General features: G+C 45.6%; 113 protein-coding genes and 2 pseudogenes (2 of these 115 running past the window's edge). 114 read left to right on the top strand and 1 reads right to left on the bottom strand.

Features of this window, described 5'->3' with window-relative positions; all coding sequences use genetic code 11:
• The 19 genes and pseudogenes from ftsY to MKX36_RS09300 all read left to right on the top strand — a co-directional run.
• A protein-coding gene (gene ftsY, locus MKX36_RS09210) for a signal recognition particle-docking protein FtsY (protein ID WP_107734255.1) crosses the window boundary here: on the top strand, positions 1-778 show its 3' portion. 239 nt of this gene lie to the left of the window's left edge; only the last 778 of its 1,017 coding nucleotides appear in the window; its start codon lies beyond the left edge, outside the window; the stop codon is at positions 776-778.
• Positions 779-931: 153 nt separating this feature from the next.
• The gene (trhA, locus tag MKX36_RS09215; protein ID WP_013370644.1) at positions 932-1,582 is read left to right on the top strand and encodes a PAQR family membrane homeostasis protein TrhA; all 651 of its coding nucleotides are present in this window, start codon (positions 932-934) and stop codon (positions 1,580-1,582) included.
• Between the two features lie 166 nt (positions 1,583-1,748).
• Positions 1,749-2,117, top strand: coding sequence for a YlxM family DNA-binding protein (ylxM, locus tag MKX36_RS09220; RefSeq protein ID WP_025364639.1), 369 nt, complete (start codon positions 1,749-1,751; stop codon positions 2,115-2,117).
• Between the two features lie 51 nt (positions 2,118-2,168).
• Positions 2,169-3,545 (top strand): signal recognition particle protein, encoded by a 1,377-nt coding sequence (ffh, locus tag MKX36_RS09225; protein ID WP_017427912.1) that lies wholly within the window; start codon positions 2,169-2,171, stop codon positions 3,543-3,545.
• Between the two features lie 69 nt (positions 3,546-3,614).
• A complete protein-coding gene (gene rpsP, locus MKX36_RS09230) occupies positions 3,615-3,887 on the top strand; it encodes a 30S ribosomal protein S16 (protein WP_013370647.1) in 273 nt (90 codons plus the stop codon).
• Positions 3,888-3,910: 23 nt separating this feature from the next.
• Positions 3,911-4,141 carry a KH domain-containing protein gene (locus MKX36_RS09235; protein ID WP_013370648.1) on the top strand — a complete coding sequence of 77 codons (231 nt, stop codon included), beginning with the start codon at positions 3,911-3,913 and terminating at the stop codon, positions 4,139-4,141.
• Positions 4,142-4,238: 97 nt separating this feature from the next.
• Positions 4,239-4,754 carry a ribosome maturation factor RimM gene (gene rimM / locus MKX36_RS09240; RefSeq protein ID WP_045243861.1) on the top strand — a complete coding sequence of 172 codons (516 nt, stop codon included), beginning with the start codon at positions 4,239-4,241 and terminating at the stop codon, positions 4,752-4,754.
• On the top strand, positions 4,754-5,569 hold the full coding sequence (trmD, locus tag MKX36_RS09245; protein WP_340864568.1) for a tRNA (guanosine(37)-N1)-methyltransferase TrmD: 816 nt from the start codon (positions 4,754-4,756) through the stop codon (positions 5,567-5,569). Before rimM ends, trmD begins: the two co-directional genes overlap by 1 nt.
• 227 nt (positions 5,570-5,796) lie before the next feature.
• On the top strand, positions 5,797-6,141 hold the full coding sequence (rplS, locus tag MKX36_RS09250) for a 50S ribosomal protein L19 (protein WP_007429998.1): 345 nt from the start codon (positions 5,797-5,799) through the stop codon (positions 6,139-6,141).
• 101 nt (positions 6,142-6,242) lie between these two features.
• Complete coding sequence (gene lepB, locus MKX36_RS09255) at positions 6,243-6,869, top strand: signal peptidase I (protein ID WP_016819281.1); 627 nt, start codon at positions 6,243-6,245, stop codon at positions 6,867-6,869.
• An 87-nt stretch (positions 6,870-6,956) separates the two neighbouring features.
• Entirely contained in the window at positions 6,957-7,817 is an 861-nt protein-coding gene (gene ylqF, locus MKX36_RS09260) for a ribosome biogenesis GTPase YlqF (RefSeq protein ID WP_026065473.1), read from the top strand.
• Positions 7,818-8,025: 208 nt separating this feature from the next.
• The gene (locus MKX36_RS09265) at positions 8,026-8,673 is read left to right on the top strand and encodes a ribonuclease HII (protein ID WP_080561206.1); all 648 of its coding nucleotides are present in this window, start codon (positions 8,026-8,028) and stop codon (positions 8,671-8,673) included.
• Between the two features lie 90 nt (positions 8,674-8,763).
• Entirely contained in the window at positions 8,764-10,884 is a 2,121-nt protein-coding gene (locus MKX36_RS09270) for a DNA ligase (protein ID WP_340864569.1), read from the top strand.
• Positions 10,881-11,180, top strand: a complete 300-nt coding sequence (locus tag MKX36_RS09275; protein ID WP_016819285.1) for an EscU/YscU/HrcU family type III secretion system export apparatus switch protein — start codon at positions 10,881-10,883, stop codon at positions 11,178-11,180. The genes MKX36_RS09270 and MKX36_RS09275 overlap by 4 nt, the downstream gene beginning before the upstream one ends.
• Positions 11,180-11,563, top strand: a complete 384-nt coding sequence (locus MKX36_RS09280) for a YraN family protein (protein WP_340866091.1) — start codon at positions 11,180-11,182, stop codon at positions 11,561-11,563. The genes MKX36_RS09275 and MKX36_RS09280 overlap by 1 nt, the downstream gene beginning before the upstream one ends.
• A 153-nt stretch (positions 11,564-11,716) precedes the next feature.
• Positions 11,717-12,268 carry a nitroreductase family protein gene (locus MKX36_RS09285; protein WP_031463315.1) on the top strand — a complete coding sequence of 184 codons (552 nt, stop codon included), beginning with the start codon at positions 11,717-11,719 and terminating at the stop codon, positions 12,266-12,268.
• Between the two features lie 164 nt (positions 12,269-12,432).
• A pseudogene (locus MKX36_RS09290) lies at positions 12,433-12,971 on the top strand (magnesium chelatase domain-containing protein); the annotation flags it as partial.
• A gap of 1,144 nt (positions 12,972-14,115) precedes the next feature.
• A pseudogene (locus MKX36_RS09295) lies at positions 14,116-14,278 on the top strand (EscU/YscU/HrcU family type III secretion system export apparatus switch protein); the annotation flags it as partial.
• A gap of 220 nt (positions 14,279-14,498) precedes the next feature.
• Positions 14,499-16,118 (top strand): YifB family Mg chelatase-like AAA ATPase, encoded by a 1,620-nt coding sequence (locus MKX36_RS09300; protein ID WP_019686984.1) that lies wholly within the window; start codon positions 14,499-14,501, stop codon positions 16,116-16,118.
• 278 nt (positions 16,119-16,396) lie between these two features.
• Here MKX36_RS09300 and MKX36_RS09305 read toward each other — a convergent pair whose 3' ends face one another.
• Positions 16,397-16,825, bottom strand: coding sequence for an organic hydroperoxide resistance protein (locus MKX36_RS09305; protein WP_013309874.1), 429 nt, complete (start codon positions 16,823-16,825; stop codon positions 16,397-16,399).
• A 147-nt stretch (positions 16,826-16,972) separates the two neighbouring features.
• Here MKX36_RS09305 and MKX36_RS09310 point away from each other — a divergent pair, with 147 nt between their 5' ends.
• The 95 genes from MKX36_RS09310 to MKX36_RS09780 form a co-directional block, all read left to right on the top strand.
• Complete coding sequence (locus tag MKX36_RS09310) at positions 16,973-17,443, top strand: MarR family winged helix-turn-helix transcriptional regulator (protein WP_016820941.1); 471 nt, start codon at positions 16,973-16,975, stop codon at positions 17,441-17,443.
• Positions 17,444-17,783: 340 nt separating this feature from the next.
• On the top strand, positions 17,784-18,944 hold the full coding sequence (gene sucC, locus MKX36_RS09315) for an ADP-forming succinate--CoA ligase subunit beta (RefSeq protein WP_016820942.1): 1,161 nt from the start codon (positions 17,784-17,786) through the stop codon (positions 18,942-18,944).
• Between the two features lie 49 nt (positions 18,945-18,993).
• Positions 18,994-19,923 (top strand): succinate--CoA ligase subunit alpha, encoded by a 930-nt coding sequence (sucD, locus tag MKX36_RS09320; RefSeq protein WP_044785596.1) that lies wholly within the window; start codon positions 18,994-18,996, stop codon positions 19,921-19,923.
• Between the two features lie 227 nt (positions 19,924-20,150).
• Complete coding sequence (gene dprA, locus MKX36_RS09325) at positions 20,151-21,269, top strand: DNA-processing protein DprA (RefSeq protein WP_025364647.1); 1,119 nt, start codon at positions 20,151-20,153, stop codon at positions 21,267-21,269.
• Positions 21,270-21,484: 215 nt separating this feature from the next.
• Positions 21,485-23,587 (top strand): type I DNA topoisomerase, encoded by a 2,103-nt coding sequence (topA, locus tag MKX36_RS09330; protein ID WP_016820944.1) that lies wholly within the window; start codon positions 21,485-21,487, stop codon positions 23,585-23,587.
• A 27-nt stretch (positions 23,588-23,614) separates the two neighbouring features.
• Positions 23,615-24,955 (top strand): FADH(2)-oxidizing methylenetetrahydrofolate--tRNA-(uracil(54)-C(5))-methyltransferase TrmFO, encoded by a 1,341-nt coding sequence (trmFO, locus tag MKX36_RS09335; RefSeq protein ID WP_117289526.1) that lies wholly within the window; start codon positions 23,615-23,617, stop codon positions 24,953-24,955.
• A gap of 26 nt (positions 24,956-24,981) precedes the next feature.
• Complete coding sequence (hslV, locus tag MKX36_RS09340; protein ID WP_013370669.1) at positions 24,982-25,524, top strand: ATP-dependent protease subunit HslV; 543 nt, start codon at positions 24,982-24,984, stop codon at positions 25,522-25,524.
• A 36-nt stretch (positions 25,525-25,560) separates the two neighbouring features.
• Positions 25,561-26,961: an ATP-dependent protease ATPase subunit HslU gene (gene hslU, locus MKX36_RS09345; RefSeq protein WP_340864570.1), complete on the top strand. Its 1,401-nt coding sequence runs from the start codon at positions 25,561-25,563 to the stop codon at positions 26,959-26,961.
• Between the two features lie 407 nt (positions 26,962-27,368).
• Positions 27,369-27,776, top strand: a complete 408-nt coding sequence (flgB, locus tag MKX36_RS09350) for a flagellar basal body rod protein FlgB (RefSeq protein WP_019686986.1) — start codon at positions 27,369-27,371, stop codon at positions 27,774-27,776.
• Between the two features lie 6 nt (positions 27,777-27,782).
• On the top strand, positions 27,783-28,235 hold the full coding sequence (gene flgC / locus MKX36_RS09355) for a flagellar basal body rod protein FlgC (RefSeq protein ID WP_013370672.1): 453 nt from the start codon (positions 27,783-27,785) through the stop codon (positions 28,233-28,235).
• 39 nt (positions 28,236-28,274) lie between these two features.
• Complete coding sequence (fliE, locus tag MKX36_RS09360; RefSeq protein ID WP_007430020.1) at positions 28,275-28,589, top strand: flagellar hook-basal body complex protein FliE; 315 nt, start codon at positions 28,275-28,277, stop codon at positions 28,587-28,589.
• A gap of 37 nt (positions 28,590-28,626) precedes the next feature.
• Complete coding sequence (gene fliF / locus MKX36_RS09365; protein WP_016820948.1) at positions 28,627-30,210, top strand: flagellar basal-body MS-ring/collar protein FliF; 1,584 nt, start codon at positions 28,627-28,629, stop codon at positions 30,208-30,210.
• An 11-nt stretch (positions 30,211-30,221) separates the two neighbouring features.
• Positions 30,222-31,238 carry a flagellar motor switch protein FliG gene (gene fliG, locus MKX36_RS09370; RefSeq protein WP_013370674.1) on the top strand — a complete coding sequence of 339 codons (1,017 nt, stop codon included), beginning with the start codon at positions 30,222-30,224 and terminating at the stop codon, positions 31,236-31,238.
• On the top strand, positions 31,231-32,067 hold the full coding sequence (locus tag MKX36_RS09375; RefSeq protein ID WP_019686987.1) for a FliH/SctL family protein: 837 nt from the start codon (positions 31,231-31,233) through the stop codon (positions 32,065-32,067). The genes fliG and MKX36_RS09375 overlap by 8 nt, the downstream gene beginning before the upstream one ends.
• Positions 32,054-33,373, top strand: a complete 1,320-nt coding sequence (fliI, locus tag MKX36_RS09380; RefSeq protein WP_016820950.1) for a flagellar protein export ATPase FliI — start codon at positions 32,054-32,056, stop codon at positions 33,371-33,373. Before MKX36_RS09375 ends, fliI begins: the two co-directional genes overlap by 14 nt.
• Positions 33,374-33,383: 10 nt before the next feature.
• The gene (gene fliJ / locus MKX36_RS09385; RefSeq protein ID WP_013370677.1) at positions 33,384-33,827 is read left to right on the top strand and encodes a flagellar export protein FliJ; all 444 of its coding nucleotides are present in this window, start codon (positions 33,384-33,386) and stop codon (positions 33,825-33,827) included.
• Positions 33,828-33,874: 47 nt separating this feature from the next.
• Entirely contained in the window at positions 33,875-34,876 is a 1,002-nt protein-coding gene (locus tag MKX36_RS09390) for a magnesium transporter MgtE N-terminal domain-containing protein (protein ID WP_017427925.1), read from the top strand.
• A 27-nt stretch (positions 34,877-34,903) separates the two neighbouring features.
• Positions 34,904-36,358: a flagellar hook-length control protein FliK gene (locus MKX36_RS09395; protein WP_340864571.1), complete on the top strand. Its 1,455-nt coding sequence runs from the start codon at positions 34,904-34,906 to the stop codon at positions 36,356-36,358.
• 19 nt (positions 36,359-36,377) lie between these two features.
• Positions 36,378-36,911, top strand: coding sequence for a flagellar hook capping FlgD N-terminal domain-containing protein (locus MKX36_RS09400; protein ID WP_017427927.1), 534 nt, complete (start codon positions 36,378-36,380; stop codon positions 36,909-36,911).
• Positions 36,908-37,288, top strand: a complete 381-nt coding sequence (locus MKX36_RS09405) for a TIGR02530 family flagellar biosynthesis protein (RefSeq protein WP_019686990.1) — start codon at positions 36,908-36,910, stop codon at positions 37,286-37,288. Before MKX36_RS09400 ends, MKX36_RS09405 begins: the two co-directional genes overlap by 4 nt.
• Before the next feature lie 93 nt (positions 37,289-37,381).
• Positions 37,382-38,191, top strand: a complete 810-nt coding sequence (gene flgF / locus MKX36_RS09410) for a flagellar basal-body rod protein FlgF (protein WP_016820955.1) — start codon at positions 37,382-37,384, stop codon at positions 38,189-38,191.
• A gap of 60 nt (positions 38,192-38,251) precedes the next feature.
• Complete coding sequence (locus MKX36_RS09415; RefSeq protein WP_013370683.1) at positions 38,252-38,476, top strand: flagellar FlbD family protein; 225 nt, start codon at positions 38,252-38,254, stop codon at positions 38,474-38,476.
• Positions 38,473-38,946: a flagellar basal body-associated FliL family protein gene (locus MKX36_RS09420; protein ID WP_013370684.1), complete on the top strand. Its 474-nt coding sequence runs from the start codon at positions 38,473-38,475 to the stop codon at positions 38,944-38,946. Before MKX36_RS09415 ends, MKX36_RS09420 begins: the two co-directional genes overlap by 4 nt.
• A 43-nt stretch (positions 38,947-38,989) precedes the next feature.
• Positions 38,990-39,988, top strand: coding sequence for a flagellar motor switch protein FliM (fliM, locus tag MKX36_RS09425; RefSeq protein ID WP_016820956.1), 999 nt, complete (start codon positions 38,990-38,992; stop codon positions 39,986-39,988).
• Positions 39,978-41,288: a flagellar motor switch phosphatase FliY gene (fliY, locus tag MKX36_RS09430; RefSeq protein WP_016820957.1), complete on the top strand. Its 1,311-nt coding sequence runs from the start codon at positions 39,978-39,980 to the stop codon at positions 41,286-41,288. Before fliM ends, fliY begins: the two co-directional genes overlap by 11 nt.
• A gap of 29 nt (positions 41,289-41,317) precedes the next feature.
• Positions 41,318-41,683 carry a response regulator gene (locus tag MKX36_RS09435; protein ID WP_013370687.1) on the top strand — a complete coding sequence of 122 codons (366 nt, stop codon included), beginning with the start codon at positions 41,318-41,320 and terminating at the stop codon, positions 41,681-41,683.
• 12 nt (positions 41,684-41,695) lie between these two features.
• Entirely contained in the window at positions 41,696-42,232 is a 537-nt protein-coding gene (locus MKX36_RS09440) for a flagellar biosynthetic protein FliO (protein WP_017427929.1), read from the top strand.
• Entirely contained in the window at positions 42,229-42,984 is a 756-nt protein-coding gene (fliP, locus tag MKX36_RS09445) for a flagellar type III secretion system pore protein FliP (protein WP_013309901.1), read from the top strand. The genes MKX36_RS09440 and fliP overlap by 4 nt, the downstream gene beginning before the upstream one ends.
• 37 nt (positions 42,985-43,021) lie before the next feature.
• Complete coding sequence (gene fliQ, locus MKX36_RS09450; protein WP_007430038.1) at positions 43,022-43,291, top strand: flagellar biosynthesis protein FliQ; 270 nt, start codon at positions 43,022-43,024, stop codon at positions 43,289-43,291.
• Between the two features lie 10 nt (positions 43,292-43,301).
• Positions 43,302-44,087 carry a flagellar biosynthetic protein FliR gene (gene fliR, locus MKX36_RS09455; protein ID WP_029514992.1) on the top strand — a complete coding sequence of 262 codons (786 nt, stop codon included), beginning with the start codon at positions 43,302-43,304 and terminating at the stop codon, positions 44,085-44,087.
• Entirely contained in the window at positions 44,087-45,199 is a 1,113-nt protein-coding gene (gene flhB, locus MKX36_RS09460) for a flagellar biosynthesis protein FlhB (protein WP_019686992.1), read from the top strand. Before fliR ends, flhB begins: the two co-directional genes overlap by 1 nt.
• Before the next feature lie 23 nt (positions 45,200-45,222).
• Entirely contained in the window at positions 45,223-47,256 is a 2,034-nt protein-coding gene (flhA, locus tag MKX36_RS09465) for a flagellar biosynthesis protein FlhA (protein ID WP_016820963.1), read from the top strand.
• A complete protein-coding gene (gene flhF / locus MKX36_RS09470; RefSeq protein WP_340864572.1) occupies positions 47,253-48,698 on the top strand; it encodes a flagellar biosynthesis protein FlhF in 1,446 nt (481 codons plus the stop codon). The genes flhA and flhF overlap by 4 nt, the downstream gene beginning before the upstream one ends.
• Positions 48,695-49,582 carry a MinD/ParA family protein gene (locus MKX36_RS09475; protein ID WP_044785607.1) on the top strand — a complete coding sequence of 296 codons (888 nt, stop codon included), beginning with the start codon at positions 48,695-48,697 and terminating at the stop codon, positions 49,580-49,582. The genes flhF and MKX36_RS09475 overlap by 4 nt, the downstream gene beginning before the upstream one ends.
• A gap of 31 nt (positions 49,583-49,613) precedes the next feature.
• Positions 49,614-51,158 carry a chemotaxis protein CheB gene (locus MKX36_RS09480; protein ID WP_340864573.1) on the top strand — a complete coding sequence of 515 codons (1,545 nt, stop codon included), beginning with the start codon at positions 49,614-49,616 and terminating at the stop codon, positions 51,156-51,158.
• Positions 51,159-51,191: 33 nt separating this feature from the next.
• Complete coding sequence (locus MKX36_RS09485) at positions 51,192-53,288, top strand: chemotaxis protein CheA (RefSeq protein WP_016820967.1); 2,097 nt, start codon at positions 51,192-51,194, stop codon at positions 53,286-53,288.
• A gap of 62 nt (positions 53,289-53,350) precedes the next feature.
• Positions 53,351-53,812, top strand: coding sequence for a chemotaxis protein CheW (locus MKX36_RS09490; RefSeq protein ID WP_013370696.1), 462 nt, complete (start codon positions 53,351-53,353; stop codon positions 53,810-53,812).
• A 3-nt stretch (positions 53,813-53,815) separates the two neighbouring features.
• Positions 53,816-54,442: a chemotaxis protein CheC gene (locus MKX36_RS09495; protein ID WP_013309909.1), complete on the top strand. Its 627-nt coding sequence runs from the start codon at positions 53,816-53,818 to the stop codon at positions 54,440-54,442.
• Positions 54,435-54,932, top strand: coding sequence for a chemotaxis protein CheD (locus MKX36_RS09500; RefSeq protein ID WP_010346358.1), 498 nt, complete (start codon positions 54,435-54,437; stop codon positions 54,930-54,932). Before MKX36_RS09495 ends, MKX36_RS09500 begins: the two co-directional genes overlap by 8 nt.
• Before the next feature lie 2 nt (positions 54,933-54,934).
• Positions 54,935-55,348, top strand: a complete 414-nt coding sequence (locus tag MKX36_RS09505) for a hypothetical protein (RefSeq protein WP_013370699.1) — start codon at positions 54,935-54,937, stop codon at positions 55,346-55,348.
• A gap of 14 nt (positions 55,349-55,362) precedes the next feature.
• Positions 55,363-56,151: a FliA/WhiG family RNA polymerase sigma factor gene (locus MKX36_RS09510; protein WP_016820968.1), complete on the top strand. Its 789-nt coding sequence runs from the start codon at positions 55,363-55,365 to the stop codon at positions 56,149-56,151.
• A 44-nt stretch (positions 56,152-56,195) separates the two neighbouring features.
• Complete coding sequence (locus MKX36_RS09515) at positions 56,196-57,605, top strand: DUF342 domain-containing protein (protein ID WP_016820969.1); 1,410 nt, start codon at positions 56,196-56,198, stop codon at positions 57,603-57,605.
• 81 nt (positions 57,606-57,686) lie between these two features.
• Positions 57,687-58,007, top strand: a complete 321-nt coding sequence (locus tag MKX36_RS09520) for a hypothetical protein (protein ID WP_031463324.1) — start codon at positions 57,687-57,689, stop codon at positions 58,005-58,007.
• A gap of 41 nt (positions 58,008-58,048) precedes the next feature.
• Positions 58,049-58,573 (top strand): DUF6115 domain-containing protein, encoded by a 525-nt coding sequence (locus tag MKX36_RS09525; RefSeq protein ID WP_107734235.1) that lies wholly within the window; start codon positions 58,049-58,051, stop codon positions 58,571-58,573.
• The gene (locus MKX36_RS09530) at positions 58,570-59,217 is read left to right on the top strand and encodes an endolytic transglycosylase MltG (RefSeq protein WP_107734234.1); all 648 of its coding nucleotides are present in this window, start codon (positions 58,570-58,572) and stop codon (positions 59,215-59,217) included. The genes MKX36_RS09525 and MKX36_RS09530 overlap by 4 nt, the downstream gene beginning before the upstream one ends.
• Positions 59,218-60,402: 1,185 nt before the next feature.
• Positions 60,403-61,101: a 30S ribosomal protein S2 gene (rpsB, locus tag MKX36_RS09535; protein ID WP_013309916.1), complete on the top strand. Its 699-nt coding sequence runs from the start codon at positions 60,403-60,405 to the stop codon at positions 61,099-61,101.
• A gap of 132 nt (positions 61,102-61,233) precedes the next feature.
• Positions 61,234-61,884 carry a translation elongation factor Ts gene (tsf, locus tag MKX36_RS09540; RefSeq protein WP_013370709.1) on the top strand — a complete coding sequence of 217 codons (651 nt, stop codon included), beginning with the start codon at positions 61,234-61,236 and terminating at the stop codon, positions 61,882-61,884.
• Between the two features lie 120 nt (positions 61,885-62,004).
• Positions 62,005-62,733, top strand: coding sequence for a UMP kinase (gene pyrH, locus MKX36_RS09545; RefSeq protein ID WP_013309918.1), 729 nt, complete (start codon positions 62,005-62,007; stop codon positions 62,731-62,733).
• Positions 62,733-63,287, top strand: coding sequence for a ribosome recycling factor (frr, locus tag MKX36_RS09550; protein WP_014599669.1), 555 nt, complete (start codon positions 62,733-62,735; stop codon positions 63,285-63,287). The genes pyrH and frr overlap by 1 nt, the downstream gene beginning before the upstream one ends.
• A gap of 85 nt (positions 63,288-63,372) precedes the next feature.
• Positions 63,373-64,140, top strand: coding sequence for an isoprenyl transferase (locus MKX36_RS09555; protein WP_016820974.1), 768 nt, complete (start codon positions 63,373-63,375; stop codon positions 64,138-64,140).
• A gap of 17 nt (positions 64,141-64,157) precedes the next feature.
• Entirely contained in the window at positions 64,158-64,949 is a 792-nt protein-coding gene (locus tag MKX36_RS09560; protein WP_016820975.1) for a phosphatidate cytidylyltransferase, read from the top strand.
• 145 nt (positions 64,950-65,094) lie between these two features.
• Positions 65,095-66,234 (top strand): 1-deoxy-D-xylulose-5-phosphate reductoisomerase, encoded by a 1,140-nt coding sequence (locus MKX36_RS09565; RefSeq protein WP_038978128.1) that lies wholly within the window; start codon positions 65,095-65,097, stop codon positions 66,232-66,234.
• Between the two features lie 108 nt (positions 66,235-66,342).
• Positions 66,343-67,614: an RIP metalloprotease RseP gene (rseP, locus tag MKX36_RS09570; protein WP_017427940.1), complete on the top strand. Its 1,272-nt coding sequence runs from the start codon at positions 66,343-66,345 to the stop codon at positions 67,612-67,614.
• Between the two features lie 51 nt (positions 67,615-67,665).
• Positions 67,666-69,114, top strand: a complete 1,449-nt coding sequence (gene proS / locus MKX36_RS09575; protein ID WP_016820978.1) for a proline--tRNA ligase — start codon at positions 67,666-67,668, stop codon at positions 69,112-69,114.
• A gap of 202 nt (positions 69,115-69,316) precedes the next feature.
• Complete coding sequence (locus tag MKX36_RS09580; RefSeq protein ID WP_340864574.1) at positions 69,317-73,633, top strand: PolC-type DNA polymerase III; 4,317 nt, start codon at positions 69,317-69,319, stop codon at positions 73,631-73,633.
• Positions 73,634-73,947: 314 nt separating this feature from the next.
• Positions 73,948-74,409, top strand: coding sequence for a ribosome maturation factor RimP (gene rimP / locus MKX36_RS09585; RefSeq protein WP_013370719.1), 462 nt, complete (start codon positions 73,948-73,950; stop codon positions 74,407-74,409).
• Positions 74,410-74,510: 101 nt separating this feature from the next.
• A complete protein-coding gene (gene nusA, locus MKX36_RS09590) occupies positions 74,511-75,608 on the top strand; it encodes a transcription termination factor NusA (protein WP_016820980.1) in 1,098 nt (365 codons plus the stop codon).
• A 23-nt stretch (positions 75,609-75,631) separates the two neighbouring features.
• On the top strand, positions 75,632-75,940 hold the full coding sequence (gene rnpM, locus MKX36_RS09595; protein WP_007430067.1) for an RNase P modulator RnpM: 309 nt from the start codon (positions 75,632-75,634) through the stop codon (positions 75,938-75,940).
• Positions 75,933-76,256, top strand: a complete 324-nt coding sequence (locus tag MKX36_RS09600) for a L7Ae/L30e/S12e/Gadd45 family ribosomal protein (RefSeq protein ID WP_007430068.1) — start codon at positions 75,933-75,935, stop codon at positions 76,254-76,256. The genes rnpM and MKX36_RS09600 overlap by 8 nt, the downstream gene beginning before the upstream one ends.
• The gene (infB, locus tag MKX36_RS09605) at positions 76,249-78,777 is read left to right on the top strand and encodes a translation initiation factor IF-2 (RefSeq protein ID WP_016820981.1); all 2,529 of its coding nucleotides are present in this window, start codon (positions 76,249-76,251) and stop codon (positions 78,775-78,777) included. The genes MKX36_RS09600 and infB overlap by 8 nt, the downstream gene beginning before the upstream one ends.
• 20 nt (positions 78,778-78,797) lie before the next feature.
• Entirely contained in the window at positions 78,798-79,148 is a 351-nt protein-coding gene (rbfA, locus tag MKX36_RS09610; protein WP_013370723.1) for a 30S ribosome-binding factor RbfA, read from the top strand.
• Positions 79,149-79,197: 49 nt separating this feature from the next.
• On the top strand, positions 79,198-80,175 hold the full coding sequence (locus tag MKX36_RS09615) for a DHH family phosphoesterase (protein WP_016820982.1): 978 nt from the start codon (positions 79,198-79,200) through the stop codon (positions 80,173-80,175).
• Positions 80,172-81,110 (top strand): tRNA pseudouridine(55) synthase TruB, encoded by a 939-nt coding sequence (gene truB, locus MKX36_RS09620; protein WP_340864575.1) that lies wholly within the window; start codon positions 80,172-80,174, stop codon positions 81,108-81,110. The genes MKX36_RS09615 and truB overlap by 4 nt, the downstream gene beginning before the upstream one ends.
• Positions 81,111-81,277: 167 nt before the next feature.
• Positions 81,278-82,216: a bifunctional riboflavin kinase/FAD synthetase gene (locus MKX36_RS09625; protein ID WP_016820984.1), complete on the top strand. Its 939-nt coding sequence runs from the start codon at positions 81,278-81,280 to the stop codon at positions 82,214-82,216.
• Between the two features lie 132 nt (positions 82,217-82,348).
• Entirely contained in the window at positions 82,349-82,618 is a 270-nt protein-coding gene (gene rpsO, locus MKX36_RS09630) for a 30S ribosomal protein S15 (protein ID WP_007430074.1), read from the top strand.
• Between the two features lie 214 nt (positions 82,619-82,832).
• Positions 82,833-84,935, top strand: a complete 2,103-nt coding sequence (gene pnp / locus MKX36_RS09635) for a polyribonucleotide nucleotidyltransferase (RefSeq protein WP_016820985.1) — start codon at positions 82,833-82,835, stop codon at positions 84,933-84,935.
• Between the two features lie 224 nt (positions 84,936-85,159).
• Positions 85,160-86,167 (top strand): polysaccharide deacetylase family protein, encoded by a 1,008-nt coding sequence (locus tag MKX36_RS09640; protein WP_016820986.1) that lies wholly within the window; start codon positions 85,160-85,162, stop codon positions 86,165-86,167.
• Between the two features lie 66 nt (positions 86,168-86,233).
• Positions 86,234-87,493, top strand: a complete 1,260-nt coding sequence (locus MKX36_RS09645; protein ID WP_257126947.1) for a M16 family metallopeptidase — start codon at positions 86,234-86,236, stop codon at positions 87,491-87,493.
• On the top strand, positions 87,477-87,923 hold the full coding sequence (gene dut / locus MKX36_RS09650; protein WP_016820988.1) for a dUTP diphosphatase: 447 nt from the start codon (positions 87,477-87,479) through the stop codon (positions 87,921-87,923). Before MKX36_RS09645 ends, dut begins: the two co-directional genes overlap by 17 nt.
• 191 nt (positions 87,924-88,114) lie before the next feature.
• Entirely contained in the window at positions 88,115-89,014 is a 900-nt protein-coding gene (gene dpsA / locus MKX36_RS09655; protein WP_016820989.1) for a dipicolinate synthase subunit DpsA, read from the top strand.
• Positions 89,011-89,604, top strand: a complete 594-nt coding sequence (locus tag MKX36_RS09660) for a dipicolinate synthase subunit B (protein WP_257126948.1) — start codon at positions 89,011-89,013, stop codon at positions 89,602-89,604. Before dpsA ends, MKX36_RS09660 begins: the two co-directional genes overlap by 4 nt.
• Positions 89,605-89,738: 134 nt before the next feature.
• Positions 89,739-90,776, top strand: coding sequence for an aspartate-semialdehyde dehydrogenase (locus MKX36_RS09665; RefSeq protein ID WP_016820991.1), 1,038 nt, complete (start codon positions 89,739-89,741; stop codon positions 90,774-90,776).
• 36 nt (positions 90,777-90,812) lie between these two features.
• The gene (dapG, locus tag MKX36_RS09670) at positions 90,813-92,030 is read left to right on the top strand and encodes an aspartate kinase (protein WP_016820992.1); all 1,218 of its coding nucleotides are present in this window, start codon (positions 90,813-90,815) and stop codon (positions 92,028-92,030) included.
• Positions 92,031-92,071: 41 nt separating this feature from the next.
• Positions 92,072-92,953 carry a 4-hydroxy-tetrahydrodipicolinate synthase gene (gene dapA / locus MKX36_RS09675; protein ID WP_031463334.1) on the top strand — a complete coding sequence of 294 codons (882 nt, stop codon included), beginning with the start codon at positions 92,072-92,074 and terminating at the stop codon, positions 92,951-92,953.
• Positions 92,954-93,298: 345 nt separating this feature from the next.
• Positions 93,299-94,978 (top strand): ribonuclease J, encoded by a 1,680-nt coding sequence (locus MKX36_RS09680; protein ID WP_013370737.1) that lies wholly within the window; start codon positions 93,299-93,301, stop codon positions 94,976-94,978.
• A 229-nt stretch (positions 94,979-95,207) separates the two neighbouring features.
• Positions 95,208-96,056: a ClpP family protease gene (locus MKX36_RS09685; protein WP_017427948.1), complete on the top strand. Its 849-nt coding sequence runs from the start codon at positions 95,208-95,210 to the stop codon at positions 96,054-96,056.
• Positions 96,053-96,265 carry a YlzJ-like family protein gene (locus MKX36_RS09690; RefSeq protein WP_019687008.1) on the top strand — a complete coding sequence of 71 codons (213 nt, stop codon included), beginning with the start codon at positions 96,053-96,055 and terminating at the stop codon, positions 96,263-96,265. The genes MKX36_RS09685 and MKX36_RS09690 overlap by 4 nt, the downstream gene beginning before the upstream one ends.
• A 103-nt stretch (positions 96,266-96,368) precedes the next feature.
• Positions 96,369-99,050, top strand: coding sequence for an FtsK/SpoIIIE family DNA translocase (locus MKX36_RS09695; RefSeq protein ID WP_117289511.1), 2,682 nt, complete (start codon positions 96,369-96,371; stop codon positions 99,048-99,050).
• A gap of 225 nt (positions 99,051-99,275) precedes the next feature.
• The gene (sleB, locus tag MKX36_RS09700) at positions 99,276-100,127 is read left to right on the top strand and encodes a spore cortex-lytic enzyme (protein WP_257126949.1); all 852 of its coding nucleotides are present in this window, start codon (positions 99,276-99,278) and stop codon (positions 100,125-100,127) included.
• Positions 100,128-100,289: 162 nt separating this feature from the next.
• The gene (gene yfmF, locus MKX36_RS09705) at positions 100,290-101,570 is read left to right on the top strand and encodes an EF-P 5-aminopentanol modification-associated protein YfmF (protein WP_016820998.1); all 1,281 of its coding nucleotides are present in this window, start codon (positions 100,290-100,292) and stop codon (positions 101,568-101,570) included.
• Positions 101,571-101,572: 2 nt separating this feature from the next.
• Complete coding sequence (yfmH, locus tag MKX36_RS09710) at positions 101,573-102,853, top strand: EF-P 5-aminopentanol modification-associated protein YfmH (protein ID WP_016820999.1); 1,281 nt, start codon at positions 101,573-101,575, stop codon at positions 102,851-102,853.
• A 20-nt stretch (positions 102,854-102,873) separates the two neighbouring features.
• Positions 102,874-103,641 (top strand): elongation factor P 5-aminopentanone reductase, encoded by a 768-nt coding sequence (gene ymfI / locus MKX36_RS09715; protein WP_016821000.1) that lies wholly within the window; start codon positions 102,874-102,876, stop codon positions 103,639-103,641.
• A 102-nt stretch (positions 103,642-103,743) separates the two neighbouring features.
• The gene (locus MKX36_RS09720) at positions 103,744-103,998 is read left to right on the top strand and encodes a DUF3243 domain-containing protein (protein ID WP_016821001.1); all 255 of its coding nucleotides are present in this window, start codon (positions 103,744-103,746) and stop codon (positions 103,996-103,998) included.
• Positions 103,999-104,227: 229 nt separating this feature from the next.
• Positions 104,228-105,001 carry a DUF3388 domain-containing protein gene (locus tag MKX36_RS09725; RefSeq protein WP_013370747.1) on the top strand — a complete coding sequence of 258 codons (774 nt, stop codon included), beginning with the start codon at positions 104,228-104,230 and terminating at the stop codon, positions 104,999-105,001.
• Between the two features lie 30 nt (positions 105,002-105,031).
• The gene (locus MKX36_RS09730) at positions 105,032-106,126 is read left to right on the top strand and encodes a helix-turn-helix domain-containing protein (protein WP_090887162.1); all 1,095 of its coding nucleotides are present in this window, start codon (positions 105,032-105,034) and stop codon (positions 106,124-106,126) included.
• Positions 106,127-106,210: 84 nt separating this feature from the next.
• Positions 106,211-106,375, top strand: a complete 165-nt coding sequence (locus MKX36_RS09735) for a hypothetical protein (protein ID WP_013370749.1) — start codon at positions 106,211-106,213, stop codon at positions 106,373-106,375.
• A 145-nt stretch (positions 106,376-106,520) separates the two neighbouring features.
• Complete coding sequence (locus tag MKX36_RS09740) at positions 106,521-107,012, top strand: YajQ family cyclic di-GMP-binding protein (RefSeq protein ID WP_013370750.1); 492 nt, start codon at positions 106,521-106,523, stop codon at positions 107,010-107,012.
• A 208-nt stretch (positions 107,013-107,220) separates the two neighbouring features.
• Positions 107,221-107,808, top strand: a complete 588-nt coding sequence (gene pgsA / locus MKX36_RS09745; protein WP_016821003.1) for a CDP-diacylglycerol--glycerol-3-phosphate 3-phosphatidyltransferase — start codon at positions 107,221-107,223, stop codon at positions 107,806-107,808.
• Between the two features lie 95 nt (positions 107,809-107,903).
• Positions 107,904-109,172, top strand: a complete 1,269-nt coding sequence (locus MKX36_RS09750) for a competence/damage-inducible protein A (protein WP_016821004.1) — start codon at positions 107,904-107,906, stop codon at positions 109,170-109,172.
• 225 nt (positions 109,173-109,397) lie between these two features.
• Positions 109,398-110,459, top strand: a complete 1,062-nt coding sequence (gene recA, locus MKX36_RS09755; protein ID WP_025364668.1) for a recombinase RecA — start codon at positions 109,398-109,400, stop codon at positions 110,457-110,459.
• 210 nt (positions 110,460-110,669) lie between these two features.
• The gene (locus MKX36_RS09760; RefSeq protein ID WP_031463337.1) at positions 110,670-111,419 is read left to right on the top strand and encodes a regulatory protein RecX; all 750 of its coding nucleotides are present in this window, start codon (positions 110,670-110,672) and stop codon (positions 111,417-111,419) included.
• Between the two features lie 361 nt (positions 111,420-111,780).
• On the top strand, positions 111,781-113,325 hold the full coding sequence (gene rny, locus MKX36_RS09765) for a ribonuclease Y (RefSeq protein WP_013309958.1): 1,545 nt from the start codon (positions 111,781-111,783) through the stop codon (positions 113,323-113,325).
• 76 nt (positions 113,326-113,401) lie between these two features.
• Entirely contained in the window at positions 113,402-114,196 is a 795-nt protein-coding gene (locus tag MKX36_RS09770; protein WP_025364670.1) for a TIGR00282 family metallophosphoesterase, read from the top strand.
• Positions 114,197-114,325: 129 nt separating this feature from the next.
• The gene (locus tag MKX36_RS09775; RefSeq protein WP_007430104.1) at positions 114,326-114,586 is read left to right on the top strand and encodes a stage V sporulation protein S; all 261 of its coding nucleotides are present in this window, start codon (positions 114,326-114,328) and stop codon (positions 114,584-114,586) included.
• A 118-nt stretch (positions 114,587-114,704) separates the two neighbouring features.
• A protein-coding gene (locus MKX36_RS09780) for a dipeptidase (RefSeq protein ID WP_117289508.1) crosses the window boundary here: on the top strand, positions 114,705-115,343 show its 5' portion. Its footprint extends 429 nt past the window's final position; the window shows 639 of its 1,068 coding nt (coding positions 1-639); its start codon is at positions 114,705-114,707; its stop codon lies beyond the right edge, outside the window.

Below are 115,343 nucleotides of genomic sequence, written 5' to 3' on the forward strand. Positions count from 1 at the left end.
GAAAAAACGCAAAATCGAGGATGCATCCGAGTTACAGCCTGTACTGTCGGAAAAGCTGTCTGAGTTGCTACGGGGCAATGACAATAGTCAGCTCAAAATGAATCCAGACGGGATTACAGTCATTCTATTCGTAGGCGTCAATGGAGTCGGCAAAACAACGACCATTGGCAAGTTGGCTCATCGTTTTAAACAAGAGGGCAAAAAAGTATTGTTAGCCGCTGGCGATACGTTCCGGGCGGGCGCGATTGAACAGTTGGAGGTTTGGGGCCAACGGGCAGGTGTAGAGGTCATTAAACAGCAATCTGGCTCTGATCCAGCTGCGGTTATGTTTGATGCTGTACAGGCTGCCAAGCAGCGTCAAGTAGATGTTTTGTTATGCGATACAGCAGGACGTCTTCAGAATAAGAGCAATCTAATGGAAGAATTAAACAAAATTTTTCGCGTTATCCAGCGTGAAATTCCAGACGCTCCTCATGAAGTATTGTTGGTACTTGATGCGACGACTGGACAAAATGCACTTAACCAAGCCAAGCTATTTGGTGAGAAGAGCGGCGTAACCGGTCTGGTACTGACAAAATTGGATGGTACAGCAAAGGGTGGGATTGTCGTGGCCATCCGTCAGGAATTGAATTTGCCTGTTAAGCTGGTGGGCTTAGGTGAAAAAGTGAATGATCTTCAACCGTTTGATTCAGAACAATTCGTTCATGCCTTGTTCGCCGGTTTGATCCAAGAAGAGGCTGTCGAAGCAACTGTTACTGGCGAGGAAGAGCAGAACTAATCCGTTTGAGTAGGTTTGCTTATATGTCTGCGACTAAGCAGTGCTCCTGTTGCTGCTTAAGCCCGCCCAACTGTATAATGAAAGCAAAAGGTTTGATGATGCCGGATAAATTTCTTGTAAAAAAATATTACTCAGGAAGCCGGGTGAAAAACGATGGCAAACACCTATACTTATTCCCGACGGGAAGAAGTAGCTAACGCGATTACACATGGTATTGGAGCCGTTTTAAGTGTGGCGGCGCTTGTGCTGCTCATTGTTTTTGCTAGCATGAAAGGAACTGCTTGGCATGTCGTAAGCTTTACAATTTACGGGATTACAATGTTGTTGCTGTATACCAATTCCACGTTGCTTCATAGCCTGCGTGAAGGAAAATTGAAGGATTTGTTCGAAATATTCGATCATTCTTGTATTTACCTGTTCATTGCAGGTAGCTACACCCCTTTTATGCTCGTTGCATTGCGAGGCACTCTGGGATGGACGCTGTTTGGAGTGATTTGGGGGATCGCTTTGTTTGGTGTACTGTTCAAGGCGTTCTTCACCAAACGCTTTCTGTTTATGTCTACTGTGTTTTACATTATAATGGGCTGGCTCATTACCATTGCCTGGAATCCCCTGATGGCCATTGTTCCCGCCGGAGGGATGACGCTATTGTTCGTAGGTGGTCTTATGTATACGCTGGGCACGATTTTTTATGTGTGGCGAGCATTTCCATATCACCATGCAATCTGGCATCTGTTTGTTTTAGCAGGCAGCATACTTCATTTTTTGGCTGTTCTGCTGTATCTTACTCCGGTAAGGGTGTGAATGAGAGGGACAAAAAAGTCGATCTGTTTTCCCGTTTAAGGGTAGCGGATCGGCTTTTTTTTATATGACAAGGGATAACGCTTGACATCTTCTTTTCTTTTATGTATGATAAGGAACGTTGAAAAGAACTGTAAAGTGTTTTTCCTTGACGATGGAGGTATACACGATGAGTCAGGAGAATCGGCTGGAAAAGACAAACCGGATTAACCGACTGTTTGACTTCTATGAACCTCTACTTACAGAGAAGCAACAGATGTTTTTAAAATATTACTTCCATGATGATTTTTCTTTAGGGGAAATTGCATCGGAATTCCAAATTAGCCGTCAGGCAGTCTATGAACATATTAAACGTGCTGAACAGGTATTAGAAATGTATGAGGAAAAGCTTGGATTGCTAAGTAAGCATGAACGTAGACTCCAAGATTTAGAGGAGCTGAATGTGATGCTATATGATGCATTCGGTAAAGTTGGTAAGCCTGATGAGGAGACATTGCAACATGTCCAGCAAATTGTAAATCGCCTGCAGGAATTGTAGGATATATAAATGAAGAACTAACAACCCTGGTAGACAAGGAGGTGCGAAAGTATGGCATTTGAAGGATTATCGACTCGCTTGCAAAATGTATTCAGTAAATTGCGCGGCAAAGGAAAGGTGTCTGAGGATGATGTGGCTCAGGCAATGCGTGAAGTGCGATTGGCTTTGCTTGAAGCGGACGTTAACTTCAAGGTTGTAAAGGACTTTATTGCCAAGGTAAAGGAGAAATCCGTTGGTAAGGAAGTGATGGACAGCTTTACGCCAGGTATGGTCATTATCGACATCGTAAACAAGGAATTGACCGAGTTGATGGGTGGAAGTCAGGCCAAGCTTGCCAAAGCAAACAAACCGCCTACAGTCATCATGATGGTGGGTCTCCAGGGCGCAGGTAAGACGACGACGTCAGGTAAGCTGGCGAAGTTGCTGCAAAAGCAAAACCATCGTCCATTGCTTGTAGCTGGTGATATTTATAGACCTGCCGCGATCAAGCAGCTTCAGATTCTCGGTGAGCAGATTAATGCACCTGTATTTACATTGGGAGACCAGACAAGCCCGGTGGAAATCGCAAAACAGGGTATGCAGCATGCTAAGGATAATGGTAATGACTACGTTATTATAGATACTGCCGGTCGTCTTCATGTTGATGAAGAACTCATGGAAGAGTTGCGCCAGATCCATACTAATGTCAAACCGGATGAAGTTCTGCTGGTTGTAGATAGCATGACAGGACAGGACGCAGTTAACGTTGCGGAGCACTTTAACAATAGCCTTGAGTTAACGGGAGTTGTACTGACAAAGCTGGATGGCGACACTCGTGGTGGCGCGGCCTTGTCGGTTAAAGCTGTGACGGGATGCCCGATCAAGTTTGCTACATTGGGTGAAAAGCTGGATGCGATGGAGCCGTTTCACCCTGAGCGAATGGCTTCACGGATTTTAGGCATGGGTGACATGTTGTCCCTGATTGAAAAAGCGCAGTCCAACATCGACGCTGATAAGGCGAAGGAAATGGAACGGAAAATGCGCAATGCCGAGTTTACTTTCGAGGATTTTCTGGAGCAAATGGATCAGGTTAAGAAGCTTGGCCCGATCGACCAGATTCTCGATATGATTCCTGGTATGGGCAACATGAAGCAAATGAAAGACATCAAAGTGGATGACAAACAGATGGGCCGGATTGAGGCTATCGTTCATTCGATGACTACACAGGAAAAGCAAAACCCGGACATGATTAATCATAGCCGTCGCAAGCGGATTGCTGTAGGCAGTGGAACATCGCTGGCTGAGGTAAATCGTCTCATTAAGCAATTTGACGAAATGCGCCGTATGATGAAGCAGTTCTCAGATATGATGGGACCTAAGGGTGGCAAAAACAAGGCTCTGAAGCAGCTGAAGAGTATGGGCAAAGGTATGAAGTTTCCTTTCCGTTAAAAGGTCGATAGGCCTTTGGAGTTATGGGATAGCAATATACAGTCTACTTTTTGAAGGAGGTGAATTTTCGTGGCAGTTCGTATTCGTCTGAAACGTATGGGTGCACATAAAGCTCCTTTCTATCGCGTCGTGGTATCTGATTCTCGTTCCCCGCGTGACGGTCGTTTTATCGAAGAAATCGGTTACTACAACCCTATTACAGTACCAGCGGTTGTAAAAATTGATGAAGATAAAGCGCTGAAATGGTTGCAAGATGGTGCACAAGCATCCGACACTGTTCGCAACTTGCTTAGCAAAGCGGGCGTGTTGAAAAAGTTTCATGAGCTTAAAACACAGAAATAAGGTGCTGATACGGAGGGTCAACCATGGAAGAATTAGTGATAATCATTGCTAAGGCTTTAGTCGATCATCCGGATGATGTGACCGTGAAGACCTTGGAGAAGGATCGACTTGTAGTGTATGAGCTTAGTGTACATCCTGAGGATGTGGGCAAGATCATTGGCAAGCAGGGACGTATCGCCAAGGCGCTTCGCACTGTGGTTGCATCAGCAGCCGTTAAGATGGATAAACGGGTTACCGTAGACATCATATCTTAAAGATATACGAAAGTGGGTTAGGATGTATGTCCTAACCCTTTTTCGTACATGATGAAGATGATATGGAGCGGAACCGATCACATGCAGGAGGAACACGATGCAGCAAATGTTTAATGTCGGGAAAATTGTGAATACACATGGAATTCGCGGCGAGCTAAAAATACTAACGACAAGTGATTTTCTTGAGGATCGTTTTGCCAAGGGCAGCGAGCTATTGATTGTTCCTGCTGATGGTAAAGCACCGATTCCTGTAACTGTCGAAACAGCGCGTTTTCAAAAAAATATGGTTATCGTGAAATTTAAGGAATATCACAACATCAATGATGTTGAAAAATATAAAGGTACTTTGTTAAAGGTCTCTGCTGAGCGGCTAGGGGAATTGGAAGAAAACGAGTTCTATTTTCATGAAGTAGTTGGTATGGAAGTAGTAACGGAAGACGGAGCTGAGCTCGGTGTGGTAAAAGAAATTTTGACACCGGGAGCCAATGATGTATGGGTAGTCCAAATGCCTAAAGGTAAGGAACTGCTATTGCCGTATATAGAGGATGTTATTTTGGATGTAAACGTGCGTGAAAAACGGGTTACAGTACGGTTAATGGAAGGTCTGCTGTAATGCGGGTGGATGTACTGACCCTGTTTCCAGAGATGTTTGATGGAGTTTTTAATGCAAGCATTCTGGGAAAAGCAAGGGATAAGGGGATTGTATCACTGCAAGCGGTTAATTTTCGCCAGTATGCCGGTAACAAGCATGGGCAAGTGGATGATACGCCCTATGGTGGTGGGGGCGGCATGGTTTTGAAGCCTGACCCTATTTTTGCTGCCGTGGAAGAGCTGTTGGATAAATCAGAGCAACCAGCATTTGAAACTGCCGTTGAAGGTATTCGACATGAAGATGCTGAACATAACGCAGACATAAAAACTCCGCGTATTATTTTGATGTGTCCACAGGGAGAGACTTTTACGCAAAAAAAAGCGGAAGAGCTGGCCAAAGAGGACCATCTTATTTTTATATGTGGACATTATGAGGGTTATGATGAGCGTATTCGAGAGCATCTGGTGACGGATGAGCTTTCGATCGGAGATTATGTATTGACTGGTGGCGAGTTGCCAGCCATGGTCGTCATCGATAGTGTGACACGATTGTTACCAGGAGTGCTAGGTAATGAAACGAGTGCGGTAACAGATTCGTTTAGTACAGGGCTGTTGGAATACCCCCATTATACTCGGCCTGCTGAGTTTCGGGGCTGGAAAGTGCCAGATGTACTCTTATCAGGGCATCATGTCAATATTGACTCTTGGAGACGACAAGAGGCGTTACGTCGCACGATGGAACGTCGACCGGACTTGCTGGAACAGGCTGAACTGACAAGCAAGGAGCGCGCGTGGATTGAGGAGCAGCACCAATCGGACCGTTCGGGGGACAAGTGATAAAGCACTATTAACATGAGTGGATTTGAAAGCAGGCGGTGACCTGTTTTATAATGAAGTCAATTAAATAATGTTTGGTCAAATCCCTTTTTGTTGTTGCAATGCGGTAACCTCCATGATACAATACATCTGTTGTGTGTAATACGGTGGTCCTCTGTGGATGATGAAGGAAACGGAAGAGTTTCCAGAAGAAACATGAACACCTGTACGGAAGGAGGGAGTCATAGATGAATATCGTCCAAGCGATTACTGAAGAACAACTGCGTAAAGATTTGCCTAACTTTCGTCCTGGTGACACTTTGAAAGTGCACGTGAAAGTTATCGAGGGAACTCGTGAGCGTATCCAGTTGTTTGAAGGTGTAGTAATTAAACGCCGTGGTGGTGGAATCAGTGAGACTTTTACAGTTCGTAAAATTTCTTACGGTGTAGGTGTGGAAAGAACTTTCCCGCTTCATTCCCCAAAAATCGATAAAATCGAAGTGGCTCGCCGTGGTAAAGTGCGTCGTGCGAAGCTTTATTATCTTCGTGAACTGCGCGGTAAAGCAGCGAGAATTAAAGAAATTCGTCGTTAATACAACGAATAACGAAAGGGGCTTGGTTACAAGCTCCTTTCGTTTTTTCTACGTACATAGGGAACTGTGGATTATTGACCGTAAAGAGAGGACAGTGAGCTATGGAACAAGAAGTAGGACAAGGAGCTGTACAGCAGCCAACTGATCAGGATGGTACGCCCAAGCGTAAACCAAAAAATGAGATTTTTGAGTGGCTCAAGGCCATCATTATTGCGTTAGTGCTTGTCTTTTTAATCCGCTGGCTTCTCTTTAAGCCTTTTATTGTGGATGGCCCGTCGATGCAGCCTAACTTTCATACCGGAGAACGCGTCATTGTAAATGAGATTTTGTATGATTTTCGTGCTCCTAAACCGGGTGAAGTAATTGTGTTCCATGTCCCGGAAGAAAAGAGAGACTTCATCAAGCGCGTCATCGCCGTTGCGGGTGATACGGTCAAAGTAGAAGGTGACACGATTACAGTAAATGGTAAGCCGATTCAAGAACCTTATCTCAAGACTTCTTTGGAAGAAGCACATCAAAATGGCGAGCTTTACAACAAGTTTACCAATTTTCCAAATGAGAAATTTAAGGATGGAAAAGTGCCAGAAGGGCATATTTTTGTTATGGGCGATAACCGTTCCAATAGTACAGATAGCCGGATGATTGGATACATTGATTTGAAGGAAGTCGTTGGCCGGGCTGATGTCATTTTTTGGCCGGTGAAAGATATGCAGTGGATTAACCACTAGAAATAACTAATAAGCAGCATAGCTGCCGTAACCCTAACTAGGAGCCTAAGGGTAAATGTAGGGGTTACGCTCAATGGGGTGATGACGGTGACGATTCAATGGTTTCCTGGTCACATGACCAGAGCGCGCCGCCAAATTGAAGCAAAATTAAAGCTGATTGATTTGGTTATTGAGCTGATTGATGCTCGGTTGCCGCTTTCCAGCCGAAATCCGATGATTGATGATATTTTGCAAGGCAAGCCGCGAATGATTATTTTGAACAAGGCAGATTTGGCGGACCCTGTAGTATCACAGCAATGGATTGCCTACTTTAAGGAGCAGGGGCATGTAGCCTTTCCGGTGGATGCCTCGACAGGGACGGGGCTCAAAGAAATTCCGGTTCAGGCCAAGCTGTTACTTAAGGAAAAAATAGACCGGCAGATTTCGAAGGGAATGAATCCGCGTCCTATACGTGCTTTGATTGTCGGAATTCCAAATGTCGGCAAATCGACATTGATCAACCGAATGGCAGGACGTAATATTGCAGCTACAGGCGATCGTCCAGGAGTAACGAAGGCGCAACAGTGGATCAAGACCGGTGAAATTGAGTTGTTGGATACACCAGGTATTTTGTGGCCTAAATTTGAGGATCAGAACGTCGGCTATCGTCTGGCAGTTACAGGCGCGATCAAGGAAGAAATTCTAAATGTAGAGGACATTGCCTTTTTCGCGACAAAATATTTTGTCCAATATTATTGGGATACCATGGCAGAGCGTTTTGAGCTTACCGAACGTCCTGAGGATACAGAAAATCCAGATGATGTTGTGAGCGTTATGGAGGCTATCGGACGTAAACGTGGCTGTATTGTGAGTGGCGGGCGTGTAGATCTCGAAAAGGCGTCAAAAATTATTTTGCGTGAGCTGCGTGCAGGCAAGCTGGGACGATTCAGTTTAGAAGCACCATACTGATAATCCTAGTACACCCGATACAGAAGATTGCATTTTGTGGCAAGGAAGAACCTTCCTCCTCTCTCCGGAGAGGAGGAAGGTTTTTTGGTATGTAAAGGTATATAGAAAAGGGTTTTGAACGGTAGAGGTATGTGGTAAGCTGAATTCAATCGCTAGAGCTACGGCATGAGTGAAGCTTAAACTACGTAAAGATGGGCAGGTATTGAATATGGAAGCTAAAGAGAATGCAGTAAAGGACATGCTACACTATGAAAAAAAATGCTGGGAGCAATCTTGTGAGCGGATTGCAGGTATTGACGAGGTGGGGCGTGGATGTCTGTTTGGAGATGTTGTGGCGGCAGCAGTCATTCTGCCAGTAGGTGAGCTATTGGAGGGTGTAGACGATTCCAAAAAATTGACGGACAAGAAAAGAGAAGCCTACTACGAACTGATTATGGAGAAGGCAATCGCTGTAGGAATTGGTCATGTAGACGCGCGGATGATTGATGATATCAATATTAAACAAGCGGCTCGTTTAGCTATGAAAAAGGCTATTGAGGCTTTGCATGTGTCTCCCGATTATTTACTTGTGGATGCAGAAAAGGTAGATGTGCCTATTCCCCAGCTATCCATCATTAAGGGGGATGCGAACAGTCAGTCTATTGCAGCAGCTTCTATCATTGCCAAGGTGACCCGTGATCGGCTATGCAAAGGTGAATGGGATGCGAAATATCCGGAATATGGGATTGGTATACATAAAGGTTATGCTACCAAGTTGCATAGAGAACAAATTTTGGCGCTAGGGCCTACAGAAATGCATAGACGCAGCTTTCTGGGCAATTTGTTAACCGAGCAACCGACGTTGTTTGATCTGTAGGTACTTATTATGAATCAGGACAATACCGATATAAAATATATCTAATATTACAGGCCCTTTTGATAGGGGAAGAGCGAGGGGAGGGGCGATATGAACATCGGATCTGTATTCCGTGGATTACTTGGAGATGTGAAGGCGGGAGAGGCGAAAAAACTTGATATGCAGCCAGGCCAGGTCGTAAGAGGAGTCGTATTAAAGGTGTCTGAGGACGGCGACGAGGCAGTGTTGCAAATACAGGGTTCTCAGGTTAGGGCAAAGCTGGAGACCCCTCTTCAACCTGGACAGACTGCAACGTTTCAGGTACAGCCGGCTTCTTCCAGTGGAATGACTGTGCTTAAGCCTCTGAATGATGCTGCCAATATGCCACAGCAAACCGTAGCGCTGACAGATGTATTGGAATCGGTGGGACTGCCGGATACAGCTCAGAACAGAGAGCTTATACAAGCAATGCAAAAGAATGGTGTGCCGTTGACATCTGAAAATGCGGCTTCTTTACAAGAAGCCTTGTCGAAGCAAAGCGGAAATGTGCAATTGGGCACATTTGTACAGGCAGCGGCAGTTGCCTTTCAGCGGGGACTCCCATTAACAGCCGAAAGCATAAATGGATTGCGTCAAACGATGTTTGGGCCTCCTTTAAATGATCTATTGTCTTCCTTGGAGCAAGAACTTGAAGCGGTGTTAAAGCAGCAAGGACAGGGAACGCCCACTGACCGTTCAGTAGGAGAAGCAACAATAAAAAGCACTGACCGAACGTCAGCTAGTCCAACAGGTACTTCTTCTGTGGTGATTGCAGATGGAGAGGAAGGCCAAGCACTTACACTGTCGAAGGATGCTTTTGCCTCTGCCACTGCAAAGCAGGCAGAAACGGGACAACAAGCCACAGGCGGCAAGGAATTGTTAAAAGGGACTCAGGCAGCCAATCTTGCTGCTACAGTGAGCGAAGCGAGTGTTTGGGCTACAGATTCGGATACTCCGGCGGGATCTACTGCATTTGCAGCCAATGGGACTGCTTCAGAAGAACCGAAAGCAGTTAGCGGACGAGGAGCGACAGTGGTATTGGACGCTGGTGCAAATGCGCCTAAATCAGGCGCTGCTGACGCATTAAACGGCTCCCGCGTCAAAGCCGAGCAACAACAGCAAGCTACTGCGGCAGGTACGCAGCTTAAGGATGCCGATGGTGCTCCAGCTCCGGCCACGGCAGAGCCTGCGGGGGCGAAGTCTGCCTTAAACGTAGTCATGGCAGACCGTCCTTCTGCACAGTCAGCAGCTGGCTCTGCGCCGCCCTCCACGGCGGGCAACGCTGCTACGGAGGCTCCGATCCAGCGGCTGCGTCTACTGCTGCAAGAGCTGCGTGCAGCAGTGCCACCCGAACTGAGCACGGCTGCGCCAGATCAGTCCAAGGGAGAGGTAGCGCAGCCAGCGGCTGGCGCTTCGCGTACGGTAGATGCTACCGCTTCACAGCCTACGGCGACGAGCACGAAGATCAGCCCTATGGAGGATCCGTGGGTAGGCCGCGTGCTGAAGCTACTCGGTGCAGAGCACGAGCAGCAGGTACACCGCTCGACTGCACAGCTCGCGCAAGGGACGGCGGCACGTACGGAGCCGCCCGAGGGAGTGCGGCAGACGCTGCCGGGATTAGCGGCTACGGCAGACGACTCCGTGTCAGCGGCCGCAGACACCGTAAAAGGGGCACTACTCCAGCTAATGAGCAGTGACGACCTGCCGCCTGCTTTGAAAGAGGCGGCACAGCAGGTTGTACAGCACCTGACAGGCCAGCAGCTGCTGCTCAATACAGACCGAACGGCGCCTTTTGCACAAGTGCATATGTTTATACCGTTTATTGGACCGGACGGTCGTGAAACAGCTACAATCCAGATTCAGTCCCGCCGCGGCAAACGCGGAGAACTGGATGCCTCCAACTGTCGACTTTGGTTTGATTTGGACATGAAAGGGCTTGGTCCGACGCTGGTGGATGTGCAGGTTGTAGATCGGATTGTAAGTCTCAAGCTTCATAATGATCAGGATTGGGCGGCTTCGCTGCTAACCAGTGGACGTGAGTCCATTCGCACCGCGCTGGAGTCGCTAGGCTACCAACTTCTAACGTTGCGAACCGAGCCTATGCCCGTAAGGACTGAACAGAGCAGCCCTGCCTCTTCCGAGGTACAAAGCTATGTGCCTCAGCCGTACAAAGGAGTCGATCTTAAAATATGAAAGAGCCCTTGGAACCTCCTTCACCTTCCATGAAGAAGGCGGTCGCCCTTAAATATACGCCCGGTGAGAGCGAAGCGCCGATTGTCGTTGCCAAGGGGAGCGGCCGCATTGCGGACAGTATTTTAGAAAAAGCCAAAGAGCATGGCGTTCCTGTTCAGGAGGATGCTGCGCTGGTTGAAGTACTGTCCAAACTTGATTTGGACGAGCAAATCCCAGCTGAACTCTATCAGTTGGTAGCAGAGGTGCTAACCTATATTTATCAAATGGATCGGCTTGCTCCAAGAGATGACTGGTGATGGAGTATGACATGAAGACGAGAGGCAAGGATCAACGGAAAGCCAAAGGAGCAATGGGAGAAGAGGCTGCAGCTTTGTTTTTAGAAACCCTGGGTTATCGTATCCTAGACCGCAATTGGCGATGCCGCAGTGGGGAAATAGATCTGATTGCCAGGCAGGAGCACATACTCGTGTTTATTGAAGTACGTAGCCGAAGTAGCTCCAAATATGGAACACCAGCAGAATCAGTTACTCCGCGTAAAATCACCCAGGTTCGTCAAACAGCCGCAGTATACTTGCATATGAACGGAATTGGAGATGCTCCAATTCGTTTTGATATGATTTCTGTACGATTATCTGATGAAACGGCTGTGGTTACGGACCATTTTATAGATGCATTTTAAAAGAGTAAGAACTTACGAAGGTTGGAGCGCAGGACTGAATTCATATGTACAGGTTGACAGAAAGGAAAGCTGCAGGTATATTTTATTGAGAATAGTTATCATTTTCATTCTATAATGAATATCTAGTCGTTGTACCTGTGAAGGAGGATTTACGTGACAAAGCATACCTTTAGTGAACATGTCATAGATGTAATTCAGGAACGCCGGACGATTAAACGATTCAAATCTGACTCTATCCCGGTAGATACGATTAAAGAACTACTGGACGTCGCGGTATGGGCTCCTAATCATAAAATGCGTGAACCGTGGCGCTTTCTGTTGTTTGCTGGTGAGGGACGGAGAAAGCTTGCAGAGGCAATTGCCGCCGATATCGGTAAGGATAACAAGTTTGAAAGTGGGATTTTACACAACCCGATACAGCTTTTAGTGGTGATGGAAGAAGACCCGCGTCAAGCGGTTTGGGATGAAGATTTTGCAGCGGTCAGCGCGCTTGTACAGAACTTTATGCTTGCTGCATGGAGCAAAGGAATCGGAACGTTTTGGGTGACAAAACCATTTCTGTATTCGCCTAAGTTCCGTGATTGCTTGGGAATTCAACCAGGTGAGAAGGTAATTGGAATGATATATGCAGGCTATCCTGATGTTATCCCGGAATCAAGATCCCGTACTCCAGTAGCCGATAAGCTAACCTTGATTGACAAATAATCTGTCGTCAGATAAGCTTAGTTGAGGGTTTGAAATTAGGGTTGAGAGCTAAATTTAGAACATTATATTTTTTTGCAATGAATGAAAATTTGGAAGCACTTTTTTTCATATAGGCAATGATTCCCCAGAGGAACATTTCAATATGAGAAGAGGTGCTTTTTGATATGTATAAAAAATTACATGGAACGTGTCTATATGGGATAGATGGCGTTCTGATCGAAGTTGAGACTGATTTGTCCAATGGCTTGCCTCAAACCGCGATAATCGAATTGCCGGATTCAGCGATTCGAGAGGCAGTAGAGCGTGTGAGAGCAGCAATCAAAAACTGCGGATTCAAATATCCATCCCAGCGTGTCACGATTAACTTAGCTCCTGCTGATTTGCGTAAGGAAGGCTCATCTTTTGATCTTGCCATCGCTTTAGGCTTGCTGACAACCAGTGAGCAGGTGTTTTACCGGTGGGGGAACGAACGCTGTTTATTGGCGAGCTGGCGCTGGATGGCAGCATTCGTCCTGTGATGGGGTGTTGTCCATGGTTGATCTGGCCAAGCGAGAGGGATTCGATTCCGTGCTGCTTCCTCAAGAAAACGCAAGCGAGGCACGTCTAATTACGGATATACGTATTTACGCTATACGTCATACGCCATCTAGTGCATCTTATTCCGGTTAATGATCATGCACAAGGCACTCCGGACGGCCAAGTGATGGAGTTCCTTAATCTTCATTTGTAGCGTGGCAATCCGCTTGAGCAGCTCTCCGTCGTTTTTCGTTCGCTCACTTCAATCAAGTTTACGAGCATAGCCCTGACTTCGCGGGGCTTTTTTTATTGCTACTGATAAAGATGGTCATTTTTTCCAATCTGTTTGTCTGTTTCGGTTCTATAAAAACTAGCATATTCTATATTATTACAAAAGAAGGGAAGTTGATTCGAATGGGAAAAGTAAATTCTTCTAGAAAAATTCTGAAACCTACGCGTCGCCTAAGAACTAAAGCAGGTACCGCATTCATTTTTAGTCTCAACAATGTAGGTCCGAATTTGTTCCAAAGTCGCTTGAACCTGGCTGGGTTTGTTAATTCCTCAAGTAGGGTACTTGTCTCGATCACGGAAATTGGTATTTTTGGCGGTCAAGTTAAGCCGTTTCAAGGAGCTGCTACCATGACGATCCATAACGTCGTTCCGCATGACGACGGTATAGTAATTGTACGTGGGAATACTGGCTGGGGTAGTCCCCTCAATATACGACTTTCAGTCGTGGTTTTCTAATCGTTCAGACCTGCTGAACGCACTTCTCACGGGTGAAAACTGAAAACTCCCGCCACTACGTGGAAATAAAATGTCGAATTCGCGGCAGCGCACAGAGCAAAAAGTCCTGACCTCTAAGGTTTTTTTGTTCCTTCAATTTCTCATCAGACTTATCTATCGGAGAACGCAGTTATCCATGATGATCCATCCTTTAGTTAGGGTAAAGAAAATCAATAAAGAATGGAAATCGCACTCCCGCGTACGGCAATAGGACACGCTCGTCAAGCCTTCGGCTTCTCCTCTTCGCGCCGACCCAAAGGTAGACGGCTTACTTGTCTTCTTTTTAGAGTTACATCATCGTGGAAAGTAAACTCGACAATACATCGTTCCTGATAAATTTTAAATTGATAGTATTTATGAAATTATAAGAAAATCACAAATGTGTTTAATAGAGCCTAAAAGAAAAAAGCGATCTCCCACCGAAAGGAAAACCGCTTAGTATCGTCAAACCCTTGATATTACTTGGTTTTTCAATGCGTGAAAATGTATCATAATATCCTTCTTATGGGACGGCCGGGTGCTAGAAAAACGATGCTCATCCGCAGGTCGCCCTTAAATATACGCCCGGTGAGAGCGAAACGCCGATTGTCGTTGCCAAGGGGAGCGGTCGCATTACGGATAGCATTTTAGAAAAAGCCAAAGAACATGGTTCCTGTTCAGGAGGATGCTGCGCTGGTTGAAGTGCTGTCCAAACTTGATTTGGACGAACCCCGGAATCAAGACCACGTACTCCAGCAGCCGATAAGCTAACCTTGATTGACAAATAATCTGTCGTCAGATAAGCTTAGTTGAGGGTTTGAAATTAGGATTGAGAGCTAAATTTAAAACATTATATTTGCAATGAATGAAAATTTGGAAGCACCTTTTTTCATATAGGCAATGATTCCCGAGAGGGACATTTCAATATGAGGAGAGGTGCTTTTTTGATATGTATGGAAAATTACATGGAGCGTGTCTATATGGGATAGATGGCGTTCTGATCGAAGTTGAGACTGATTTGTCCAATGGCTTGCCTCAAACCGCGATAATCGGATTGCCGGATTCAGCCATTCGAGAGGCAGTAGAGCGTGTGAGAGCAGCAATCAAAAACTGCGGATTCAAATATCCATCCCAGCGTATCACGATTAACTTAGCTCCTGCTGATTTGCGTAAGGAAGGCTCATCTTTTGATCTTGCCATCGCTTTAGGCTTGCTGACAACCAGTGAACAGATTGTTTTGCCAGTGGGGGAACGAACGCTGTTTATTGGCGAACTGGCGCTGGATGGCAGCATTCGTTCTGTAAATGGGGTGTTGTCCATGGTTGATCTGGCCAAGCGAGAGGGATTCGATTCCGTGCTGCTTCCTCAGGAAAACGCAAGCGAGGCACGTCTAATTACGGATATACGTATTTACGCTATACACCATCTGGCGGATCTTATCCCAGTTAATGATCATGCACAAGGCATCCCAGACGGCCAAGTGACCGATCAAAATTGTACTGCCAGTAAGCAAGTTATAATCCATTCCTATGACCATTTACCTCAAGCAGAGCATATACCGTTGTGCGAGCAAGAAGAACTAGCCAGTAATATGGAGGATTACAGCGATGTGCTGGGTCAGCTACACGCCAAACGTGCATTAGTTATCGCTGCAGCAGGAATGCACAATATTCTTCTTATGGGACCACCGGGTGCTGGAAAAACGATGCTCATCCGCAGGTTGCCCTCTATCCTACCGCCTTTGACTGAAAAGGAGTCGCTAGAAGTGACCAAGGTATACAGCGCAGCAGGAAAATGGAAGGAGTCCTCGCCTCATCTCATGCATGTTCGTCCCTTCCGTGCGCCTCATCATACAATCTCTGCTGCTGGATTGGTGGGCGGAGGAGGCATACCCAAACCAGGAGAAATCAGTCTTGCACACCGAGGGATTTTATTTCTAGATGAGTTGCCAGAGTTTAGCCGCCATGTGCTAGAAGTGCTGCGGCAGCCCCTGGAAGACCACCATGTGACAATCAGTCGTTCACGTGCTGTATTTAAGTATCCGGCGCATTTTTTACTTGCAGCTTCTTTGAATCCGTGTCACTGTGGCTTTTTCGGCAATAACACGGAACATCAGCGCTGTACCTGTTCACCTACAGCAGTAGCTCGATACCGTTCACGTATTTCCGGTCCATTGCTGGATCGAATTGATCTTCAGCTTGAGGTATCACAACCAAAGGACTGGCGGGAGGAAAAAGAATCCCTGTCGTCTGCTGACATGAGAAAGCAGGTGTTGGTTGCTCGAGCAATACAAATCCGCAGATACAGTAAGCTTCCTTTTTCATGGAATAGTGAGCTGTCCGGTCAGATGCTGCGTAAATATGCAGTATTAGATCAAAATGCAGCGGAGCTGCTTAATCAGACGATGGATGCACTTGGTTTAAGCATGCGTGCGTATGATCGAATTCTCAAGCTGTCCCGCACCATTGCAGACTTACATGAGTCAGAGAAAATTACGACTTCACATGTGGCTGAAGCTATTCAATACCGCCATATGGATAAAGCAAGCGCCAATTTATCCGAAATGTAAAAAGGCGATAAAATTAGCAGATACAGTACGATCATTTTTAAGGAAAAGTTTTCCAAAGGATATGTGTACGAGAGAAAACGGAAAAAAGGACAAAAAAAGCTCCAGGCAAAAAGACCTGGAGAAGAAAAAAAGATTATGACAATAGTGATTATACTATGAGTATATCAATTTCGTATATACGATTATGCATCATCTCCCATGTTACTTGATGGAAAAACAACAAGCCCCTTGACCAATACGGTTGAGGGGCTTGTTGTGAATTTCATTCTAACTCTGAGTTACAAAACGTTCAGTTTCACTTCAATATTACCGCGGGTAGCGCGGGAGTATGGGCATTGTTCATGTGCGCCTTCCACCAGTTTTACCGCAGTTTCATGATCTACGCCTTTGACCAGAACGTCGAGGTTTACTCCGATTCCGAAGCCACCGTCTTCGACTTTGCCAAAATGGACCGTAGCTGTGACTTCGGTACCTTCATGTTTTACACGCTGCATGCGAGCCACCATATTTAAAGCACTGTCAAAGCAAGCAGAATAGCCTGCGGCGAACAGCTGCTCTGGATTTGTACCTGCACCACCAGCGCCACCCATTTCTTTTGGAGTATCAATATCTAAACGAAGTTCAGGGGAAGAAGACTCGATATAACCGTTACGCCCACCAACTGCTTTTACTGTTGTTTCATACATTTTTTGTTGAATGGTCATCATAATCCAATCACTGCCTCTCGCTCAATTTATACTTTACACAATTTAATTTATCAAAATAATTTTAGTTTGTAAAGTATTTTAGGCAATTAGAATGTATTTTGTTATATAATGTGCTAAAATAATGACGAAAGCAGGTGACTAGACAGCATGGAAAACAATTTTAATAAAGATGCAGCGTTGAAACTTGATAATCAGTTATGCTTTGCCATATATGCATGCTCCAGAGAGATTACAAAGCTGTACCAGCCTTATCTGGAAAAGCTTGGTGTAACGTACTCGCAATATTTGGTGCTCATCGTGCTTTGGGAGCGTGAAGAGTGTACAGTGAAGGAATTGGGTGAGGCGTTATATTTGGATTCTGGCACACTAACTCCACTATTAAAGAGGTTACAGAATGCCGGGTTGATCGATCGAAAGCGTTCCACTCAAGATGAGCGTAAGGTGCTGATTTCTTTGACGACAGAGGGAAGAGCGTTGCGGGATAAAGCCCTGTCTGTACCAGGATGTATACAGGAAAAAACAAGTATGACTCATGATCAATTTGGGTCGCTTTTGCTTCAGTTTAATGATCTGCTTGATCGTGTTCATCAAGCGAATGTACAGATTGAAAAATCATAATAGATACTTTCAGTTGCTCTTGCGAATTCTTACGACATGAGTTGTTGTTAACTGAAAGAAAAATGCCCTTAAATTCTAATGAAATAAAGTACCTCTCATTGCGGATTAGGTAATCCCATTTTGCGGAGGTGCTTTTTTTGTGTGAATTTGTATTAAAAAATAAAATCCAATAATATCCAAACATTCGATTTTGGGAATGATAATGATATCAAAATACTGTAATTCATGAGGTTAAATTATAAGGAAAGCGTTTTAAAAACATGTTACAATGATGTAGGTTTAGTATAGATTTCCTTGTGAACCGCCCTTGTTGCAGTCATGTTGATAGGAGGATTCCAGAATGAATATCCATGAATATCAGGGTAAAGAAGTATTAAAGCAGTACGGAGTGGCTGTACCGAACGGCAAGGTTGCCTACACGGTGGAAGAAGCCGTTGCTGCGGCAGAAACGCTTGGAAGCGCTGTTACGGTCGTAAAAGCACAAATTCATGCTGGTGGACGCGGTAAAGCGGGTGGCGTAAAAGTTGCCAAAGGTTTGGATGAGGTGCGTACTTTCGCTTCTGAAATTTTGGGTAAGGTGCTTGTGACACATCAGACCGGACCTGAAGGTAAAGAAGTCAAACGCCTTTTGATTGAGGAAGGCTGTGATATTCGCAAAGAATATTACGTAGGCGTTGTCGTGGATCGCGCGACTGGACGCATCGTATTGATGGCCTCCGAAGAAGGCGGTACGGAAATCGAAGAGGTGGCTGCGGCTACTCCGGAGAAGATTTTTAAAGCAGTTGTTGATCCAGCAATTGGGCTTCAGGTGTATCAAGCTCGTAAACTGGCGTATGAGATTAATATTCCCAATGAGCTGGTAAATAAAGCGGTTAAGTTTATGCTGGCGCTTTACGAAGCATTTGTGGACAAGGACTGTTCGATTGCAGAAATTAATCCCCTAGTCGTTACGGGTGATGGGAATGTAATGGCGCTGGATGCCAAATTGAATTTTGATTCCAATGCGTTGTTCCGTCATAAGGATATTCTGGAATTGCGTGATTTGGATGAAGAGGACGAGAAGGAAATTGAGGCATCTAAATATGATCTAAGCTATATCGCTCTGGACGGCAATATTGGCTGTATGGTCAATGGTGCAGGTTTGGCGATGGCCACGATGGATATTATCAAATATTACGGTGGCGATCCGGCCAATTTCCTGGACGTTGGAGGCGGTGCAACAACGGAAAAGGTAACCGAAGCGTTCAAAATCATTTTGTCCGATCCGAAGGTAGAAGGTATTTTCGTCAACATTTTCGGCGGGATTATGCAGTGTGACATCATTGCGAACGGCGTCGTGGAGGCTGCCAAGCAGTTGGGGCTGACTCGACCGCTTGTTGTCCGTCTTGAAGGAACGAATGTTGAGCTCGGCAAACAGATTTTAGCGGAATCCGGTTTGAATATTGTGGCAGCCGATTCCATGGCCGATGGTGCCCAAAAAATCGTTGAACTTGTTCAATAGCCTGTTTGCATTCCGATATGCCGAATAAACGATAGGGGATGTGAAGATCGTGAGTATTTTGGTCGATAAGCATACAAAGGTGATTACACAGGGGATTACGGGAAAAACGGCGTTGTTCCATGCCAAAGGTGCACTTGATTACGGTACACAGATGGTAGGTGGCACCTCTCCAGGTAAGGGAGGCACCGAGGTAGAAATTATACTGGAAAACGGGCAACAGGTCAAACTGCCAGTGTTTAATACAGTAAGCGAAGCCAAGGAAGCTACAGGCGCAACTGCTAGCGTCATTTACGTGCCGCCGGCTTTCGCAGCGGATTCCATTTTGGAGGCTGTGGATGCGGAACTGGACCTCGTGATTTGTATCACAGAGGGGATTCCGGTGCTTGATATGATCAAGGTCAAACGTTTTATGGAAGGCAAAAAGACCGTTCTAATTGGCCCTAACTGTCCGGGTGTTATTACGCCAGGAGAGTGTAAGATTGGTATCATGCCAGGTTACATTCATCTGCCAGGTCATGTAGGCGTTGTGTCACGTAGTGGTACTTTGACCTATGAGGCAGTGCATCAGTTAACCACTAGAGGTATAGGTCAATCTTCCGCGGTTGGTATTGGTGGTGACCCAGTTAAAGGTTCAGAATTTATTGATATTTTACATCGCTTTAATGAGGACCCCAACACTCATGCTGTCATTATGATCGGAGAAATTGGTGGTACAGCCGAGGAAGAGGCTGCCGAGTGGATCAGGGACAATATGACGAAGCCGGTGGTTGGCTTTATCGGTGGGGTGACTGCGCCTCCAGGCAAACGGATGGGGCATGCAGGCGCCATTATTTCTGGCGGAAAGGGAACGGCAAAAGAGAAGATTGCTACGCTTGAAGCCTGCGGGATCAAGGTGGCGCCGACTCCTTCCGAAATGGGCTCGACACTGGTAAGTGTGTTGGAAGCGCGTGGTATTTTGAATCTGTGTACGACACATTAAATCGTGTTTCTTCATTAATATACAGGCTGTAAATCAGCATCGAAATTTGCTGCTGGCTAGTGTATAATGAAAGAAAGGTAAGCAACCTTTTTATCTTCTGAAACAGGGGATGAAAAGGTTGCTTTTTTTGCGTTAAGACAGGCTTGTCAGGGAAACGCTTGCAAAATGATTCATTGTGCCACAAAATAAGGAAGGGTTCACTCTTCCATGAATGGGGGAACCACAGTTTGGAAGAAAGATGGCTTTTATTAGGTCTACATGAGTTAGAAGGAATCGGAAGAAGAACAATTCAGCGTATTTGGTCGAGTGATTATCGATTGCATGAGCTACTGCATTTTAGCGAACAAAAGTGGATTGAGATAGGCTTAAGTCCCAACCAGGCACGCATTGCGGCACAGTGTTACGATGAAGAATGGGTACATGAACGATATCAGCGAATTCAATCGAGTGATATTGGTATGGTAACTTATGTGGACGAAGATTACCCCCTATTAATGAAGGAAACAGTTGACCCACCTTGGGTAATGTATACAAAAGGGGATAAATCACTTTTGCACACATGTTCTGTAGCCATGGTAGGAACTCGCGTTCCTACTGCGTATGGTCGAAGAGCAGCGGAGATACTAACAGAGGAATTATGTAATGCAGGGATTACAGTAGTGAGTGGATTAGCGAGAGGAATTGACAGTATTTGCCATGAAACAGCCCTACGCCGGGGAGGCAACACGATTGGTGTGCTTGGAACAGCGATTGATCAAATTTATCCTCCCCAAAATGCCTCTTTGTTTGCAGAGATGGTTAGTAAAGGTCTGATCGTATCGGAGTATCCTCCAGGTACGAGGTCGCATCCCGGGATGTTTCCACAACGTAATCGCATTATTGCCGGTTTAACGAAGGGGACACTCGTTGTCGAAGCAGACGCTAGGAGCGGTTCCTTGATTACAGCGGATGCTGCGCTGGAGGCAAATCGAGATGTGTTTGCTGTTCCTGGGCCCATTACGTCACCGAAGAGTAGAGGCACGCTGAACTTGATTAAGCAAGGAGCCAAAACGGTCACTGAGGCTTCGGATATTATTGAGGAGTATGAAGCAGATTTGCGTACAAGGCAGGTTTCTTCATACAATAGAGAACAGAGTCTTAATCTTAAGAAGGTCTCCAAAGCATCAGAAAGTGAGACTTCTGAGGAAAATCGTGTGGTGGTGCTGCTGGAACAAGGAACCATGACACTGGATGAACTGCTTGATGCTACGGCATGGGATTTTGGACTTTTACACGCAGTTCTGTTATCGTTAATCATAAAAAAAAGGATCGCTCAGCTAGCGGGCACAAAATACAAGCTTATTTAGTAGTTGTTTTTGTCAAATCCTTAGTTAGTAAATGCGCAAAATTCAATTTTAATCATAGGTGGAGGGAAAAATGGCGTTTATCCGCATCGCGGATACCTACTCCTTCCCCACTTCCTGAAATGTGTTGAATTTATAGCTCGCACTAACGAACTATACTCACCACATTTCAGGAAGTCTATCATATTCATGTGTGTAATTGAGAGGAGGAAGAGCCTATGGCGGATTCACTCGTCATCGTGGAATCGCCTTCCAAGGCGAAGACGATCGGCAAATACTTAGGCAGCAAATATATCGTCAAGGCTTCCATGGGTCATATCAGGGATTTACCTAAGAGCCAGATCGGCGTAGAGGTCGAAAATGATTTTAATCCCAAATATATTACCATTCGAGGTAAAGGCTCCATTCTAAAAGAGTTAAAGGATGCCCGAAAAAAAGTAAAAAAAGTATATCTGGCGGCTGACCCGGATCGCGAAGGTGAGGCTATTGCTTGGCATCTGGCGCATGCGCTGGAACTGGACGATACGGCGGATTGTCGTGTGGTGTTTAATGAAATTACGAAGCAGGCCGTCAAAGATGCTTTTAAAACCCCACGCAAGATCAATATGGATTTGGTCAATGCGCAGCAGGCACGACGGATATTGGATCGACTTGTCGGCTACAAAATTAGTCCATTGCTCTGGAAAAAGGTAAAAAAGGGTCTGTCAGCTGGGCGTGTACAGTCGGTTGCAGTGAAAATTATTTTGGACCGGGAAAACGAGATCAATGAGTTTGTACCGGAAGAATACTGGACGATAACAGCTAAACTAGCTATTAAGGACAGCACTTTTGAAGCGAAATTCCATAAGCTACGCGGCGAAAAGAAAGAGCTCTCTAGCGAAGCGGATGTACAAGAAGTGTTAGAAGCTATCGGAAAATCGTCTTACAAGGTGCGCGATGTGAAAGAGAAGGAGCGTTTACGCAATCCGTCTCCTCCATTCACAACAAGTTCCTTGCAGCAAGAGGCGGCTCGAAAGCTCAACTTCCGGGCATCTAAAACCATGTCTGTAGCGCAGCAGCTGTATGAAGGTGTGGATTTAGGTAAAGAAGGGACTGTGGGTCTGATTACGTATATGCGTACGGATTCCACACGGATCGCTACTTCGGCTCAAGAGGAAGCGAAAGAGGTCATTATTCAAAAATATGGCGAAGATTTTGTGCCTGAAAGTCCTCGTCAGTATTCAAAAAAATCGGCTAATGCTCAGGATGCGCATGAAGCGATTCGTCCAACCTCCGCCTTGCGTGATCCGGAAACCGTTAAGCCTTTTATGAGTAGAGACCAGTTCCGATTGTACAAACTGATATGGGAACGTTTTATGGCGAGTCAGATGGCTTCGGCTATTATGGATACTTTGTCCGTTGATATTGAAGCAGGCGAGACGATATTCCGGGCAGCCGGTTCGAAGGTTCGCTTTCCAGGCTTCATGAAAGTGTATGTGGAGGGGAATGACGACGGTAAAACCGAAGAAGATAAGCTGTTGCCCCCACTTCAGCCGGGCGATAAGCTGAAAAAGGAATCGGTTGAACCGAAGCAGCATTTTACACAACCGCCTCCTCGTTATACGGAAGCACGACTGGTGAAGACACTGGAGGAATTGGGTATAGGACGCCCGAGCACGTATGCACCGACCCTGGAAACCATTCAGAAGCGCGGTTACGTCGCTATTGAGGAAAAGAAATTCTTCCCAACCGAGCTGGGAGAGTTGGTCATTGAGCAGATGGAAGAATTTTTTCCAGAGATTCTGAATGTAGAATTTACTGCGAATATGGAAGGTGATCTTGACCACGTCGAAGAGGGCGAAGGTGATTGGGTCAAGGTGTTGAGCGACTTCTATGAGTCATTCGAAAAGCGCCTGGAAGTGGCTGAAGAAGAAATGAAAGAAATTGAGATCAAGGATGAAGTATCCGACGTTATCTGTGACAAGTGTGGCAGTCAAATGGTATATAAGCTAGGCCGCTTTGGTAAATTTCTGGCCTGCTCTGCCTTCCCGGATTGCCGTAACACCAAGCCAATTGTCAAGGATATCGGGATGAATTGTCCTACATGCGGTGAGGGACATGTCGTCGAACGACGAAGTAAAAAAGGACGTGTCTTTTACGGATGTGACCGCTACCCAGAATGTGATTTTGTATCCTGGGATAAACCGTCCATTAAGCCTTGTCCAAGTTGCAGTGGCCTAATGGTCGAAAAACGTACTAAACAGGGGACGAAGCTCAACTGCACCGTCTGCGATCACAGCGAAATGCTGGAAGAGAGCGATGAGAGTGTAGAGACTTCTTAAGAACAAAGATAGCAGGGGGATTTAAAAGTGAGTGAACTACAAAAGGTAACGGTCATCGGAGCAGGTTTGGCGGGCAGCGAAGCTGCCTGGCAAATTGCAAGCCGTGGAGTGCCAGTTAAATTATATGAAATGAGACCGGTTGTAAAAACACCCGCACATCATACAGATAAATTTGCCGAACTTGTATGTAGTAATTCCTTGCGCGCGAACGGTCTGACGAATGCAGTAGGCGTATTGAAGGAAGAAATGAGAATACTAAACTCTTTGGTTCTGAGTGCGGCAGATCTCCATGCTGTTCCAGCTGGTGGGGCATTGGCAGTGGATCGTGAAGGATTTTCCGGTCATATTACAGATACGCTTCATCAACATCCTTTGATCGAGGTCGTTAATGAAGAACTTCAGGAACTCCCGCAGGACGGTATCGTGGTCGTTGCCACGGGACCATTAACTTCTCCAGCTTTGTCAGAACAGATCAAAACGCTGATGGGAGAGGAGTATTTTTATTTCTACGATGCGGCAGCTCCGATTGTAGAGAAGGACTCCATTGATATGAGCAAGGTTTATCTGGCTTCCCGTTATGATAAAGGAGAAGCAGCTTACTTAAATTGTCCGATGAACGAAGCGGAATTCGATGCTTTCTATGAGGCTTTGATTACTGCTGAGGTGGCACAAGTCAAGGAATTCGAAAAAGAAATCTACTTCGAAGGATGTATGCCTATCGAAGTAATGATGCAGCGCGGGAAACAAACGGCATTGTTCGGACCAATGAAACCTGTAGGTCTCGTAAATCCACATACAGGGGAACTACCCTATGCAGTTGTTCAGCTTCGACAAGACAACGCTGCAGGTACGCTATATAATCTGGTTGGTTTCCAGACTCACCTCAAATGGGGGGAGCAAAAGCGTGTGTTTTCAATGATTCCGGGACTCGAAGAGGCAGAGTTTGTACGTTACGGTGTGATGCATCGCAATACCTTTATTAATTCTCCACAGCAGCTTCAGCCAACTTATCAGTTCAAGGGAAGAAGTAATCTGTTCTTTGCCGGACAAATGACAGGTGTAGAGGGTTATGTGGAGTCGGCGGCCTCAGGTTTGCTGGCTGGTATAAATGCAGCACGAGCAGCACGTGGACAGGAAATGTTCGTATTTCCTGCGGAAACGACACTAGGCAGTATGGCACGATATATTACAACTGCTGACTTCAAACATTTCCAACCGATGAATGCAAACTTTGGTCTTCTTCCAAAGCTGGAGACACGCATTCGTAACAAAAAGGAAAAGAATGAAGCTCTCGCAAATCGCGCGTTGGAAAGTTTGCGCGGTTATATCAACCAAACGGGAGTTATGTCAACAGAAGTACAGGCATAAGGATGAAGGAAAAGGAGGAGCGCGTTATGGATATGTCCTTTCATGCTACCACCATCTGTGCTGTACGCCATAATGGCAAAGGAGCTATTGCGGGTGATGGGCAGGTAACGTTCGGCAACAGTGTTGTGATGAAGCAGACGGCTAAAAAAGTACGTAGATTGTATCGTGGTCAGGTCGTTGCGGGATTTGCGGGTTCGGTGGCCGATGCTATCACATTGTTTGAAAAGTTTGAAAATAAGCTGGAGGAACATCACGGCAATCTTCAAAGGGCTGCTGTAGAACTGGCTAAGGACTGGCGGCAGGATCGTGTACTACGCAAGCTGGAAGCGTTAATGATTGTGATGGACTCGTCCGGGATGCTGCTCATCTCTGGAGGCGGAGAAATTATTGAACCTGACGATGATGTGTTGGCCATTGGCTCAGGTGGTAATTTTGCATTGGCAGCTGCCCGTGCTTTCAAACGTCATGGCTCTGGTATGGAAGCAAAGGACATGGCACGGGAAGCGTTAGAGGTTGCTTCGGAAATATGCGTGTATACGAACAGTCAGATTATCGTGGAAGAATTGTAAATCGGCTCTGAGTATTCAAGGGTGGAGGAATGCAAAATGAATAATCAATCGTTGACGCCCAGACAAGTGGTATCCGAGCTGGATAAGTATATTGTCGGACAAAAGGAAGCTAAAAAATCTGTTGCTGTTGCCTTGCGCAACCGTTATCGGCGTAGTAAACTGCCGGATGATATTCGGGATGAAATTGTGCCCAAAAATATTTTGATGATCGGACCGACAGGTGTGGGTAAAACTGAAATTGCACGTAGACTTGCGCGGCTAGTGGGGGCTCCTTTTGTCAAGGTAGAGGCGACCAAATTTACAGAAGTGGGTTACGTCGGTCGTGATGTGGAATCCATGGTGCGGGATCTGATGGAAACCTCTATCCGTATCGTCAAGTCGGAACGAACAGAGAATGTGAAAGACAAAGCAGAGGACATGGCAAATGAACGGATTGTCAATATCCTTGTACCTGCAGAAAAGTCAAATAAATCACAACGAAACCCTTTTGAAATGCTGTTTGGCAATAACACAGGGACTTCGGTAGAAGAAGAACCGCCACAACAGGACGAAACCTTAGCAGAGAAGCGACGTAAGGTTAAATTTGATCTGTTGTCCGGTAAGCTTGAGGATGATGTCATAGAGATTGATGTGGAGGATACCGCACCCAATATGCTCGATATGTTTGCTGGGCAAGGGAATGAACAAATGGGTATGAATATGCAGGAGATGTTCGGGAGTTTCCTGCCTAAGCGGACGAAGAAGCGCAAGCTACCAATCAAGGAAGCCCGCAAGGTACTGATTCAAGATGAAGCAGCCAAGTTGATCGATATGGATGATGTGATTCAGGAGTCTGTGAAGCGTGCTGAGCAATCGGGTATTATTTTTATTGATGAAATAGATAAGATTGCCAGCCAAGGCAAGGGAAGTGGCCCAGATGTGTCGAGAGAAGGAGTCCAGCGCGATATTTTACCTATTGTCGAGGGCTCTACCATTATGACCAAATACGGCCCGGTAAGAACAGATTACATTCTGTTTATTGCTGCAGGGGCTTTTCATGTGGCTAAACCATCAGACCTGATCCCAGAGCTTCAAGGTCGTTTCCCCATCCGGGTGGAGCTAAGTAGCCTGACCTTGGATGAGTTTGTGTCGATATTGACGGAGCCTAAAAATGCGCTGACCAAGCAATACACTGAACTGCTCCGCACCGAGGAAATAGAAGTCGAATTTTCTACGGAAGCGATCCGTGAGATCGCTAGTATTGCCGAGTCCGTTAATCGCAACACCGAAAATATCGGCGCACGGCGTTTGCATACCATCCTAGAGAAGCTGCTGGAGGATCTGTCATTTGAAGCACCAGAGCTTACATTGGATCGTATGATTATCACCCCGGAATATGTCCGTGAGAAGCTGGGAGATATTGCCCAAAACAGGGACCTTAGTCAGTATATTTTGTGAACTGAGTGTCTAAAAATAGGGTGTGTGGTCCAGAATAACACTATCTTGCACCGTCGTTTAGTCCTAGACACAGGTTAAGTTGATGATTTTTCTGTCTATTCCAAAAGTAGGACGTATAATCTTTTACAGGTGTAAAGTGCTAAGAAAACATTCATTTTCTTGAAAAAAACCTGAAAAATTTAACATTTTATGCATCTAAAGCCCTCTTTTTTAAAAAAGATAGGGCTTTTTTCTTATTGTAATTAGGTCCCAACTCTACGAAACTTAGAATATATGACAGAAAGTTAAGATTTTCTACTTAAGACCTAAAAGAAATGTATAATTATGAAATTTTATTGTCGAAAAAAAGTGAAAAATCTTGTTTTATTGAATCTTACTTTGGAGTAGACGCTGGAGGGAGGAGCTAAATGAATCTGCTGGGTGATGTAAGCTTTCAAAAGCTTCAGGCAGGTGTACAGGCGGCCAATACGAGACAACGTGTGATGGCCGATAATATTTCCAATGCGGATACCCCGTATTTTAAGCGTTCGGAGGTTTCATTTGAAGAACTGCTTCAGCAGCAAATGGACGGTGATGTCACGCCATTGCGTGGAAAAGTAACCAATTCAAGACATTTCCAAATAGGACCTGTGAACTCCATTCCTGATGCCACGGTCACCAAAGATGGGTACTCAGTCATGAATAACAACATGAACAACGTAGATATAGACAGAGAAATGAGTCTTATGGCTGAAAATCAACTAAGATATAATACCTACATCCAAGAAATTAATGAGCGCATCAAAATGATGAGAACAGCGGTAGAAGGGAGATAGGACGAGGTGAAGATTAACAACGGCTTTGATATTAGTGCATCTGCTCTTACGGCCCAGCGGTTGCGGATGGACGTTATATCGAGCAACATTGCCAACGCAGAGACGACTCGGGCGAAGGTAGAGAATGGACAAGCAATTCCATATCGGAGAAAAACGGTTGTTTTGGAGCCGAACCAATCTGGCTTTGCCGATGTTTTGAAGGCTCAAATGGAAGGAAGTAGTACAAGCGCCGCTGGCGTTAAAGTTTCGCAAATTCAGGAAGATCAGTCACCTTTGAAACCAGTGTACAATCCGGGTCATCCGGACGCTGATAAAGATGGCTATGTATATATGCCTAATGTAGACATAATGAAAGAAATGGTCGACATGATTTCCGCAACACGCTCATACGAAGCCAATGTAACAGCTCTGAATGCTTCAAAGGCGATGGTTTCCAAAGCGCTTGAAATCGGCCGCTAAGTTCCAGGACTACTAACTACTTAATAGGGAGAGTAAAACATGATTCAGAACGCCATGTTTAACGTACAGACACCGGTAATACAGCAGATTCAATCGCCTAACAATGAGTTGACGAAAGCGACGCCTTCCGAATCCTTGAAGGATTTTGGCTCCTTCCTAAAGGATGCTCTCAATGAAGTAGGGCAACAGGAAGCCGCTACACACCAGATGTCCGACCAATTCATGGCAGGCAAAGTTGATGTAGATCAAGTCATGATCACTTCACAACAAGCGCTGCTTTCCCTGCAGCTTACTACACAGGTCCGAAACAAAGCGATCGAAGCCTATCAGGAGATCATGCGTACACAGATGTAAAGTGAGGGTTTAGCAAAGTTTCGGATGGGGTGACGGAGTGAACGAGAGAATCGCCCAATACCGGGATAGGATTTCCGGGTATTGGAATAATTTCAGCAAAAAACAGAAGATATTACTTGTTTCGACATTAGCATTCATCATTATCGCCATTGTAGTGCTAACGATGCAGTTTACCAAAACCGAATATGAAGTGGCCTTCCGGGATTTAAATGCAAATGATGCCGCTGGGGTCATTAAATATCTCGATTCTGCGGGTATACCGTATCAGCTTAATGCTGGTGGGACACAAATTTCAGTCCCAACCGCTAGTGCAGATAAGGCGAAGGTAGATGTTGGGTCCCAAGGGCTGATACAAAAGGGGTCAATCGGCATGAGCGCCTTTGACCAGTCCTCCTCGGCCATTGGCATGACGGAGAACGAGTTCAATGTGAAGTACAATAACGCATTGAACGGCGAAGTACAGCAACTGTTGGAACGGATGGACGGTGTCCAAAGCTCCAAAGCTGTCATTAATATGCCAAAGGAAAACATCTTTGCCGGACTTGAAGAAAAGGACAAAGCCTCTGCTTCGGTTCAAATGGAATTCGAACCTGGTTTTACTCCCAATCAACAAGCGATCGACGGATATTTTAACCTGGTAAAAACGGCTGTACCGAATTTGCCAGTAGAAAACATTACGATCACCAATAAGGAGTATGAGTTAATTCCAACGGCCAAGGGCGGCCAAGGCGGACTCACGAGTGGTGTTCAGGAAAACATGGCTCTACAGAAGAAGTTTGAGAGCGATGTAAGGAATAATGTCCAACAATTTTTGTCGAAAATTGTTGGAGACGACAAGGTAAACGTGCTGGTTATGTCCCAGCTAAATTTCGACAAAGTAACATCAAAGGAACAAATGGTCACACCTGTTGACCAAACGAAAATGAAGGGTATTGAAATCAGTGCCCAACAAATTCAGGAAAGTTATACGGGCAGTAGTGGACAGACTGGAGGAGTTGCAGGGACAGGAACGCAGGATGTCCCGGGTTACCCTGGAGGAGCCAATTCCGGCAATACCAGTTCGGATAAGAGCTCAAGTACGATTAACTACGAAGTTAACCGAATTGCAAGGGATATTATCCAAAGTCCGTACACTGTAAAAGATTTAACCATTAATGTAGCAGTTGAACCACCAACAGGTCAGCAAACGTTGGATACTGCAACTCAGACAGCAATTCAAAACATTTTGGTTAATATTGTAAGAGCGTCGCTAGCGAATTCCGGTACTACTTTTACAGACGCTGATTTGGCTAAAAAGGTTTCAGTGTTCTCGCAAGCTGCTCCGGCGCCTACGAGTACCAATACATTCTTCTCAGCTTCCAACCCGTGGATGTGGGGCATCGGAGCTGCAGTTCTGGCACTGTTGGCGGGTGTAATCTTCTTCATCGTACGCAGTCGTCGTAATCAGGAAGAAGAGTTGGATGAAGAATTGCAACTTATGCCAACGCCGACGGAATTCCCGTCCATTACGATGGAAAGTGTGACAAATGAAAGTCAAGTGCGTAAACAGCTTGAAAGTCTGGCGAAAAAGAAACCCGACGAATTCGTCAATCTGCTTCGTACATGGCTGGCTGACGAATAGAGGTGAGTTCATTGGCAAAGGCAAGCAGTCAAGGTTTAACGGGAAGACAGAAAGCAGCTATTCTTTTGATCACAATGGGGCCAGAAGTATCTGCTCAAATATTCAAGCATTTGCGTGATGAAGAGATCGAGCAACTTACATTGGAAATTGCCAATGTACGGAAGGTCGATGCCATTGAAAAGGACTCCATTATGGCCGAGTTTCATCAAATTTGCCTGGCTCAGGAGTACATTTCACAAGGCGGTATTAATTACGCCAAAGAAATATTGGAAAAAGCGCTCGGATCGCAAAAAGCAGTTGAGGTCATTAACCGTTTGACAGCGACATTACAGGTGAGACCTTTCGATTTTGCTCGTAAGGCGGATCCGAACCAGATATTGAATTTTATACAAAATGAGAATCCGCAAACCATTGCTCTCGTGCTTTCATACTTGCAGTTCGAGCAAGCGGCGGCAATTCTATCGTCCCTGCCACAGGAAAAGCAGGCAGATGTGGCCCGGCGTGTTGCTGTCATGGACAGTACATCTCCGGAAGTCATTTCTCAAGTGGAGAGAGTATTGGAGCAAAAGCTCTCGGCAACTGCGACGCAGGATTACACGAATGCAGGCGGTATCGAGTCTATCGTTCAGATTTTGAATGGCGTAGACCGCGGAACTGAGCGTACAATTCTCGACTCGCTTGAAATTCAAGACCCTGAACTGGCTGAGGAAATCAAGAAAAGAATGTTTGTTTTCGAGGATATCGTCAATGTGGACAACCGGTCCATTCAACGTATTATCCGCGATATCGACAATGCAGACTTGCAATTGGCACTTAAAGTGTCCAGTGAAGAAGTACGCGATGTGATTTTCCGAAATATGTCGAAACGTATGGCAGAAACCTTCAAAGAGGAAATGGAGTACATGGGACCGGTGCGGCTGCGTGATGTGGAAGAAGCACAAACACGTATCGTATCAACGATCCGCAGATTGGAAGAGGCCGGTGAGATTATAATCGCACGCGGCGGAGGAGATGACATCATTGTCTAACTTGATTAAATCTTTCCAATATGTGCCTGTAGAGGCTTTGAAAACGATAGATGTGGCACATACGTACGTGTCAGAAACGACGGATGAAGAAATCACAACCGAATATACGGAGCCGGAGCCTCAGCGAGATTATGAGGCAGAACGGCTCCGAGATGAAATGCTGAATGATGCTAAGGACTTTGCCGAACGTCAGGTGCGCGAGGCAGCTGAAGAAGCGGAACGAATGCTTCAGGAAGCACAGCAGCAGATTGAAGATTGGTGGCAGGAACGACGCGAGCATGACGATCAGTTGATTCAGTCGATAAAAGCAGATGGATTTCAGCAAGGATATGAAGAAGGCCAGAAGCTGGCCGAGGCTGAGCTTCAGACGAAATCGGAGCAGATGATGGAAGAAGCACAAGATATTCTGCGTCAGGCCTATGAGATTAAGGAACAACTGATTCAGGAAGCCGAGCCTTTTCTGGTTGAACTGAGTAGTGCGATTGCCGAGAAGGTGATTGAAAAACAGCTTAGTCTTGAACCGGAATATACGATTGAGTTAATTCGCAAAAATTTGGCTCGTAAGCGAGAAAAAGGAATCATTACATTGTGTGTGTCGCCTCAGCATTTCGCATTTGTGCAAGGTGCGCGGGAAGAATTGTCATTAACTGTCGATTCGCAGGCAGAACTGCAAATTATACCTGATGGTACCGTAAAGGATCGCGGTTGCGTCATTCGTTCTTCCTTTGGAAGTGTGGACGCCCGGATCGATACGCAATTAGCTGAGATTAAAAAGGAACTACTGCGTCTGGCACATGAAAATGAGGAGCGAAGACATGAAGGGGCTTAATGCGCAGCGCTACATGGATCATTTGCGACAGCTGGACCCAGTTCGGGTGAATGGCAAGGTTACACAGGTTATCGGCTTGATGGTTGAATCGGAAGGTCCAGACGCTAGTATCGGGGATGTTTGTTATATTTATCCGGGCAAAGCGGCAAAGCCATTGCAGGCAGAGGTTGTTGGCTTCAGAGACAATAAAGTGCTTCTGATGCCACTTGGAGAACTACAATCCATTGGTCCTGGTTGTGATGTCGTAGGCACAGGGAAGCCGCTGAACGTGCAGGTGGGATCGGAGCTGTTAGGCAAGGTGCTGGATGGTTTGGGCCAGCCTTTGGACGGATCACTGATTCCCTCGCGAATGGCGAGATATTCAACCTTCAATATACCGTCCAATCCGCTGAATCGTCCGCGTGTGCAGGAACCCATTAGTATCGGAGTACGTGCAATTGACGGGTTGCTTACGATTGGTAAAGGACAACGGGTTGGTATTTTTGCGGGTTCGGGTGTAGGTAAGAGTACTTTGATGGGGATGATTGCCCGTAATACGGAAGCAGATGTGAACGTAATTGCCCTGATCGGAGAACGTGGACGCGAGGTGCTGGACTTTATTGAACGGGATTTGGGCCCAGAGGGACTAGAACGCTCTGTAGTCATTGTGGCAACTTCCGACCAACCTGCGTTGATCCGCATTAAGGGTGCACTTATTGCAACGACGATAGCGGAGTATTTTCGGGATCGCGGGTTGAATGTCATGCTAATGATGGATTCAGTTACCCGGTATGCGATGGCTCAGCGTGAAGTCGGTCTAGCAGTAGGGGAACCACCAGCAATGAGAGGATACACTCCATCTGTGTTCGCTAGTCTGCCTAAGCTGCTGGAACGCGCAGGGACAGGACCTACTGGCTCTATAACCGCCTTTTATACGGTGTTGGTTGATGGTGACGACATGAACGAGCCCATCGCGGATGCGGTGCGTGGGATATTGGATGGACACATTGTCTTGAATCGCGGGATTGCGAACAAAGGACATTTTCCTGCAATTGATGTGTTAGCAAGTATTAGCCGGGTCATGAAGGACATTGCACCACGAGATCAGATAGATGCTGCCGAAAACATTAAGCGCTTGATGGCCATTTACAAAGATTCAGAGGACCTGATTAACATTGGGGCTTATCAACAGGGTTCGAATGCAGAAATTGACGAATCTATGGAGCGCATACGGGATATATGGGATTTTACAAGACAAAGAACGGATGAAAAGGCTGAGCTGGACGAAGTACGAGAACGTTTGATTTCTGAATTTACGAGGAGATGAAGGTTGAACGATGAGATTTCAGTATTCCTTTCAAAAAGTTGTAGACTTGAAAACGAACGAAAAGTCACAGGCCGAATGGCTGCTTTCCAGTGCTGTTGGACAATTGCAGGTTGAGGAGCAGACATTAACACAGCTTATAGGCGAAAGGAATCGGGTCATATCAGCTATTCAAAAGGCTGCCGAAGATTGCGCGCCACTCTCTAGCATTCAGGAATTACAAGCTTATGTCAATCATCTGGACCAATGTATTACACGCAAGCATAGGGATGTTCAATATGCGCAGCAAAATGTGCAAAGCAAACAAACCGTTTTGACCGATAAAATGCTGGATGAACAAGTTTGGCTGAAAGCGAGAGAGAAGGCCAACGTGAAATTCCAACAGGAAATGCTCCTGCGCGAGCAGAATGAGCTGGATGAAATGGCTTCCGTGCGATTTGCCATGAAAGCCCGGTAAGCGGAACGTCATAGGATACGCATATCAGCTGCCTGAGGAGGAAGACGATGGCACAGAAGTTAGCAGAAAATGAACTGGATATGGATTTAGGGAAGGAATCAGGCGGGGGATTTGAACGGTTTATGTTTTTCCTGATTCCGATTGTTTTCACAATTGTTCTGGTCGGAGTCTTGCTCACACTGTTCAATATGGACTTCAGAAGCGAAATGATCTCATTAGGGAACAAAATACCAATTGTTAAAAATTGGATTCCTGAACCGAAGGATAAGGCAACCCAGACAAAAGAGGCAGATCAGAAGGCACAGTCTGAAAGCTCTGAAGCAACCATTCAGCAGTTAAAAGCGGATTTAGCCAAGCAGACGGAAGAACTCAAAAAGGCTACGGCTGCTAAAACGACACAAGATAAAAAGGTTACTGAACTTCAAAATCAGGTCAATACACTGCAAACGCAACAGGAACAACAGTCGCAGACGGGTCAACAGGGACAGGTCGGGCAGCAGGGACAAGCAGGTACGCAAACTACAGACGGAACAACAAGTGAAGATCCTTATGTAAAACAGACCAGAGAACTTGCCAGCATGTATGAAGGAATGACGGCAAGTAAAGCTGCACCGATCATGGAGAATCTGACTACGGAAGAGACCGTGCAGCTGTTAAGTTATATGGACCCTGCCAATAGTGCGAAGATTTTGCAAAAGATGGACGCTAAAAAAGCAGCGGATATTACGATGGCTCTGAAAAACGTAACGCCATCTACGGATTTATCGGTAGCGGCGTTGCAGTCCCGTTTGAAAAAGGATCAGGGTAGTACAGCTGGAACGACGAGTAAAAGTCTGCAAAGTACTCAAATCAGCAGCACATTTGCTTCCATGGACAAGAAAAGTGGTGCCGAACTTATTTTACAAACTTACAAAATCAGTCCAGATAAGGCATTAAACATATTAAATACAGTAGATGATTCGACACGTGCTTCTTTACTGCAAAATATGTCTGCGAAGGATGCAGGTCAGACCGCGAAAATTTTGAATAAGCTGATGGGCAGTAAGTAATTTAAATTGAAGGGAGGTGAAAAATATATGACCCTTATTTCTCAAAGTGTATCTCTTAGCTCTAGTCCAACAGCTAGCAGTACGACAGCGTCAGCAACAAGTACAACCACGGCTGCTGGAGCAACCACGGGCGCCTTTAATCAAACACTAACGCAAATGATGACAGGTGGGCAAACAGGCTCAGCTGGAACAGATGCGAATGGTTCTCCATTAGTTATGGTACTACCGCTTATTGCAAACGGAGAATCTGCGGAAGCTCCAACCGAGCCGCTTGTTGAAACATTGGCTCCTTTGCTGCAAAATCTCGAAAAGTTGGATGATCAGGTAGTTGCCGATCCTGCGCTGCTTGCAGCTTTACAATCATGGATTCAGCAAGTACAACAGTTTTTGCAAGGCAATGGAACCAATCAACAGGCAGACGGCGGGGAAACGGCAGAGGCTACAGGCTTAACGGCCTTGGCAGCTAATCCGGCAACTCTTCGGTTTGCATTACAGGACGCTTTGTCACAACTTGCCAATGTAGCAGAGCAGGCTTCGGGCGACCAAAAGGCTAAGGTGACACAGTTACTACAATCGCTTCAAAGCGCAACAGCTGGGACTGGAGCTATTTCCGATGAGCAGTGGAATGGAGTATTGAAAGCTGTGGAACTTGCTGATAGTGGAGATTCACAAGTGGTTCAGCCTTCTGCACAACGGGCAAACGGTGCTCAGACATTAACTGCAGCATCTACAAACAAACAGGTTGCTCCTCAGCAGCAAGCAAGTCAGGGTGAAACTAGCCAGCAAGGCTCAGAAGGACAACGTTCATCAACGAATCTTCTCGTTCAGTCCGCAGTTAAAACGACTGTAACGGATGAAGCGGGTACATTCGTAGATGCAGCTGAGCAAGCGGATCCGTCGGCAACTGATAATCAGACTCCGGTGATCACGACTGCGGGGCAGCTTTCGGTACAAACGCAGGGAACAACACCTTCGGCTCCGGCTCAACCAGTCGTACATGTACGACAATTTGCCAAGGAGATGACTGAGTTTGTAGTGCAGAAACTTGATATTGTAAAGCACACTGGTTTGACAGAAGCGACCATCATGCTTCGTCCAGATCATCTGGGCCAGCTGGAGGTTAAGCTGACGATGCAAAACGGCCATCTGGTTGCCCAGTTTATGACTGAGCATAGCGGGGCGAAGGATCTGCTGGAACAGCAAATGTCTCAGTTGCGTACGAGTCTTCAGAGTCAAGGTATTCAAGTGGATAAAGTAGAAGTAACGCACAATGAGTCGCTATCCTCCCATATGTATCAGGATGGACGCGGTTCTGGAGCTAATCAGCAGCAGCAATCTAACCAACGTTCTAAAGCTCGAGGTAGAGAAGAGAGCGAGGATGCTTTGAAGGTAGCTGAAATGACAGAAGAGCTTCGTAACTGGACAGCAGAACAACGCGCAGATGACATGAATCGGACAGGCTCCTTTACAGCACAAGCGTAATGATGGAGGTGAGAACACAATGACGACTACAGACAACAATGTATCCACCAGTAACGTCTGGCCGAATTACAATGTGAATAATGTCAAAACAGCAAGCGCCAAGGATACTAAGACGATGGGTAAAGATCAATTTTTAAAGATATTGATCACTCAGCTACAAAATCAGGATCCAATGCAGCCTTTGGAGGATAAAGAATTTGTCGCTCAAATGGCACAGTTTTCCTCGGTGGAACAACTGATGAACATATCTACGCAGTTGACTGCATTGGGACAGTCTTTGGGTACAGCTTCTGGTTTGATAGGAAAAGAAGTTAGCTGGATTGAGCCGGGTAAAAAGGATTCCATTACAGGTGAAGCAGGCGCAGGTACAGTGAAAAGTGGAATCGTAGATTCCATCGTTATTCGCGACGGTGTGCAGTATGCCAAAATGGGAGCGGCTGAGGTGGCATTAAAAGATGTAACATCAGTAAGCCAGGCTAACACAACGGCTCCTGTTACTGATACGTCAGATACTACATCTTCTTCCTCTACTGGAAGCGGTGAGAACTCATGAATGACAGGATAACGGTCGGACGCCTTTTTCCTACCAACGTTCCTCCGGCAGCGATTTCTCAAAACCGAGTAAATTCGGTAATTAAGGACACCAAGCCGTTTGGTCAGGTGTTGCAGGAACAGGTGCTCAAGCTCAGCAACCATGCAGCCAAGCGACTGGAGCAGCGAGGAATAGAGTTGAGAAGTGACCAAATGGCGAAAATCAACTCTGCTGTGGATAAGGCTGCTGCCAAGGGCGCTAAAGAATCTTTGATTTTAATGCAAGATATGGCTTTGATTGTTAGTGTGCCTAATCGAACAGTTGTTACTGCGATGGACAAGCAGTCCATGGAGGATAACGTATTTACGCAGATAGATAGTGCTGTAATTATTTCATAAAAAGTGGCTGGCCCGAATAGGAAAGCCATGAAAAAGCCGCGGATCGACTGATGCGGCCAACTAAGCAACCAATCAGAGGAGGATTTATACTCAATGTTGAGATCAATGTATTCAGGTGTATCGGGCATGAAGGGCTTTCAAACAAAGCTGGACGTTATCGGTAACAACATTGCAAACGTAAATACTACAGGCTTCAAGTCCAGCCGAGTGATGTTCAAGGATATTTTGAGCCAAACCAGCTCGGGCGCAAGTGCACCTGATGCTACGACAACTGCAGGTCAAAATGCCAAGCAGGTAGGTTTGGGGGTCTCGGTTAGCTCAATTGATACACTGCATCTTCCAGGTAGTGCGATGACCACGAATAACCCAACGGATTTGCGGATTAATGGTGACGGATTTTTCCTGGTCAAAATGAATGATGCACAGGAAGTTCCCTATCTGACTCGTGCGGGTGATTTCCACATAGATGCAAACCGGAATCTGGTGACTTCCGATGGATTTTTTGTGGGAAATTTGGATGGAGATCCAATCACACTCGAAGACAATGTTACGGCAGTCTCTATCTCACAGGATGGCACGATTGTACAGCAATTAGATGATGGTACAGTGAATAATGGCACGCAAATTGGTATAGCCAGAGTTACTAACCCGGAAGGTTTGGAGAAAATTGGAGGCAGCCTGTATCGTACAACGGTCAACTCCAACATTGATGAACTTGAGCCTGGAGCAGCCAACTCAGAGGGGCGTGGAGCTATCATCGCGGGTCAGCTGGAAATGTCCAACGTTGACCTGACAGGCGAATTTACCGAAATGATCGTAGCTCAGCGTGGATTCCAAGCGAACTCACGTATCATTACGACTTCGGATGAAGTGCTTCAGGAAGTTGTAAACTTGAAACGATAATCTCATTTAAACGCGGAGGAGTAGAGGCTCCTCCGCACCTATCAGGAGGTTGGTGTTACGATGATCCCGTTAACGCGGCTGAACGGCTCGCCTATGTGGCTTAATGCGCTGCTCATTGAGACTGTGGAGGAAACACCGGATACATACGTCACTTTGGTGACGGGGAAACGGTTGATTGTATTGGAAAAAGCGGCAGATGTCGTCTCCTTGATCAAGAGTTACAGCCGTGAAATCGGCATGCATGCCGCCACGATAAAAGTGCAACAAATGGAGGAAGACGAATGAAGAAGATGCTGCCATGGCTCATTACAATTTTACTCGCGATTACTTTGATTGCAGGCGCGGCCTTTGTACTTATACCAGCGCTTAGCGGGAAGAAGTCGGAAGTCATACCGAATGCGCAAGCCGCTCAAGCAGAACAACTTCCAAGATTGTCAGCAGATGAATTGGTGGAAGTAAGCTCTGAAATTACCGGTATCAAAACGAATTTGGCAGACGCAGATTACATTGTGCAGATGAATCTTGCTTTTCAATTGAATGATGCCAAAGCAAAAGAAGCTTTTGAAAAAATTAAGGACATCAGTATTAAGCCCATCGTTATTCAATTACTTGCAGACACCAAACCTGATGAGCTCAGAACGGCTAAAGGCCGGGATCAGTTCAGTGACAAGCTGACGGATCTCATCAACAAGTCGCTCCCTGAAGGTCACCTGGGGAACGCCAAAATTACAGACTTTTTGCTGGCAGCCATTTGATTCCAGGTGATCTTGTCAGGAACACGTAAGGGGGTGAATAACATTGGTGGATGTACTGTCACAAGGGGAAATTGATGCCCTTTTAGCAGCTCTCTCGTCCGGTGAAATGGATGCGGAAGAACTCAAAAAGGAAGAAACCCAAAAGAAAGTTCGCGCTTATGATTTCAAGAGAGCGCTTAGGTTTTCCAAGGACCATATACGAAGTCTGACGCGGATACACGAGAACTTTGCCCGGTATCTGACCACTTATTTTTCAGCACAGCTTCGTACTTTTGTCCAAATTAATGTCGTTCAGGTGGAGCAGCTTCCATATGATGAATTCATTCGCTCCATTCCGAAAATGACCATTCTAAACATTTTTGAAGCTGAACCACTGGAAGGCCGAATGGTGCTTGAGGTTCACCCGAACGTAGCTTATGCCATGCTGGACAGGCTTCTCGGAGGAACAGGTTCGGCACCAACTAAGGTTACCGCATTGACCGAAATCGAGACGACGATCATGGAGCGAATTTTCAGCCGTACCTTTGATAGCCTGCAAGAGGCTTGGAAAACGGTACTGGACATTGAACCACGTCTAGAGGCTATGGAAACAAATCCGCAGTTCATGCAGATTGTTTCGCCGAATGAGACGATTGCTCTGATTTCGCTTAGCACCAAAATTGGTGATACCACAGGGATGATTAACCTCTGTATCCCGCACGTGGTATTGGAACCTATTATGGCCAGACTGTCCACGCACCAGTGGTTTACATCCGAAAAGAAATCAAGGGCGCCTGAAGAGATAGACGCCTTGAGATTACGGGTCACCAAAGCAGAGCTTCCTATTATTGCGGAGTTGGGTGAATCCCGGATAAATGTAGCTGAGTTTTTGGGCCTTTCGGTAGGGGATGTCATTTCATTGAACAAGCCAGTCAAAGAAGGACTATCCATCCGGGTAGGCGAGAGATTGAAGTTTATGGGAAGTCCCGGCATGGTAAGAGATCGTGTTGCCGTACAAATTGATGAAATTGTCAACGAAGGAGTTGAAGAAATTGACGAGTAAAGACTATTTGTCCCAGGAGGAAATTGATGCCTTGCTGAAACAGTCTGAAGCGGGGACGGATTCTACTCCCGCAGGCAAGACCGTTGACGATTTTCTGACTTCCCTGGAGCAAGATGCTCTCGGGGAAATCGGTAATATAACGTTCGGCAGCGCAGCTACGGCTCTTTCCACACTGCTCGGTCAAAAGGTGGATATTACGACACCTAAAGTTTCAATTATTACACGTTCTGAATTTGAAACTGCATTTCCAAAGCCGCACGTAGCCGTACATGTAAATTATGTCGATGGATTTGAAGGCATTAACTCGCTCGTAATTAAAAAGCGTGATGCGCAGGTTATAGCAGATTTAATGCTTGGTGGTGGAGGAAATCCGGCAGATGAAGAATTGAATGAAATTCACATCAGTGCCGTGCAGGAAGCGATGAACCAGATGATGGGATCGTCTGCGACCTCTATGTCTACCATGTTTAATCGTTTTGTTAATATATCTCCACCAGGGATTGATATTTTGGATCCTCTGCACGGTGATGGAGTATCCAGCCTGCCAGATGAAGAGACGTTGATTACAGTATCCTTCCGGTTATTGATTGGAGATCTGATTGACTCTACGCTGATGCAACTGTTACCTGTTAATTTCGCCAAGAAGATGGTGAGCATCTTAATGAATGGCGGAGAGGATGACGAGCAACCGCAAGCATCCGTACAGCAGGCAGCTGCAACAGCTGCTCCCGAAGCGCCGACACAAGCTAGTACTCCGCAGCCGCCGTCACCAGCCTACCAACAGCCGCCTGCAGCCGCGCAGGTGCCGCAAGATGTAGGCTATGGGCAACAACCGCCGATGTATCCTCAAGACCCGGGATATGGGCAGCAGGGCGCTCCAGGGTATGGAACGCCGGGTTATGGAATGCCAGCAGGTGTACCGCCGCAAGTGCCTTATGGAACGCCTCATCATTACGGGGCCGTACCGCCAGGGCGCAATGTAAATGTGCAGCCTGTACAATTTTCTAACTTGCAGTCCGGTGGATTTCCACAAGTGGATGAAAACAATTTAAATTTATTGATGGACATTCCCCTTAGAGTCACCGTAGAATTAGGAAGGACCCAAAAGCAAATTAAAGATATTCTGGAGCTCTCACAAGGTTCAATTATTGAACTGGACAAGCTTGCCGGGGAGCCGGTGGACATTATGGTTAACAACAAACTGATTGCCAAGGGCGAGGTTGTCGTAATCGACGAGAACTTTGGCGTGCGTGTAACGGATATTGTAAGCCAATGGGACCGAATTCAAAAATTACAATAAAAGCATAATTTAGGGAGGATTTATTTCAGATGGCAAACCGTATTTTGATCGTGGACGATGCTGCATTTATGAGAATGATGATTCGGGACATCCTGTCCAAAAATGGATTTGAAGTAGTAGGAGAGGCCCAGGATGGATCACAGGCCATTGAAAAATTCAAGGAGCTTCGTCCGGACCTGATTACGATGGATATCACGATGCCTGAGATGGACGGCATTGCCGCTCTGAAGGAAATCAAACAAATTGACCCGAATGCAAAGGTTATCATGTGTTCCGCGATGGGGCAACAAGCTATGGTAATTGATGCCATTCAAGCTGGTGCAAAAGATTTTATCGTTAAGCCATTCCAATCGGATCGGGTTATCGAAGCCATCAACAAAACACTGGGTGTGTAAGGCGCATCCAGTATGGATACACAACAGGGTGCCTCTGACGCTTTGAGTACATCCAGCAATATAGGAAACATTGCTTGGGTCCTTTTCGTGCTAATCTTTATCATCGTACTGATCGTGTACTTGATACGGTTTTTGAGTAAAAGAAATCAGAGCTGGTTCAGCAACCGCTCCGTTCGCATACTGGGAGGCGTGGGGCTTGGCCCCAATAAATCCCTTCAGCTTGTTGAAGTTGGTAGCAGTGTGTACCTCATTGGTGTGGGAGAAGATATCCGGCTTGTTGACAAAGTATCCGATCCTGAAGAAGTGGAGCAAATTTTGGCCGCACTGGAGCAGGAAGCTTCTCTGCAGCGCGGCCCGATTGCCCCGCTATTCGCTAAAATTGCGGATAAGCTTCGCCGGAACAACGCGGCACAGCAGCAGCAGTCTGAAGAGGAGACGTCTTTTCATGAGATGTTTGAATCCAAGCTCCGGCAGATGCCGAATCGCAAGGATAAACTTGAAAAGCTGCGCAATGAGGAGAATACTACAGATCGGTCGGGAGATTCATGAGAAAAAAGATTATACTAGCATGTTTGCTGCTTGTCTTATTCAGCTTCATTTCGGTGACGGCGGCCTCTGCGGAACCGATTCCGAACATTGATATTCAAGTCGGCAATTCGGACAAAGGACAGCCCGGTGCCACCTCGCTGTCTATTATTTTACTTATTACTGTCATTAGTGTAGCGCCCGCGTTGCTTGTACTTATGACAAGTTTTACGCGTATCGTGATTGTACTCGGCTTTGTGCGAACTTCACTGGGAACTCAGCAGATGCCGCCCAATCAGGTGCTTGTTGGACTGGCCTTGTTTCTCACCTTATTTATTATGGCACCGACCTTCTCCGCTATGAACGAAACTGCGCTTCAGCCGTATCTCAAGGGGGATATAACACAGTCTCAGGCACTGGATAAGGCATCGGTACCCATTAAAACCTTTATGTTCTCTCATACACGTGAGAAGGATCTACTGCTCTTTATGAAATACACCAAGATGGAAAAACCAAAGAATTATCAAGATATTCCACTAACGGTGATGGTTCCGGCTTATGCAATTAGTGAGTTGAAAACGGCATTTCAGATGGGCTTTATGATTTTCATACCCTTTTTAGTTATAGACATTGTAGTGTCCAGTACACTCATGGCTATGGGGATGATGATGCTACCACCAGTAATGATCTCGCTTCCTTTTAAAATACTGCTCTTCGTACTTGTAGATGGTTGGTATTTGGTCGTCAAATCATTACTTCTGAGTTTTAATACATGAATACTTTCTGCAAGGACAGCAATCAAGGAGGACGGCAATGACTTCGGAGTTTATTATTTCCCTGGCTGGGCAAGCGGTGTACATTGTACTCAAGGTGAGTGCTCCGATGCTGATTTTGGGGCTAGTCGTGGGTTTGATCATCAGTATTTTTCAAGCGACAACTCAAATTCAGGAGCAGACACTGGCCTTTGTTCCGAAGATTGTCGCCGTATTGCTGGCATTGCTTTTGTTCGGGCCCTGGATATTGACCACATTAGTGGACTTTACGTATAACATTCTGGACAATCTGTACAAATATATAGGTTAGGCTGAAAGTGATGAACATATTGTTGCAGAGTTTTCCTGTTTTTTTGCTGATTTTTTGTCGGATTACCTCGTTTTTTGTAGTAGCGCCTATTTTTTCAACCCGAGGGGTACCTAATATCTTTAAGGTCGGAATTTCAGGATTTCTAGCTTTGGTCGTGTATCTTACATATGGTACGCATCAACAGGTGCCGACCGATGTAGCATATGTGCTGTTAGTAGGACGTGAGGTGCTGATTGGGTTGTTGCTGGGATTTACTGCATATTTGTTCATGACAGCGATCCAAACCGCAGGTTCATTTATAGACCTACAGGTGGGATTCGGAATGGCCAGTGTATTTGATCCCATGACAGGGGCTTCAACGCCTCTTACGGGTAATTTCAAGTTCGCCATAGCTGTATTGTTCTTTTTGAGCATAAACGGGCACCATCATCTGCTAAACGCTATTTTATACAGTTATGATTGGGTACCGCTGACAAATGATTTTTTTATAAAGCTGTATGGTGGCAGTGTAACTGAATTCCTGGTACGTTCTTTTGCGGAATCGTTTATGCTGGCCTTTCAAATTGCTGCTCCCATTGTAGTAGCTACCTTTTTAACGGATGTGGGACTCGGTTTTTTAGCTAAAACAGCACCGCAATTTAATATTTTTGTCATTGGCGTGCCGCTAAAAATAATTGTGGGATTGTTCATGTTACTGCTTCTTATGCCAGGTTTTGCTTTTATATTCGAAAGATTGTTTTCTGTGATGTTCGAATCCATGCGCAACTTGTTGGATGTTATGGGTAATCGTCCTTAATGTCTGGTCTGGAGGAACGTAGTTTGTCATTTAAATATGCTATGAACCTGCAGTTGTTCTCAGGGGAAAAAACGGAAAAAGCTACACCCAAGAAGAAACAGGATGCAAGACAAAAAGGGCAGGTTGCCAAGAGCATGGAGTTGCCCGCTGCTGGTGTCCTGCTAGTTACGTTTTTTTGCCTCATGATTTTCGGCGGGTATTTTAAGGATCATGCGGTCCGCTTGTTTCGGGATATTTTTGTGAATCGGCTGTCTATGGAAGTAACACCGAATACAACGCTACTGATGATGGGTGAGTATGGTGTGCAAATCTTGATTATGCTGGCTCCTATTTTTGTGGGTGCCATTGTCATCGGGATCGCAGCGAATTATATGCAGATCGGTTTTTTATTAACCGGAGAGGGCATTACACCCAAGTTTAGCAAGATTGACCCGATTAAAGGATTCAAAAATATTTTTTCCATGAGGTCATTAGTTGAATTCCTGAAATCTGTTTTAAAAATGACCGTAATTGGTTATCTGGTGTACAGCGTACTTTGGAAAACAAAGGCTGACCTACCCAAACTGGCTGAGATGTCCGGCGACCAGATGTTGAGTTTTACGGCTTCATTAACAATGGAACTGGGACTCAAAATTGGTGTGGTGCTGTTCATTTTAGCAATATTGGATTATATGTATCAACGTTATGAGCATGAGAAAAATCTGAAAATGTCCAAACAGGATATCAAAGATGAGTACAAGAAAATGGAGGGTGACCCGCTGATCAAAGGGAAAATTCGCGAGCGGCAGCGCCGTATGGCTATGCAGCGCATGATGCAGGAGGTTCCTAATGCAGATGTCATCATCACCAACCCTACGCACTTTGCTGTGGCTTTGAAATATGACGGTTCGGAGATGGAGGCGCCGCAGATTATTGCGAAAGGACAAGATTATGTCGCGCTCCGAATTAAGGAAATTGCCAAGCAAAACGGCGTTATAACGATGGAAAACAAGCCGCTGGCGCGGGCGCTGTTTCAAAGAGCCGAAATCGGGGATGCGATACCAGCTGATCTTTTTCAGGCCGTTGCTGAAGTGCTGGCGTATGTATATAAATTAAAAGGTAAAGTGAAATAAAGGGATCGGAGGCCAAGAGACCCGTGAAAATAAAAGAAATAACCGTCCTTGCAGGCGTCATCGGTATCGTTCTTATGATGATTCTCCCGATCCCTTCATGGCTGCTGGATATTCTGCTCGTCATTAATATTTCTATTGCTTTGATGATTCTACTTGTTTCAATGAACACGAAGGAAGCTTTACAGTTCTCTATCTTTCCTTCATTGCTGCTCATTACAACGTTGTTCCGTTTGGCGCTCAACATTTCTACGACCAAACTTATTTTAGGTGAGGGTCATGCCGGCGAAGTAGTTGCTACGTTTGGTAGCTGGATTGCAGGCGGCCAAATTGCCGTCGGCTTTGTTGTCTTCCTCATTCTTGTGGTCGTACAGTTCATTGTTATTACCAAAGGATCGGAGCGGGTAGCAGAGGTGGGCGCCCGGTTTACATTGGATGCGATGCCAGGTAAACAAATGAGTATTGATGCTGATTTGAATGCAGGTCTAATTAATGAGCAGCAAGCCCGTGAACGACGCAGTAAAATCGAACGGGAAGCGGATTTTTACGGAGCTATGGATGGTGCGAGTAAATTCGTTAAAGGCGATGCGATCGCCAGTATTATCATTTTGATCATTAACCTGGTGGGCGGCTTTATTATCGGTATGGCCGTTCAGGGAAAAGGATTTCAAGAAGCGCTGTCAACGTATTCTGTTCTCACGATCGGTGATGGATTGGTCAGCCAGATTCCCGCGCTGCTCATATCCACGGCTTCAGGCTTGATTGTTACGCGGGCTACGTCGGATGGCAACTTGGCAGAAGATTTAACCGGACAGCTCTTTTCATATCCAAAATTGATCTACATAGTGGCTGCCACCATTGCATTATTGGGCCTTTTCACACCTATTCATATTATTACAACTCTTCCACTTGCGATTCTATTGTTTTTTGCAGCCCGAAGAATGCAGGGCAATATGGAACGCAAGCAAATTGCTGATGAACAGCTGGAGGAGGAGCAACAAATCGAAGAGGTGCGTAGTCCGGAAAGTGTCATTAATTTGCTTCAAGTAGATCCGATTGAATTTGAGTTTGGGTACGGGTTGATTCCGTTGGCGGATACACAGCAAGGCGGTGATCTACTGGATCGGATCATTATGATTCGCCGTCAATGCGCCTTGGAGCTGGGGTTGGTTGTGCCGGTTATTCGTATTCGGGATAACATTCAGCTCAAGCCTAACGAATATGTAATTAAAATTAAAGGCAATACAGTAGGCGGTGGAGAACTGTTGTTGAATCATTATCTGGCTATGAGTCCGGGATACGACGACGACTCCATTACAGGGATTGAAACGACAGAACCGGCCTTCGGATTGCCTGCGCTCTGGATTGACGAGAACACGAAGGATGTTGCTGAACTGTCAGGTTATACAGTGGTTGATCCACCTTCAGTTGTAGCTACTCATCTAACAGAGACGATCAAGAAGCATGCCCATGAGTTGCTTGGCAGACAGGAAACACGTTCGCTGGTTGACAATCTCAAGGAGAATTATCCAGTGCTGGTGGACGACCTTATTCCTTCTGTGCTTGCGATTGGGGACGTACAAAAAGTGCTGGCCAAGCTGTTGAAAGAAAAAATCTCTATTCGCGATATGGTGACTATATTCGAGACGTTGGCTGACTATGGTACTTATACAAAAGATCCAGACGTGCTGACTGAATATGTTCGTCAAGCGTTATCACGTCAGATTACGCAGCAATTTGCACAGCAGGGAGAAACGTTGCGTGTTATTACCGTGGGACCAGGATTGGAGAAGAAAATTGCTGAGAGCGTGCAGCAGTCGGAGCAAGGTAGCTATTTGGCTCTTGATCCGGTGTCAACGCAAACGGTGTATCAAAGGATGATGGAGCAAATCAACCGTCTTATTCAATCGGGACAGCAGCCTATTGTGTTAACGTCACCGACAATACGTATGTATTTGCGGCAAGTGATGGAGCGGACGATGCAGGATGTCCCGGTGCTGTCGTACAGTGAGCTGGAGCCGAACGTTGAAATTCAAAGTGTCGGGGTGGTGAACTTATGAGAGTGAAACGATATCTAGTGGATACCATGCCAGAAGCCATGCTGCAAATCAGGGGTGACTTAGGAACAGATGCCGTCATTTTAAGTACCAAGGAAGTGAAGGTCGGCGGTTTTATGGGGATGTTCAGTAAAAAGAAAATTGAAGTGGTTGCTGCAGTTGAGGAGCAGCAACCTCAAAAGCCTCGGCGGACTGAACGCTCGTCACACCAGCTTGCCCGGGCTGCTTCGCCTCTAATGAACACCCCTGAGAAGCTGGAAAAACCATCAGCACCTGTAGTCCCCAGACAAGCAGCTCCAGAAGCTTATCGACGGGTTTCACAACAGATAACCGGTAGTTCCAAAGAAGAACAAGCTGAATTAACGGTTAATACAGAACAAGTTGCATCAGCAACGGAGCATTTGTCGCCAAGGTCTGCTAATAACCTGGAGACTCTATCTCAGGCATTTGATCAAGAAGTATTGCTTTCGAACCTGAAATCATCCAGTGAGCTGCATAAACGGCCAATCGAAGCAAGTGTTCCAGACAAGAGTGGAGCTGAGGAAAATCAGGCATTGCTTAATGAATTGCGGGAAATGAAAGCGATGATGACTCGATTCTCCAGAAACTCTTCAATGGAAAGTACTTGGCCTGAGGCGCTACAAGAGATTTGTGAGCATGTGTTGGAACAGGAAGTGGCACGTGATTTACTGGAATATTGGATCGAACAGGTATATGTGCGTCGAAGTGAGCATCCTTTTACGCCTGAAACTTTTGATTGGGAACAAGCCTTTCGTGAGGAAGTGACCAGTTTTATACAGACAAGACTGGATAAAGGGATCTCCCAAGATACCAAAATTGTGTATGTTGCAGGACCTACCGGAGTAGGGAAAACGACAACCATTGCAAAGTTGGCAGCGGAACAGTTGTTCAAACATCATCGCAAAGTTGGATTTATTACTTCTGACACGTACCGGATTTCAGCCGTCGAGCAACTGCGTACATATGCTACGATTTTGAATGTACCGCTTGAAGTTGTGCAATCTCCCGGTGACGTCCAAAGGGCTATTCAACGTCTGGAGCATTGTGACTTGATCCTCATGGATACTGCAGGGCGAAATTATCGTAATGAACTGCTTGTATCAGAACTGCAAAGTCTGCTCTCACCTATTAATGAAAGTGAGACGTATCTGGTACTCAGCCTGACATCCAAAAGCAGGGATATGCTCAATATAACTGGACATTTCAGTAAGTTTGGTCTTGGGAAGGTTGTATTTACCAAGATGGATGAGACGGGCAGTTGTGGCGGAATGTTCAATCTTTTGCACCAGTTTCCGATGCAGTTGGCCTATATTACGAATGGACAAAATGTTCCTGACGACCTGCTTCATCCCGATGCAGAAATGGTGACAAATATGCTGCTTGGAGCCAAAGTATCGTCAGGAGTTAACGGAGATTCCATATGAGTGATCAAGCCCAATCACTTAGACAAATGGCTTCATCCTTGGATAAGTATCGATTACCCCCACGTAATCGTCACGCAAAAATTATAACGATCACCAGTGGTAAAGGCGGGGTGGGCAAATCCAATTTTACGCTGAACTTTGCATTGGCCCTGCAATCTCTTGGTCGAAAGGTACTTGTGTTTGATGCTGACATCGGTATGGCTAATATTGATGTGTTGATGGGGGCCCATTCACAATACAATCTTCTTCACTTGTTAAAACGTGAAAGATCAATTGATGAGATTATTCAAACGGGTATAGGTGGTTTGCCTTATATTGCTGGAGGCTCAGGCTTAAGCGAACTGTTTGCGTTATCAGATGAGAATCTGAATTATTTTGCCGAAGAAGTAGAAAAAATGGCAGCAGACATGGATTATATTCTTTTTGATACAGGTGCAGGTTTATCCAAAGAAAATCTTAAATTCATCACTTCAGCTGACGAATGTATGGTAGTAACCACCCCAGAACCGACGTCTTTAACAGATGCGTATGCACTAATTAAAGTCGTCAACGGGTTGCAGAAAGATACGGTATTCAAAATTATAGTCAATCGTGCCGATAACGATAATGAGGCCCGTCAAGTTGCCGATAAGATCGCACTTGTTGCGAAACGCTTTTTGGAGATCGAAATCCCGCTGCTTGGACATATCAGTGATGATACTCATGTCATGCAGGCAGTCAAAAGACAAGTACCTTTTATGGTTGCTTTTCCGGGATGCGCGGCTTCAAAAGATGTACTGAATCTGGCACACCGTTTTGCAGCAATGCCACAGGTTCCACAACCAGGTGCATTGAGTGGAATCAAAGGATTTATGCAAAAATGGTTGCGGCGTTCTATGCATTGATTTTTGATGAGAGGAAACAGGGGTGTTTAACATGTGTGCTTACCGGGTGCTGGTTGTAGATGATTCGGCCTTTATGCGCAAAATTATTACAGATCTTATTGTAAGGGATGAGTCGTTCAACATCGTAGGTACAGCCGCCAATGGCAGAGAGGCTGTAGAGAAAGTGAAAGAATTGCAGCCTGATTTGGTCACCATGGATGTCGAAATGCCTGAAATGAATGGTCTTGAAGCGTTGCCACTGATTATGGCAGCCCATCCGTTACCTGTCATTATGTTGTCAGGCATTAATGAACAAGGCATGAAGGAGACCATCATGGCTCTGGAGGCAGGAGCTTTCGATTTTATAAGAAAGCCTTCCATTGCTCATGCGCAAGATATTGAGCAGGTGAGCAAGGCGTTGCTCGAACAGATGCATACTGCTATGCAAGCAGTACGCAGCCGCTTGGAGCGCAAGGAAGCGAATGAGCGCAAAGCTGCAATGGAACAAGCGAAAAAAACGCCAATGGAAAAGCCACCTGGACAGGCTGCGGCTGAGAAACGAGCTGGAAGTCAAGCTTCGGCAGACAAGCCTCCTGTTGTTCCGCTTGCTCCTCCACCTGCTGCATCGGCTCAACCCAAGAAAGACGCTGGGAAGTCCGTCCCAACAGCTGCCAAGCAGGAAACTAAAAAGCAGCTGTCTGGAACATCTGCTACAGGTGGCCGCATAGACAAGCCAGCTGTTCAGCCAAGGAAACCAGTGCAAGCACCTCATGTGCAGAAAAAAGAAGACTTGTCCATGAGTACGGGAATAACGTCGGGACAGCTGAAGAGCTCTGATCCGACTGCTGGCAAATCAATACAGGGTAAGGATAAAGCAGGGCTTGTCAAGCCGGAGTCACGGAAGACGGTAACTTCATCAGCTTCTTCCGCTCCTGCGGCTGCAACGCCTCCAGTAACAGCACCTACAGCTCCAGCTGCACCACAGGGATTGTCACTTAAAAAAGGTGTGCATACGTCCAGCTTTCGAAAACTGGTGGCGGTCGGATGTTCTACTGGCGGACCACGGGCTCTTAAGACCCTGTTGGAGCGCATTCCTGGGGATTTTCCAGCTCCAATCGTTATCGTTCAGCATATGCCACCAAACTTTACTCGTTCGCTAGCACAACGTTTGAACACGTTGAGTCCACTACGCGTTGTGGAGGCTGAGCAGGGGATGACGCTGGAGACGGGAACAGCCTACATCGCACCAGGGGGATATCAGCTAAGAATTGTGCCTGGAGCCGGTGGTAAATACACGGTGTCACTGAAGATGGAGGAGGCTCGCAATGGTCACCGTCCTTCTGTAGATACGATGTTCGAATCGCTGCTCTCTTTAACCGCGCTGGAAAGACATCTAGTATTGCTTACTGGAATGGGTAGCGACGGGGCTAAAATGATGAAAAAGCTTTATGACGCTGGGGTTCAATCCACATTTGCTGAAAATGAGGAGACTTGTGTAGTGTACGGAATGCCCCGCTCAGCAGTTGAATTAAAATGTGTGCGCCACCTTCTGCCAATGCAGGAGATCGCCCCCAAGCTTGTACAAGTTGTGAAATAATCGGAGTGTAACTCATGGAGGAGGTGTCTCACAATGGACATGAACCAATATTTAAACATGTTTATTGATGAGTCGAATGATCATCTGCAATCTCTTAACGAAAATATGCTTCAACTGGAAAGCAATCCAACCGATCTAGGCATCGTTCAGGTAATTTTCCGTTCTGCCCATACCCTCAAAGGAATGGCTGCTACGATGGGGTTTGAAGACCTGGCATCGCTCACTCACCAAATGGAAAACGTTCTTGATCTGGTACGTAACAACAAGCTGGCGATGCATGAATTTATATTCGATACCTTATTTAAAGGTTTGGATGCCCTGGAATCCATGGTGCAGCACATTACAGAGGGAGGCGATGGAAAAGCGGATGTCTCCTCTATTGTATCTTCATTGCAATCTATCGTGAGCGGGGATTTCCTAAAGTCCGGCTCAAATGCTGCCACTGAAGAGTCTCCTTCTACAAAAGCAGGCACTAACGATAGTGCTGGATTGGTTTTGGACCAATTCCAGTATTCTGTACTGGAGCAATCGATTTCTGAAGGGCATCGTGTTCACTATATACAGGTAACAATCAGTTCAGAGAGCCAGTTGAAGGCGGCACGTGCCTTTATGGTATTCAACACACTGGAAAACTCTGGTGAAATCGTCAAGGCCTATCCGTCCGTACAGGATATCGAGCAGGAAAAATTCGAACAAAGCTTCTCGTTATATTACATAACGCAGAAAGAAGTTGGGGAGCTGGAAAAGGAAATCACGGGTATCTCTGAAATTGACACGGTCTCAGTGGTACAACTGGATCAGGAATCGCTTAAACAAATGAGCGAAGTTACTGCTGGACTCGCTGAGACAGCGGCGGTACAGGAAGCAGCTGTTGCCGTGCAGCCACCCGCTCCATCTCAGCCGCAGTCTCCAGCTGCGGCCTCTGTTGCCAAGCCAGCTGCAGGTAAAGCGCCAGCAGCCAAGGCGGCTGCTCCTACGCACAACCGTACGATTCGCGTAGATATTGAACGTCTGGATGTACTTATGAATTTATTCAGCGAGTTGCTCATTGACCGTGTGCGCTTAGAACAGTTAGCCAGTGAGGCTTCCAATCCAGCACTGACGGAAACGGTTGAGCATATGAGTCGTGTGAGCAGTGATTTGCAAAATGTTGTTCTCAAATTGCGGATGGTACCTGTAGATACTGTTTTCAACCGTTTCCCGCGTATGGTTCGCGATCTGGCCAAGTCGCTGGATAAAAAACTGGAATTGGTTATTACTGGAGCAGAGACTGAAATGGATCGGACGGTTATCGACGAGATTGGTGATCCTCTGGTGCATTTGCTACGTAACTCCGTGGATCATGGCATCGAGTCGGTAGCCGACCGGATTGCAGCTGGTAAACCAGAAACTGGAACCGTTCAACTGCGTGCTTTTCATAGCGGTAATAACGTATTTATCGAGATTGAGGATGATGGGAACGGGATTAACCGTGAAAAGGTACTAAACAGTGCTATTTCCAAAGGGATTTTGACAGCAGAACAAGCAGCTTCCATGACCGACGAGGAAGCTTATCAAGTATTGTTTGCTCCGGGCTTTAGTACAGCTGCAGTCATTTCAGACGTATCAGGACGCGGTGTCGGTCTGGATGTTGTTAAATCTAAAATTACCGCTTTGGGTGGTAATGTTACGGTTCACTCCACATTGGGCCAGGGCACTAATTTCTCTGTACAATTACCGTTGACTCTATCCATTATTGCAGCCATGATGATACAGATCGGTTCTGAAAAATATGCGATTCCTTTGTCTTCCATTGTGGAAACTGCGATCGTCAAGCGTAAGCAAATCCGTTCTGTGCATGGCAATAAGATGATTGCTTTCCGCGATTCTCATATCCCGCTTATCTCCTTGAGTCAGCTGTTTGAGGTACCGGACTTCAACGAAGATGAAGAAGAAGAGACAGAGGTCGTGGTCATCCGTAAGGGAGACCGTCTGGCAGCTCTTTCCGTACAGGACTTCTTGGGACAAAGTGAAATCGTCCTTAAAAATCTGGGCAAGTATCTTCCAAACATCCAAGGAATTTCAGGTGCCACGATTCTGGGTGACGGTCAGGTTGCTTTGATCATTGACCCGAATGTTTTCATTAAATAATGTCTTCATTAAAAATGAAAGAAATATGAGATTGCGGACATCAATAAGGAGGGTTTTTAAACATGGGAGAAGAAATTAAAGTTATCGTATTTAAGCTTGGTGAAGAGGAATACGGTGTTGAAGTAGAAAAAGTCCAATCTATTGAACGCATGGTGCCGATTACACGGGTTCCGAGAACTTACGATTTTGTTAAAGGTGTATTCAACATGAGAGGCGTGGTTATTCCGGTTATTGATCTTCGTGGCCGTTTTGGATTACCAGAAGCTGAATATACCGATCAAACACGTATTATTATCGTTGCTGTGGGCGAGATGCAAGTCGGCTTTATCGTGGATTCAGCGAATGATGTTATTGACCTGAATACTGACAACATTGAGACACCACCGGAAGTGGTTGGCGGTGTTAAGGCTAAATATCTTCGCGGAGTTGCTAAAATTGGTGAAGAACGTCTGTTGATTATGCTGAACTTGTCCGAAGTTTTGAACCGTAGCGAAATGAACCAACTGGAAGGTTTAGAGGATTAATATATGGAGAATCTGGGAAATCTCGAAGACTTCAAGTTGGATGTATTGAAAGAAGTCGGCAACATTGGCTCGGGGAACGCTGCTACAGCGCTCTCCCGGCTTCTCAATAAACCAGTCGATATGGGTGTGCCCAAAGTGCAAATGCTGCCCTTTGAGGAAATTGCGGACAAAGTCGGCGGAAATGAACAACTTGTTGTTGCAATATTTTTTAGAGTCGAAGGGGAAGCCCCTGGTAATCTATTCTTCATATTGCAACCTCAGGCGGCGAAAAGCTTACTTTCCCGTTTGGCGAATATTCCTTCGGATGACGAGGATAGCTTTAACGAAATGGAGCATTCAGCTCTGTCGGAGATCGGTAACATTTTAGCAGGCTCCTACCTTTCTTCGTTGGCGGATTTCACACGTTTATCCATGTATCCAACAGTCCCTGCGCTGGCACTGGATATGGCAGGAGCTATTCTCAGCTACGGACTGCTGCAGTTTGGGCAGATGGGGGATGCTGCTTTATTGATTGACACATCGTTTCTGGAAGGGCAGAATCAGATTGAGGGTCAATTTTTCCTGATTCCTGATCCAGAATCGTTCGGGAAAATCTTTAGGTCGTTAGGAGTCCCGATGAACGATGATTGAGGATAAAAGCATCATTAAAGTCGGCATGGCAGATTTAAATGTTACCAGCAACCCGAACTCGATTCGCACGACAGGGCTTGGCTCCTGCGTCGGATTGACCCTCTATGATCCTCATTTGAAACTGGCAGGCATGGCACATGTGATGTTACCGTCCTCGGATATTGCGCGTGAAGGGCAGTTGAATATTGCCAAATATGCGGATACAGCACTGCCAGAGTTATTTGAACGAATGTTGAAACTGGGTGCTGAACGGCGCAGACTGATTGCCAAAATGGCAGGAGGAGCGCAGATGTTTGCCTTTGCAGGTAGTGGAGACACCATGCGGATTGGCCCGCGCAATGTAGAATCGTGCAAGGAAATGCTTGTAGATCTGGGCATTCCTTTAATTGCGGAAGATACGGGTGGCAATTATGGACGAACGATTGAGTTGGACTCTGAAACTGGCGTTTTGAATATTCGAAGCGTACAAAAAGGTGTAAAGGAATTATAAACATGTTATTTGGTAGCTTACGCATTAATCTTTGGTCTGGAGTAGTCGGATTTATTCTGACTTTTGTGTTGTCCGTTGGCAGCAATCTGCTGACCACGAGCTTAATTCGTGGCTTAATCGCCTTCGTTTTTTGGTTCCTACTTGCATTTGTGCTGCGCTGGACACTGGGTGTGGTAGCGCGGCCAGATCTGGGTAATGCCCAAGACCGGGCAAGCTCTCAGGTAGATGGCGTAGGGGGAAATCTGGACCTGACGACACCAGACGAAAATGAAAACCTGAATGAATTGCTGAAACCGAAACCAGAGCAGACGGACGAGGGGAATAATGGTTTTGCACCTTTAAACCCACCCAAGCTGGTTTCCAACAAGGACCCTGAAGAATTGGCCAAGGCCGTTCGTCACCTGACAGACAAATAAGGAGGGTGAAGCCGATGAACGAGCGAAAAGCCGCTCATTTGAACCATTCCGAGCTGTGGGAGCAATGGAAAGAACACGGTGACAAGGAAGCAAAAAAGCAGTTAATTGAAAAGTATCTCCATATTGTGGAATATGTGTCGGGTCGTCTTGCAGTAGGCTTACCTAAAAATGTATCCAAGGATGATCTGGCGAGCAACGGTGTTATGGGTTTGATTGATGCTTTAGAGAAATTTGATTATGAGCGTGGTTTGCAGTTTGAGACTTATGCTTCTTGGCGTGTTCGCGGAGCAATTTTGGATGGTCTTCGTCAAGGAGATTGGGTTCCTCGTTCAGTTAGGGAAAAAGCGAAAAAAATCGAAGACGCCTACCAGCATTTAGAACAAAGGTATTTACGCACAGTAAGCGACGAAGAGATGAGTCATTATTTGGACGTCTCCGAGAAAGAGTTTCAAAGTATGATCCAAGAGGTCGCTGTAATGTCGATTGTCTCACTAGAGGACCCGATCCGCGAAGAAGAGTCGGAAACACGGCTTTCCCTGTTGGTAGATGAAAAGGCGAAAAATCCAGATCATAAGGTCAATGAATTCACACTGCGTGATGCCTTGGCACAAGGCATTGATAAATTAACTGAAAAAGAGCGTATCGTTGTTTCTTTATTGTATTACGAGGATTTGTCACTCAGCGAAATTGCTGAGGTCATGTCACTTTCTCCTTCGCGAATTTCTCAGTTGCATTCCAAAGCAATATTACGTCTGAGAGCGACACTGGACAAACAACGGGATTTGCTAATGCGTAAAGATTAACGTACGGGAGGTTACAGTAACAGTTAGACGGAAGGAGCACCCATGTGGAGAAGCAGTATGCTTTGGATCAGTTTTTAAAAGTGGTTGTCTCACCTGACAAACAATCCGCCTACTTGGAGTTTGCCAAACGTGAAGAAGGCTTTGCCTGTTCTGTGGAAGAATTAGAACGTTTTCTAAGCAACCAAAAAATATCCTACGGTGTAATTACCGATGCAATCCGCACATTTGCGGCAAATCCGGAAGATCATTTCTTCGGGAAATTACTGATTGCTCAGGGAAAGCAGCCGATCCACGGTACAGACGGAAAAATTAATTTGGCCGATATTGTGACCGGTGAAGATGCACATAAGCCACTTGAAACTGTGGATGGACGGGTAGATTATAAAGAATTAACTCGTTTAAGAAATGTAAAACGTGGACAACTGATTGCCGAACGAGTGGATCCTCTGCCAGGTGTACCAGGGATTGCTGTAACCGGAGAGGAAATCCCTTTTCTTCCAGGTAAAGAGGCACGCTTTAAAGTTGGAAAAAATGTAGTGATCCATCCGGAAGGCGTTGCGATGTATGCGGCTATTGATGGTTTAGTGACTACAACTGAAAAGGGCAAGCTTAATGTGTTCCCTGTGTATGAAGTGAACGGGGATGTCGATTATAGCGTCGGTAACATCGATTTTGTTGGAACCGTCGTCATTCGCGGGAATGTCTTGACCGGTTTTCGCGTTCGGGCGGCTGGCGACATTCGTGTCATTGGCGGTGTGGAAGGCGCTGAAATTGAGGCAGATGGTTCAGTGGAAATCAGCGGCGGTATTATCGGATACCATAAAGGATTTGTGAAAGCTGCACAAAATGTGAAATGCTCGTTTATACAAGATGGTAACGTGATCGCGGGAGCCGATGTGCTTGTATCCCAGAGCATCATGCATTCCCAGATCAAAGCGAGTAATAATGTAATCTGCGAAGGCACAAAAGGGCTTATCGTAGGTGGCAGTGTACAAGCTGGTAAAAAGGTAGTGGCTCGTACCGTCGGTAACACGATGTCCACAGCTACTAATATTGAAGTGGGTGTGCTTCCCGAACTGCGTGATGAACTGACAGAACTTCGCGCACGGTTGAAGCAACAGACAGACAGCCAGGATAAAACGAACAAAGCTCTTACAATATTGGATCAGCTAGCGGCTGCTGGACAGCTCGCACCTGACAGAATGGCTATGCGAATCAAGCTGACATCTACTAAAAAATCTAATGAACAGGAACTTTTGGAAACTAAGTCCAGAATGCTTGAAATAGAACGAACATTAGAAGATACGAGCCGCGCCCGGGTAGAAGTGAAAAATGTAATTTATGGTGGCTCTAAGATAGTTATCGGCAGATATACAAAATTTATTAAAGATTCTGTGGAAAGAATGGCGTTTTATTATCATGAGGGAGATATCAGCATGTCCTCCTACATGTAATTCATTACACTGATAATAATTCAATTTATTATATTTCTCGGTAGTCTGATACGGATGCCCAATCGGAAAGGGTGTGGTCCCATGAGCTTGAAGGCTGTTGAATTGCAAATTGCTGTACCTCGCACCAGTGAAGCAGGCAAATACCATAGTGAGTCCCAGCAGCGGCCAATGAATGACCAGGCATTACTTGGACAAAAGACTGCGCTGGAGACAGAGAACATGCGTCAGCGAAGCAGTGCCATAGATCAGTCTGCGGAAACATTCGTCGGTGAGAGGCAAACAGGTGGGCAGAGCAGAGATTCTTCCCAGCAGAGCCGCTCTCGCTCAGATGAGACTGAGCTACCTAAGGAGCATCCGGCAGAGCATCCGTATAAGGGACATCATATTGATTTTTCGCTCTGATCCAATGGGTGGAGAAGCGTTATAAAAGGAGACGATGGGCAGTGGATCAACCATGGATTTATATTGTTCTGCTGGGAGCCGCAGCTGTTGTCTACGCCTGGCTTCTGCCAAAGCGCCAGCCAAGCCGGGGAACAGAAGAGGCCGTCGTTCAAAAGGTTGAGGCTACATTGGAGCAATATATGGCCGATATTGAAAACGATAATGACGAGCTGATTGAACTCGTATCTGGTATGAAGCAGGAGCATGCGGTTAAGCAGGCAGCATTACAGGAGCAAGTAGCTGAGCTTCGGAATCGTATTGTGGAGCTTGAGCGTCAGGCAATGCTTGCTACCGTCTCTATGCCAATCTCAGATTCAGAAGTTTCTTTTGTAACTTTAGAGGAGCAAACGGCATTGCAAGAGCCTAAAACTGAGCAGGAACAAGAGTCCATCCGAGATCGTTATCAAGAGTTGTTCGCGATGCATGAGCAAGGCAAGTCGGTGGATTATATAGCCAAGCAATCAGGCATCCAGCGGGGCGAAGTACAGCTCATATTACAACTCGCGGAACGGGAGGATGTGATATGATCAAAAACCGCTCATTTATGTTAGGCATGGGTACTGGTCTTATCATGGGGGCATTGCTGCTGCAGCTGGCAATAATTGGTCAGGGGCAGTCGCAGCAATCTTCGGCAGACCCGAAAAACATGACGCGAGAACAACTAGAAAAGGCAGCAGCCGAGTTAAATCTTCAGATCAGTGACAGTTCTGATCCGAAAATGACAGAAGAGGAATGGCGTAATAAGCTGATCAAGGAAGGCAACAAGACTCCAGTTGCACCTCAAAAGGCTAAACCAGCTCAAACGCCTTCAACACCTAAGGTACCTGCAAACAGCACATCCTCGGCTGCTTCTAAGCCTTCGACCAGCACGTCAGTACCACAAAGTCCGAACAAGCCGGAAACTCAAAGAGCTGGCACTACAACTACTCCCAATATTCCCAAGCAGCCTGCCACTCCACAAGTGCAATATAGCATTGCATCAGGGAGCAATTTAAGAAGTGTGGCATCTGGATTGGAACGGGCAGGAGTCGTATCGGATGCTAGTGCGTTTGAGGCAGCAGCTAAGGCTCAAAAAATCAATACCAAAATTCGTACAGGCACCTATCAGTTTGCTAAAGGTGAGGATTTCAGTTCTATTATTACTAAAATAACGAAAAAGCCGTCCAACTGACCTAATAGGGAAGAGGACGGCTTTTTATTTTTTTCGATGCGAACGAAAGTGATTTTTTATTGTTTAGTTCAAAGTGGGTATGAAGCGCCCACAATAGCTTACAGCATAGCCTATTGCAATTCAGAGCTAGTTGGACATAAAAAGACCTCTGAAGGATTCAAAGGTCATCTCCTAGCGGATTACACCACGGTGTATTGTTAAAACTATCCTCAATTTGGATCAATATTCAGATCTATCGGAGAGGGATATAAAATAAATTGAACACAAATTAACGCTATGAAATAATCGATAGCGGCATTGATGAATAAAAAAACAATAAAACAATTCTATTCCTAATTTTCTCTATTCATCTTGTCCCGTATATCGGTGGATTCTCCGCTCTGGGTTATTATCCTATGCATCAGCACCATGGGTCTCGGAATGGGTTTCTCCATGATGCCGCTCAACACGCATGTTCTGAACTCTGCGCCTCGCCGCCTGGTGAGCCGAGTCACACCATTGACAACAGCGGCTCAGCAAGTTGTCCTCTCGTTCGCGGTCGCAGGCCTGACGGGTTATCTGACGTCGCAAATCGCTTCCCACACCGCAAATGCGGGAGCGGACGCGAATCCGTTGAATTCTGTCGTCGCGGGTTACAGCGATACGTTCTTCCTGTCCGCGTGCCTAACGACTGCGGGTGTAGCTCTGTCGCTCCTTCTGCGTAAACCGCAACACCAGGAAGAAGAAGGTACCGTCGGCGGGGACAGCTAGGACCCAGCGATGATGGGGCACTAATCGGGAATTGGTACCGATTTCGATCGTGTGTAAAAAGCCTTGGCCGTTAGTCGGTCATGGCTTTTTACTGTACGCCCAGCATGGCGCCATCTATATTGAACAGATGCGGCTAACAGGGCACATATTGGAACTATCTGTCCGTTCAATGCGGTGCGAGAGTCTAACACTTTATTGTCACAAACATTTTTCTAAGAAGCCAGGCAGATGGAAGTGTACGGGTTGCTTTTTACACCGTTTCAATTATTGTCGAAAAGCTGGTTGCAACGCTGCAAGTGTTATGGTATATTAATTGACGGTGTTAAAAACGCACGTCGGTTAATTTTATAAAGGGTGCTTCCAATAGGAAGTCTTTATAAAAAATGATGTCGGCGGAGGACACACAAAAAAACCAAACTTAGGAGGTGCGTGAAGATGGCAGTAATCTCCATGAAACAGCTTTTGGAAGCTGGGGTTCACTTTGGTCACCAAACACGTCGCTGGAACCCGAAAATGGATCGTTATATCTTCACTGAAAGAAACGGTATTTACATCATTGACTTGCAAAAGACAGTGAAAAAGGTTGAGGAAGCTTACAACTTCGTAAAAAGCATTGCAGCTGAGAATGGTACAATTCTGTTCGTAGGCACGAAGAAACAAGCGCAAGATTCTGTTAAAGAAGAAGCAGCACGCGCTGGTCAATTCTACATCAACCAACGTTGGTTGGGTGGTACACTGACTAACTTCCAAACCATTCAAAAACGTATTGATCGTTTGAAACAATTGGAAGCTTGGGAAGAAGATGGTACATTTGCTGTTCTTCCTAAAAAAGAAGTTATCATTCTTCGCAAAGAAAAAGATCGTCTTGAAAAATTCTTGGGCGGTATCAAGAACATGAAGGGCCTTCCAAGTGCTCTGTTCATCATTGATCCGCGCAAAGAACGTATCGCGGTTGCTGAAGCTCGCAAATTGGGTATCCCAATCGTGGGTATCGTTGATACAAACTGCGATCCAGACGAAATCGACTATGTTATCCCAGGTAATGACGACGCGATCCGCGCTGTTAAATTGCTGACAGGTAAAATGGCTGATGCAGTTATGGAAGCTAACCAAGGCGAAGAAACTACAGCATAATATTTCCAATCGGAAATATCTATACGAATTAAATGAAAAGGGTGGTTGGTAGGTGGAAAACCTCTCACTACCCTTTTTTTAAGGAATAAAGCTCGCATATACCACTGAAAATCAAATTTGGAGGGAAATAATATGGCAGTTAATGCTAGCGCAGTAAAAGAGCTTCGTGAAAAAACAGGCGCAGGAATGCTGGATTGTAAAAAAGCGCTTGAAGAAGCAAATGGTGATTTGACAAAAGCGGTTGAAGTTCTACGTGAAAAAGGACTTGCAGCTGCAGCCAACAAAGCAGGCCGTATTGCTACTGAAGGCGTTGTTGAATCCTACATCCATGCTGGCGGCCGTATCGGCGTACTGGTAGAAGTAAACTGCGAAACAGACTTCGTGGCGAAAACTGACCAGTTCAAAGATTTTGTTCGTGACATTGCAATGCATATCGCTGCATCGAACCCTCGTTATGTTCGTCGCGAAGAAGTACCACAGGAAGAGATTGAAAAAGAAAAAGAAATCCTGAAAGCACAAGCTTTGAACGAAGGAAAACCAGAAAAAATCGTTGAAAAAATGGTTGAAGGCCGCATCGGTAAATTCTACGAAGAGTTCTGCTTGCTGGAGCAATCTTTCATTAAAGATCCAGACAAAACAATCTCCACACTGATCAACGAGAAAATCAGCACGATTGGTGAAAACATCTCCGTACGTCGCTTTGTTCGTTTCGAACTGGGTGAAGGTCTGGAGAAAAAAGAAGACAACTTCTACGAAGAAGTTATGTCTCAAGTGAAACAATAATTACCAACGATCGGTAATTGCATATGAATAAACAGAAATGGAACACATCGGTGTTCCTTTTCTTGCAACAGGACACCTATCCTGTTACATAAAGAATATATGAAATTGGAGGGTGATCATTTGGAAAAACCTGTGTTTAAACGTGTTGTTCTGAAAGTTAGTGGGGAGTCGCTGTCAGGTCCTAACGGTTACGGTATTGATGCGGATACTATTGCGTCGATTGCTGAGCAAGTCAAGGACGTGGTGGAACTAGGAGTAGAAGTTGCTATTGTGTGCGGAGGCGGTAATATCTGGCGTGGTATTGCTGGAAGTGCCAATGGCATTGACCGGGCAACGGCAGATTACATGGGTATGCTCGCAACGGTGATGAACTCACTGGCTTTACAGGATGCTTTGGAACAAATTGAAGTACCTACGCGTGTACAAACATCCATCGCGATGCAACAGATTGCAGAACCTTACATCCGCCGTAGAGCTATCCGTCACTTGGAAAAAGGTCGGGTCGTAATTTTTGCTGCAGGTACGGGTAATCCGTTCTTCTCGACTGATACTACAGCTGCTCTACGTGCCGCTGAGATTGAAGCAGAAGTGATTCTGATGGCTAAAAATAAAGTAGATGGTGTGTACTCCGCCGATCCGTTTAAAGATAGCACAGCTGAAAAATATGAGCAGCTTACGTATTTAGATGTGCTTAACAAAAATCTCGGTGTCATGGATTCTACAGCTTCCTCGCTGTGCATGGATAACAATATTCCGTTGATTGTCTTTGCTATTACAGAGCAAGGTAACATTAAACGTGTCGTACTGGGTGAAAAAATTGGTACGATCGTCAAAGGGAGTGTAAATTAATGCCACAATCTGTGAAAAAGAGCGCTGAAGAGCGCATGCAAAAAGCAATCCAGGCATTGCAACGTGATCTTGCATCTTTGCGTGCAGGACGGGCAACACCAGCATTACTGGACCGTGTGCAGGTTGAATATTACGGCGCAATGACTCCAGTCAATCAGCTGGCGAATATCAATACACCTGACAGTCGGACCTTGATGATTCAGCCTTGGGACAAATCTTCTTTGGCTGATATCGAGCGTGCTATCCAAAAATCCGATTTAGGTTTGACGCCTTCGAATGATGGTAACACCATTCGTCTGAGTATTCCTGCTTTAACGGAGGAGCGCAGAACTGATTTGGTGAAGCTGACGAAAAAGAGCGGTGAAGAAGCAAAAATCGCTATTCGTAACATTCGTCGTGATGCAAATGATGATATCAAAAAAATGGAGAAAAGTGATATTTCCGAGGACGAATCTCGTAAGCATCAGGAAGATATCCAGAAGACGACTGACAAGTTTATCGCTGAAGTAGATAAAGTTTTAGCTGCAAAAGAAAAAGAAATTATGGAAGTTTAAAAAGATTGGCAGCCCCTCCCTTACGGTGGGGTTTGTCTCTTTTCAAGCCTGAGGCACATTTTCAGAGAATGCTGGAGGAACTGGAATGATCAAACGGGTTCGGTCTTGGTGGAACGGGGAACAAAAACAGCAAACACCGGCCATTTCAAAAGACAATATTCCGCAGCATGTTGCTGTCATCATGGATGGGAACGGCAGATGGGCCAAACGGATTGGAATGCCGCGGATTGTAGGGCATCAAAATGGAATGAAGGCAGTGAAACGCACAGCAATTGCAGCGGATGAACTGGGTATTAAGTATTTAACTTTATTTGCTTTTTCAACTGAGAATTGGACACGTCCAAAGGACGAAGTTGATTTTCTAATGAAACTGCCTCAAGAATTTTTGGCAATTGAGCTGGATGAGCTAGTTGAAAAAAATGTGCAAGTGCGTATGATGGGAAACAAGGAGCATTTACCTTCTCATACCGTTGAAGCGCTGACTGAAGCGACTCGACGTACCGAAAATAATACCGGACTTGTACTTAATTTTGCATTAAATTATGGCAGTCGGTTGGAGATCACAGAATGCATGCAAGCATTGGGCCGTCAAATTGAGGATGGAAAGCTGAAGCCGGAAGATATAACATCTGAGCTAATTGGCAACACGTTGCTTTCTACGGGTATGCCAGATCCTGATTTATTGATTCGAACAAGCGGGGAGCTTAGACTCAGTAATTTTATGCTTTGGCAGCTTGCTTATAGTGAACTGTGGTTTACTGATATTTATTGGCCCGAGTTTAAGAAAGAGCACTTATACGAAGCAGTGATCGAATATCAGAAAAGATCACGACGGTATGGCGGACTGAAGTAAATGGAGGATGAAAGCCGTTGAGACAGAGATTAATTACCGGTATTCTGGCAGGCATATTCTTTTTGGCAATGGTCCTGTGGGGCGGCTTGGCCTACCATTTGCTTATATTGGTGATGGCCCTAATCGGATTTTATGAGTTCGCTCGAATGACGCAGGTATCTCCTTTTGGAGGTACAGCAATACTTGGCTACGTAAGCATATTAGCATTTGTATTCCCATATCAACCTTTGGGTTTGCATTCACCGCTACCCTTTGCCAGTTTGCTCTGGTTGGTAATGATAGTGTTTATGATGATCACAGTAGGAACGAAAAATAAAATCCCGATTCAAACGGTAGCTATACTATTTCTTGGTACTGTATATATAGGATTTGGATTTTCGTATATTGCGGAATCACGTCATATGGAACATGGACTGTTATGGACTTTTTTGTTGTTGTCTTGTATTTGGGCAAGCGATGCAGGGGCATATTTTGTAGGCAAAATGGCAGGGAAGACGAAGCTATGGCCTGCGATTAGTCCAAATAAAACGGTCGAAGGGTCCATTGGCGGAGTTGTTTTAGCGCTGGTTATAGCTCTGGTATTCGCTGGTTTGTCAGGTGGACTGTTACCCTGGGGTAAAGCCTTCGGCATCGGTTTGTCATGTGCTGTTGTGGGACAACTGGGCGATTTGGTACAATCTGCATACAAACGAGTGTACGGCATCAAAGATTCTGGTAATCTGCTGCCAGGGCACGGTGGTATACTAGACCGCTGCGACAGCTGGATTGTCGTTTTTCCATTTGTACATATGCTGATGCTGCTTCCATAAGCCTGGTGATTACAACTTATGCTGAGGATCAACCTTTATACTGTTAGCCTTGCGCTATTAGAAGGATAGAATCAGCTCCATAGTTGCCTGGATAACAAACAATGAGCTCCTGATAAAAGTGATTTTCAGGATAGGAAGGTGCATCATGAAAAGAATTACGGTACTTGGTTCAACCGGATCTATTGGAACTCAAACGTTGGATGTGGTGTCCATGCACCCAGATCAGTTCACTGTTGAGGCTTTAGCAGGTGGCTCCAATATAAAGTTGCTTGCTGAGCAAGCGCGTCTCTATCATCCCAAAAAAGTGTCTGTCGGTACTCAGCAGTTAGCCGATGAAATTCGTCCTTTACTGCCTTCTGGAATCGAACTACACTGGGGAAATGAAGGACTCGTTGAGCTGGCCGCGAACACAGAGGCGGATATGGTTGTGACAGCTGTAATGGGCAGTGTCGGATTGCACTCCACGCTGGCCGCGATTGAGGCTGGAAAACAGATCGGTTTGGCCAATAAGGAAACACTGGTTACGGCTGGTCATCTGGTCACAGCGCGGGCTCGGGCGAAAGGAGTGCCGTTGCTGCCGATTGACAGTGAGCATTCAGCTATTTTCCAATGCTTGAATGGTGAGCGTATGAAAGATGTGGCACATATTACCCTCACAGCATCAGGCGGTTCTTTTCGAGATTTGACAAGAGAACAGCTGCGTGAAGTTACCGTGGAAGATGCACTTAAGCATCCTAATTGGTCAATGGGGGCCAAAATTACAATTGATTCAGCAACGATGGTAAACAAAGGGCTGGAAGTCATCGAGGCACATTGGTTGTTCGGGCTTAGCTATGAGCAGATCCATGTGCTGCTTCATCCGGAAAGCATTATTCACTCCTACGTCGAGTTTCAAGATACAAGCATTGTTGCTCAACTTGGGAACCCTGACATGAGAGTACCCATTCAATATGCATTAACTTATCCTGAGCGGATGAAGTCTCCGGCAAAGCCTCTGTCATTGGCTGAAGTGGGCAAACTCCACTTTAAGGAAATGGATTTTAATCGTTTTCCTTGTTTAAGGCTTGCCTTCGAATGTGGTAAAATGGGTGGTACAGCACCGACCGCTTTTAATGCTGCTAATGAGATTGCTGTTGCTCGTTTCTTACGTGGAGAAATTTCTTTTCTGCATATTGAAGCGATTATTGAACAGGTGCTAGAACAGCATGTCAATATGGCTGATCCTGATTTGTCTGCGATTGAAACTTGTGACCGCGAGACTCGTAGTATAGCTTCGAAGTTGTAGGTTAATGTTGGGGTCAAGAAACGAATTATGATTCTCTTGTGCGGGTTCGGAGAATAATGATAATCTAGGAAGACAAACTCGATCTCATTGAAAGGGGAACGGAAACGATTGGAAACGATTCAAATAGTGTTGATGACGGTGCTCATGTTTTTCGTCATAGTGACGGTGCATGAATGGGGGCATTATTATTTTGCCAAACGCGCCGGGATTCTGGTACGGGAGTTTGCGATCGGTTTCGGTCCGAAACTGTTCTCTTATAAAAGAAACGAGACACGATTTACGCTACGGTTGCTGCCGTTCGGTGGTTTTGCACGTATGGCGGGAGAAGATCCGGAGGTCAATGAAATTGAAACCGGACAAACGATTGCTGTACGCGTGACAGATGGCGTCGTTAAGACCATCTATTTGGACCAACTGGATAACCGCAAGAATGTAGTGCGCGGTGAAGTGTTGGAGATTGATCTGGAACAAGCGTTAACTGTAAAATTGGATGTGGATGGCGAAGATCAGCAATACACTGTACACCCACAAGCGATGATGGTAACCAAAGGACAATCCATTCAAATTGCACCGAAGGATCGACAGTATGGGAGTAAAACAGTAGGACAGCGTGCGATGGCTATATTTGCTGGACCCCTGATGAATTTTATTCTTGCCTTTATTCTGTTTGGTTTGCACATCCAGATGGTCGGCATACAAGTGGACAACCCGACGTATGTCCAAATTAGTGAAATTACAGCAGGTATGCCAGCTGCTGAAGCTGATTTGCATAAGGGAGATATCATCGAATCGGTGAACGGAGTTGCAATTGGTGCGAATGTTGAAAACATGATCAAACTGATTGCGGATTCTCAAGACAAGCCGATGAAGTGGACAGTTCGCCGTGATGATAAAACCTTTGATCTTACGATTACACCTCGTGCAATGGAAGGACAAAAGGGTGGCAAGGTGGGCATTGTGCCTGAACTTCCAAAACGCCAAGCTGGTGTAGGGGAAACATTCAAATTTGCCGGACAATCCATGGTCAGAACGACAGATATTATTTTTCAAGGATTTAGCCAGCTTATCCAACGTTTTTCTATCAATGACCTGGGAGGTCCCGTACGTACTTTTGAAGTGACGGGACAAATCGCTAAGCAAGGCATTGAGCAGTTGACATATTGGACTGCGATCATGAGTCTTTATCTGGGGATATTCAATCTACTGCCTATTCCGGCGTTGGATGGAAGTAGACTTGTTTTCCTTGGTGTTGAGGCGGTAAGAGGACGTCCTGTTGATCCGAGCAGGGAAGGAATGGTCCATTTCGTTGGTTTTGCTATGCTATTCCTGTTAATGATTGCGGTCACGTATAACGATATTTTACGCTTAATTAATGGTTAATTAGAGACGGTCATTATAAAAAATGGTCTGTATGGGAGGACATGCATTTCTATGTCGAACGATAAACAGTTTGTCGAGGAAATCACGCCGCAGAGCGAAGATTTTTCCCGATGGTATATTGATGTTATTAAAAAAGCAGAACTGATGGATTACTCGCCAGTTCGCGGGTGTATTGTATTCCGTCCCGATGGTTTTGAGATTTGGGAGCACATTAAGGAAGCTATGGATGTGCGTTTCAGAGAAACGGGACATCGCAATGCTTATTTTCCAATGTTTATCCCAGAAAGCTTTTTCCAAAAAGAAAAAGAGCATGTGGAGGGATTTAATCCTGAACTGCCATGGGTGACTGAGGCTGGTGGGGAAAAGCTGGAAGAGCGTCTTGCAATCCGTCCAACTTCGGAAACGATGATCGGTCATATGTACTCGAAATGGATTCAATCCTATCGTGATCTGCCTGTGCTAATTAACCAATGGGCTAACGTGGTGCGTTGGGAAAAACGTACGCTGCCTTTCTTGCGAACAAGTGAATTTTTGTGGCAAGAAGGTCACACAGCACATGAAACAGAAGAAGAAGCACGTGAAGAAACGATGAAAATGCTGGAAGTTTATCGTGAGGTCATCGAGGAAGTTCTAGCTATTCCGGTTATTACTGGACAGAAAACACCTTCTGAAAAGTTTGCAGGTGCGAAGGATACATTTTCACTGGAAGCGATGATGAAAGATGGACGAGCGGTACAAGCTGGAACATCCCACTATATGGGGACTAATTTTGCCGTTGCATTTGACATTAAATATTTGAGTCGTGAAAACAACCTGGAATTCGCGCATACGACTTCATGGGGAACAAGTACACGTTTGATCGGTGCATTGATTATGGTCCATGGAGATGACCGTGGTCTTGCACTGCCTCCTAAGGTGGCACCTACGCAGGTTATTATGGTTCCTATTGGACCACCTAAGAAACGTGATGCAGTTATCGCTCGTGCAGATGAATTGTTTGCCGAGTTGAAACAAGCGGGTGTCCGTGTTAAAATGGACGACCGCAGTGATGTAAGTCCAGGCTGGAAGTTTAATGAATATGAAATGCGCGGTGTACCGGTTCGTCTGGAAATCGGCCCTCGTGATATGGAAAACGGTGTTTGTGTGCTCGTATCCCGTATCAGCGGCGAGAAAAAGATTGTCCAACAGGACAATCTGCTTGAAGAAGTACACGCGATGCTCGCACAGGTACAACAAGAGATGTTTGACCGTGCAAAGAACTTCATGGAAGAAAACTTCTATTCCGTCGATACATTGGATGAGATGAAGACTCTCATGGAAGAGAAACGTGGCTTTACTTTGGCTGGTTGGTGCGGATCTGAAGAATGTGAAGACAAAGTTAAAGAAGTGACAGGCGCTACAAGCCGTAACATACCGTTTAAAACAACCGAGCAAAAGACAACATGTTTGTGCTGTGGCAAACCAGCCAAGCATACAGTAGTGTTCGCACGGGCGTACTAATAAAGAAGAGCAATACCCTATACTCACTTCATTCTCTTCGCCAACAGGAATAGCTGTTACGGATTAATATTCCGGACTACTATCTATATTATTGTGATGAGGGTTGAAGAAGGCTACGAAAAGCTTTTGCGGTCGGAGATGTTTTAGACGCAGAAGCTTTTCATGTTTTCAGAAAGGTAGATTGGAAATCGGGGGGAGAGCCATGGGCGGAGCTGAAGAAAAGAGAAAGCGGCTGGAGCTGCTAATGAAGCAGGTTGTAATGCCGGCGGGAGTGGTGGATCCTTATTTTTTGGACGGTTGGATCGATCAGGTTGAGATTAGCCGTACCAACAAGGATTGGAATATCACTATTGCCAAGGAGACACTGGTCCCCGCTCAGGTGTATCGTACGTTCTGTATTCAAGTACAGGAAAAAATGAGTCATATCGCTAAAATCACATTCCGCTTTCAGTACAGTGAGCAGGTACAACCTGGTGATATTATCGGTGAATACTGGAAGCTTTTTTTAGAGTGGGTGCACCGTGAAATTCCATCTGTTAACGGTTGGATGAACCGGGCTGTGCATGAGTGGGAAGACGGTCTATTATTACTAACAATGAGCGATAGTATGTCATTGGAACTAGCGCGTAAAAAGCAGATAGATCAAGCTATTATTAAGTTTTACGATAAATATTTCGGGCTCTCTATGCGTATTAAAGTTCAGGTGGGTGAAAGTAACCAGGAGGTATTACAGGAATTCCAGGAAAAGAAAATGCAGGAAGAACGCGAAGTCATTCAGCAGATGATGGAAAGTATGGAAGCTGAAATGCCACCTTTGGAAGAAGAAGAAGGGGACGTGCGGCTTCAATTTGGTTATGACATCAAAGAACCCGCTATTCCGATGCAAGAGATTCAGGACGAAGAGAAGAAAGTCACCCTACAAGGAACAATCTTCGGTTTGGACAGTAAAGAATTGCGCAATGGCAGTACGTTGTTTACGTATTATTTGACAGACTTTAGTGATTCCTTGCAAATGAAAATGTTTGCTAAAACTAAAGAAGATCTAAAAATTCTCAGTCTGTTGGCTAACGGTAAATGGGTCAAAGTGCGGGGACGAGTTGAATATGACCGTTTTATGCAAATTCCTGAGTTGGTTATGATTCCTTCCGATCTAGTTGAAGTACAGGCCCCACCCGGACGTAAGGATAATGCAGCGGAAAAACGGGTTGAGTTTCATCTACACACAAAGATGAGCGCAATGGATGCTGTCGCCTCGATTGATCAATATGTCAAAACAGCCGCCAAATGGGGGCACAAAGCGATTGCGGTCACAGATCATGGCGGTGTGCAATGCTACCCTGATGCTGCTAAGGCTGCAAAGAAGAACGGCATTAAAATGATCTACGGCATTGAGGCCAATGTAGTTAATGATGCTGTCGAGGTTGTAATGCAGGCACAGCCTTTAAATTTGAAAACAGCGACTTATGTCGTTTTTGATATTGAAACCACCGGTTTGTCAGTTACACAAAATAAAATCATTGAGATTGCTGCTGTTAAAATGCATGAGGGTAAGGAAATTGATCGTTATGCAACCTTTGTCAATCCGCATGAACGTATACCCTACAACATTCAGCAACTGACCAACATTAATGATGAAATGGTCAAGGATGCGCCGGATGTCGAACCTGTTATGAAGGAGTTCGTAGCTTTTGCTGGTGATGCTGTATTGGTTGCTCATAATGCGCGGTTTGATGTCGGCTTTATCCAGGCCACTCTTCGAAAGATGGGTTTGCCCGAAATGACCAATCCGGTGCTGGATACGCTGGAACTGGCTCGTTTGCTGTTTCCTACGTTGAAAAATCACCGTCTGAACACACTGACTACTAAATATAAAGTCGCGTTGGAAAGCCATCACCGGGCTATTGATGATACAGTTGCGTTGGCAGAAGTGTTAAACGGACTACTAAACGATGCAGAGCAAATTAAGGGTTTTAAAATGCTCGACCGCTTGAATGATTATGTGGGAAAGGACCTATCGACTGTTCGTCCTTTCCACTGCTGCATTTATGCTCTCAATCCGGTTGGTAAAAAAAATCTGTACAAGCTGGTTTCTATGTCTCATACCGAATATTTCAAGCGTGTGCCTTGTATTCCTAAATCGAAATTGTCTGAGATGAGAGACGGATTGCTTATTATTTCTGGCTGCGAAAAAGGAGAATTCTTCGAGGCCGTATTAAACAAGTCCGAGGAAGAAGCCGAGGAGATTGCACAGTTTTATGATGTGTTGGAGATTCAACCTTTGACGATGTATATGCATCTGGTGGAAAAGCAACTGGTAAGCGGGCCTGATGCACTAAAAACGGCCATACGTAAAGTATGCGAAATAGGAAAACGTCTTGACAAGCCCGTGATTGCTACAGGCAATGTTCACTATTTGGAAACTCGCGATAAGCTGTACCGTGATATTACCATTCACGGCATTACTGGATTTAGTCCGCTAAAGGATATCCGAAAGCCAGATGCTCATTTACGTACAACGGATGAAATGCTGGCAGAGTTCGAGTTTTTGGGCGAGGAAAAAGCGTATGAAGTTGTTGTGACAAATACTAGCGAGCTGGCAGAGCGTTTTGAAGAACTGGAACTGTTCCCTGACAAGCTTTTTACGCCCTTACTGGACGGAGCAGATGAGGAAATTCGCAATACATGCTATGAGACGGCTCGATCCATTTATGGTGAATCCTTACCTGAGGTTGTTGTAGCTCGCCTTGAAAAAGAATTGGAACCTATTATTAAATACGGTTTCTCCGCTAACTATCTCATTTCTGAACGTCTGGTTAAAAAATCTAACCAGGATGGATACTTGGTAGGTTCACGGGGGTCTGTTGGTTCTTCTGTAGTTGCTACTTTTCTCGGTATTTCTGAGGTAAATCCGCTGCCCGCCCATTATATTTGCGGTAATTCTGACTGTAAACACAGCGAATGGTTTTTGGATGGAAGTGTTCCAAGCGGTTTTGACTTGCCAGATAAAAACTGTCCAAATTGCGGTGGCAAGCTCAAGGGTGAGGGGCAAGATATACCTTTTGAAACGTTCCTCGGTTTTAAAGGAGATAAAGTTCCCGATATTGACTTGAACTTCTCTGGTGAATATCAACCTGTTGCCCATAATTATACGAAAGTATTGTTTGGTGAAAAAAGCGTTTTCCGTGCAGGAACTATTGGTACAGTAGCTGAGAAAACGGCGTTTGGATTTGCCAAAAAATATGAAGAGGCACATCATAAAAAATGGCGCGGAGCCGAGCTGAACAGGCTGGCTTCTGGTTGTACGGGTGTAAAACGTAGTACCGGACAGCATCCGGGTGGGATCGTTGTTGTTCCTGATTATATTGAGGTCGAGGACATTACACCAGTCCAGTATCCGGCTGATGATACGAGCTCGGAATGGAAAACGACGCATTTTGATTATCACGCTTTTGATGCGAACTTACTCAAGCTCGATATTCTGGGCCATGATGATCCGACCATGATGAGAATGCTTCAGGATTTGACCGGGGTTGACCCTACGACCATTCCAATGAATGACCCCAAGGTGATGAGCATGTTCAACTCCACGGAGGCACTCGGTGTAACACCGCAGCAAATCCGCACGCCTGTTGCCACCTATGGTGTACCAGAGATGGGGACCAAATTTGTACGCCAGATGCTGGTAGAGTCGCAGCCGAGTTCTTTTGCCGATTTACTGCAAATATCCGGTTTGTCTCACGGTACGGGTGTATGGCTGGGGAACGCACAAGAGTTGATTAAAAATAATACATGTAACATCAAGACCGTAATTGGTTGTCGGGATGATATTATGCTGTTTTTGATTTACAAGGCGGGGATGGATGCAGGTCTGGCCTTTAAAATTACGGAGAGCGTACGTAAAGGTAAAGGGCTTAGTGCCGAATGGATTGAAGAAATGAAAAAATGCAAGGTGCCGCAGTGGTACATTGATTCCTGTCTTAAAATCCAGTACATGTTTCCGAAGGCGCATGCTGCAGCCTATGTTATTTCAGCAGTGCGTACAGCGTATTTCAAGCTGTATCATCCGATCGAGTATTATGCAACTTACTTCTCAGTACGTGCGGCCGATTTTGATATTGATCTGTGCTGTCAAGGGTATGATGCGATTGCACGGAAGATTGTCGAAATTGAGCAGCTTGGTTTTCAGGCTCCACCTAAAGAAAAAGGGATGCTTCCAATTCTGGAGATGGCTTTGGAAATGACGGCTCGCGGGTTTAGTTTTAAATCTATTGATTTGTACCGTTCCGAAGCTACTCGTTTCAAAGTGGACGGGGACTCGCTCATTCCTCCGTTCGGAGCTCTTCAGGGTATTGGAGATAATGCAGCACGTAACATCGCAGCGGCCCGTGAACAGGGTGAATTTTTGTCCGTTGAGGATTTTCAACAGAAATCGAAGGCTAGTAAAACCATTGTCGAAATGCTGTCCCAAATGGGTTGCTTTCGAGGTCTGCCAGAGAGTAATCAGCTGTCTCTGTTTTAATCTGAACCACAGTAGTCAAGCTCTGGCACTTGTCACATAACTACGGTTATGTTATAATTTTTTTGGTAATCATGGAGATAAAACCGTTGCTAAAAGAGTGGGGAAACCCACTCTTTACTGTTTGATATACAGGTACAACGTGAAAAAAGGTTATTTTTGGGCAGGCAACCGGTACGCCGGTTTATTTGCAGTGAGCCCAAAATGAACATTACATCAAATGAAAATGAAAATGCCGGTGATGGAGAAGCATTGCCCACAGTAAGAGGGTATCTCTTTTTCACCACAGGAAAGTTCACTTTTGGAGGTTATAATCTTTGAGCACACCAAAGATCAAATCAGTAGTAGAAGAAATGGCCCAACCTTACCTCGATGAGCATGGTTTTGAACTGGTCGATGTCGAGTATGTCAAAGAGGGTAGCAATTGGTTTCTTCGCGTTTTTGTAGATAAAGACGGAGGAATTGATCTGGACGACTGTAGTATGATCAGTGAATATTTGGGTCAAAAGCTGGATGAAAATGACCCTGTTTCTACAGCATATTTTCTGGAAGTGTCTTCACCAGGCGCCGAAAGACCGCTGAAAAAAGCGGAGGATGTCACTAAAGCGGTAGGCAAAAACGTATTCGTTACTACATACGAGCCGATTAACGGTCTGAAGGAATTCGAAGGCCGTTTGCTTTCTTTTGAAGATGGGGAACTTACCGTCCAAAGCGGACAAAAGAAGCATACCATACCTTATGACAAGGTAGCTGGTGCAAGGCTCGCGATCATATTTTAATTCAGATTTGATTGTTGCTGTTTGACATGTACTACATGTTTTTTGCCTCGTGTGCCGACCAGTACGCAGGTGCCATCATTTGAAAGGGGGAGCAGTAATCCATGAGTATGGATTTTATTGAAGCAATGAACGAGTTGGAAAGAGAAAAGGGGATCAGTAAGGACGTGCTGTTTGAGGCCATTGAAGCAGCCCTGATTTCCAGCTACAAACGGAATTTCAATACCGCACAAAACGTGCGTGTTGATATGAACCGCAACTCGGGAGTCATTAAGGTATATGCCCGCAAGCTGATTGTTGAGGAGGTATTGGACCCTCGCACCGAGATTTCGTTGCCAGCAGCCCGTGAGATCAACCCACATTTTCAGTTGGAGGATATCGCTGAAATTGAAGTCACACCACGTGATTTTGGACGGATTGCTGCACAAACAGCGAAGCAGGTTGTGACTCAGCGCATTCGCGAAGCGGAACGGGGATTGATCTACAACAAGTTTGTGGACAAGGAAGAGGATATTGTAACAGGAACTGTACAGCGCCAAGACCCACGTAATATTTATATTGATCTTGGCAAGGTGGAAGCAGTTCTTCCGTTGAGCGAACTGATGCCTAATGAGAAATTTAACCATTTGGATCGGATTAAGGCTTATATTACCAAGGTGGAGAACACAACCAAAGGACCGCAAATTATGCTGTCCCGATCACATCCGGGTCTGCTTAAGCGTTTGTTCGAACTCGAAGTACCTGAAATTTTTGACGGTGTTGTAGAGATTCGTTCCGTAGCGCGTGAAGCAGGCTTCCGTTCTAAGATCGCAGTTCATTCTCGTAACGCCGAGGTTGATCCGGTAGGTTCTTGTGTGGGACCAAGAGGAACGCGGGTGCAGACCATTGTAAACGAGCTGCGTGGCGAAAAAATCGACATTGTACGCTATTCTGATAATGTTGATGAATACGTGGCTAATGCTTTGAGTCCGTCCAAGGTGCTTGAAGTACAGGTATTTGAAGAAGAGAAAATGGCTCGCGTTATAGTACCTGATTATCAACTTTCTCTAGCTATTGGTATCAAAGGGCAAAATGCTCGCCTTGCTGCTAAGCTTACTGGCTGGAAAATTGATATTAAGAGTGAAACACAGGCGGAGGAAGAGCTCGGCAGACCGAGAACATCCACCGATGAAATGCATCAGGATTCCGTTTCTGTAGATTAAGCGGAGTGTAGGGGGGTTAATGCATGAAACAGAGAAAGATACCTTTGCGCAAATGTGTCGCCTGTCATGAAATGATGCCAAAGAAACAGTTAATCCGTGTCGTCAAAACCCCTGAAGACGAAGTGTTGATTGACTTGACTGGCAAAAAGTCGGGACGCGGCGCTTACTTGTGCGGCAAAGCCGCCTGCTTCAAGCTGGCTCAAAAGAGCAAGGCACTGGATCGAGCATTGAAGCACTCGGTCCATCCTGATATTTATGAGCAGCTAAGTCGTGATTTTGCTGCCGTCGAGGAAGAATTCCTGGCGGCACAAGGCAGCGTGCAGGATGAATAAGGCGCTGTCTGGATTGGGGCTTGCCATGAGAGCTGGCAAGCTGCTAACAGGTGATGAGATCGTTTATAAAGCGATCAGGTCTTCAGAAGCCAAGCTGGTCATTCTTGCGAAAGATGCTTCAATGAATACTCAAAAGAAATTCCGCGACAAATGCGGGACGTACAAAATCCCCTTATTGATAGGATTTGACCGGGAAAGCTTGGGAAGCAGCATCGGCAAACCTGAACGGGTCGTGCTGGCTGTGACGGATCAAGGATTCGCGAAATTGATCATGAAACATGCGGGGATAATGTCGGAGGTGGAGTATATTGAGTAAACAAGAAAGCAAAGACAAAGTGCGGGTATACGAATACGCCAAATCGTTGAACATGAGCAGCAAAGAAATTATCACCATTCTTAAACGGCTGGATATTCCCGTAAACAACCATATGAGCGTCATGGAACATGATGCCGTAGGTAAAGTGGAAAACTTTTTTAAGAATATTAAATCCAATGCTGCGGTCAAGCAAGGCGAAGCAGGCACGGCGCAAGTAAGCTCGAATCAGACCGGTTCAAGCCAGAATAGTAATCATTCAACGGAGCAAACCAAAAATCAACAGGAAAAGCAGGTAAGTATGAATAGGACAAACAACAACCAAAACAGTAACCGAAGCAGCGCTCCAAAAGCGCAAAGCAGTCAGCAGGGCGGTCAAAACCGCAGTCAACAAGGTTCTAGTAGACCAAGCGGCCAGCAGGGCACTCAGAACCGCAGTAATGGTCAACAGCAGGGAGGACAACAGCGTACCGGTAGCAATAACACAGGTTCGCGTCCTCAGGGAAGCAGCCAGGGTGGTGCGGCAGTAAGAACTTCTTCTTCCGCAGGAAGCAACAATTCCAACCGCAGTGGTGGCAACCGTACAGGTGGTAACTCCAACAACAGCGGTAACCGTTTCGGTCAAGGACGTTTTGACGATAACCGTCAAGGCGGAGGACGGGGTGGTAACGGTGGCCGTGGAGGCAACAACCGCGGTGGAAACAATCGTGGCGGCAAATTCAACAACCGTGGTAAAGGTCAACAACAGGAGCGTCGCGAGAAAATCGACAACACGCCTAAGAAAATTATTGTGCGTGGTGAGATGACTGTAGGTGAAACAGCCAAGCTTCTTCATAAGGATGCGTCAGAAGTCATCAAGAAGCTGATTATGCTCGGAACAATGGCGACCATCAACCAAGAACTGGATATGGATACTATTCTCTTGCTTGCTGGTGACTTTGGCGTCGAGGTAGAAGTGAAAATCCCAGTGGAAGAAGATCGTTTTGAAACTGTGGAAGAAAATGATGATCCAGCGGATTTGAGAACACGTCCACCGGTTGTAACCATTATGGGTCACGTCGATCATGGTAAAACAACTTTGCTGGATGCCATTCGCTCCACAAATGTAACAGGTGGCGAAGCTGGTGGTATTACACAGCACATTGGTGCATACCAAGTTGAAATTAACAGCAAAAAAATCACTTTCTTAGATACACCGGGTCACGAAGCCTTTACCGCTATGCGTGCACGTGGTGCTCAAGTAACAGATATGACGATTATTGTGGTTGCAGCTGATGACGGTGTTATGCCACAAACGGTTGAAGCCATTAGCCATGCAAAAGCAGCAGGTCTACCAATAATCGTTGCTGTAAACAAGATCGACAAACCGGATGCCAACCCGGACAAAGTAAAGCAGGAACTTACAGAATATGAATTGGTGCCCGAAGAGTGGGGCGGCGATACAATTTTCGTCAACGTTTCCGCTAAACAAAGAATGGGTCTGGAAGACTTGCTCGAAATGATCCTGCTCGTAGCTGAAGTGAATGAGTACAAAGCGAACCCTGATAAACGGGCACGTGGTACTATTATTGAGGCTGAGCTGGATAAAGGTCGCGGTTCTGTAGCCCGTATTCTCGTTCAAAACGGGACACTGAAAGTCGGCGACGCATTCGTAGCAGGTAACTGCTTCGGACGTGTACGTGCCATGGTCAACGATAAAGGCCGTCGTCTTAAGGAAGCAGGTCCTTCCACACCAGTTGAAATTACTGGTTTGACAGAAGTTCCACTTGCAGGCGATCCGTTCATGGTGTTCGAGGATGAGCGTAAAGCTCGTGCTATCGCTGATAAACGTGCGATTACACAACGTCAATCCGATCTGGGCAGTAATACCCGCGTAACGCTGGATGACCTGTTCCAACACATCAAGGATGGCGAGATGAAGGATCTGAATGTCATTATTAAGGGTGACGTACAAGGTTCTGTCGAAGCGCTGAAAGGCTCCTTGAACAAGATTGAAGTTGAAGGTGTACGCGTCAAAATCCTTCACAGTGGTGCAGGTGCAATCACCGAATCCGATATTATTTTGGCTGCGGCATCCAATGCCATTGTTATTGGCTTTAACGTTCGTCCTGATAATCAGGCGAAATCTACAGCAGAAGCTGAAAAAGTGGACATTCGTCTACATCGAGTCATTTACAATGTCATTGAAGAAATCGAGCAGGCTATGAAAGGCATGCTGGACCCTGAATATAAAGAAAATGTGATTGGTCACGCTGAAGTTCGTAACGTGTTTAAAGTTACTAAAGTCGGTACGATTGCTGGTTGTATGGTAACGTCTGGTAAAATTACTCGTTCAGCAGAAGCACGTCTGATCCGTGACGGTATCGTTATTTTTGAAGGTAAAATCGACTCACTGAAACGCTTTAAGGACGACGCAAAAGAAGTTGCCCAAGGTTACGAATGTGGTATCACCCTTGATGGTTATAATGATGTTAAGGAATCCGACATTATTGAAGCGTTCGTCATGGAAACAGTGGAGCGCTAACGGCAGAGAGGTGAGCACCCATGGCTAAAATACGTACAGGTCGAGTTGGCGAACAGATTAAGAAAGAACTAAGCCTACTCATACAGACCGAATTAAAAGACCCACGTATCGGTTTTATTACGGTGACTGGTGTCGATGTCACAAACGATTTGTCCCAAGCGAAAGTATACTTGAGCGTACTTGGAGATGAAGAACAAAAAACTTCTTCTCTAAAGGCGCTGGACAAAGCGAACGGTTATCTTCGTTCTGAACTTGGCAAACGGATACGGCTTCGCCATATTCCTGAGCTGATTTTCAAAATTGACGAATCTATTGCTTATGGCAGCCGAATTGAAAAGCTGTTGAGTGATATCGACAAGGATGAGAAATAGGGATTTTTGTTAGTCTGAAGACCATGAACTGAATGTAAAGGAGACGGCAATGCATACCTATGAACAGGCGCTTCAACAAGCGAAGGAATTTATTCTGGAGCATGATGATTACCTGATCGTATCGCATGTACAGCCGGACGGAGACGCAGTCAGCTCCACCGTAACGGTGGGCTGGCTTCTCTCATGTCTGGGGAAGAAATTTACCATGCTGAATGAGGGACCTATTCCTAAACGCATGGATTTTTTATGGCATGCCGATGAGATTATGGATATGAGTCAACAACCGCCAGAACGGAAATACAACCGAATCATTTGTGTAGATTGTGCGGATTACCGTCGTGTTGGTTTGACAGAGCAGTTTTTTACGGAAGATGCCATTATTCTGAATATTGATCATCATCCAACGAACGACGCTTATGGTGCGATTAATGTGATTAAGTCAGATGCTGCGGCAACAGCGGAAATTCTTTTTGATTTATTGGAAAAGTTTGCAGTAACTTGGGATGTAGAAGTAGCAACAGCTGTATATACAGGGTTGTTAACGGATACGGGAGGCTTCCGCTACTCCAACACTTCACCGAAAGTGATGTCTACGGTATCACAACTACTTGCTTATGGTGTTGATGGCCCATTTTTGTCCGAGAAATTGCTCGAGGAAATGACATTTCCCCAAATGAAAGTCCTGACCAAAGCATTGCAAACGCTCACGATGTCAGAGGATGGTAAAGTTGCTTGGGTCGTTGTAACACCTGATGATATGACGGAATGCGGTGCTGTAAATGAGGACTTGGAAGGTATCGTGAATTATCCAAGAAATATTCGTGGGGTTGAAGTAGGCATTTTCTTTAAAGTTATTAATGATCAAGCGACCAAGGCAAGTTTGAGATCGGCAGGGAATGTTGATGTAGCTGCGCTCGCTCAATCGTTCGGGGGCGGTGGTCATGTACGTGCGGCTGGCTGTCGGCTAGAGGGTAAGCTGGAAGATATCATTGAGACCGTTGTAGGGCGGGTGAAGTCTGAGCTATGAACCCAATAAAGAAGGGACAGGCAACTTGGGAAGGTGTGCTACCTGTCTATAAACCTGTTGGATTTACCTCTCACGATGTCGTGGCCAAGGCTCGCCGTTTATTGGGGATGAAGCGAATCGGACATACTGGGACGCTAGATCCGCAGGTAACTGGTGTTCTGCCCTTGTGTCTGGGACGCGCCACCCGAGTGGTGGAGTATATGCAAGAGCGGCCCAAGGAATACCGGGCTACACTGCGCTTAGGCATTGCCACTGATACCGAAGACCTGACTGGGACAATTACAGAAGAGAGCGAACGTCCGGTTGAGGTTACCGAAATGGAAGCCAAAGCGGTTCTGGAACGTTTCGTTGGTACGATCTCCCAAGTCCCACCCATGTACTCTGCTCTCAAAGTAGATGGAAAACGTCTATACGAGCTAGCTCGAGAAGGCAAAACTGTGGAGCGTAAAAGCCGTGAAGTGAGCATTTATGAGCTGGAAATGACGGGATTTGCGAAGATGGGGCCGCATGTGGATATTTCTTTTCGTGCTTTGTGCTCCAAAGGTACTTATATCCGTACACTATGTGTTGATATTGGCCGTGAATTGGGATATCCTTCAACAATGGTTAAGCTGGAGCGAACGATGTCTGCGGGAATTTCTGCGGAACATTGTTTAACATTTGAAGAAATTGAGCGCTATGTAGCCGATGGTAGCCTGGGTGAGCGGCTTATCGCCACCGATAAAGCGATTGACTATATGTCTGAGCATACAGTGGCTGAAGCTAAGGCAGCTGCAGCTCTGCAAGGCCAACGCCTGTCGCTGAGTATGATCACACCACCAGTGACAGACAACCAACCTTTCCGATTATATAAAGAGGATAAAACGTTTTTAGGCATATATGGACGGGATGAATCAGGTGCAATCGCCCCAATTAAAGTTTTTTTAAGTTTATAGAATTTATAAAATTACAGCGGTGCTGAACCATTCTATAAACGCCAGAAATCTTCCCCAAGACACGGCTTGGCTTCCGTGAAATTATGCTGATAGACGTTTTTCACCTTGAATTGTGCTATAATTTTTGACGAAGTTAGTCAAATGATGTGAAATGCAGGTGAATGAATATGATTACCGTATCGTTATCTTATCCTTTGAGTGATGAGTTATTGCAGCAATGGGGACGTCCACAAGTCACGGCGATCGGCCAGTTCGACGGCCTTCATCTGGGACATGCAAGCGTAATACGTAAGGCTGTCGCGCTCGCTCATGAACAGAATGTGCCAGTATCTGTCATGACATTTCACCCTCATCCGAAGGAAGTCATGAAAAAAGGCGATTATGAAGGTTATTTAACACCGCTTGCGGATAAGCAGACTATTCTGTCCGATATGGGTGTGGATGTACTTTATATTTTAAGTTTTAACGAAGAGTTTTCCAAGGTTAGCCCGGAGGCTTTTATAACAGACGTGCTGCTTCCATTACAAATTCGAACGGCGGTAGTAGGTTTTGATTTTAGGTTTGGCCACCGGGGAGCCGGGCATGAGGATACACTTCGGAAGCTGGGAGGGGAGCTGATGTCTGTTTACACTGTACCACCGTTCGAACTGGATGGGGATAAGGTAAGCAGCTCCGGCATTCGCCGTGCTTTACAGACAGGGGATTTAGCACATGCGTCGCGCTGGTTGGGACGCCCTTATCGTATCCAGGGTACTGTGATGGATGGAGAGAAGCGCGGACGCACAATTGGTTTTCCGACAGCTAATCTCAAGCTGGATGATTCATATGTCATTCCAGTTAAGGGTGTGTACGCTGTACGGGCGCTCGTGGGTGATCATTGGATAAATGGTGTAATGAATGTAGGAGTTAAGCCTACGTTTCATGAAGGTGTGCTGAATCCGTCGTTTGAGGTACATCTTTTTGATTTTAATCAACAAATTTATGGGGAGCCTGTGCTTGTTGAGCTTCATCATTACATCCGTCCTGAACGCAAATTCTCTTCAGTGGATGAGCTGATCAGCCAAATTGGCAATGACGCACAAACGGCTAAAAAGCTGTTGGGCTAATTTATTTACATAAGACAGGCGCTGTGTTATACTGACTTATGTTGTGTAAACAACGATGAACCTTAGCTTGGTTGTCCGCTTTCACCGGCGGTTACGAGGCTAATGGCGATTATAATGAAGGAGGTGAACAGGATGGCATTGACTCAAGAGCGTAAACAGCAATTGATCGAGGAGTACAAAACTCATGAATCCGATACAGGATCACCTGAGGTACAAATCGCTATCCTTACTGAAAACATCGTCAACTTGCAAAGTCACTTTCGTTCGCACAAGAAAGACCATCACTCCCGCCGCGGGTTGTTGAAAATGGTCGGTCAGCGTCGTAAACTTTTGGCTTACCTGAAGAAGACTGATGTTAAACGTTACAGTGCGTTGATCGAGCGTCTCGGACTGCGTCGTTAATTTTCAGACATGTAATGAGAAAAGAAGCCTGGTTGTTCACCGCTTGTCCCTGCTAAGGCGACGGCGGACAGCAGCCGGGTTCTTTTTTGAAATGAGGAATCTTTTTTTGAATTACATATCCTATTTTGTCTGTGAGCTTCTTATGAATAAGACCTGCGCAGGAAATACTGGATGTGTATAGAACTTTTACAATGAAATGAAATGGAGGGATACCATGGAGCAACGCGTAGAAATGCAACTCGGCGGAAGAAAGCTGGTGCTTGAAACAGGACGTCTTGCAAAACAAGCCAATGCGGCAGTTAAGGTGAGTTACGGAGAAACAGTTGTGCTGTGTACTGTGACCGCTTCCCGTGAACCGAAAGATTTGGACTTTTTTCCGCTGACCGTGAACTATGAGGAAAGATTGTATGCTGTGGGGAAAATTCCTGGCGGATTTATTAAGCGTGAAGGACGCCCGAGTCAAAAGGCGATTTTATCCAGTCGTTTGACAGACCGTCCAATTCGCCCATTGTTCCCTGAAGGTTTCCGTAATGATGTGCAGGTGTTAAACCTAGTCATGAGTGTTGATCAGGATTGTGAACCTGAAATTGCAGCCATGATTGGAACCTCGGCAGCACTCAGTATTTCGGATGTTCCTTTTAACGGTCCAATTGGCGGGGTTGCTGTAGGTCGTGTAAACGGACAATTTGTAATTAATCCAGATATTGCACAGCAGAACGCGAGCGATCTGTATCTCGTTGTAGCTGGAACAAAAGATGCCATTATGATGGTAGAAGCAGAAGGCGATGAGATTCCAGAGGAAGTTATGCTCGAAGCTATTATGTTCGGACATGATGAAATTAAGAACATTGTGGCAGTTATTGAACAATTGGTGCAAGTAGCAGGTAAAGAGAAAATGCAGGTTAAGCTGCATGCTGTTGATGAAAAAGTGAACAGTGAAGTACGTGCTTATGCAGCTGATCGTTTGGTGGAAGCTGTTAAAATTGCAGAAAAACATGCCCGTCAAGAGGCGATTGATGCCGTTAATGAAGAGACCGTTGCCCATTTTGAAGCACAATACATAGAGACACCTGAGCTTTTGAGTGATGTGAGCGAAGTTCTCTATGATATCGTTAAGGAAGAAGTCCGTCGTCTGATTACGCATGATAAAGTGCGTCCTGATGGTCGTAAGCTTGACGAAATTCGTCCAATTGAAAGTGACACTAGCATTTTGCCGCGTACGCACGGTTCAGGCTTATTTACACGCGGGCAAACGCAGGCGCTTAGCGTTTGTACTCTTGGTGCTCTAGGGGATGTACAAATTCTAGACGGTATTGATCTGGAAGAAACCAAACGCTTCATGCATCATTACAATTTCCCTCCATTCAGCGTAGGTGAGGCTCGTCCTTTGCGCGCGCCAGGTCGTCGTGAAATCGGACATGGTGCTCTTGGTGAGCGTGCGCTTTCCAAAGTAATTCCTTCCGAAACTGAATTTCCGTACACGATCCGTCTGGTTTCCGAAGTACTGGAATCGAATGGATCGACCTCACAAGCTAGTATTTGTGCAAGCACACTGGCTATGATGGATGCAGGTGTACCAATTAAAGCTCCAGTTGCAGGTGTGGCCATGGGATTGATTAAGGATGGAGATCATGTTTCCGTACTGACAGATATCCAAGGTATGGAAGATCATCTGGGCGATATGGACTTTAAAGTTGCTGGTACAGCGGAAGGCGTAACTGCCATTCAAATGGATATTAAAATTGACGGTATTGACCGCAATATTTTACAGGATGCGCTCAAGCAAGCCAGAGAAGGACGTTTGTTCATTCTTGGCAAAATGATGGAAGCGATCCAGAAGCCACGTGAGCAATTGTCTCCGTACGCTCCAAAAATTATGACAATGCACATTAACCCGGACAAAATCCGTGATGTTATTGGAGCTGGTGGTAAAATCATCAACAAGATCATCGAAGAAACCGGCGTGAAAATCGATATTGAACAAGATGGTCGTGTGTTCATCGCTTCTACAAATCAAGAGATGAATGAGAAGGCGCGTTCCATTATTGAAGGTATCGTAAAAGAAGTCGTGGTCGGCGAGATTTACATCGGTACAGTCAAACGAATTGAAAAATTCGGCGCATTTGTTGAAATTTTACCGGGTAAAGATGGTCTGGTTCATATTTCTCAACTGTCTACTGAGCGTGTAGCCAAAGTTGAAGATGTCATTGCTATTGGTGATACGATTACGGTGAAAGTAACTGAAATCGATCAGCAAGGTCGCGTCAATTTGTCCCGTAAGGCAGTACTGACGGCTGAAGCTCCTGCTAAGTCCTAGGTTGTGAGACCGCGAACTACTGTAATAGGGAGTCTATACGTTTGTACAGAATAAGGGATTTGAATAGCATAAATTAAGCTTTTGGAAAGAGGCAGAGCTACGTTTCTGGCTCTTTTTTCATACATATGCACAAGCTGCACCCAAGAGGGCTTCTATAGCTTACTACGTCATAGATCTTGTCCTCCCCGCATACAATGTGGACAAACGAGCGGGAGGATGAAGGAATGATGAGTAGGGTGAAACGAGCGGTGTGGGTGGTAGCCACTTTAGCCGTCACACTGGTAATCGGGCAGTTTAGCGGGGTTCGTGACTACGCTAGTCAATTACGCAATGGAAACGCTACAGGAGCCGAAGAGCTTGAAGCTACACCCACGATGGCGGTGGCAGCTTTGCCTGATAATGCGCTTATGCAGCGACTAAGGACAGAAGCAGCACGTCAGCGGAGAGAACCAGTTGATGCCAAGGTCGACAGGGTATGGAAGGCTATTCCAGGTTATAACGGACTGGAGGTCGATTTGGATGCTACCTATCGCAAAGCCATTGCAGCTCCAGATCGGCCTATTCAATATGTATATCGCCAATTGGCACCCAAAATACATTTAAATCAACTGGGGAATGTCCCAATTTACAGGGGCAATCCTGAAAAACCGATGGTATCCTTCATGATCAATGTAGCATGGGGGAATGAGTTTATCGTGCCTATACTGAATACATTGGATCAGGAGAAGGTTAAGGCTACATTTTTTCTTGATGGAAGTTGGCTGAAGAAAAATCCTGAACTCGCCAAGGAAATTCAAAGAAGAGGGCATGAGCTTTCAAATCATGCTTATTCTCATCCCAATATGAGTCGTTTGAGCCGAGCCAGAGCCGTACAAGAAATCGAAAAGACGGAAATGCTTCTTCAAGAAACTTTGGGTGTCAAAAATAATTGGTTTGCCCCTCCATCGGGGGATTTTAATCAACAAACAGTGGATATAGCCGCAGAGTATGGACTCAAAACTGTGTTGTGGACATTGGACACCGTAGATTGGAAACATCCGTCACCGGAATCGGTGGTTCATAAAATCAATAGTAAGGTTGAGTCAGGCTCCCTGATATTGATGCACCCAACAGATTCCTCGGCTGCTGCTCTCAAAGGTATGATTCATGCCATTCGTAGTAAAGGACTTGTGCTTGGAACTGTCAGTCAGACGCTTTCCCCTGATCGGCAGCTACCAGCTCCGGTTGAGTGAACGTCTTTTTTCTGTTAGGATTGAACATTATGGCAAAGTATGCAATTCAGTTTAGGAGGGCCAAGCGTGGAAAGAATTCAACTCAAAAACGGCCTAAGAGTGGTCATCGAAAAAATTCCAACCGTGCGTTCTGTTTCTTTCGGCATCTGGGTTAAAACCGGTTCCCGGAACGAAACACCGGACAATAGCGGTATTTCTCATTTTATTGAACACATGCTTTTCAAAGGAACAGAGCGTTTTAGTGCTAAAGAAATCGCTGAGCAATTCGATGCCATCGGAGGAAATGTTAATGCTTTCACTTCGAAGGAATATACGTGCTATTATGCGAAAGTGCTAGATGAGCATCTACCGATCGCAGTCGATGTACTGTCTGATATGTTCTTTAATTCCAAATTGGATCAGGAAGAGCTCGCAAGAGAGAAAAATGTGATTTTGGAGGAAATCTCCATGTACGAGGACACACCGGATGATATGGTGCACGATCTTGTATCTCGGGCGGCCTATGGCGAACACCCACTGGCTTATCCGATTCTCGGAACCGAAGATCACCTGCTAGCTATGGATAGCTCACATCTCAGTCATTATATGAAGGAGCACTATACAATCGACAATACAGTTATCAGTGTAGCTGGTAATGTTGACGATCGTCTTGTAGAATTGCTGGAGCAACATTTTGGGCATTTCGATAATCACGGAACCGTTTCGCCACTGACAGTACCTGCGTTTAACGGTCAGCTCTTGTACCATGAGAAAGCAACGGAGCAGAATCATATTTGTCTATCTCTGCCTGGATTTGCAATAGGCGACGATCTCCAGTATGCTATGGTTTTGCTGAATAACGCGATCGGCGGGGGCATGAGCTCACGTTTATTTCAGGAAATTCGTGAAAAACGCGGACTGGCTTATTCGGTCTATTCCTATCATAGCTCCCATGCCGATAGTGGAATGTTCACAATCTATGCAGGTACCGCTCCTAAGCAAACAAAGGATGTGCTCGATTTGACGCTGGAGCTGTTACGAGATGTGGCTATCAATGGTTTGGACGCTAATGAGCTTCGTAAAGGCAAGGAGCAGCTAAAAGGAAGTCTGATCTTAAGCCTTGAGAGTACGGGTAGCCGGATGAACCGTCTTGGAAAAAATGAGTTAATGTTGGGTCGGCATTATACGCTGGATCAAATGATCGAACACATCGAACAAGTGACGGCTGATGATGTGAACAAAGTGCTGGATCTGATGTTTTCGGAGCCGTTTGCTCTGTCAATGGTCGGAGCGAGCGATTCAGCGGTTAAGGATATGAGGAGGGACTATTTTGTTAACTTACGTTGAAATTAACAGACTCGGGGGCAATGAAGATATTGAGCTCCCTCGCAAAATGTCAGAGCTTGCATCGGGATTTGACTTGTATGCAGCAGTACAGGAGGATTTGGTTCTGGAACCTGGCAAACGTTGTCTCATTCCAACTGGATTTGCAATAGCTATGCCAGCAGGATTAGAGGCACAAATCCGTCCGCGTAGTGGACTGGCTCTCAAGCATGGTATTACTTGTCTTAACACGCCTGGAACGATTGATGCAGATTATCGTGGAGAGATTAAGGTGCTTCTTATCAATTTAGGCGAGGAACCGTTCACCATTACGCGCAATGAGCGAATTGCACAAATGGTATTTCAGGTTGTGCCTGAGGTGGAGTTAAAACAAGTAGACCATTTGTCTGAAACTGTACGCGGTGCTGGAGGCTTTGGTCATACAGGACGCTGAGTCTACGGTTCACTTGCATGCAGTGTAATACAATTGTCCATTTTGTAGGAAGCTTCAATATTACTCGCTTAAGAGTAAGCATACACATAAAAGTCGTTCCGTAGAGGGGCGGCTTTTTTGTGTTTTTTCACCCCTTCCCGGGCATCTGCATAGAATAAAAGCATATCGTGTCTCGGAAAGGAGTGATCCGGATGCTAACAGGAATGCGCATCGTTGTTTTGGGTGGCGATGCGAGGCAGCTTGAGGTAATCCGCAAATGTGTCGACATGGATGCTACTGTCACTGTGGTCGGCTTTGACAAGCTCGAAGTACCACTCAAAGGAGTTACATTAGAGCCATTGTCTGTCAAGCTGCTGGAATCGTCAGACGCACTGATTCTGCCAGTGGTGGGATGCGATGAGGAAGGCAACGTGAATGCACTTTTCGGAGCACAAAAGCTCCAGTTTCTGAATGAGCATGCTGCTGCTCTTCCACCGCATTGCGTTGTATATACAGGGATGGCGCGAGCGTACTTAAAAGAAATTTGTACCAGGCATGAATTGAAGCTGGTTGAGCTGCTGGAGAGAGATGATGTGGCCATATACAATTCTATACCTACAGCTGAAGGCGCACTGATGATGGCAATTCAGCATACTGATTTTACGATCCATGGTGCAGATTGTATGGTTCTAGGCATGGGACGGACTGGATTTACCATGGCAAGGGCACTACAGGGGTTGGGAGCCAAAGTGAAAGTTGGAGTACGGCGGGCGGAGGATGCAGCGAGAGCCGTGGAGATGGGTTGGAAGCCTTTTATGACAAGGGATTTAGCGAATGAGACAAAGGGAGTTGACTTGATTTTTAATACGATACCCTCTATGATTATCACAGCGCAAATTCTGTCTAAATTGCCACTGAGTACCGTGATTATAGATCTTGCTTCCGCCCCAGGCGGTTGTGATTTCCGGTATGCGGAAAAGCGTGGAATTACGGCTATGCTTGCCCCCGGTCTTCCCGGTATTGTTGCTCCCAAAACTGCTGGTACCATTATAGCGAATACGCTGGTGCAGTTGTTAATGGAAGATAATCCTGATCGGGGGGATGCACAATGAGTTGGCTAGGGAAAACGGTAGGTTATGCTATTACAGGCTCACATTGCACATTTGAAGAGGTAATGCCTGTTATACAGCGCTTTGTTGATGAGGGTGCGAAGGTCGTTCCCATTATATCCAATACCGTACTAACAACGGATACTCGCTTCGGTACTTCGCAAAGTTGGCAAAAACAGTTGAAAGATATAACAGGGAATGATATCATTTCTACAATTGTGGAGGCTGAGCCACTGGGACCCTCCCAAATGCTCGATGTGCTGGTGATTGCACCTTTGACGGGGAATTCGATGAGCAAGTTAGCAAATGCGATGACGGACAGTCCGGTTTTGATGGCTGCCAAGGCGCAATTACGCAACGGCCGTCCACTTCTTTTAGCCATATCTACTAATGATGGACTTGGTCTAAATGCTGCCAATATCGCCAAGTTACTAGTAGCCAAGAACATCTTTTTTGTGCCGTTCGGACAGGATAATCCAGTTAAAAAGCCGAACTCGCTTGTAGCCAATATGGAATTGATTCCGGAGGCTGCCTATGAAGCATTGCAGGGCAGGCAGATTCAGCCGATGATTGTGGAACGCAAGACCCCATGAAGTACTATAATTAACTGCTGAGCATCCCTCGCCTAGAAGATGATTCGATAATCCATCGGGTCTAATTTCTTGTTGGCGGTGGATGCTTTCAGAATAAAAAATGGTTTTTTAGTCGAGAAGGGGAGATACACCAGATGAGCAATAGAAAGTTTAATGTAGCTGTCGTTGGAGCGACAGGCGCTGTAGGGGAACAGATCGTAAATCTGCTGGAAAAACGCGATTTTCCTGTAGACAAAATCAAATTTCTTTCTTCGCCTCGTTCTGCCGGCACGTTAATTAGCTTTAAAGGTCAGCAGATTCCAGTAGAGATTGCTACCCCCGACAGCTTTGAAGGAATCGACATTGCTTTGTTTAGTGCAGGCGGAGACGTGAGTAAGGAACTGGCGCCGCATGCTGTTCGTCATGGGGCAGTTTGCATTGACAACACCAACGCATTCCGAATGGAACCGACAGCTCCTCTTGTAGTACCTGAGGTGAACAGCGACAAAATTGCCGAGCATCAGGGAATTATCGCGAACCCGAACTGCTCCACCATTCAGATGGTAGCTGCTTTGAAACCATTATATGATCAGTATGGCATTTCTCGTATCATAGTATCCACGTACCAGGCCGTTTCCGGCGCTGGAAGCCGTGCTATTGATGAATTGAATCGTCAAAGCGCAGCCATTCTTAACGGTGATGAAGTTCAGCCAGATTTGCTGCCGGTAGGTTCGTTGCCAGTAAAGCATCAGATTGCTTTCAATGCTATTCCGCAAATTGACAAATTCCAGGATAATGGTTATACACTGGAAGAAATGAAAATGGTACGCGAAACGAAAAAAATACTAGGTGACGATTCTGTAGACGTAACGGCAACGTGCGTTCGTATTCCTGTTGTATATGGTCACTCGGAATCTGTCTATGTAGAGCTTAAAAATGATTATGATCTAGAAGAAGTTCGTAATCTGCTGGCTTCCGCACCTGGAGTAACGCTGGTAGACGATCCTACTGCCCAGCTTTATCCGTTGGCATCCGAAGCTGCAGGAAAACCTGACGTATTCGTAGGGCGTGTACGTCGTGATTTGGGCAATAGCCGTGGATTGAATTTGTGGGTCGTATCCGACAATCTGCTCAAGGGAGCGGCATGGAACGCGGTGCAAATCGCGGAAATTATTGCTGCAAAGGCGGAGTAACGTTCCTAAAGCAGGGAGTAATATGGGGGAAAAATAATGGGTATTTTGGTGCAAAAATTTGGGGGAACCTCGCTGTCCACACCTGAAGCGCGTCAACTTGTGCTGGCACATGTGAAGCGGGAGCTGGAGCAAAATCTTCGATTGGTTGTTGTTGTGTCGGCCATGGGGAGAAAAGGAGAGCCCTATGCAACGGACACGCTGCTGGATTGGGCGGCTTCTAACGGTGACAGTCTTCCTAAGCGCGAGCGGGATTTACTGCTGTGCTGTGGTGAAATCATTTCTGCCGCTACGTTATGCAGCCTGATGGAGAAGGAAGGTATTCCTGCTACGGTGCTGACTGGAGCACAGGCAGGCTTTATTACGGATGATCAATATGGCAATGCTCGCATTTTGGATATCAAGCCAGACCGGATTGTGGAAGAGCTGAACCAAGGCAGAGTTGTCATTGTGACAGGTTTTCAGGGACAAACTGCTGATGGTGATATGACTACCCTTGGTCGGGGAGGCAGCGATACGTCAGCTACGGCGCTGGGGGCTGCTCTACATGCAGATATGGTGGATATTTATACAGATGTGAATGGTATATTAACCGCTGATCCGCGTATTGTGGAAAATGCGAAGCCGCTTGCACATGTTAGCTATACAGAAATTTGTAATATGGCTCATCAGGGAGCCAAGGTGATCCATCCTCGTGCTGTTGAAATCGCCATGCAGGCGAATATTCCGGTACGGGTTCGCTCAACCTTCTCCGAAGGAGAGGGGACGTTGGTTACCCACCCAGAAGGCTTTAAAGACGTGCAGGCAGATATCGTAGACCGTTTCGTGACCGGTATTGCGTATGTCGGCAATGTTACTCAAATTACTGTTGAATTAAAGTCAGGTTTGGAGCACTTGCAATTACAAGTGTTCAAATCTATGGCTGAACATGGAATCAGCGTTGATTTTATTAACGTAACTCCATCAGGGGCGGTTTATACCGTATTTGATAATGATGGAAGCAAAGCGGTTGAAGTACTTAACGGTTTAGGACTAGAGCCTAAGATACTGGCCGGATGTGCTAAAGTTTCGGTCATAGGCGGTGGTATCAACGGGGTACCAGGTATTATGGCGACAATTGTGGAGGCATTGACAGAATCAGACGTACAGATCCTTCAATCGGCAGATTCCAACACCACGATCTGGGTACTTGTTAAAAAGGAAGATATGGTGCAGGCTGTACGCGCATTGCATAATAAATTTGAACTCCATCAATAGGCGCATTGTCCGTGCTCGGACTTGCAAAAAAAGGAGGCAGCATGGTGAACTTCGGCAGATTGATTACCGCAATGGTGACACCTTTTGATCAGCAAGGAGAGATTGACTGGACTGCATTGTCCTCGTTGATTGATTACTTAATAGAAGAACAGCATTCAGAGTCACTTGTTGTATCTGGAACAACAGGGGAGTCTCCTACCCTGAGCGATGATGAAAAAATTAAGTTGTTTGCATTTGTTGTAGAAAAAGCAGCTGGGCGATGTAAAATTATTGCCGGGACGGGAAGCAATAATACACGTCATTCCATCCATCTCACCCGTGCTGCGGAGCAGGCGGGAGCAGACGGTGTGCTGCTGGTAGTGCCATATTATAATAAACCGAATCAGGAAGGGATGTATCAGCATTTCAAAAGTATTGCAAACTCCACATCCCTTCCAGCTATACTGTATAATGTTCCAAGCCGTACCGGAGCCAGCCTAACAGCTGAAACGACACTGCGACTTGCACAAATTCCGAACATTGTAGGAACCAAAGAATGTGCATCACTTGCACAGGTCACACAGATTGCAGCGGCAGCACCAGAAGGCTTTCTGGTTTATTCCGGGGATGATGCATCCGGACTGCCAGCCATGGCTGTAGGTGCTTATGGCATTATCAGCGTAGCGAGCCACGTGGTAGGTGCAGAAATGAAGCGGATGTTGGATTCATTTGTAGGGGGACGCGCGCAGGAGGCAGCCAAACTGCATCAGCAGTTGTTCCCAATTTTTAAGGGCATGTTCGGCTGTCCTCATCCTCTACCTAATCCGGTGGCTGTAAAGTATGCATTAGAATTACGAGGGATTAAGGTAGGTTCAGTTCGGTTGCCGCTTATTCCTCCTACCGAAGATGAAGCGAAGTTTATTAAGAATTTATTTACCCGCTAAAAAGAAATAGCTGTAAGATGTTTATAAATATAAGGAGTACCCTTGTTAAGGGCAGTCGGTAGGTGCAACACCGACTCGGTTATTGTCTGACAAGGTCCTCTGGCATGAAGGGCGTTCTTATAGAACGTCCTTTTTGCTATGCTGTTAATCAGGTATGTAGATAAAATGACACTTACTTATGGTTTGGGAAGGCAATGGGAAACCTAGCGTAACGAACAGGATGACTTGTTTTTTCGTATTTTAATCATGTATAATGGGGTCAAGTGACTGGGTGCGGTATTTTTTTGAAAATTAAATAACAAATCAAGGTACGACGTCCAACTACCATAGGAGGTTTAGATTCATTTGTCTAAAAAAACAAACAACGATAAATTGATGATTTTCGCTTTGGGCGGCGTCGGTGAAATCGGGAAAAATATGTATGTCGTTCAATACGGCAATGACATTGTCGTGGTGGATTCCGGTCTGAAATTTCCGGAAGAGGACATGCTTGGCATCGATATCGTTATTCCTGATATTTCCTACCTTACAGAGAACCGCGACAAAGTAAGAGGCATTGTGCTGACTCATGGTCACGAGGACCATATTGGCGGTTTGCCTTACGTGCTGAAACATTTGAATGTACCTGTATATGGTACCAAATTGACGCTGGGACTGGTGGAAAACAAGCTGAAGGAAGCGAATCTGCTTGGTGAAACCAAACGTATTTTGATCAATGCTGATTCCGAAATCAAACTGGGCTCCACATTGAAAGTAACATTCTTCAAAACCAACCATAGTATTCCTGATTCAGTAGGTGTTTGCATTGATACTCCTGAAGGCGCTGTTGTTCATACAGGAGACTTCAAATTTGATCATACTCCGGTGAACGGACAATATGCAGATTTGCAGCGTATGGCTGAGATTGGCACACGTGGCGTATTGGCTCTATTGTCAGACAGTACCAATGCCGAAAAACCGGGCTTTACACCTTCGGAAAAGAGCGTTGGCATTGTGCTGGAAGATATTTTCCGCAAGTCGAGACAGCGTGTGGTCGTAGCCACTTTTGCTTCGAACGTACATCGCATTCAGCAGGTCATTAATGCTGCTGAGGCAACCGGACGCAAAGTAACGGTGATTGGTCGCAGCATGGTTAATGTCGTAGGTATTGCTTCTGATTTGGGCTACTTGGAAATTCCAGATGGAATGCTGATTGAGCCTGAAGAAGTGGGCAAAATGTCAGCGGATCGCGTAGTTATTCTCTGCACAGGTAGTCAAGGTGAACCGATGTCCGCTTTGACAAGAATGGCTCGTTCTACGCATCGTAAGGTAGATATTCTTCCAGGAGACTCAGTGATCATCGCAGCTACTCCGGTACCAGGTAATGAAAAATATGTTGGACGCACTATTGATGAGCTGTTCCGTCTGGGTGCCAATGTATACTACAGCGCAGCTAATCCTGGTATCCACGTTTCTGGACACGGCAGCCAGGAAGAACTCAAGCTGATGCTGAATCTGATGAAACCAAAATTCTTCTTGCCAATTCACGGTGAGTTCAGAATGCAACGTCGTCACGCTCTTCTGGCTGAAGGAGTAGGTATCGAGCCTGAAAATATCTTTATCACGGATATCGGTGAAGTCATTGAAATTCAGAATGGCGGAGCACGCAGAGCGGGTAAAGTTACAGCAGGTAACGTACTGATCGATGGACTAGGTGTAGGAGATGTAGGAAATATCGTGTTGCGCGACCGCAAATTGTTGTCACAGGACGGTATTTTGGTAGTGGTTGTCACACTGAGCAAGCAAGATGGCACGATTAAGTCAGGCCCAGATATCATTTCCCGTGGTTTCGTGTATGTTCGTGAATCAGAAGGTTTGCTAGATGAAGCAAATCGTATTGTTTCAAGTACACTGCATAAGCTCATGAGTGAAAATGTAAATGAATGGGCTTCCCTGAAGACAAATGTCAAGGATGCACTGGGTCGCTTCTTGTATGAGCAAACTCGTCGTAGACCGATGATTCTGCCAATTATAATGGAAGTGTGATTCGATTGAAATATGTTCAAAAACTTGAATTAAAAACTTAAGTCACAGGCACACAGTCGCCTCTCTTCCCGCAGGAAATATTGGACGGTTTCCGCGGAAAGAGAGGCTTTTTTTGATTTTAGGGTCGAGGAAAGGCATGGAGGTGGGTATAAAATATTCCATTTCCATCCCATACTATAGGGTGAAGACGGGGCACATAGATGCGTATAGCGAAAGGAAGATCACCCATATGGAACATTACAGCAATTTATCTTCTGGCAACGAGGAAACGGAAGCGCCAGAACAACCAGAGGTTGGACAAAGACCCGTTTTACCTGCTATGGAGGCTTTACAGCAGCTGGGTCAAACCTCCATGCCCGGAAGCGAGTCCAATATTTTTTGTATGACGATTATCGGTCAGATTGAAGGACACCTCATCTTACCGCCTCAAAACAAAACAACAAAATATGAGCATATTATTCCGCAGTTGGTAGCGGCAGAGCAAAACCCACGTATCGAAGGATTAATGATTTTGCTGAATACAGTTGGTGGTGATGTAGAGGCAGGACTGGCTATTGCAGAAATGATCGCATCGATGAGTAAACCAACAGTGACCATTGTTATAGGAGGTGGACATAGCATCGGTGTGCCGATTGCTGTATCTTCTACGTATTCTTATATTGCCGAGAGTGCGACGATGACCATTCATCCAATTCGTATGAGCGGCCTGGTCATCGGAGTCCCACAGACTTTTGAATATATGGAAAAAATGCAGGAGCGTGTCGTCCGCTTCGTCGTTTCTCATTCTCGCATTACAGAAGAGCGGTTTAAGGAACTGATGTTCAAAACTGGTGAATTAAACCGCGACATTGGTACAGCGGTCGGAGGAATTGATGCAGTAAAATACGGTTTGATGGATGCGGTTGGTGGTATAGGAGAGGCGCTGAAACAGTTGAATACCATCATTGAGACACGCCGTCAGCAGAACGGCATGACAGGGACTCCACAGCAGCCCCCTTATGCACCTTTTTCGCCCAATGCCACAGGCACCCCTACAGGAACCCTTTCAAGTGAGCACAGCAAGGAGCTGCCCCAATGACACTATATACTGTAATGCCAATGGAATTGGTGTGGGAAGGTATGTGGAAGGAGGCAGAGGAGCTTGTAGAGGTCCGGGTAGATGGTCTGCTTATGCAGGTACAGCCGCTTGAAAGTCGTCGGGGGATCATAGTAAGGCTCTTGGACTGTCCATTGGATGCCTACCTCAATCCTCGTTATGGACCAGGTCAGATCATTGAGTGGTCATAGAAGCTGTCGAATAGTACAGAAATAGGTCATTTGCTGCTGAAAAAGAACATATGTGCGGATAGCGAGTGACGTGGTATAATATTCTTCTGGGGGGTGACCTTGTATGTCCAGAAGAAGAAAAAGAAAAAAGAAAGCCATATTTGGCGGAGTTTTAAAATATGAAATTTACGGCATTGTGCTGATTACATTGGCGGTCATTGCGTTATCGGGTGAAGCGGCAGTTGGTCGGTCGCTATCCAAGATGTTTGGGCTTGTACTGGGGAAATTCTATTTTGTGATTCCCCTGATTGGCATTTATTATGGTCTGATGGTGATGATTCACCGCAAGTGGCCGAACCAGTGGAACTCACGGAAGACGGGTTTGCTGTTGTTGGTATTTGCCTTTACACTTATGAGTTCTATTTCATCTATGGAGCAGCGTTTGGGACCGATTAACGCGCTTCAGCCGGGCGGAGTGATGAGCCAGATACATATAGATATGCGTGAGCAGTTGCTGTCGCCTGATCAGCAAGGCCATACCTCGATGCTGAATAAGGATATTAGCGGGGGCTACGTTGGCGCATTACAGCTTACCGTTCTGTTGTGGCTGTTTGGTCTCACAGGAGCTAAGCTGATCATGATTGTCATGTTCGTCATTTGTTTTATGCTGATGACCCAGCTGTCTTATGTGGATTTAGTGAGGATTGTAAAGACCAAGCTACTGACAGCCGGGGGAAGCGTGCGGAAAAAATGGACTGGTAAAGCCACTCCGCTTTCTGCATCTAGCAAAGGCAGTGGAAATAGAAAACCCAAATCTGAGCCTATTCCTGCCTATGAAGAGGATATGGATGATGATTTTGATGAAATGCAGCCTCCAGCACGTAAGCAGCCAATTTTCTTTCAGTTGTTTGGCCTTAAAAATACAGATAAGGCGGACAAGGAAGAGCAAACTGCACATGCGGATGAAGATGAACATGATCTTCTATATGATGCTGGTGATGTGCAGCCTCAGTGGAGAAATGGCAATCAGGGAGAAGAGCTGTCTGACGTAATCGAACACGCTGAGCAGGAAGCCTCAATTCCGGTAAAAAGATCGCCAATCATTAGGGACTTCTTCGAACAAGTGAAAAATGAGGAAAAAAGATCAGAGGCTGAACTTGAAGACTCCCTGACAGGTGGAGTGCGGAACGATTCCATTGATGAACCTCTGGATAGTAATTTTATGGATGCCGATGCGAATACGAATATAAATATAAATGATTCGGCAACGATCCATGGGACATCAGAAGAAGCCCAGGAACTGGCTCAGACGATTGCTAATGGATTGACAGGCGAAGAAGCTGAAGGGAACAATGTAGCTATTCCAGCTCCACCACCGCCTAAGCCGTACAAGCTTCCATCGTTCCGTTTGCTTGCCAAACCGCAAAATGCAGGCAAAGGTATGGGACAAAAGGATTACATGCAAACAGCACGCAAGCTGGAGGCCACGCTGGAAAGCTTCGGTGTTCGGGCGAAAGTGCTGGAGGTTGTACGTGGTCCAGCCGTCACACGCTATGAAATCCAGCCGGACATTGGCGTGAAGGTTAGCCGGATTGTAAGTCTGACGGATGACATTGCACTTGCGCTTGCTGCAAAGGATATCCGTATGGAGGCACCTATTCCCGGCAAGTCCGCCATAGGAATAGAAGTTCCGAATAATGAAGTTTCTATCGTAACCATGCGTGAGGTAATGGAAACGACAGTTTTCCAGGAATCAGTTTCCAATTTGTCCATTGCATTTGGCCGTGATATTGCAGGACAAACGATTGTTGGTAATTTAGCTAAGATGCCCCATCTGCTTGTAGCTGGAGCTACGGGTTCGGGTAAATCGGTGTGTATCAATGGGATTATCACGAGTATTTTGTACAAAGCGAAGCCAGATGAGGTGAAATTTCTGATGGTTGATCCCAAGATGGTGGAGTTGAACGTGTACAACGGAATCCCCCATTTATTGGCTCCGGTCGTGACTGATCCCAAGCGTGCCTCACTGGCATTGAAGAAAATCGTAGTTGAAATGGAAAAAAGGTATGAGCTGTTTTCCAAATCAGGCACCCGTAATATTGAGGGCTACAACAATTTGATGAAGGATAACCCGGATGCATTTCTGCCTTACATTGTCGTTATTGTGGACGAGCTGGCAGATTTAATGATGGTTGCTGCAGGAGATGTGGAGGATGCGATTGCGCGACTTGCCCAAATGGCGCGTGCAGCAGGCATCCATCTGATTATTGCAACACAAAGACCTTCGGTTGATGTAATTACAGGGGTTATTAAAGCCAATATTCCTTCACGTATTGCTTTCGGCGTTTCTTCGCAGGTGGATTCCCGCACCATACTGGATATGGGCGGTGCTGAGAAACTGCTCGGACGTGGTGACATGCTGTTCATGCCGATGGGGGCTTCCAAACCAGTCCGCGTTCAGGGAGCGTTTATGAGTGATCAGGAAGTGGAAAACATTGTTAACTATGTGCGTGAACAGGGTGAAGCTCAGTATGATGAAACGCTTGTGCCTGAGGTGGAAGAGGTATCCACTGATGCGGATGAAATGCTGGATGAGCTGTATGATCAGGCTGTCAACATCATTTTGGAGGCTAAACAAGCTTCCGTTTCGCTCCTTCAGCGCCGTATGCGGATCGGTTATACACGTGCTGCCCGACTGATTGACTCCATGGAAGCCCGCGGTGTCATCGGTCCTTACGAGGGAAGTAAGCCCCGTGAGGTACTTATCTCAATGGAACAATATCAGCAAAATAAAGTTAGCTCCTGAGCATTATCTTTTATCAGCATTCCATTTAAACGCTGTTTGTACGCATGATGAGTTGTTAAATATGACAACTCCATGCACGCAAATAGCGTTTTTTTGTGATGTTTTTTTGAGGTGTGGAACTGCCTGCTCAAAGAAGATTAAAAGGGTGAATAGCTTCTAGCGGAGCTTGTCATAATAAACGTAGCCATCCTGTTAATCCCACAAAAGAAAGGTAGAGCGCAGCATATGAAAAAAACAATGGTCTGGATTTGCACGGGTATCCTCGCAGCCTCGGCTATTACGTACACGGGACTTTTTAAAAACGACTCTGTACAGCAGCGAGTAGAGTCGCCAAGCACGCAGCAGAAAGTAACAGCGCCGCAGCCTGTTCAGCCGACATTCAGTTCAGAAGCGGTTGATTTTGGCTCTTATGGCCAGGATGTATATGAACTGCAATCACGATTGAAGCTGCTGGGTTTTTTTGGCGGAAAAGTGGACAGCCATTTTGGCAGCAGTACACTAAAGGCTGTAAAGGGTTTTCAAAAGGAGTTTGGTATCAGACCCGATGGAGTGGTTGGTGCGAAAACCAAATTAAAGCTGGTGAATGCTACTCCACACTGGAAGCCGACGGAAACGCCTATGCATCGTAATAATCAAGGTTCTGATCAGGGACAGGCAGCGAACAAAAACGATAAATCTGATCAAAATGAGGAAACGATGGGATCAGCCAACACCATGGGACTGTCTGAAAACGATCTTAAAATCATGGCCAATGCGGTCTATGGTGAATCCCGTGGTGAGCCGTTTGAAGGACAAGTTGCCGTGGCGGCTGTTATTTTGAACAGGGTCAAGTCGCCAAGTTTTCCAAATACACCGTCTGGGGTAATCTTTCAGCCGGGGGCTTTCACTGCTGTAGCAGACGGCCAAATCTGGCTCACGCCGAATGAGACTGCACAAAAGGCGGTACGTCAAGCCCTGAACGGCTGGGACCCAAGCGGAGGATGTCTATATTATTTTAACCCTAAAACAGCTACCTCCAAATGGATTTGGAGCCGTCCGCAGGTGAAAACCATCGGGGAACATATTTTCTGCATGTAAAACGCCGAAGCAGCCGGGAGCTTGTCTCCGGTTGCTTCTTGGCTTTTGCATGGTTAGAATAAAGATTGGTACACTTTACCTCTTTACAGGAAAAAGATGTACAGTAGAGCTATTGCTAATCAAAGGCTAGACGCAAATTGACGTCACAAAGGAGTTTTGGACTTGAACAAAACAGGTTTCGAGCGTGGCACACGCAGACAACTAAGGATTCATGTACTGCCCACCAAGCGCTTTAAGACGTTTGCCATATCGTTGTATGTAGGTACTCCGCTACGTGAGGAAACTGTAACTCGTGTAGGACTGGTGCCTTTCGTTCTGCGACGGGGTACAGAATCGTATCCGCAGACTACACAATTTAGAGAGCAGTTAGAACAATTGTATGGTGCGGGTTTTGGATTCGATGTATATAAACGTGGAGATTATCAGATCGTGCAATTTCGCATGGATACAATTAATGACAACTTTGTAAGCAGTCCGGATAGTTTGCTGGATCGTTCGTTTTCTTTCCTTGGAGAGGTTCTGACGAAGCCTGCATTGGAAAACGGTGCATTTCAAACGGGATATGTACAGCAGGAACGAGAAAATGTTCGTAAGAAGCTGGAATCTATAGTTAACGATAAAATACGTTATGCTGGGGAGCGCTGCATGGAGGAGATGTGCAAAGATGAGCCTTATCGTCTGCATCCTCTTGGTCAACGATCAGATCTGGACAGCATAAATGCACAAAATTTGTATGAGGCTTATGGAGACTGGCTGAATAATGCCAGCATGGATTTATACGTCGTGGGAGATACCACGCTGGAAGAAGTTGAAAAGTTTGTGGATCGCTATTTTCAATTAAACCGCTCGACGGAAACGGGATATGTACCTGAACAGCCCAAATCGGTAGAACGTGATGTTCAAACTATAGTAGAGCGTCTTGATGTAAACCAAGGCAAGCTCAACATGGGGCTACGAACCCCTATTACGTATGGCGATGAACGTTATGCTTCTGCATTAATGTACAATGGCGTTCTGGGTGGGTATCCGCATTCAAAGCTGTTTGTCAATGTGAGGGAGAAGGAGAGTTTGGCGTATTACGCTTCGTCACGCTATGACGGGCATAAAGGCATTGGCACAATACAATCCGGTATCGAAATTCCTAATTATGAAAAAGCGGTTACTATTATCCGCAAGCAACTGGAAGATACACAAAATGGAGCAATTACCGAGCTAGAAATGACCCAAACGCAGGCAATGATACGCAACTTGCTAAAGGAAATGCAGGACTCCGCTTTTGAGATGATTGCCTATGATTTTAACAGACAGCTTTCCGGCAAAGAGCGGACGGTAGAGGAGCTGCTGAGCCAGGTGGAGGCAGTCAAGGTGCAGGATGTTCAGGATGCCGCCCGGACGTTCCGACTGGACACTATTTATTTCTTGAGAGACCAGAAGGGGGAATAGCGTTGGAGCATATATCGTATGAGCACTTGCAGGAGACGCTGTACTATGAAGTAATGGATAATGGCTTGCACGTTTATGTGTTGCCCAAACCGGGCTTTCAGAAGACGTATGCCACATTTGCAACTAAATATGGCTCGGTTGATAATCATTTCCGGGTAGAAGGTCAAGAGCCCGTCAAGGTGCCGGATGGCATAGCTCATTTTTTGGAGCATAAAATGTTTGAAGAGCCCGAAGGCGATATTTTTGCTACCTTTTCCTCTAATGGAGCATCGGCGAACGCATTTACGAGCTTTGATCAGACCGTATATCTGTTTTCGGCAACCGAACGCATTCAAGAGAATTTGACCACACTAGTCAATTTTGTTCAGCATCCTTACTTTACAGATGAAAATGTGGAGAAGGAAAAAGGCATTATAGGCCAGGAAATCAATATGTATGAAGATAACCCCGACTGGCGGAGTTACTTTGGTCTGATTGAGGCATTGTACAAGGTCCATCCGGTGCATATTGATATAGCAGGTACTATTCAATCCATCAGTACGATTACGAAGGAAACATTGTACAGTTGCTATGAAGCTTTTTACCATCCAAGTAATATGATTCTTTTTGTAGTAGGTGGAGTGGATCCAGCCGAAGTAATCGAATTGGTACGTAATAATCAGGCGAAAAAAGACTATAAGCCGCAGGGGGAGATCGAGCGGATTTTCGATGATGAACCCACAACGGTTGCAGAGCCGCGTCATGAGGTAAAGCTGGCTGTTTCTTTGCCAAAGTTGCTGTTTGGATTCAAGGAGGCTGAAGTAGGTTTAACGGGAGAAGCTTTGCTACGTCATGATCTGGAAACTAAGCTGATGCTTGATCTCTTGTTTGGTTCCAGTACACAGCTATATCAGAAGCTCTACGATGAGGACCTGATTTCGGACAGTTTTGGCCATGAGTACAATAGTACGCAACAGTATGCATTTTCTGCGATCGGCGGGGATACCAAAGACCCTGATCGGCTGTTGGCTAGGATACGAGAAGAGGTAGAGTCTATTCAGAAGCAGGGGTTTGCAGCAGAACATTTTGAACGAGCGCGCAAAAAGAAGATCGGCGGTTATCTACGCACTCTCAATTCTCCCGAAAATATTGCGCATGAGTTTACAAGACATCGCTTCCGCGGCAGTGATTTTTTTCAATTGCTTCCGGTTTATGAAAGTATCACGCTTGAGGATGTAAACCGTCGTCTGAAAGATCATATAAAGTGGGATCAAATGGCAATATCGCTGGTGGTGAGTCCGTAATGTCCAGGGAGAGGGAACCGATGACCACCGAGGGCGGAGAGTTAAAGGCTATTGGCGATACGACTGTGCTGATTACAGGAGCAAGTGGTGGAATTGGTGCGGCTATTGCCGAACGTTTTGCAGCAGTAGGGATGAATGTGGTCATTCACTACATGAAGTCCCATGAAAAAGCAAATGAAGTTGCTCGTCGTTGCATGACTTATTCAGGCAAGGTAATGACTGTTTCAGCCGATCTGCGGAGTAAGGAGCAGATTGAACGTATGCGGGAAAAGCTGGATAATCACGGAATGAAGCCAGATATTCTAGTGAATAATGCTGGATTATCTCATTATGGGCTGCTTTCAGATGTATCGGAAGAGGAATGGGACGAAGTGATGGCCGTGAATGTTAAGGGAACTTTTTTGTGTACGCAGGTTTTTATGCCGCATATGATTTCCCAACGCTATGGCCGTATTGTGAATGTTTCGTCTGTGTGGGGCATATGTGGAGCTTCGTGCGAGGTATTGTACTCCACTACCAAGGGAGGCATTAACGCTTTCACTAAAGCACTGGCTCAAGAGGTTGCGCCTTCTGGCGTAACAGTGAATGCTGTGGCTCCAGGGGCGGTAGACACGTCGATGTTGGATCATTTGGATGCAGGCGAAATTAACAGTTTGGAAGAAGAAATTCCTGCTGGACGATTGGCACGGCCTGATGAAATATCGTCCCTAGTTTATTTTCTTGCGCTTCCTGAGTCAGGTTATATTAATGGCCAGGTCATAAGTCCTAACGGAGGATGGGTGACGTAAGGAAAACAGCGCTTGGAGGAATCCACCAGTATAGTAAGCGTCTGTGAAGAGCATATTACAACTGTTGATTTTAAATCTGAATCATCTAAGGAGGATTTAAGTATGTCAACAGTTGTTCAGAATTTTGATGTTTGGAAAAAGTTCCTTGGTCAGCGTGTAGAGCAAGCAGAGAAGCTGGGAATCAGTCAAGATACCATTGCGGAGCTTGCTTACGAAATCGGTGATTTTCTGGATGAGAAGGTCGATCCAGCTAACCATTCCAACCGCGCACTGAAAGAACTGTGGGGAGTTGCCGATGAGGACGAACGTCACACCATCGCCCGGCTAATGGTTAAATTAGCTAAGAGCAACGCATAAGTAGGAACCAACATGAAAAGCTCCCTTTTGGGGGGCTTTTCTGTAATGGTTACAGAGCTGTTCTTGTAATTCCATTGTAATTTATATATCATAAACGTGATTGAGGCTTACAACACACTGTAGCCTATCGAATTTCAATAATTGGGTTTTGTCGAATGATGCTATCTTATGATACAATAAGGCTTTGATTTGGCATTGTTGACGGTTTGAATGTGAATGAGGTGCTAACGTGACGGAAGAGACAAAACAGTGGTACATGGAATACAAGATACATAAAAATCGACCCGGACTGCTGGGGGACATTGCTTCCATGCTTGGTATTCTGGGGGTTAATATACTGACGATTAACGGTGTTGAAGGCGAAAGACGGGGGATGCTTCTCGAAACAGACGATGACGAGAAAATACGCATTCTCGGAGATACGTTGAAAAAAGCCAGCAACATTACAGTCACGGCCTTACGTGCTCCGAGACTGGTCGATATATTGGCAGTAAGACACGGCCGTTACATCGATCGGGATTCGGATGATCGTAAAACTTTCCGTTTTACACGTGATGAGCTTGGGTTGCTGGTCGATTTTTTGGGTGAAGTATTAAAGAGGGATGGCAATCAGGTAATCGGTCTTCGCGGAATGCCGCGTGTTGGTAAAACGGAATCCATTATTGCCAGTAGTGTATGTGCAATGAAGCGTTGGACTTTTGTGTCGTCGACGTTATTACGACAGACGGTACGCAGTCAGCTTTCTGAGGAAGAAATGAATCCCAACAATGTGTTTATTATTGACGGCATTGTGAGTACCATTCGATCCAATGAAAGACATTATCACCTGCTTCAGGAAATTATGAGCATGCCAAGTACCAAAGTGATTGAGCATCCTGATGTATTTGTGCGTGAATCGGGATACAGCTTTGACGATTTCAATATCATTATTGAACTTCGCAATAATCCGGCTGAGGAAATTATTTATGATACCTTTACAGCCAGTTATACAGAAGATCTTTAAATAAGTGTAATTACACAAGGAGATGATGACATGTCAGAACTGGGTCAGCAATTAAAGGAGGCCCGGCTGCAAAAAGGATTGAGCCTTGACGATGTTCAGGAAATGACGAAGATACGCAAACGTTATCTGGAAGCCATTGAGACGGGCGATTACAAAGTGCTGCCGGGAAGCTTTTATGTCAGAGCTTTTATTAAAACATACGCCGAAACGGTTGGGTTGAATCCCGATGAGCTTCTGGAAGGGCACCAAAGCAATGTGCCTGAACCTGAACCGGAAGCAGTCATGGAGCCTGTTACACAAAAACGCTCCAGCCGTCCCGCGACGATTGGCAATCTTAAATGGTTGCCTACAGCGTTAATGTGGCTTTTTCTAGTTCTCATTGTTGGGGTTATTTATGCTTATTGGGTGAGTAACAACCATTCCACTCCAAAAACAGCAGAAAATACAACGCCGATTACAACACCAAGTACACCAAGTACAACACCTAACACAACACCAAACACGACACCAAACACGTCTACTCCAAATACAACTACGACACCGAATAATGGTCAGACAACGGCACCAAATGGTGCTGGCGGGCAGACCCCTGATACGGGAAAAAACGGGGAAACCCAGCCAGGTGGTACGGGAACTACAGATGCGACTACTCCAAATCCTGGTCAGCAGCCGGATACGACTACGCCAGTTCAGGGAGTAACTGTGGCTCAGGATGGTAAGCAAGGCAAGACGACGATCTTCAAAGTCTCCAGTGCAACGGGGGCCACGGTCAAGGTAGATATTAAAGCAACGGGCGAAAGCTGGCTTGAGGTGTACAAGGGACAAAATTCCCGTGGAGAAAAGCTGAGCTATGGTATGACTAAAAGTGGAGATGCCATGTCTTTCGATATCGGTCCAGAAGGCTTATATATCAAATCAGGACGGTCTTCTGCCACGGATATTTCCGTCGCCGGCCAACCGATAACCGATAATAAATCGACGACTCGGGTGTTGATACAGCAAGGGGAAGCTTCTTCCACTGGAGCGAGTACTGGGGTGACGGGTTCAACGGAGACGACGACAAATGGTAGTACGGATACTACACAAAGTGGGACAGATTCTAGTACAACTACTGATGGTGAATAAACGCCTTGTTGCGGGGAAATACTAATGACTGTAATTCTTGGAAAGTCAGTCATTTCATTTTCCGCAAAGTGAGGTGTATACGTTATGACCGTCAGCTGGATTGTGACTGGGCTCGGGATTATTGTCAGTTTACTGGGCTATTATCTAACACCGAATGCATGGGGCTATGGCATATTAGGCTTTGGTCTTGCTCACATTGTGCTTGGAATTTTGGATATGTTTAGAAATCCAACACGAAGTCACTATTAGAAATGTTAAACTGTAATTGTAAATAAAGGCGTTTTTGTCGGGGAACTGGCAAGAACGCCTTTTTAGTGAACGGATTATTGGATTTTTATAAATGACTAGCCTATAATTAGATATTGAACTTTGTTGTGGAAAGGAAAGTGAAACGATGGCTTCAGAAAATTCATTTGATATCGTCTCCAAAATGGATATGCAGGAGTTAACAAATGCGGTTCATCAGACGGAGCGTGAAATTGAAACAAGATTTGATTTCAAGGGGAGCAAAAGTAGCCTCAAGCTTGAGAAAGATGCTCTTACGATTGCATCGGAAGATGAATACAAGCTTAATGCGGTGATTGATATTTTGCAATCTAAAATGGTCAAACGAGGTTTATCCCTTAAAAATGTGGAATTTGGAAAATTAGAACCAGCCTCTTTAGGTTCAGTGCGTCAGCGTCTTTCTCTTAAGCAGGGAATTGATCAGGATAACGCCAAAAAAATTAATATCCTTATTCGGGATTCCAAGCTAAAAGTGAAAAGTCAGATTCAAGGTGATCAAATTCGAGTAACTGGAAAAAATAGGGATGACCTACAGGCCATTATTCAATTGCTGCGGAAAGCTGATCTGCCGTTGGAGCTTCAATTTACAAACATGAAATAAGCCGTTTTCTCTCATAGATTTTGTAGGACAAACGTTGCTTGATGTGCAGCAGGTTATTTTGACATGCGTTTTGCGCCATATTATACTTGTAACGAAAATGCAGACATTAAGGTGTATAACGCTCGTCGAAAGCGATTTTACATAGGATTGATTTCAATCTGAAAGCTGCCATTTGTAATCAAGTACGATAATCAGGGGAGAGTGTGTTGTGAATTTACCCAACAGAATTACAATAACGCGGATTTGCCTTATCCCGGTGATGATGCTGGCTTTGCTGGTGGATTTTGATTTTTATCCGCCACCGATTGAGATCGGTGCTTTCAAGCTGCCGTATAATCAGCTGATTGCGGCTATTATTTTCCTTGTAGCAGCCAGCACAGACGGCCTTGACGGATATTTGGCTCGTAAAAATAATATGGTCACCAATTTGGGCAAGCTGTTGGACCCCCTTGCTGATAAGCTGTTGGTAACTGCTATTTTGGTTTCTTTGGTAGAAATGGGAAAAATTGATTCATGGGTTGTTGTTGTGATTGTCAGTCGTGAGTTTGCGGTTACGGGTCTAAGACAGATCGCTTTATTGGATGGCTCTGTGGTTGCTGCAAGCAATTGGGGGAAATTAAAGACGATCATCCAGATCGTTGCTATTGTAGCACTGCTCATTAATAATTTCCCGTTTGTTTTTCTGGGTATTCCGTTTGATTTAATAGCGATATGGGCAGCTGTGTTAATCACCATTTATTCGGGTATTGATTACTTTGTGAAGAATATCCATTTGCTGAGCTCCTCTAAAGTGTAACAGGATAAATCTTATGGAAACAGCAATAGGGACTTAACTTATTGCTGTTTCTTTACATAATTCCCACAATATACGCATCATAGGAGGACGAATTGATGAAAGCTGAAATTATTGCAGTAGGAACAGAGTTATTACTTGGACAAATAGTAAATACAAATGCCCAATATTTATCACAAGAGCTAGCTACAATCGGCATTGATGTATATTTTCAGACTGTAGTTGGCGATAACATGGATCGACTTCAGGAAGCGGTACGACTTGCTCAGAAGCGTGCGGATATTATTTTGTTTTCTGGTGGGCTGGGACCAACTCAGGACGATTTGACAAAAGATGCGATAGCGGCTGTATTGGGGCGGAAATTGCAGATAGATCGTCTTGCCATGGACAAGCTTGATCAGTTTTTCCGGAACCGCGGGGTCGAAATGACCGAGAATAACCGCCGGCAGGCGCTTTCTATTGAAGGAGCCACTCCGCTTGAAAATGAGACAGGTTTAGCTATAGGGGATGCGATTGCACAGGACGGTAAATTTTATGTGGTTTTGCCCGGACCGCCTAAGGAGCTTAAACCTATGTTTGCAAATCATGCTAAACCATGGTTGCTTCAGCAGGCATTGAGCGGTGAGGAGATGCCAATTTATTCGAAAATGCTAAAATTTGCAGGGATCGGTGAGTCAGCTCTTGAAACTCGCTTGCTAGATCTGATCCAATCCCAGACGGACCCCACGATTGCTCCTTATGCCAAGGAAGGGGAAGTTACGATCCGTATATCCACCAAGGCGGCCAGTGAGAGTGAAGCTTTAATTAAGCTAACGGCTACGGAAGTACAAATTCAGCAACGTCTTTCCGAATATATGTATGCAAGTGAAGATGTTACGCTGGAGAAGGTGATTGTAGATTTAATGGCCAAACGCGGACTCACTGTGAGTGCGGCGGAAAGCTGTACAGGCGGTATGCTGATGGAACACATCACTTCTATACCTGGCAGTGCTGTTATGTTTCAAGGTGGAATCGTGTGTTATTCCAATGAAATGAAGATGAAATTGCTCAATGTGCCCTATGATTATTTGGAAGGCGATCATGCGCCAGGCGCAGTGAGTAAGGAAGTAGCCCTTGTGCTTGCAGAGCAGGCAAGAATGATTATGGACAGTGATTTCGGACTTTCCGTTACTGGTGTAGCTGGGCCCGGATATTCCGAGCGAAAGCCAGTCGGTCTGGTGTATATTGGTATTGCTCAGCGTGACAAGGAAACGGAGGTATATGAGCTAAATTTAAGCGGTAACCGTGAGACCATCCGTTTGCGATCCGTCAAAGCTATCTTGTACAGATTGTGGCGTCGATTGGTAGAGAACGAGAAACTCTCTTAATTATCGATGAGTTGTTTTAGATAGATATTCATGATATAATCTTCTTATCGGAAGAACCGTTGCAAAGCTTTTTGCCAGCGGTTCTTTTTTCGTTTTATGAGAAAGGTTTAATTATAGAAGAGAGTTGTGGGAAATAAAAAAACGAATGTATGTTCGAAAAAATGCTTGGCAAGCGTGTCAAAACAAGGTATTATTAAAGTACAAACAATGAAGGATGTGAGTTTATTGTCAGATCGTCGTGCTGCGCTGGATATGGCGCTCCGTCAAATAGAAAAGCAATTTGGTAAAGGTTCCATTATGAAGTTGGGTGAGTCTACTCACATGCAAGTGGAAACAATCCCCAGTGGTTCGATTGCTTTGGATATTGCGTTAGGAACGGGCGGCTTTCCAAGAGGCCGGATTATTGAAGTATATGGACCGGAATCATCCGGTAAAACGACAGTAGCTCTTCATGCTATCGCAGAGGTGCAAAAAACAGGCGGACAAGCCGCCTTTATCGATGCCGAGCATGCGCTTGATCCGTCGTATGCGAGCAAGCTGGGTGTCAATATTGATGAGTTGTTACTATCGCAACCAGATACAGGTGAGCAGGCATTGGAGATTGCCGAAGCTCTTGTGCGTAGTGGGGCAGTGGATATTATCGTCATAGACTCTGTAGCGGCACTTGTACCGAAGGCAGAGATTGAAGGCGAAATGGGAGATTCCCATGTCGGTCTTCAAGCGCGTTTGATGTCACAGGCATTACGTAAGCTGTCTGGAGCCATTAATAAATCGAAAACCATTGCTATCTTTATCAACCAGCTCCGTGAAAAAGTAGGTGTTATGTTCGGTAACCCTGAAACTACACCAGGTGGACGTGCTTTGAAGTTTTACTCTACGGTACGTTTGGATGTTCGTCGTATCGAAAGCTTGAAAATGGGTAACGACATCGTGGGTAACCGCACACGTATTAAAGTGGTGAAGAACAAAGTTGCGCCTCCTTTCCGTCAGGCCGAAGTGGATATTATGTACGGTGAGGGTATTTCCAAAGAAGGAAGCTTGATTGACATCGGTACGGAGCATGACATTGTCGACAAGAGCGGAGCTTGGTATTCCTACGAAGGCGAGCGCCTTGGTCAGGGACGTGAGAATGCAAAGCAATTTTTGAAGGAAAATCCGAACATTGCTAGTACGATCGAGCAAAAAATCCGGGTGGCCAGTAATTTGATTACAACAATTGCTCCACCGACAGAAGAAGAGTTAGCGCAGGAGGCCAAGGAAGAACAGGAATTGCTGGAGCTTGAATAAGCTTGCCTGAGACTTCGCTTTTGATCTGTCATGTGAACTGTAGCCTAGGGATTATGGTACAGTCCGTTTGAATAGCATAATTCTGATGCCCTGCACAGTTGTGCAGGGCATTTTTGCATCAAATACAGTCTGCTTTGTCAGCAGAATCTAACTTTTGCGTAGCAGGTGATCATAGGCTGCTTTCGTGAATTTCAAAGTGAGGGAAACATAGTGCAGTTGGACGATAAAGATGAATACACTTCGGAAGAAGATAAACAGCAAGGGATTTCTCTTTTTCCAGATCATGAGGAATTGATGATTACTAGAGTGGAGCAGGGGCAGAGACGCAACCGTGGAAGATACATCATTCATTTTGGTCCATATTCACTGTCTGTATTGGAAGATGTAATGATCAAGTACAACATGTTCAAAGGAACGTCATTCGTCAAAAAAGAACTAGAAGATATCGTTCTGGCAGATGAAAAACAACAGGCTTATGTACATGCGCTGCGCTATTTGGGGCAAAAGCCTCGTACACGTCAGGAAATTGCCCAGCGTTTAGCGCAAAAGGAAGTGGATCAGACTGTTATTGATGAGATATTGGTGCGATTGCAACGGGAGAAGCTTGTAGATGATGATTTATACGCCCGTCAGTGGGCAAGACAGCGTATAACAAGCCAACGTAAGGGTAAGATGTGGATCAGACAAGAACTTCGTCAGAAGGGCATCTCTAAAGCCTCTATCGGGGAAGCATTAGGTGAGATCACTGACAATGAGGAGTGGGAGAGTGCATTGTCGATTGGACGTAAGAAATGGAATCAGGTACGTGGTGATATAATGGATAAAAAAAGGAAAACATTTCCGTTTCTTATGAGACGCGGATATTCGGGGGATATGACACGCCGCGTGGTCAATCATCTCAGTGCGGCTGAGCAAGACGGAGCTTTCGATGACGAGGAATTACTGCATTGGGAGGAATAAGTTGCAAAACGGTAGCTGAACTTCTGGCTAGATGAGCTGATTATGATATGGACAGCTGCACGGTAGTCTACTAATGTTTGCATTCCCTTGACAATGCCATTTGTCAAATAATAAAATATATATGAAACGATATTTGTGGAGTGCCCTTTTTCCTTCCAAAAAAGCGGAATCCACGGTAAAGTTCTCATCGCCAAATAACAAGTGATGCCGCTATGCCAGGCGGAATTGTACGTGTGAAAGCATGTGCATATGAAATGAAGCGACCTTGAGTCGTTATCTTAGTTTGACGATCAAAGTAAATGTGACAATTTCAAAAAGTCCCAAGGAATGCCTTGGAGGAACCAACGGGGAGGTGAACAGTATGATGACTGCGATCTGGTTCGTTCTCGTTGCTGTAGCCGCGTTATTCTTTGGGTTCGGGATTGGTTATTTTATTCGCAAATCTATTGCAGAAGCTAAGATCTCCAGTGCGGAAGAAGCTGCCGCGCAAATCGTGGAGAACGCGAAAAAAGAGGCAGAAGCGCTGAAGAAGGAAACGGTATTGGAAGCGAAAGATGAAATTCATCGCATCCGTGCCGAAGCTGAAAAAGAAACTCGTGAACGTCGCAATGAAATTCAACGACAGGAACGAAGATTGCTGCAAAAAGAAGAATCGCTGGATAAAAAATTGGAATCGCTGGAACGCAAAGAAGAACAAGTGGCCAACAAAGAGAAACGAATCGATGAAACCCAGCAGCAAATTGATTTGATTTACAAGAGCCAGGTAACTGAGTTGGAGCGTATTTCTAATCTTACGATGGAGGATGCAAGAAGTATTATTCTGACCAACGTAGAGCAGGAAGTTCGTCATGAAACAGCTCAGATGATTAAGGAAATTGAACAGCAGGCCAAAGAAGAAGCGGACAAAAAGTCCCGTGAAATCATCACACTGGCCATCCAACGCTGTGCGGCAGATCATGTAGCAGAAACGACGGTTTCTGTTGTGACATTGCCGAACGAAGAAATGAAAGGCCGGATTATCGGACGCGAAGGCCGTAACATTCGTGCACTTGAAACCCTTACTGGAATCGACCTCATTATTGATGATACGCCGGAAGCTGTTATATTGTCCGGATTTGATCCGATTCGTAGAGAGATTGCGCGTACTGCTCTTGAGAAGCTCGTAGCGGACGGACGGATACATCCGGCTCGTATTGAAGAGATGGTGGAAAAATCCCGTAAAGAGGTGGACGAACGAATCCGTGAGTATGGTGAACAGGCCACCTTTGAAGTGGGTGTGCATAGCTTGCATCCGGATTTGATCAAGATCTTGGGACGTCTCAAGTTCCGTACGAGTTACGGACAGAACGTATTGAAGCACTCGATGGAAGTTGCATACTTGACAGGTCTAATGGCCGGGGAACTGGGCGAGGACGTTGTACTGGCAAGACGGGCAGGCTTGCTGCATGACATCGGGAAGGCGCTGGATCACGAAGTGGAAGGATCACACGTTGAAATTGGCGTGGAACTGGCGAAGAAGTACAAGGAACACCCGGTCGTTATCAACAGCATTGCTTCACATCACGGCGACTGCGAAGCGACTTCAGTGATCGCCATGCTGGTTGGAGCGGCAGATGCTCTGTCAGCAGCAAGACCGGGAGCGCGGCGTGAAACGCTAGAGACGTACATCCGTCGTCTAGAGAAGCTCGAACGCATCTCCGAATCTTTTGAAGGCGTTGAGAAATCATACGCAATTCAAGCCGGACGCGAAGTTCGTGTCATGGTACAGCCAGAGAAAATTGATGATGCGGAAGCATTCCGATTGGCCCGCGATATTACGAAAACGATTGAGAATGAACTGGATTATCCAGGGCATATTAAGGTTACCGTTATTCGCGAGACCCGTGCGGTAGAATACGCAAAATAAAAGCATTTCAATGAAAAGTGGCCGCTGCTTGTAGGGCCACTTTTCATTATGTAAGGCAGACTAGGGAGGGTTTTCTATCAACGTATTATTTATTGGAGACATCGTCGGCAGTGTAGGCAGAAAGGCACTGAGGGAGAATCTCCCTTCGCTAAAATCAAAATACAACCCTCATGTTATTATTGTGAACGGAGAAAATGCAGCTTCGGGAAGAGGAATTACTCAAGCCATCGCTAGAGAGTTTTTTGATTGGGGCGTTCATGGGATTACGATGGGCAATCATACATGGGACAATAAGGAGATATTTGATTTTATAGATGATGAGCCGCGGATCATCCGTCCGGCTAACTTTCCGCCAGGGACACCAGGTCGGGGTTACACTGTTGTAAAAGGTGGAGGTAAGGAACTAGCCATTGTTAACCTGCAAGGTAGAACCTTTTTGCCAGCTATTGACTGTCCATTTCGGGCAGCAGATGAAATTGTAGACGAGCTGCGCAAAAAACATAAACATATTCTAGTAGATTTTCACGCTGAAGCCACTTCCGAAAAAATTGCCATGGGCTGGCATCTGGATGGACGTGCATCAATCGTGGTAGGAACACATACACACGTACAAAGTAATGACGATACGATTTTGCCACAAGGAACTGCGTATCAGACAGATGCGGGAATGGTAGGTCCTTATGAGGGCGTGCTTGGTATGCAGAAAGAGGCTGTATTACAGAAATTTCAGACCCAGCTTCCGGTACGCTTTCAAGTGGACATGGGCAAATGGCACTTTCATGCCATCAGCGTAGAGCTCAATGATGACGATGGGAAAGCCCGTAAAATTCAGAAAATCAGGCTTAAAGAAGACGAATGGCGGATGGATTAACTTTGTTGTGAGCTACTTAAGGAAAGAATAAGGAAAACTGTCACCAAAAAGCAGGAATTTTTTGCTGACCCTCGAATAACATCTAATAGTGGAATCAAACCATCATCATTCCCAGGGGAGGTACTTACTATGGATGTATTAAAAGTATCAGCAAAATCCAATCCCAATTCAGTTGCAGGCGCACTCGCAGGAGTACTGCGTGAACGCGGAAATGCAGAATTACAGGCGATTGGAGCGGGTGCACTAAACCAAGCCATTAAAGCGGTAGCCATTGCCCGGGGATTTGTCGCACCAAGCGGAGTGGATTTGATTTGTATTCCTGCTTTTACAGACATTGTTATTGATGGAGAAGATCGGACTGCGATCAAATTGATCGTAGAGCCAAGATAATAAATGGAAGTTGCCTGAGCCTGTTTACGTTTTGTAAACGGGCTTTTTTGCTTTGTGGTTTAATTACTATGGTTTTCAAAATAAATTTGTGGGCTTTAATCCAATGGGGGTATAGTGCATGAATGATAAGTTTGAAGCGAATTGGCCAGTCGTTGATCTTCACTGCGACGTGTTATGTAAAATGCAACTCGATTCGCAGGTAGATTTCAGTCATTCATCGCTTGATGTCACAAAAGAGCGTTTGTTAGAAGGCAACGTAAAGTTGCAAACGTTCGCTATATATATTTCACAGGTATTGGGTACGCCAAAATTTGAGCATGTGGTTCGTCAAATTGAACTGTTCAGGCAGCATGTGACTTCTACCTCAGGCGGGTTAAAACCTTTGCTTTGGAGAGAGGAATTGGTAGCACTTAAAAATATGTCCGCTGCACGTCAAATGGAGCAAGTACACCAGACAGACGTAGAGAAGCAAGCTGGAAAAATAAGGAATTGGGATGGTAATGGAACGAATCATACAGAGTCACCTTGGGCTTTACTCTCACTTGAAGGGGTAGATGCGCTGGAAGGAAACCCGTTTTATGCGGATGTGTGCTATGCATTGGGAATACGGTTGATTGGGCTGACGTGGAATTATGCAAATTGGGCGGCTGACGGCATTATGGAGCTTAGAGGTGGCGGTCTAACCCGCAAGGGACATGATTTGGTCAATCGCTGTAATAGTCTGGGACTGCTGCTAGATGTATCACACTTGTCCTTA

Source organism: Paenibacillus sp. FSL W8-0439, assembly GCF_038008995.1.
GTDB classification, from domain to species: Bacteria; Bacillota; Bacilli; order Paenibacillales; family Paenibacillaceae; genus Paenibacillus; species Paenibacillus polymyxa.

Excerpts from the sequence above, each read along its gene's own strand:
- trhA (WP_013370644.1), top strand. The coding sequence starts at position 932 with ATGGCAAACACCTATACTTATTCCCGACGGGAAGAAGTAGCTAACGCG.
- ylxM (WP_025364639.1), top strand. The coding sequence starts at position 1,749 with ATGAGTCAGGAGAATCGGCTGGAAAAGACAAACCGGATTAACCGACTG.
- ffh (WP_017427912.1), top strand. The coding sequence starts at position 2,169 with ATGGCATTTGAAGGATTATCGACTCGCTTGCAAAATGTATTCAGTAAA.
- MKX36_RS09235 (WP_013370648.1), top strand. The coding sequence starts at position 3,911 with ATGGAAGAATTAGTGATAATCATTGCTAAGGCTTTAGTCGATCATCCG.
- rimM (WP_045243861.1), top strand. The coding sequence starts at position 4,239 with ATGCAGCAAATGTTTAATGTCGGGAAAATTGTGAATACACATGGAATT.
- trmD (WP_340864568.1), top strand. The coding sequence starts at position 4,754 with ATGCGGGTGGATGTACTGACCCTGTTTCCAGAGATGTTTGATGGAGTT.
- rplS (WP_007429998.1), top strand. The coding sequence starts at position 5,797 with ATGAATATCGTCCAAGCGATTACTGAAGAACAACTGCGTAAAGATTTG.
- lepB (WP_016819281.1), top strand. The coding sequence starts at position 6,243 with ATGGAACAAGAAGTAGGACAAGGAGCTGTACAGCAGCCAACTGATCAG.
- MKX36_RS09265 (WP_080561206.1), top strand. The coding sequence starts at position 8,026 with ATGGAAGCTAAAGAGAATGCAGTAAAGGACATGCTACACTATGAAAAA.
- MKX36_RS09270 (WP_340864569.1), top strand. The coding sequence starts at position 8,764 with ATGAACATCGGATCTGTATTCCGTGGATTACTTGGAGATGTGAAGGCG.
- MKX36_RS09275 (WP_016819285.1), top strand. The coding sequence starts at position 10,881 with ATGAAAGAGCCCTTGGAACCTCCTTCACCTTCCATGAAGAAGGCGGTC.
- MKX36_RS09280 (WP_340866091.1), top strand. The coding sequence starts at position 11,180 with ATGGAGTATGACATGAAGACGAGAGGCAAGGATCAACGGAAAGCCAAA.
- MKX36_RS09300 (WP_019686984.1), top strand. The coding sequence starts at position 14,499 with ATGTATGGAAAATTACATGGAGCGTGTCTATATGGGATAGATGGCGTT.
- MKX36_RS09305 (WP_013309874.1), bottom strand. The coding sequence starts at position 16,825 with ATGATGACCATTCAACAAAAAATGTATGAAACAACAGTAAAAGCAGTT.
- MKX36_RS09310 (WP_016820941.1), top strand. The coding sequence starts at position 16,973 with ATGGAAAACAATTTTAATAAAGATGCAGCGTTGAAACTTGATAATCAG.
- sucC (WP_016820942.1), top strand. The coding sequence starts at position 17,784 with ATGAATATCCATGAATATCAGGGTAAAGAAGTATTAAAGCAGTACGGA.
- topA (WP_016820944.1), top strand. The coding sequence starts at position 21,485 with ATGGCGGATTCACTCGTCATCGTGGAATCGCCTTCCAAGGCGAAGACG.
- hslV (WP_013370669.1), top strand. The coding sequence starts at position 24,982 with ATGGATATGTCCTTTCATGCTACCACCATCTGTGCTGTACGCCATAAT.
- hslU (WP_340864570.1), top strand. The coding sequence starts at position 25,561 with ATGAATAATCAATCGTTGACGCCCAGACAAGTGGTATCCGAGCTGGAT.
- flgB (WP_019686986.1), top strand. The coding sequence starts at position 27,369 with ATGAATCTGCTGGGTGATGTAAGCTTTCAAAAGCTTCAGGCAGGTGTA.
- fliE (WP_007430020.1), top strand. The coding sequence starts at position 28,275 with ATGATTCAGAACGCCATGTTTAACGTACAGACACCGGTAATACAGCAG.
- fliI (WP_016820950.1), top strand. The coding sequence starts at position 32,054 with ATGAAGGGGCTTAATGCGCAGCGCTACATGGATCATTTGCGACAGCTG.
- fliJ (WP_013370677.1), top strand. The coding sequence starts at position 33,384 with ATGAGATTTCAGTATTCCTTTCAAAAAGTTGTAGACTTGAAAACGAAC.
- MKX36_RS09390 (WP_017427925.1), top strand. The coding sequence starts at position 33,875 with ATGGCACAGAAGTTAGCAGAAAATGAACTGGATATGGATTTAGGGAAG.
- MKX36_RS09395 (WP_340864571.1), top strand. The coding sequence starts at position 34,904 with ATGACCCTTATTTCTCAAAGTGTATCTCTTAGCTCTAGTCCAACAGCT.
- MKX36_RS09400 (WP_017427927.1), top strand. The coding sequence starts at position 36,378 with ATGACGACTACAGACAACAATGTATCCACCAGTAACGTCTGGCCGAAT.
- MKX36_RS09405 (WP_019686990.1), top strand. The coding sequence starts at position 36,908 with ATGAATGACAGGATAACGGTCGGACGCCTTTTTCCTACCAACGTTCCT.
- flgF (WP_016820955.1), top strand. The coding sequence starts at position 37,382 with ATGTTGAGATCAATGTATTCAGGTGTATCGGGCATGAAGGGCTTTCAA.
- MKX36_RS09415 (WP_013370683.1), top strand. The coding sequence starts at position 38,252 with ATGATCCCGTTAACGCGGCTGAACGGCTCGCCTATGTGGCTTAATGCG.
- MKX36_RS09420 (WP_013370684.1), top strand. The coding sequence starts at position 38,473 with ATGAAGAAGATGCTGCCATGGCTCATTACAATTTTACTCGCGATTACT.
- MKX36_RS09435 (WP_013370687.1), top strand. The coding sequence starts at position 41,318 with ATGGCAAACCGTATTTTGATCGTGGACGATGCTGCATTTATGAGAATG.
- MKX36_RS09440 (WP_017427929.1), top strand. The coding sequence starts at position 41,696 with ATGGATACACAACAGGGTGCCTCTGACGCTTTGAGTACATCCAGCAAT.
- fliP (WP_013309901.1), top strand. The coding sequence starts at position 42,229 with ATGAGAAAAAAGATTATACTAGCATGTTTGCTGCTTGTCTTATTCAGC.
- fliQ (WP_007430038.1), top strand. The coding sequence starts at position 43,022 with ATGACTTCGGAGTTTATTATTTCCCTGGCTGGGCAAGCGGTGTACATT.
- fliR (WP_029514992.1), top strand. The coding sequence starts at position 43,302 with ATGAACATATTGTTGCAGAGTTTTCCTGTTTTTTTGCTGATTTTTTGT.
- flhB (WP_019686992.1), top strand. The coding sequence starts at position 44,087 with ATGTCTGGTCTGGAGGAACGTAGTTTGTCATTTAAATATGCTATGAAC.
- flhF (WP_340864572.1), top strand. The coding sequence starts at position 47,253 with ATGAGAGTGAAACGATATCTAGTGGATACCATGCCAGAAGCCATGCTG.
- MKX36_RS09475 (WP_044785607.1), top strand. The coding sequence starts at position 48,695 with ATGAGTGATCAAGCCCAATCACTTAGACAAATGGCTTCATCCTTGGAT.
- MKX36_RS09480 (WP_340864573.1), top strand. The coding sequence starts at position 49,614 with ATGTGTGCTTACCGGGTGCTGGTTGTAGATGATTCGGCCTTTATGCGC.
- MKX36_RS09485 (WP_016820967.1), top strand. The coding sequence starts at position 51,192 with ATGGACATGAACCAATATTTAAACATGTTTATTGATGAGTCGAATGAT.
- MKX36_RS09490 (WP_013370696.1), top strand. The coding sequence starts at position 53,351 with ATGGGAGAAGAAATTAAAGTTATCGTATTTAAGCTTGGTGAAGAGGAA.
- MKX36_RS09495 (WP_013309909.1), top strand. The coding sequence starts at position 53,816 with ATGGAGAATCTGGGAAATCTCGAAGACTTCAAGTTGGATGTATTGAAA.
- MKX36_RS09500 (WP_010346358.1), top strand. The coding sequence starts at position 54,435 with ATGATTGAGGATAAAAGCATCATTAAAGTCGGCATGGCAGATTTAAAT.
- MKX36_RS09505 (WP_013370699.1), top strand. The coding sequence starts at position 54,935 with ATGTTATTTGGTAGCTTACGCATTAATCTTTGGTCTGGAGTAGTCGGA.
- MKX36_RS09510 (WP_016820968.1), top strand. The coding sequence starts at position 55,363 with ATGAACGAGCGAAAAGCCGCTCATTTGAACCATTCCGAGCTGTGGGAG.
- MKX36_RS09520 (WP_031463324.1), top strand. The coding sequence starts at position 57,687 with ATGAGCTTGAAGGCTGTTGAATTGCAAATTGCTGTACCTCGCACCAGT.
- MKX36_RS09530 (WP_107734234.1), top strand. The coding sequence starts at position 58,570 with ATGATCAAAAACCGCTCATTTATGTTAGGCATGGGTACTGGTCTTATC.
- rpsB (WP_013309916.1), top strand. The coding sequence starts at position 60,403 with ATGGCAGTAATCTCCATGAAACAGCTTTTGGAAGCTGGGGTTCACTTT.
- tsf (WP_013370709.1), top strand. The coding sequence starts at position 61,234 with ATGGCAGTTAATGCTAGCGCAGTAAAAGAGCTTCGTGAAAAAACAGGC.
- frr (WP_014599669.1), top strand. The coding sequence starts at position 62,733 with ATGCCACAATCTGTGAAAAAGAGCGCTGAAGAGCGCATGCAAAAAGCA.
- MKX36_RS09555 (WP_016820974.1), top strand. The coding sequence starts at position 63,373 with ATGATCAAACGGGTTCGGTCTTGGTGGAACGGGGAACAAAAACAGCAA.
- MKX36_RS09565 (WP_038978128.1), top strand. The coding sequence starts at position 65,095 with ATGAAAAGAATTACGGTACTTGGTTCAACCGGATCTATTGGAACTCAA.
- proS (WP_016820978.1), top strand. The coding sequence starts at position 67,666 with ATGTCGAACGATAAACAGTTTGTCGAGGAAATCACGCCGCAGAGCGAA.
- MKX36_RS09580 (WP_340864574.1), top strand. The coding sequence starts at position 69,317 with ATGGGCGGAGCTGAAGAAAAGAGAAAGCGGCTGGAGCTGCTAATGAAG.
- nusA (WP_016820980.1), top strand. The coding sequence starts at position 74,511 with ATGAGTATGGATTTTATTGAAGCAATGAACGAGTTGGAAAGAGAAAAG.
- rnpM (WP_007430067.1), top strand. The coding sequence starts at position 75,632 with ATGAAACAGAGAAAGATACCTTTGCGCAAATGTGTCGCCTGTCATGAA.
- MKX36_RS09600 (WP_007430068.1), top strand. The coding sequence starts at position 75,933 with ATGAATAAGGCGCTGTCTGGATTGGGGCTTGCCATGAGAGCTGGCAAG.
- rbfA (WP_013370723.1), top strand. The coding sequence starts at position 78,798 with ATGGCTAAAATACGTACAGGTCGAGTTGGCGAACAGATTAAGAAAGAA.
- MKX36_RS09615 (WP_016820982.1), top strand. The coding sequence starts at position 79,198 with ATGCATACCTATGAACAGGCGCTTCAACAAGCGAAGGAATTTATTCTG.
- truB (WP_340864575.1), top strand. The coding sequence starts at position 80,172 with ATGAACCCAATAAAGAAGGGACAGGCAACTTGGGAAGGTGTGCTACCT.
- MKX36_RS09625 (WP_016820984.1), top strand. The coding sequence starts at position 81,278 with ATGATTACCGTATCGTTATCTTATCCTTTGAGTGATGAGTTATTGCAG.
- rpsO (WP_007430074.1), top strand. The coding sequence starts at position 82,349 with ATGGCATTGACTCAAGAGCGTAAACAGCAATTGATCGAGGAGTACAAA.
- pnp (WP_016820985.1), top strand. The coding sequence starts at position 82,833 with ATGGAGCAACGCGTAGAAATGCAACTCGGCGGAAGAAAGCTGGTGCTT.
- MKX36_RS09640 (WP_016820986.1), top strand. The coding sequence starts at position 85,160 with ATGATGAGTAGGGTGAAACGAGCGGTGTGGGTGGTAGCCACTTTAGCC.
- dpsA (WP_016820989.1), top strand. The coding sequence starts at position 88,115 with ATGCTAACAGGAATGCGCATCGTTGTTTTGGGTGGCGATGCGAGGCAG.
- MKX36_RS09660 (WP_257126948.1), top strand. The coding sequence starts at position 89,011 with ATGAGTTGGCTAGGGAAAACGGTAGGTTATGCTATTACAGGCTCACAT.
- MKX36_RS09665 (WP_016820991.1), top strand. The coding sequence starts at position 89,739 with ATGAGCAATAGAAAGTTTAATGTAGCTGTCGTTGGAGCGACAGGCGCT.
- dapG (WP_016820992.1), top strand. The coding sequence starts at position 90,813 with ATGGGTATTTTGGTGCAAAAATTTGGGGGAACCTCGCTGTCCACACCT.
- dapA (WP_031463334.1), top strand. The coding sequence starts at position 92,072 with ATGGTGAACTTCGGCAGATTGATTACCGCAATGGTGACACCTTTTGAT.
- MKX36_RS09685 (WP_017427948.1), top strand. The coding sequence starts at position 95,208 with ATGGAACATTACAGCAATTTATCTTCTGGCAACGAGGAAACGGAAGCG.
- MKX36_RS09690 (WP_019687008.1), top strand. The coding sequence starts at position 96,053 with ATGACACTATATACTGTAATGCCAATGGAATTGGTGTGGGAAGGTATG.
- MKX36_RS09695 (WP_117289511.1), top strand. The coding sequence starts at position 96,369 with ATGTCCAGAAGAAGAAAAAGAAAAAAGAAAGCCATATTTGGCGGAGTT.
- sleB (WP_257126949.1), top strand. The coding sequence starts at position 99,276 with ATGAAAAAAACAATGGTCTGGATTTGCACGGGTATCCTCGCAGCCTCG.
- ymfI (WP_016821000.1), top strand. The coding sequence starts at position 102,874 with ATGACCACCGAGGGCGGAGAGTTAAAGGCTATTGGCGATACGACTGTG.
- MKX36_RS09720 (WP_016821001.1), top strand. The coding sequence starts at position 103,744 with ATGTCAACAGTTGTTCAGAATTTTGATGTTTGGAAAAAGTTCCTTGGT.
- MKX36_RS09730 (WP_090887162.1), top strand. The coding sequence starts at position 105,032 with ATGTCAGAACTGGGTCAGCAATTAAAGGAGGCCCGGCTGCAAAAAGGA.
- MKX36_RS09735 (WP_013370749.1), top strand. The coding sequence starts at position 106,211 with ATGACCGTCAGCTGGATTGTGACTGGGCTCGGGATTATTGTCAGTTTA.
- MKX36_RS09740 (WP_013370750.1), top strand. The coding sequence starts at position 106,521 with ATGGCTTCAGAAAATTCATTTGATATCGTCTCCAAAATGGATATGCAG.
- MKX36_RS09750 (WP_016821004.1), top strand. The coding sequence starts at position 107,904 with ATGAAAGCTGAAATTATTGCAGTAGGAACAGAGTTATTACTTGGACAA.
- rny (WP_013309958.1), top strand. The coding sequence starts at position 111,781 with ATGATGACTGCGATCTGGTTCGTTCTCGTTGCTGTAGCCGCGTTATTC.
- MKX36_RS09775 (WP_007430104.1), top strand. The coding sequence starts at position 114,326 with ATGGATGTATTAAAAGTATCAGCAAAATCCAATCCCAATTCAGTTGCA.